The sequence below is a fragment of the Mesorhizobium sp. RCC_202 genome (assembly GCF_041355295.1).
Classification (GTDB): Bacteria; Pseudomonadota; Alphaproteobacteria; order Rhizobiales; family Rhizobiaceae; genus Mesorhizobium.
Genome location: NZ_JBFUPO010000001.1, coordinates 683,600 through 795,186 on the forward strand (window position 1 = coordinate 683,600; position 111,587 = coordinate 795,186).

Below are 111,587 nucleotides of genomic sequence, written 5' to 3' on the forward strand. Positions count from 1 at the left end.
TTTGCGCGCGCTTTCCTCATAGTTGACCAGCTCGTCGGCCGCGACATAGCCGGCCATGGCGCCGCCCCAGGCCAAGGTCGGGAAGGCTTCCGAGACGTTGAGGAAGGTAACGCCGGCGCCGAGGCCCCGGGCCAGTTCCAGGCCATGGGCGACGCCCTTGCCGGCGAACTCCGAGCCGTCGGTGGCGATCAGGATTTTCTTGTACATGATGACGATCCCTGTTGTTGCAGCCTGGCGGGCGCATGGGCGTGGCTGGGCTTCTAATTGGATATAGTTTGCCGGGCGGGTCGGCTACAGGGGCGGGATGGTGCCAGCGGGCGGGGAGTATCGCGCCAGCGGAAGCGGATAGTCGCGGAGGGCGTTCCCCCTCACCCAGCCTCCGCTTCGCTCGGCTGACCTCTCCCCCGGGGGAGAGGAGATTGTCGGCGTCAGCGCCAGTCTCTTCTCCCCATGAGGAGAAGGTGGCCCGAAGGGCCGGATGAGGGGGCGGCGCTGCCCTGTGCGATTGCGAGCCACTCGGGCGGATTGCCCAACCAAACCCATCACAACAACTTGTTCGGTCACACGGGATTCACACTGGCGATGGATATGCTGCGCCGGCTTGGCGTATCGTATCCGCAAAGCCGGCGAACAGGAGCACCGACCATGGCAGGCGACCCTAAGACATCCGCGCAGAAGCAGGCCGACAACGAGAACGACATCGCCGGCGAATATCTCGAAGCGGAGACCGTGTCGGAGGGCGACGAGCACGCCGCCGACGAAATTCTCGAAGCGCCGGAAGTGCCGGATTCCGAACCGCATGTTCCGGGCACCGGGCGGATCAAGCCGAAGAAGAAGCCGTCGGCGATATCGGGCCGCAAATTCCGCAAGCGCGACCTGGTGCGCATCGACGATCTGCGGCCCAGCCTCGCCGACCGCATCCGCTCCGACCATCCCGACCTGCCGCGCGGCGCCCGCGTCAGCCGCGAGGAGCTTGGCCGCTACCGCATGCGCTACATGGAAGAGCTGCTGCAGCAGGAGCACGGCGAATTCTCCGAGCTCGACCGCCAGGTGGTGGAATCGATCGCCAAGCAGGACACGATCTCGGAAAACTCGGAAGAGGAGTTCGAGGAGCACCGCACGTTCCCCGACCGCGTTTCCGACAACATGGCCGCCTTCGGCGGCAGCTGGTGGTTCCTGATCTCGTTCGCCACCGTGCTCCTGGTCTGGATCGGCCTCAACCTCGTGCAGGGCGAATCCAAGGCCTTCGACCCCTACCCCTTCATCCTGCTCAACCTTCTGCTCTCCTGCATCGCCGCCATCCAGGCGCCGGTGATCATGATGAGCCAGAAGCGCCAGGAGGTGAAAGACCGCCTACGCTCCTTCAACGAATACCGCGTCAACCTCAAGGCCGAGCTCGAAGTGCGCCACCTGCACGAAAAGCTCGACTACCTCATCTCGCGCCAATGGACGCGGCTGGCCGAAATGCAACAGATGCAACTCGACGCGATGAACGAGCTGGCGGGCGCGAAGAAGCAGAAGCATACGGCGAGGCGCGCCGTGCGGCGCAAGGCGGCGAGGGCCGAGGTGGAGGGGTAGCTTGGGTTCCTTGCCCCACGAAGCGGGGGTCCGAAGGACACGTGGCGCGCCCGGAATGGTGGCCCGGCGAAGCCGGGACGGAGAGGGGAGCGCCATCTCCGACAGCCTCTAGGCCGGACAATCAACCCATCTCAGGCCGTCACCATCCCAATTGCCCGTTGAAGCCCGCAGCGGCTTCCGCTAAGAAGCCGTGGCTGGCCGGCTCACCGGCCGGTTCGTTTTCCGGTTCCCGGGAAGCACCCGTAGCTCAGCTGGATAGAGCGCTGCCCTCCGAAGGCAGAGGTCACAGGTTCGAATCCTGTCGGGTGCGCCAACGGAATCAACTACTTAGAAGCGCGCGGCGCCGATGTCCCACGCTGATTTCCAACACAGCACATATTCAGGCTGAATTTAGGTTGGGGGCCGGAGCCACTCCCACGCTGCCAGCGCCAAGATGATGCCTGAGATCAGGCCACCAAGAACCCCAAAGCCGCTCAATCGATTTCGCTTTACTAGTCGCCCCACGTCTTTGAACAACGCTGTCGTCGCTAAACTCGCTCTGGAGCTTTGGACAAGAACTTGTCATAATCGTCACAGAGCACTTTGAGCTTCTCGACAGCTTCGTCAATCGGCCGCTGCCCTTGATGAGTACTGATATCGATACGGAGAGCACTGAGCGATGCGCAGAACCCATTGGTCAATCGCGCTTAGATATCACCCGACATCAAGGAATTGAAGATGGCGATCCTGACGATATCCAGGTGCTCTTGCCCCGACTGACTACCTTTTCAAGGCCGCGGGCTTCGCGCCAATCTCTGCCGATATCTTTGATAATCTCGGGCTGACCGAGACCAGCCAGCACACGACAATCAAACTTCGACGTGTATTTAGCCAGGGAAGGGTTGACATGAGTTCGCTGTTGCTTTTCTGGGTCCAGGTTAGGGTCGATCAAGTAACTATATCCTCGAACAAATTCGCCCGTTAAGAATGCCGGACTAACGCCGAAGTTTGGAACCCGTCTATAGTAGACGGTAATGCCGGCAAATTTAACCTTTTCAATCCGAGTGCGCCGCTCTCGACCGTCCCACCGCAGCTCTGCGTTATTCAGTTTCACACACGCGGTTCCTGCATGGAAGAGCCCACCAACTCTCTCGGGGGCAATCGGTTCAAGAGCAACCCAATCATCTTCTAGATGAAGCACGAAATCCGAAGTCACGCTGCTCCAGAGCGATTTGACCGCTTGCCCGTAGCTAGGTTGTGAAGGTTCCGAAATTATCGCCTGCGGGAAATGATCCCGAACTATGCTGCGGCACTCCACCAATTCGCGCTCTTGTCCACCGAACGGGTCGATATTCACCCTGAAGTTGTTTATGCGGAAATTTCTGAATACGCGTTCCTGAAACGAATGCATTGTGGCGCGCAATAAATCGGGCCTTCGACCACTAACCAGCGTAACATCAATATTAGAGAATTCAAATATAGGCATTCTGCTTACCCCCTTAATAGGGATATGCCCGCCTGCTGCAGACTTCAAGAGATAGAGGTAATGCCGAATGTCCATTCTCTGGGTGCTTCCACCGACGGGAATGGCCTTATCATCATTCAGTACAACCCGGCGTCAGCCAAGGATACGTCGGGCATGTTCCTGGGCGTTAGAATAATGGCGGTTGTCGTCAGGTCCTTGCCGGGCGTGCGCTCTTTCATTGGCAAATAAAAAAGCAACAAGATAAGTAATGCAATGACGACATTGCGGCTACAGCAGTAAAAATAAATCTCAAATAGTATCGGCATCCCCCGGCCGATGGCTCTATAATCGACGGCAGCATCAAGCAACTACCATTTTCAACCTAAAGAGGTTCCCATGGGCCGCAACTTTGCGCGCCCCTCTTTCGATTGACCGATGTGGAAGGTGTAGGGAGGGCCTGACCCTCACCCCAGCGTCTCCCGTATCGCCGCCGCCAGCCGCTCCACCCCCTCCCGCGTCTGCGCCGCGTCACACGCGGCGTACCCCAGCACCAGCCCTTGGGTCGGCGCCGTGTTCTGGAAATATTTCGACAGCGGTGAGACGTTGATCGCCCTCTTCGCCGCAGCCTGGCTGACCTTGATGTCGTCGATGCCTTCCCTGAGATAGCCCACCACCTGGATGCCGGCTTCGGCGGGGGAGAGGGTGATTTCGTCGCTGAGCCGCTCCGATACGATGTCGCGGAAAAGCTGGCGGCGCTGGGCGTAGATGCGGCGCATGCGCTTCAAATGGCGGCTCATGTGGCCTTCGGTGATGAAATCGGCGAGGGCCGCCTGTAAGAGCAGCGGCGCGAACTGGCCGGTGGTGGAGAGCGCGTTCACGATGCGGCCGGCGAGCTCGGGCGGCAGCACCATGAAGCCTAAGCGCAGCGCCGGGAACAAAAGCTTGGCGAACGTGCCGACATAGATGACGCGGCCGGAGCGGTCCATGCTCTGGATCGCCGGCACGGGGCGGCCCTGAAAACGGTATTCGCCGTCGAAATCGTCCTCGATCACCCAGGCGTTCGCGGTCTCGGCGATGTCGAGCAGGCGCAGCCGCTCCTCCATGCGCATTGTGATGCCGAGCGGATGCTGGCAGGCCGGCGTCACATAGATGAGGCGGGGCGAGAAGCTTGGCGAGTCTGAGTCTTTGTTGGAGCATGATCTTTCTCCGAAAACCGGTTCCCACTTTTCGGGATCATGCTCAAGACGCCAGCCGCGCTCCTGGTCGACCGGGATCGGCAGGATCCTTGCGCCGGCCACAGTGAAGGCGGCCTTGGCGCCGTAATAGCCGGGCTCTTCCATCCAGACGGTGTCGCCGGGGTCGAGCAGCAGGCGGGCGAGCAGATCGAAAGCGGCCTGCGCGCCGGTGGTGATGACGATCTGCTCCGGCCTGCAGCGCACGCCGCGCGCGGAAAACAGATAACCGGCGATCGCATTTTTCAGCGCCGGATGGCCGGTGACGTCATAAGTGCCGAACAGGGTCTCGCCGCCATGGCTGGCGCGGCGCGCCACCAGCCGGCCCCAGACGCCGAAGGGAAAGCTGCCCGCATCCGGCATGCCGGGGTGGAAGGCGACGTGGCCGGGCGTGCCGTGATGGTAGGGCTGGCTGAGCAGCAACTGCCCGCGCTGCGAGGGCGAGCGCAGCGGCGCGGGCGGGGCTTCTGCCAGTGTTTCGCGCGGGCCATCGGGGAGGTCGACGATCACCGGGCGCGCGCCCTGGCGGTTGGCGAGATAGCCTTCGGTGACGAGCTGGTCGTAAGCGGTGACGATGGTGTTGCGGCCAAGGCCGAGCTCGGCGGCTAAAGCGCGGGTGGAAGGGAGTTCCGAGCCCGGCGGCAGCGCGCGGTTGCGGATGATGGCGACGAGGCCGTGGTAGAGCTGGCGCGAGAGGTGCTCGGGGCTGGCGCGGTTCACGGCCAGCATGTCGAGGGGGAAGGCTTGCGGTTTGGGATAGGGGCGCATGGGGCTAGCTCGCGCCATGGGTGGGATGGCGTGGCGGGACACGCTTGCCTTGCGCGGCGGCGCGAGGCCCCCCTCTCTGTCCTGCCGGACATCTCCCCCTCAAGGGGGGAGATTGGCAGCTTTGGCGCCTCGCCGTTTCTTGCAACGTCGGCGATTGGCGAAAGCCGGCGCGCCATCTGATCTCCCCCCTTGAGGGGGAGATGCCCGGCAGGGCAGAGAGGGGGGTCTCGCGCCAACGATTGATGATTTCCAAATTATCCATTCCACATCCTGCCACACCCACCACCCAACATGAACTGGTTCCTTCATTTCCTTCAAAACTGGACCTCGCGATGGAGACAGAGCGCGATAGACTTCACCTCATGACGTTGGGGTAAGACGTCGACGCGAAGTTTGGCCAGGCGCTGGGAGGGGTCGGGCCGGACCAACACAGGCAGGAGCCATATCCCGCCGCCAAGAACCCGGATTCACTTCAACCTCCCAGGACCCCGCGGCCGTTTGGCCGCGGGCGGAAAGCGAGCAATGACAACTGTACGACTTGGCATCAATCCGATCACCTGGAGCAATGACGACGTGCCGGAGCTCGGCGGCGACACGCCGCTCGAGACGTGTTTGAGCGAAACCGCCCAGGCCGGCTACGCCGGCACCGAGCTCGGTGGCAAATTCCCGCGCGACAGCCGCACGCTGCGGCCGATCCTCGACCATTACGGGCTGGCGCTGGTCTCCGGCTGGTATGACGGCCGCATCTGCGAGAAGGATTTCGACGAGGAGTTCGAGGCGATCCGGCCGCATCTGACCTTGTTGCGCGACCTCGGCGCCCGGCGTGTCGTCTATGCCGACACCTCGCGCGGCCGCCATGGCGGCATCCACGATCCGATCTCGCAGCGGCCGAAGCTCGCCGATGACGAATGGAAGCCTTACGGCGCCAAGATCACGCGGCTTGCCGAACGCTTTGCCGATTTCGGCGTCGGCATGGCTTTCCACCATCACATGGGCACCATCGTCGAGACCGACGCCGAAATCGACCGGCTGATGGCGACCACCGGCGATGCGGTCGGGCTGCTCTACGACACCGGGCATTGCGCTTTTTCCGGCGGCGACCCGGAGCAGCTGTTGCGCCGGCATGTCGGCCGCGTCGTGCATGTCCATTGCAAGGATGTGCGCCCGGCGATGCTGAAGAAGGCGCGCGCCACCGATATGAGCTTCATGGGCGCGGTGATGGACGGCATTTTCACGGTGCCCGGTGACGGTTCGATCGACTATCCGACGCTCTTAAAAATTCTCGCCGACAAGGGCTATGCCGGCTGGCTGGTGGTGGAGGCCGAGCAGGATCCGGCCAAGGCGCATCCGTTGACCTATGCCACGCTGGGCTATCGCAATCTGAAGGCGTTGGCCGAAGGCGCCGGCTTCTACGTGCACGAACGCGCGAAGGAGGTTCGCCATGCCGGCTGAACGCAAGGTCGTCATCAACATCGACGATGTCGGCATGTGCCATGGCGCCAACGTCGCCTATCTCAAGCTGAAGCGCGCCAGCGCGGTCGACAGCGGCTCGGTGATGGTGCCCTGCCCTTGGTTCCTGGAGATCGCCGAGGAAGGCGCCAAGGATGCCTCGCTCAATCTCGGCGTCCACATCACGCTGACCTCGGAGAAGAAATACTACCGCTGGCGGCCGCTGACCAAGGCGAGCCGGGCCTCCGGCATCGTCGACGGCGACGGCTATCTGTGGCGCTCGGTGCCGGAATTGCGAGCCAAGGGCGAACCGGAAGCGGTCGAAGCCGAGATGCGGGCGCAGATCGACGCGGCCAAGGCCGCGGGCCTGAAGCTTACGCATATGGATGGCCATATGGGCGCGGTGTTCTCGCCGGAATTCGTCGACCGCTATGCCGCGGTCGGCATCGAATACGGCCTGCCGACGCTGTTCCCGAAAAGCATCTCGGTCTATGGGCCGATCCATAATCTGGGCAAGCTGGACGACAGCGTTTACGCCGCGCCCGGCAAGCGGCTGGTTGAAGCCGGCGAAACGCTGGCGAGCGCGGTGCTGGAAACGCCGTGGCATCGCAACCAGCCGGCCCGCGCCCGCTACGAGGCGCTGTTCAACCAGATCGGCGAGGGGCTGAATTTCCTCTGCCTGCACGCCAATGCGCCCGGCGAGATCGAGGTGATCGAGCCCGGCTCGGCGCAGATCCGCATCGACGAATTCGATTTGCTTGCCGACCCGGATTTCATGGCCTTCGTCGAGGGACTGTCCATCCAGCGCGGCACGCTCGGCGATTTCCGGGCATGATCATGCCCGGAAGGAAAGACCTGGAATTATGACGACAATGGCCTGACCGGGAGGGTCGAGGCCAAACCAAGAAACGCCAACGATAACAGAGGAGAACGATCATGAATGCCTTATTCTCAATGCCCACAATTCGAAACGTGCTTGGCGCAGCCGCGCTCTCGCTCGCTTTTGCCGGCGCCAGCATCCTGCCCGCGTCGGCGCAGGTGAAGAAAGAGGGCGATGTACGCATCGTCTTCGTCACCCACGGCCAGGCCAACGACGTCTATTGGAGTGTGGTGAAGAACGGCATGCAAGCCGCCGCCAAGCAGCTCGGCGTCAAGGTCGAATACCAAGCGCCGGAGACCTTCGACGTGGTGCGCATGGCGCGCATGATCGAAGCCGCCACCGCCTCGCAGCCCGACGGGCTGGTGGTGTCGATCCCCGACATGGACGCGCTGAAGGCGCCGATACAGGCGGCCAAGGCGGCAGGCATTCCGGTGGTGGTCATCGACAGCGGCGAGGAAGCGGTGGAGCCCTGGGGCCTCGACCTTTTCGTCGGCGGCGGCTCGGAATACGACAATGGCGTCAAGGCCGGCGAGATCATGGCCAAGGCCGGCGTCAAGAAAGGCATCTGCATCAATCACGAGGTCGGCAATGTCAGCCTCGACAAGCGCTGCGAAGGCTATAATGACGGGCTGAAGAAGAGCGGCGGTTCTTCCGACGTTGTCGCGGCCACCATGGACCCGACCGATGTGACGCGCCGCGTCGAGGGCTACCTCACCGCGCATCCTGATGTCACCGGCGTGCTGACGCTGGGGCCCACGGTCGCCGCGCCGCTGCTCAAGATGTTCACCGATGCCGGCACGATCGGCAACTACAAGATCGGCACCTTCGACCTGTCGCCCGAAATCCTCGATGCGGTCGCCAAGGGCACGATGATGTTCGGCATCGACAACCAGCAATATATGATGGGCTATTACCCGGTGGTCTTCCTGACCAACAAGGCGATGTACAAGACCTTCCCGACCTCGGCGGTGCGGACCGGCCCGTCCTTCATCATGAAGGATGACGCCGCCGCCGTGCGCGATCTCAGCAAAGCCGGCATACGCTGAGCTGGGATAGCCCGCCGGCTTGATTGGCCGTCGGGCCTTTGTCTTCGTGCTTGCGCAATTTGCGCTTTTTCCTAGCCTGGACGCCGATTGGGATGACGATTGTGACCGATGCCTTGAACGCAGCCCATCCGCCCGAGCCGAAACCCGCTTCGCGCAGGTTTGTCCGCCTGATGCGGCGCCCGGAGCTCGGCGCCATCACCGGCACGATCATCGTGTTTGTCGCCTTCGGCGTCACCGCCGGCAACAGCGGCCTGTTCTCGATGGCCGGCATCGCCAATTTCCTGCAGGTTTCCGCGCAGCTCGGCATCCTGGCCGCGGCGGTAGCGCTGCTGATGATCGGCGGCGAGTTCGATTTGTCGCTCGGCTCGATGATCGGCTTTGCCAGCGTCACCATCGGGCTCTGCGTCACCCAGTTCGGGCTTTCGATCCCTGTATCGGTGGCGATCGCCTTCGTCATCGCCATCATCGTCGGCGCGCTGAACGGCATCCTCGTTGTGCGCACGCGGCTGCCGTCCTTCATCGTGACGCTGGCCGGGCTGTTCATCCTGCGCGGGTTGACGCTGGCGGTCACCCGCACCATCACCGGGCGCACGCAGATCCCCTATATCACCGACGGCCAGGAAGGCAGCTTTGTCGTCTGGCTGTTCGGCGGCAAGTTCGGTGGGCCGGTCTTCGCCTGGCTCGCCTCGCATGGCGTCATCGCCGCCCGCCCCGACGGCTCGCCGATGGTGCAAGGCCTGTCGATGTCGATCCTGTGGTGGGTTCTGGTGACGGCCTTCGCCACCTGGCTGCTGGTCAAGACGCGCTTCGGCAATTGGGTGTTCGCCGTCGGCGGCGACGACCGCGCGGCGCGCAATGTCGGCGTTCCAGTCGACCGGGTGAAAATCCTGCTGTTCATCGGCACGGCGCTTTCGGCGACTTTGTTCGCCGTCATCCAGGTGCTGGAAGCGGGCTCCGCCGACACGCTGCGCGGCACGCAGAAGGAATTCCAGGCGATCATCGCCGCGGTAATCGGCGGCTGCCTGCTCACCGGCGGCTACGGCTCGGCGATCGGCGCCATGTTCGGCGCGCTGATCTTCGGCACGGTGGAGATGGGCATCTTCTACACCGGCATCGACACCGACTGGTTCCAGGTCTTTTTGGGCTCGATGCTGCTGATCGCGGTGCTGGTCAACAATTACGTGCGCCGCAAGGCGACGGAGGCACGCTGATGACTGAGCCCGTTCCGCTCATCGAGCTGCGCAACGTCACCCGCCGCTTCGGCTCGGTGACGGCGCTGCGCGACATGTCGTTTGCCGCGCATGCCGGCGAGGTGCACTGCCTGCTCGGCGACAATGGCGCCGGCAAGTCGACGCTGATCAAGACGCTGTCGGGCGTGCATACGCCGAGCGAGGGCCAGATGTATGTCGACGGCAAGCCGGTGACCTTCGCCTCGCCCAGGCAGGCGCTCGATGCCGGCATCGCCACGGTTTTCCAGGACCTGTCGATGATCCCGCTGATGAGCATCACGCGCAATTTCTTCCTCGGCCGCGAGCCGGTGAAGGGATGGGGGATCGCCAAGCGCTTCGACATGAAGGCGGCCGACGCCATCGTCTATGAGGAACTCGCCCGGATCGGCATCAATGTGCGCGACCCGCAGCAGGCGGTCGGCACGCTGTCGGGCGGCGAGCGGCAATGCGTGGCGATCGCGCGCGCCGTCTATCACGGGGCGCGCGTGCTGATCCTCGACGAGCCGACCTCGGCGCTCGGCGTGCACCAGGCCTCGATCGTGCTGCGCTATGTGGCGCAGGCGCGCCAGCGCGGGCTCGCCGTCATCTTCATCACCCACAACATCCACCACGCCTACCCGATCGGCGATGTCTTCACCATGCTCAACCGCGGCCGCTCGCTCGGCACCTTCCGCAGGAGCGAGATCACCGAAAAGGAGGTGCTGGACATGATGGCGGGCGGCCGCGAGATCCGCGAATTGCAGCAGGAACTGGAGCGCTTCACCAAGCCGGGATCCGGCGCTGAGGCGGCTGCTTCCTGAAGAACTGAAAAAGAGAGAAAAATGATCGACGCCGCTTTGTTCGGCGCCGGGCTGATCGGCTCGGTGCATGCGAAAAACCTTGCCCGCCATCCAGGCGTGCGCCTGCGCGCCATCGTCGATCCGCGCCGCGATGCGGCCGAGCGGATCGCGGCTGAAACCGGCGCCGAAATCGCCGACACGGCAAAGGTGATGAATGATCCGTCGATCAAGGCGGTGGTCATCGCCTCGGCGACCCGCACTCATGCCGACCTGATCATCGAGGCGGCGGCCAAGGGCAAGGCGATCTTCTGCGAGAAGCCGATCGACCTCGACATCGCGCGCACCGACGAATGCCTGGCCGCGGTCGAGAAGGCCGGCGTGCCGCTGCAGATCGGTTTCAACCGGCGCTTCGACCCGTCCTTCGCCACTATCCGCAAAAGGATCGACGCCGGCGAGATCGGCGCGGTCGAGCAGGTCATCGTCACCAGCCGCGATCCGGAACCGGAGAGCGAGGAAGCGCTGGCCGGCGGCGGCGGCGTGTTCCGCGAGATGACCATCCACGATTTCGACATGGCGCGGTTTTTGTTGGGCGAGGAACCGGTCGAGCTCTTCGCCACCGGCTCGTCACTGGTGCTGCCTTACTATGCCAAGCTCGGCGACTACGACACGGCGATGTTCATCCTGCGCACCGCCTCAGGGCGGCAATGCCACATCAACAACAGCGTGCGCGCCGTCTATGGCTACGACCAGCGCGTCGAGGTGCATGGCTCGCGCGGCATGCTGCAAGCCGGCAACCGCACGCCGACCTCGGTCAGCCTCAGCGGCGAGGCCGGGATCGCCACTGAGCGGCCGCTCTATTTCTTCGTCGAGCGCTATGCCGAGTCGTACCAGGCTGAGCTCGATCATTTCATCCAATCGGTCGCCGCCGGACAGACACCGGCCGTCGGCGCGGCGGATGGGCGCAAGGCGATGATCCTGTGCGAGGCCGCCCTTGCCTCGGCGAAGTCGGGTCGCTTCGAGCCGGTGCGTTTCTGAGGCATGACGATGACGAATGCCGAGTTGCGTCCACTCCCATCGGCATCGCGCGGACCGATGCCGGCGCGACCTGGACGACCGCCAGCGCTCCTGGTCGCGGCTCTCGCCAGCGAGCCGAAACTCATCGCCAAGCATCCGGCGCTCGGCGATTTCTTGCGAACGCGATGGGCCGACGCCGCCTTCATGACCGCCGCCGGGATGGCCGAGACTGTCGGCCTGCCGACCACGACGCTGGTGAGGCTGCTGGCGCTGCTCGGCTATCCGAGTTTTCGCGGTTTTCGCGATGCGGTGCGTGATCAGCTGCGATCGCAGTAGATGTTGTTTTCCGCGAGCGTGGGCCGAAGCCACTTTCCTGCTTAGGCTACGATGCCTCGACAGGCCCAGGCGACACTGGCGAATGAGCGCTGACCATCAGGACGGCCGGCCTGATAGGCGTCGCGAACGGCGGCTTCGACGCGTGTCTGTTCGGCTGCGTCGAGCGTCATGTATCTACCGAGCGGGCCCTCGCCGGCAGCGATCGGCGCCCAATAGTCGTCAAAACTCTCGTAATCCATGCGGATCGTCAGCTGGGTCTCGGTAATTTCGGTCAGCCCCTGATCGATGAAGCTCTGTTTCATCTCACCCGGTTGCACCATCGGCTGAAAGCAGAAGCGACTGCGCATCTGGCGACCGCTCTCGCTCAGCGCCGCCACGGTATCGACCATCATGCGAAAGCCGGGCATGCCACCGTAGTGGTCCCACACCACGGCCGCCACCACGCCGCCCGGGCGCACGACGCGGCGCATCTCGGCCACCGCCTTGCCGGCCTCCGGCACGAAGTGCAGCACAAGCAGGGCAAGGGCGCGATCGAATGTTTTGTCGGCAAATGGCAGCGCGGTTGCGTCCGCCTGCTGGAAATGTACGCGCGGATCCGTGTTGCGGGCCCGCGCCGCTTCGACAAAGACCGGCGAGAAGTCGATGGCCTGGATCTCGGTCAGATCGGCGGATTTCGCCAGTTCGAAGGTCAGGCTTCCTGTACCGCAGCCGACGTCGAGAATGCGCTCCCCCGGAGCCAGGCCCGCAAAGTCGATAAAACCTGTCGCGAGCCTGCGGCTCCAGCGGCCCATGAGCTGCTCGTAACCCGACGCCGCACGCACCGTGAAAATCGACGCCATGCCATCTTCCTCCGCTTGAACCGCAGGCTAAAGCAATTCGAGGAAAAGTGTGAAACGGTTTCTGTCCCGATTGCGTCGAACGCTACAGCCAGCCGGCCGCTTCAAAGAACCCAGGCACATCATCCAGCCCACGGGCGATCGCGTCCGGCTGATAATCCGGCGGCGGGCGGCGGCCTGTGCCGCGATCGACCCACACGGTGCGAAACTGAAGATCGCGCGCCGCGGCCAGATCGAGATGCGGACTGGCGCAGATATGCACCAGCTCGTCCCTCGCCACGCCCAGGGTGCGCCATGCATGTTCGAATATCTGCCGCGACGGCTTATAGGCCTGCGCCTGTTGGGCGGTGATGACGCGGTCTATGGAGCCGCCCAGTTGCGCGACATTGCCGGCAATGATGGCATCATCGGTGTTGGAGATGATCGCCAGCTTGAAGCCGGCTTCCTTCAGCCGGCGCAGCGTCGCCACGACCTCCGGGAAGGGCGGCATGCGACCGATCGAGGAGGTCAGCAGTTCGGCATCGTCCACGGCCGCTTCGAGCGAAAAGTCCCGCATCGCCCGCTGCAGCGACTTTGCCGTAACTTCAGCGAAGGACAGATGCGGCTTGGTGTGCTCGAGTTCATGCTCATGGCGATCGTAGACGGGAATGAACTCTTCGGCGTCAATCTTGCGGCCCTTGCGGGCGAGGATCGTCGCCATTGCCGCCATCAGGCTCTCATCCCACTGGATGAGCGTTCCATAGCAATCGAATGTCAGCCAGGTCGGGCGCGGTCCGTTCAATGCCATTCCAGGAAGACCTCGGAGAAACCGGCTGGACACTGGCAGCGAAATCCATCATTGGAAAATTAAATGTTCCAATGAAGTCGATTGGGATTTCGAATGAACCTCGAGCTCGATCTCCTGCGCGCCTTCGTGGCGGTCGTCGACACCGGCGGCTTCACGCGCGCCGCGGAGCGTGTCCATCTGACCCAGTCGACGATCAGCCAGCAAATCAAGCGGCTTGAGGAAAATGTCGGTCACAGCCTGCTTATCAGGGACCGCTCCATAGGCGGCGCGCAGGTCACCGAAGAGGGCGAACTGCTGCTCGGCTATGCCCGGCGCCTGCTGGCGATCTCGGCGGAGGCCGAGCAGGCCCTGCGGCGTCCGACGGCGCCGAAGACGGTGCGTCTCGGCCTGCCGGAAGATTTTGCCGGCCGGCGGCTGATCGAATTGCTATCGGGCTTCTCGAGCGCCTCGCCGCATCTGCGCCTCGACACGGTGAGCGGCTGGAGCTTCGAGCTGCGACGGCTGCTGGACAATGGCGATATCGACCTTGCGCTGGTCAAGCGGGAACCCAGCGATGCGCATTGCCTGGGGCGCTGGCCGGAGGCGCTGGTCTGGGTCGCCGGCATGTCCGGCGAACTCGACGCAGACCCAGTGCCGCTCGCCATGTTTCCGCAAGGCTGCATCTATCGGCAAAGGGCGACGCGCGCGATCGAGGGGACGGGCCGGATGTGGCGCATCGCCTACACCAGCCAGGGGCTGATCGGCGTGCAAGCCGCCGTTGCGTCGGGCGTCGGCATAAGTCTTCTGCCCATGGACGCGGTGCTGGCCGAGCATCGCCGGCTGACCCCGGCCGACGGTTTTCCCGAGCAGCCGCCGTCGGAGCTCGCCCTGATCGCGCGCTCGCCCCGGTTGGATGCGCCGGCGCGTGCGCTCGCCGACTTCCTGGTCCGCAACGTCGGCAGCATCCAGCAAGGTACTCCGTCCGACGATTAGTCCCTCGAGAGATCGCGACGAGCGCCGCGCGACCTAGGCGCCCTTGAGCTGAGCCACGCTTTCGCGCTCGACCAGCGGACATTCGAGCTTGGTGATCGGATAGCGGCCATGGCCAGGGATCGGCGGCGTCTCCAATTGCTCGATCGCCCATTGGCCCATCGCCAGATGCGGCAGGATGGATGTCGTCAATGGCGGGAAGAGGTGGCGGGCGATCTCCTCGTCGTCGTAGCCGACGACGGAGATGTCCTGCGGGATATGCAGGCCGGCTTCCTTCAGCGCTTCATAGCAACCGATGGCGGTGCGGTCGTTCTGGCAGAAGATGGCGGTCGGCTTGTCCTTCAGCGCCAGCAGCTTGACCGTCGCGGCATAGCCGGCGCTGGCCGACCAGTCGCCCTCGACCACCAGATCCGGGTCGAACGGAATGTCGGCGGTGGCAAGCGCGCGGCGATAGCCCTTCAGCCGGTCCTGCGCGGCCTGCATCCACGGCTCGCCGGTGATGGTGGCGATGCGGCGATGGCCGTGGCCGATCAAATGCCTTGTCGCGCTCTGGCCGCCGGCGATCTCGGAAGGGACAACCGCCGGGAAGGCGTAGTCGGCGGTGTAGCAGTTGAGCAGGATCACCGGGATGTCGAGGCTGTAGAGGAAATCGGGCGCGGTGATCTCGCGGGTGAAGATCGTCATGTAGATCAGCGCCGAGATGCCGCGCCTGGTCAGCGCCTGCAGCGCGCGCGGTTCCATCACCGCGTCGCCCATGGTCTGCGCCACCAACAGCACGTTGCCGGCGTTCCATGACGCCTGGCGCGCGCCCTCGATGGCGACCACCGCCTCCGGGCTGGTAGCGAGCTGGTCGACGGCAAAGCCGATGACGCCGTCCAGCCCCTCGAAGGCCGTCACCGGCGGCCGCAGCGCCGAGAAGGCCGGCGCGGAATAGCCGAGCGCCCTGGCCGCCTCGATGACGCGGTCGCGGGTCTGCTGCGACAGCCGGATGCCCGGCGAATTGTTGAGCACGAAGGAGACTGTTGCCTGCGAGCAGCCCGCGGCTCGGGCGATGTCGGTCATCGTGACGCGACCCTTGGGCTTCGCAGATGGCTTGCGGCGCCTGGAGGCTTCCGGGGGATCGCGCAGTTTCGTCGGTTCGCTCATCGTCGTTTCCCAAACCCGGCCGGCTCTTAGGCAAAGGCCGCATCAACGGCAAGATGTCAGCCCGATGCATTAGCAGAAAACGCATCTTGCTTATAATTATAATCGCAAGTCGGACGCTTTCGCCGACCGCCTCGCCTGCCGACGAAAAGCGACCGAAGGACGCGAAAACCCCGCAATCGTCGGCGGTTTTCGCATAATATGGCCTCCATATGTACCTGTCGTCCTCCCCCAGGACACGCATGGCCCTCAGCGTCTCCTCCGCCGCCAATGCGTGAATAGAGCTCGATAACTAATACTCTTTACTAATAGTCGCAAGCGTTCTACTGTCAACTCGTCGCGACCGGGCCGGGCTTCGGCGCAGTCGCCGCAAAGCGTGAAGGGCACTGTCAGCTGGCCGGACAAGCTGCCGGATAGGGGCTGTGCCTTTTCACGAAAATGTCAGACAAATCGGACTATTTACGAACGTCACATCAGTGTCTAGTGTCTCGACCGTGGCTGGATCGGCGCCTTCCTTTCGTTGGCGGACCCCTGGGCCAGACCCTTGAGGAGAAGGGTTATCCAAGCTGCGGACGAGACATAGCGAGAAGTTTCAAAGGGAGGTTGAACCATGAAATCCATAATCCGTAACGCATCCATCGCCGCGACGGCCTTGGCTTTAGGGCTGGCGGCCACGGCGATTGCCCGCGCCGACGACAAGCCGACGCTGGCCTTCGTCGTCAACGGCGCGTCAGACTTCTGGAAGGCGGCGGAAGCCGGCGTGAAGAAGGCGCAGGGCGAGCTGCCCGACTACACTCTCGAGCTCAAATATCCGGAACAGTCCTCGGTCGCCATCCAGCAGCGGCTGATGGATGACCTGGTGACGGCCGGCGTCAAGGGCATCATGGTCTCGGCCGTCGATCCCAAGACCTCGACCGACGGGCTGAACAAACTCGCCTCGGAAACGGCGCTGTTCACCACCGACAGCGACGCCCCGCAGACCAAGCGCGTCGCCTATATCGGCTCGTCCAATGTCGATGCCGGCAAGCAGGCGGCCGAGATCGCCAAGAAGGCGATGCCCAATGGCGGCAAATGCCTTGGCTTCGTCGGCCTGCTCGGCGCCGACAACGCCAAGGAGCGCATCCAGGGCATGAAGGACGGGCTGGCCGGCAGCAAGATCGAGCTGGTCGACGTGCGCGGCGACGATATCGATCAGGCGCGCGCCAAGAAGAATGTCGAGGACGCGCTGGTCGCCAGCCCCGACATCACCTGCATGGTCGGCTTCTATTCCTACAACACGCCGCGCATCTATGAAGCGCTGCGCGATGCCGGTAAGCTCGGCTCGATCACCGTCGTCGGCTTCGACGACGATCCGATCACGCTCGGCGGCGTCAAGGAAGGCACCATTGCCGCGACCGTCGTGCAGCAGCCGTTCGAATGGGCCTATCAGGGCATGAAGCTGATGGCCGCCTACCTCAAGGGCGACAAGTCGGGCATCCCGGCCAATAGCCTGATCATCATCCCGACCAAGATCATCGGCAAGGATGACGTCGATGCCTATGCCGCCAATCTCAAGGCGATGGCCGGCAATTGATCTCCCAAGCATTGCGCCGGCTCAAGGTTCGCCTTGAGCCGGCGTTCGTATTGACGGACCCGCCAAGGCCCGTCAGTCTGTGGCCCACCGGCTGCTATCAGGCGTGATGACCCCTACCGACACCACCCAACCGACGACTGCTCCGTTCCTGACCCTCGACGCCGTGCGCAAGACGTATCCGGGTGTCGTCGCGCTGGACAGATTCTCCATGGACGTCCGGCCCGGCGAGGTCATCGGCCTGGTCGGCGAGAACGGCGCCGGCAAATCGACCTTGATGAAGATCCTCGGCGGGGTAACCCGGCCGGACAGTGGCACGATCACCGTCGACGGCGTCGCGCATGACGGGCTGACGGTCGAAGGCAGCATCGGCTCCGGCATCGCCTTCGTGCACCAGGAACTCAATCTGTTCGACAACCTCGATGTCGCCGCCAACATTTTCTTTGGCCGCGAGCCGCTGCGCGCTGGCCCGCTGAAACTGGTCGACCGCGCGCGCCTCCGCGAAATGGTGGCGCCGCTGTTGAAGCGCGTCGGTGCCAATTTCTCGGCCGACACGCCGGTCGCATCGCTATCGCTGGCGCAACAGCAGATGGTCGAGATCGCCAAGGCCTTGTCGATCAGGGCGCGGCTGGTGATCCTTGACGAACCGACCTCCAGCCTGCCGATCGCGGAAACCGAAAAGCTGCTCGATGTCATCAAAGGCCTGAAGGCGGAAGGCATCAGCGTCATCTTCATCTCGCACCGCCTGCACGAGGTCGAGCGCGTCGCCGATCGCGTCGTGGTGCTGCGCGACGGCACGCTGGCAGGGACGCTGCCGAAGGACCGGATCAACCACGACGAAATGGTCCGGCTGATGATCGGACGCATGCTGAAGCAGCGCGAGAAAGCCGGCGAGGCCACGCGGGCGCCAGGCGCCGTCGCGCTGTCGGCGAACGCCGTCCGCACCAGCACCTATCCCGACCGGCCAGTCAGCCTGGACCTTCGGCGCGGCGAAATCCTCGGCCTTGCCGGCCTGGTCGGCTCAGGCCGCACCGAACTCGCACGCGTGCTGTTCGGCATCGACGAGCGGCTCGCCGGCAGCGTCACGCAGGACGGCAAGCCGCTGAACGTCGCATCGGCCGCCGACGCGGTGGCCAACGGCATCTTCCTGGTGCCCGAAGATCGCAAGCTCAACGGCATCCTGCTCGACCTGTCGATCGCCGAGAATATCTCGCTGCCCAATTTGCCGGCGCATGCCAAACGCTCGCTGGTCTCGACCAGCGCCGAACTTGCCACCGCCGAGAAGCAGAAGAAGAACCTCGGCATCAAGGCGCCGTCGGTGCTGACCCGAACCGGCACGTTGTCGGGTGGCAATCAGCAGAAAGTGGTTCTGGCCAAATGGCTGGCGATGAACCCGAAGGTGATGATCCTCGACGAGCCGACGCGTGGCATCGACGTCGGCGCCAAGGCCGAGATCTACCAGCTGATGCGGGGGCTGGCCGACGCCGGCGTCGCGGTGCTGATGATCTCCAGCGACATGGAAGAGGTGATCGGCGTCTCCGACCGCATCGCGGTCATGCATGAGGGGCAGATCTCGGGCATTCTCGACAAGCAGGATTTCAGCCAGGAAAACGTGCTGCTGCTGGCGGTCGGCAAGAAGCCGAAGCTGGCACAGCTCGCCGGAGGAGCGCTATGAGCAAGAAAGATCTTGGCCTGCTGATCCTGATCCTGGTGGTCGGCGCGGTGGTGACGGCCATCAACCCGCGCTTCCTGTTGCCGATCAACCTTGCCAATACCTCGAACCTGATCGGCCTGTTCGGCATTCTCTCCATCGGTCAGGCTTTCGTCATCATCACCGGCGGCATCGAATTGTCGGTCGGATCGCTGATCGCACTGCTCGGCACGCTGTTCATCGACTTCATCGCCGTGCGCGGCATGGAATGGCCTCTCGCTTTCGTGCTGATCCTCCTGCTCGGCGCCATCATCGGCCTGGCGCATGGCTGGCTGATCACGCGGCTCAAGCTGCAACCCTTCGTGGTCACGCTCTGCGGCCTCTTGATCTACCGCGGTGTAGCGCGTTTCTATACCGCCGACGGCACCGCGGGCTTTGCCTTCGGCCAGAATTTCCCGGCACTCGAATTCCTCACCGCCGGCCGCAGCTATGGCGTGCCGAACAGCTTCATCGCGCTGATCGTGATTGCCATCGTCATGTGGGTGGTGCTGCACCGCTCGGTGTTCGGCCGCTACCTCTACGCCATCGGCAAGAACGAGGAAGCCGCCAAGTATTCGGGCATCCGCACCGGCCGGGTAGTGACGTCGGCCTATGTCATCTGCGGCGTGCTGACGGCGCTGTCGGCGATCTATTTCGCCATGTACACGCGCTCGATCTCACCGGCCAGCCATGGCCAGTTCTATGAGCTCTACGCGATCGCGGCGGCGGTGCTTGGCGGCTTCTCGCTGCGCGGCGGCGAAGGTTCGCTGATCGGCGTCATCCTCGGCACGGTGTTGCTGCAGGAGTTGCAGAACCTCGTCAATCTGCTCGGCATCCCCTCCTCGCTCAACTTCGCGGTGATGGGCGGCGTGATCCTGATCGGCGTGCTCGTCGACCAGCAATGGGGCGTCTTCCGCGCCCGGCGCCGGATGATAGAGGCGACGCGCCAGAATGTGGCTGGAGCACCTGCGGAGTAACGTCGCGCCCACCAATTTCAGGACGACCTGAAGAAAGTCCGCCTCAATCAGCGGGCTTCAACGAAGCGTGTAGACCAGAAACAGCCCTTGTCGAGAAATAGGGGCTGGGCTAAGCAATTGGTATCTGAGGGTTCCAAAGAACAAAATATGGGAGAAAGTACCGTGACATCATCACGTTGGATTGCGCTTGCCGCGCTGGCGCTGACCTGTTCAACCCCGGCTCTGGCCAAGGACTGGAAGACGGTCACGGTTGCCATGGAGGGCTCCTACGCCCCGTGGAACCAGACCGACGCGAGCGGCAAGATCGTCGGCTTCGAGGTGGATATCCTCAACGACGTCTGCGCCCGCGCGAAGCTCGAATGCAAGATCCAGGCACAGGATTGGGACGGCGTTATTCCGGGCCTCACCGCAGGCAAGTTCGACATCGTCATGGACGGCATGTCGATCACCGAAGAGCGCATGAAGACCATCGATTTCTCGATCCCCTACGCCTCCTCGCCGGTGGCTTTCCTTGCCGACAAGAACGGACCGCTGGCGCAGCTGTCCAACAGCGGCAAGATGATCGACCTCTCGAAGGACGACGCCGAATCCAAGGCGGCGCTCGATACGCTGCGCAAGGAACTCACCGGCAAGAATGTCGGCCTGCAGGTTTCGACCACCGAGGCGACGTTTGCCGACAAATATCTCAAGGATGTCGCCAACGTCCATGAATACAAGACCACCGACGAGCATGACCTCGACCTGATGGCCGGCCGCCTCGACGTGGCCTTCGCCGACACCACCTACTTCCTCGGCACGCTGGCCAAGCCCGACGCCAAGGACCTGGAGTTCGTCGGGCCGCAATTCAAGGGCGGCCCGATCCTCGGACCGGGCATCGGTGCTGCCTTCCGCAAGACCGACAAGGACCTGCAGGATATCTACAACAAGGCGCTCAAGGCCGCCCTCGATGACGGCTCGGTGTCGAAATACTCGATGCAGTGGTTCAAGATCGACATTACCAAGTAATGTCGCAAAGGGAGCAGCCAAGGCTGCTCCCTTTTTGCATTGAGTGCATGTCGCCCGAAAGTGCCCGGCGGTTTCGGGAAAACGACATGCACCGAAGCAAGGCGACCTGCCGATGCATTATCTCGACGCCCGGGGAGGCGTAGGTGGACTTTCTCAACGGTCTGAAGGATCAGCTGTCGACGGCCTATGAGCTGTTGGCGGCCGGTTGGGGTTTGCAGCTGCTCTGGGGTATCGGCTGGACCTTGGCCGTCACCGCCGTCTCGATGATGATCGGCGCGGCGCTGGGCTCGCTCGTGGCTGCTGCCAAGCTTTCGCAGCGTGGCGGCCTTAGATTCATCGGCGAGAGCTACACGACCGTGTTTCGCGGTGAGCCGGAGCTTCTGGTCATCTATCTCTTCTACTATGGCGGCACGCAGATCCTGACCGGCGTGGCGCGGTCCACCGGATCGATCGGTTCGACCGACATTTTGAACATGCCGAGCTTCCTCGGCGGCGTGCTCGCGGTCGGCATCATTTCGGGCGCCTATCAGGCCGAGGTCTTCCGCGGGTCGTTCCTGGCCATCCAGCGCGGCGAACTGGAGGCGGCGCGCGCCTATGGCATGTCTGCCTGGCTGCGTTTTCGCCTCGTGATCATGCCGCAGGTCTTGCGTCTCGCGGTGCCGGGATTGGGCAATGTCTGGCAGCTGACCATCAAGGATTCGGCTTTGATCTCGGTCACCGGCGTCGCCGAGCTGATGCTGACGGCGAACAAGGCCGCGCGCTCAACGCACCATTCGCTGCTTTTCTACACGGTCGCCGGCATCCTCTACCTGGTGATGACGTCGATCTCTACGCCGATCTTCGACAAGGCCGAGCGTTACACCTCACGCAGCTTTCTGCGTCCGAAATAAGAGGTCGCGGTGGATTACAACTTCTACCTTTCGACGATGTGGAGCGTGCTGAAAGCACTGCCGCTGACGCTCGAGATCTGGTTCTTCGGCATCGCCTTCGGCCTGGTCATCGCCACCGGCCTGACCTGGTTGCGGGCATCGGGCTACAAATCGGGCGAGTATTTTACCCGGGCCTATGTCTTCGTCTTCCGTGGATCGCCGCTGCTGGTGCAGCTCTATCTGATTTATTTCGGACTCTCGCAGTTCGATTTTGTCCGCCACAGCCCAATCCTGTGGCCGATCCTGCGCGACCCGATGTATTGCACCATCGTCGCCATGGCCTTGAACACCGCCGCCTATGAAAGCGAGATTTTTCGCGGCGCGCTGCGGGCGGTGCCAGTCGGACAGATCGAGGCCGCCAAGGCGTTCGGCATGTCTCCAATTACACGGTTCCGCCTTGTAACCTTGCCCATCGCGTTGCGGCTGGCCTTGCCGGCCTATTCCACCGAGATCATCCTGATGACGAAGGCGACCGCGCTCGCTTCCGTGGTGACGATCATGGAGATGATGGGAACGGCGCAGAAAATCCAGCACGACACATTCCGGCCGATCGAGGTGCTGACCTGCGCCGGTGTGGTCTATCTGTTGCTCAACCTGTCGATTGCCCGGCTGTTTGCCTGGGTCGAATACCTGCTTTCCCCGCATCTGCGCCCCGCGCCCGAGCAGTCCCAGCAAATCAAACCCGTACCGGAGGTGTTGTGATGTCGGCTAGTCTTGCCGCTGCCGCGAGTACGGCATCGTCCGCCAACGAAGCACCCGCCATCAGCGTCAAGGACATGCGCAAGTGCTTTGGCGATCACGAGGTGCTGAAGGGCATTTCGCTCGAGGCGCACAAGGGCGACGTCATTTCCATCCTTGGCTCGTCGGGCTCGGGCAAAAGCACGCTGCTGCGCTGCATCAACCTTTTGGAGACCCCGGATTCCGGCGAAGTGCGTGTCGACGGCGAACTCATCAAGATGAAGCCGGGACGGGACGGCAATCAGCTGCCGGCCGATATCCGTCAGGTGGAACGCATCCGCGCCAATCTTGCCATGGTTTTCCAGAGCTTCAATCTCTGGTCGCACATGACGGTGCTCGAGAACCTTGTCGCGGCGCCGACGCATGTGCTGAAACGTCCGCGGGCGGAGTGCCTGGAGCAGGCCGAGGCATTGCTGAAGCGGGTCGGGATCTGGGAGCGGCGCAACTACTACCCGCCGCATATGTCGGGCGGCCAGCAACAGCGCGCCGCGATAGCCCGGGCGCTGGCGATGAACCCCAAGGTCATGCTGTTCGACGAGCCGACATCGGCGCTCGATCCGGAACTGGTCGGCGAGGTGCTGCGTGTCATGCGCTCGCTCGCCGAAGAAGGCCGCACCATGCTGGTCGTGACGCACGAAATGGGGTTTGCCCGCGACGTGTCGAGCCAAGTGATGTTCCTGCACAAGGGCGAAGTGGATTGCCTGGGCGAGCCGAAGGAAATGTTCGCCAGACCGTCGACGCAGCAATTCAAGCAGTTCATCACCAACTTCAACAAGTAAGCGCAACTTCCCCTTCTCCCTTGTGGGAGAAGGACAAGGCGCTAAATCATGTCCGAGAGATCGGAGAACGCCATCGCCTTGCGCAGGATCTCGGTGAAGCGCTCGCCGGCGATTTGCTTGTCGCCGCTGTTGTCGATCGAAGTGACATCCGGTCCCGACAATTGGACACTGGTGCTGCGCGCCAGGCGGGCGAGCACTTCGCCGCGCGATTCGCGGCCGCGCGCCGCCAGCCGTTCGGCGAGGATTTCCGGCGTTGCGGTGATCTCGACCACGGCCAGGTTGGCGTAGCGCTCGCGCAGCGCCGGGATGACCGCGCGCGAGACATTGGCCACGGCAACATGGCCGTTGGCGACAGCCCAGTCGACATCGGCCGGCAGGCCGTAGCGCAGGCCGTGCGCATCCCAGCAGAGCGCGAAGGCGCCATCGATCTCAGCTTCGGCGAAGGCGGCGTCAGCCAGCGTGTCGTGGTCCTCGCTCGCCGCATCGCTCGGCCTGGTGATGACACGGCGCACGAATTCCAGCCGTGTCTCACCGGCAAAGCGCGCTTTGGCGTAGCCGATCACCGTGTCCTTGCCGGCGCCGCTCGGGCCGACGACGGCGACGAAGACGCCGTTGCGGATCGGGAAGCTCTCAGCCAACTCGCGTTCGATCAGGGCCGACACCATCATGCGACCCGACGCCCTTCGCGCCACACCGTGCGCACGACCGGCACATGGTCGTCGACGCGCACCCGCACCAGGTCGGCGCGGCGGCCGGGCTCGATGATGCCGCGATCGGTAAGGCCAACCGCCTCGGCGGGGTTTTTCGAGACCATGGCGACCGCCTGCGGCAGCGAGATGCCTTCGACGACGTCGCCAAGGAAGAAGGCCGACTGGATCAGACTGAAGGGGATGTAGTCGGAGGACAGGATGTCGAGCAGGCCGTCGGCGGCCAGTGTGCGCGCCGAGACATTGCCGGAATGCGAGGCGCCGCGCATGACGTTGGGCGCCCCCATCAGCACGCCGAGACCCGCCGCCTTGGAGGCCTTGGCCGCTTCCTCCGTCGTCGGGAACTCGGCGACGCGCACGCCCTGCTCGATCGCCTCGTCGACATGACCGATGGTGGCGTCGTCGTGGCTCGCCAACACGATGCCGCGTTCGTGACAGGCGGCCGAGATGAAGACGCGGTTCGGGCCGGAATTGCGGGCCGATTCCGCCATCCGCTTCTCGCAGAATTTCTGGAAATCGCGATCGGAGAGCTTCAGCTTGCGCTGGTAGTAATAGGCATAGGTCTCGAGGTTGACGAACTGGCGCTGTCCAGGCGCGTGATCCATCAACGAGGCGAGCTTGACCCTGTCGTCGGTCTCGAAATTGGCGAAGGCCTTCAGGCAATCCGGCGCCGAGACCTCGCAGCGCAGATGGATGAAGTGATCGGCCCGAAGCCGGTCCTCGCGCACGCTGTCCTCGATGGCGTCGGCGAGCTTGCGGATATCGGCGGAGGTCAGGTCGGCGTCCTCGTCCATGCCGACGCGCAAGGCGTCGAGCACGGTGGTGATGCCGGCAGTGGCAACCTGCGCGTCATGGGCAAGCACGGCGGCGATCGGGTTCCAGCGCACCTTGGGGCGTGGCGCATAGTGGCCCTCAAGATGATCGGTGTGGAGTTCGACGAGACCGGGGATGACGTAATCGCCGCCCATATCCTCGCCAGTGCGGGTGCTGCCCGGCTCGACAGCGGCAATCAGGCCATCGCGCAGCAAAAGCGAGCCCTCGACGATTTCATCGGGCAGCACGATGCGGGCATTGGTGAGAATGGTTTCGGCGGTCATCTCGGGCGGTCCTGTCTCAAGCAGCGGAATCGGCAGCAAAATGGGCGGTCATCTCAGGCGGTCTTGCGGGCCGGGTGGTGGCCCAACGCATGGTGGGAAAGCACCATGAACGGAGCACCCGGCTCGCTTTCGACGAACAAGGTCAGGGCATCCACCGGCACCGGCTGCCGCAGCACGTCGGCGAACAGGCTGTCTATCGCTGCGCGCAGACGTGGGCTTTCCTGTGGCCCGACGCGTCCCGAAAGCGTCATGTGGAAGCGGAACGTGTCGAAGACATAGGGGTAGCCCCACTGACAGAGGTTGCGGAACTCGTCCGGCTTCAGCGCATCCGGGCTACGGCGCTCGATCTCGACCTCCGTCAAAGGCGCGCGGAAAGGGTCGAAACCGCGCACCACCTCGCCGGCAAAATCATTCAACGGCGCAAACGGAGCTTCAGGCACCAGGGCGAAGAAGCCGTCGATCTGGCCGACGACGAGGCGCGGAATGACGACGGGCGGCGTCGCCTCGGCAAAAGCGTCGAGCGCGGCGCGCAGCGAAGCCTCCGTCTCGTTCGGCGCCAGGCGGAACGGCGCCTTCAGTGTGGCATGGAACCCGTATCGCCTGGCCGACGCCGTGTGGAAGGCAACTTCGGCCGCCGACAATTCGCCAACGGCCTCGACCGGACGTGTCGCCGCGCCGAACGGATCGCGGCCCAGCCAGTTGGCGGCGATGCGCGCCAGCGGCTCATCCTGCCTGGGAGTGTAGTAAATGGCGTAGCGCATGAGCGTTCCTCGTCAAGCGCGCTGCGCCCTAACGACTATGCGACGCGCTTCAAGTCCTGGTTTTTGGCAAGCCGCAAAAACGCCGAGGCGCTTTGGCGACGTGCATCAGACCCGCTGCCATAGGTGATTTCCATGACGGATTGACGAAGCTTTCATGGGTTTTCGAAGGCAAGTCCACCCTCAAGGTGTTTAGCCGACGATTTTTCCGCACTGGACCAATGGTTGCGCGGTAAGCCCGCTCAAGCCTTCATCAGCCATTCGTGCTCGGCGGCGTTGTGGAACTTCCACGTCCGCTTCGGGCCGGCCATGACGTTCAAATAATAGAGATCGTAGCCGTGACAGGCCGCGCAGGGGTGATAGCCCTTGGGCACCAGCACGACGTCGCCATCCTCGATCGCCATCGCTTCATCGAGTTCGCGCTCCCCATTGCCGTCGGCGTCGGTATAGACACGCTGGAAGGCAAAGCCCTGCGGCGGGTTGAGGCGGTGGTAATAGGTCTCCTCGAGATAGGATTCCGCGGGGAGATTGTCCTGGTCGTGCTTATGCGGCGGGTAACTGGAGGTGTGGCCGCCGGGCGTGATGACTTCGACGACCAGCAGCGAGTCGGCCGGCTTGCCCTCGGGCAGGATGTTGGTGACGTAGCGCGTGTTGGTGCCCTTGCCGCGCACCTCCTGGCCAAGATCGTCCGGACCGATGACACGGACCGGCAGGCCACCGCCAAGACCTGGCGCGGAACAGACGGCGAGCTCCAACTCGGTGTCGGCCGTCACCGACCAGTCGGAGCCTTGCGGAATATAAACCGACCAGGGCTTGCCTTCGAACGGCGACATGCGCTCGCCGAGCAGGCCGAGATCCTTGCCGCCGGCCGATGCCTTGCCCTTGCCGGTGACGAAGACCAGGCAGACCTCGCGGTCGCCGGCCTGGCCGGATGCTGTCTCGCCGGATTTCAGCCGATGCAGGTCGAAACCGACATAGGTCCAGCCGGCGCTCTGCGGCGTGACATGTGCGACGTGACCATGGCCCTTGTCGGCCTTGACGAGCAGTTTCGACATCGCGGTCACTCCTTCGGTTGATCGTCGGCCTTTTTCTCCTCGGCCGGCTTGTAGAGATAGAAAAACTGCCACACCGCGTAGCCGGCGAAGCCGAGGGCGATGACGCCCCAGAACGGCGTGCCGGTGGCGAACTCGATCACCGACCAGATCAGACAGACGGCGAGGATCGCGACGCGCCGCCACAGCGGCTTGAAGAAGGGGTGCTCGTAATCTTTCATCGCGCCATCCGGAAATTGCCTGACCGGTTCTCAGATAAGCCAGCCATGACAGTCAATCCAGCGCTCACGTGTTGGGGAAACCTTGCGTCTCGACCGTATAGCCGGCGGCCGTCATCACCCGCATCAGCTCCTTGTGGCCGACCTGAGCCATCTTCAGCGGCGGGTTCTTCTTCGGATCCTGCTCGGCTTCGACGACGAACCAGCCCTCATAACCATGATCGGCGAAGCGCTGCACGATGGCGCCGAAATCGAGCGAGCCGTCGCCCGGCACGGTGAAGGCGCCGAGCGCCACGGCGTCGAGGAAGGACTGCTTCGTGCGGTCGAGACCGTCGATCACGCCCATGCGCACGTCCTTCACATGGACGTGGTTGATGCGCTTGTGATGGTTGTCGATGGCGCGCAGCACATCGCCGCCAGCGAAGGCGAGATGGCCGGCGTCGAGCAGCAGCGGAATGCCTTCGCCGGAATGGCGCATGAAGGCGTCGAGCTCCGGCTCGGTCTCGACCACCGCCGCCATGTGATGGTGATAGGAGAGCGGCATGCGCTGCTCGGTGCACCATTCGCCGAATTCGGTCAGTCGCCTGCCATAGGCCTTCATCTCGTCGCCGCTGAGCTTCGGCTTGGTTGCCAAGGGCTTGGAGCGGTCGCCCTGGATCGAGCGGCCGACCTCGCCATAGACGATGCAGGGCGCGTTGACCGCCTTGAACAGGTCGATCATCGGCTGGATGCGATCCTTGTTCGCCGCCATATCCTCGTTGACCAGCGTGCCGGAGAACCAGCCGCCGCAGAGCGTGACGTCGGCCTCCTTGAGGATCGGCAGCATCGTCTTCGGATCGTCGGGGAAGCGGCGGCCCTTCTCCATGCCGGTGAAGCCGGCCGAGCGCGATTGGCGCAAGCACTCCTCCAGCGACACGTCATCGCTCAATTCCACCAGATCGTCGTTCCACCACGCGATGGGGGACATGCCCAGTTTGGCTTTCAAGTCGTCACTCCACTGTCACTTCGTTGCCGACGCCAGGCTCAACCTTCCCGGCTGCCCACCGCTTCCTCGTACTTCTTGCGCGCAGCGTTGACCTCACGCCGCGCCGAGACTTCCGGCACGGCGACATCCCACCAATGGCCGCCGGCCTCGGTCGACACCAGCGGATCGGTGTCGATGACCAGCACCGTGGTCTTGTCGTTGCTCTTTGCCTTGGCCAAAGCCGTTTCCAGCTCGGCGATCGAGGCCACTTTCTCCGCGATGGCGCCGAGGCTTGCCGCATGCGCGGCGAAGTCGACATCGGGCAGCACCTCGTGGCGCGAGTCCTTCAGGAGATTGTTGAAGTTGGCGCCACCGGTCGCCATCTGCAGCCGGTTGATGCAGCCATAGCCGCGGTTGTCGAGCAGCACGATGGTGAGCTTCAGCCCCAGCATCACCGAGGTGGCGATCTCGGAATTGAGCATCAGATAGGAGCCGTCGCCGATCATGACGACGACCTCCTGGTCGGGCTTGGCCATCTTGGCGCCGAGGCCGCCGGCGATCTCGTAGCCCATGGTCGAGAAGCCGTATTCGGCGTGGTAGGAGCCGGGCGCGCCTGCCTGCCAGAGCTTGTGCAATTCGCCAGGCAACCCGCCTGCGGCATGCAGCAAGGTGACGCCCGAACCCATGGCGCGCTGCACCGCACCGATGACCTGCGCGTCCGACGGATAGGCGGCGTTGGTCGCGGCCGTGACCTTGGCGGCGGCGGCCTGCCAGTCGGCCTTGCCTTTCAGCGCATTGTCGGTCCAGGCGGTAGGCGCCTTCCAGCCCTTCAGCGCGGCGGACAATTCCGCCAGACCTTCGGCCGCGTCGGCGACAAGCGGCAGTGCCCAGTGCTTGCCTGCGTCGAAAGCCTGCGCGTTCAAGCCGATGATGGTGCGGCCGGCATTCTTGAACAGCGACCAGGAACCGGTGGTGAAATCCTGCAGCCTGGTGCCGACGGCAAGCACCACATCGGCCTCTTCCGCCAGCCGGTTGGCGGCCGACGTTCCGGTGACGCCGACGGCCGCCATGTTGAGCAGATGATCGTCGGGCAGCGACGATTTTCCACCCTGGGTTTCGCAGACGGGGATGCCGGCACCTTGCACCAGTTTCGCCAACTCACCCGAAGCCTGCGAATAGAGGACGCCGCCGCCGGCGATCACCAGCGGCTTCTTGGCACCCTTCAGCGCCGCGACAGCGGCGGCCAATTCGTTGCGATCGGGACGAATCCGGCGCGGCGCCCAAAGACGCTCGACAAAGAAGCTCTCGGGATAATCATAGGCTTCGGCCTGCACATCCTGGCAGAGCGACAGCGTGACCGGGCCGCATTCGGCCGGATCGGTCAGCACCTGCATGGCGCGGTTGAGCGCCGGTATGATCTGTTCGGGCCGGGTGATGCGGTCGAAATAACGCGACACGGGGCGGAAGCAGTCATTGACCGTCGCCGTGCCGTCGGAAAAGTCCTCGGCCTGCTGCAGCACCGGGTCGGGCAAACGGTTGGCGAAGACGTCGCCCGGCAGCAGCAGCACCGGCAGCCGGTTGACATGGGCGAGGGCAGCCGCCGTCACCATGTTCAGCGCGCCGGGGCCGATCGAAGAGGTCGCGGCCATGAAGCGGCGGCGGAAATTCGCCTTGGCATAGGCGATCGCCGCATGCGCCATTGCCTGCTCGTTGTGCGCGCGGAAAGTCGGCAATTCGTCGCGCACCTGGTAGAGCGCCTCGCCGACGCCGGCGACATTGCCGTGGCCGAAGATCGCCCAGACGCCGCCGAAGATCGGCACTGTCTTGCCGTCGATCACGGTCATCTGGCGCGACAGGAAGCGGGTCAGCGCCTGCGCCATCGTCAGGCGAACGGTCTTGCTCATTGGTCGTTTCCTCCGGCGTCCGATGACGTCTTGTTATGCGGCCTTGCGGCCGCGCGCGGCAAGCCAGGCCTCGGTCAATTGCTCGAAGCGCGACGCCATGTCGGCGATGGCTTCGTCATCCGACATCTTGCCGGCCAGCCATTGTTCGGCGGCGTTGATGAAGATCGTGCGACCGACGGCAAATCCCTTGACGATCGGCGCATTCGCCGTGGCGGCGAAGGCCGCGACCAGTTCGTCCTGCGGCGCTTCGAGACCGAGCAGCACGACGCCGCGGCACCATGGATCGTTCTTGACGATGACCTGCTCGATCCTGGCCCAGGCGGCCGCCGAGGCCTGCGGCTCGAGCTTCCACCAGTCGGGCTTGATGCCCAGCGCATAGAGCTCTTCCAGCGCGCGCGGAATGGTGGTGTCGTCGAGCTTGCCGTGCTTGCCGGCGATGATCTCGACCAGCAATTCACGCCCGACTTTTCGTGCCGCTTCGAACAGCGCACGTAGCTTCTGCTGCTGCTCGATCTTGAGCGCCTCGGGATCGTCCGGATGGTAGAAGCAGAGGCACTTGATGCAATGGTCGACCGGCCATTCGGTGAGCTGCGAGCCGATATCCTGCGAGAATTCGAAACGCAGCGGCCGCGACCCGGGCAATTCGACCGGACGGCCGAGCCAGGCAAAGCGATGGCGGGCGAATTCGAACATCGCGTCGCGGCCGTATTTCTCGTCGATCAGCATGCCGTAGCCGTCGCGACCGGCGGCGACCTTGGCCGCCGCCTTGACGGTGAGCACCTTGAAATCGGGAATGCGCGCGGCATCGACGCCGAGCTTGGCCGCGATGTCCTCCAGCTGCACGCGATGATCGCAGGCCAGCGCCATCAGCGAAGGGATGTCGCGCCGGCGCGTCGTCGCCCAATGAATGTGGTTGATCGCCTCGTCCTTGCGCAGCGCCAGATGCTTGCTGCCGTGCTTCAAAAAGAACTGCAGTTCCTCGAAGGTCGGGTATTCCGGCGCGCAGAGCAGGCGCGACACGGCGAAGGCGCCGCAGGCATTGGCCCAGGTCGCGGCCGTGGCAAAGCTTTCGCCGCCGAGCCAGCCGCGCAGGAAGCCCGACATGAAGGCGTCACCGGCGCCGAGCACATTGTAGACCTCGATCGGGAAACCCTTGCCGATGATGCCGTCCTCGAGGTCGTCGCTGATCGGCCCGTCATAGACGATGCAGCCCATGGCGCCGCGCTTCAGCACGATCGTGGCCGAGGACAGCGAGCGGATCGTCTTCAGCGCGCTCAGGCAATCGTCGGCGCCGGACGCGATCATGATCTCTTCCTCGGTGCCGACGATGAGATCGCAATCGGGCAGCACGGTCTTGAGCTGCGCCGAGACTCGGTCCGACTTGACGTAGCGCTCGAAGCCTTCGGCATGGCCGGCCAGGCCCCAGAGGTTCGGTCGGTAGTCGATGTCGAACACCACCTTGCCACCCCGGGCCTTCATCAGGCGGATCGCCTTGCGCTGCGCGGCATCGGAATTGGGACGGGAGAAATGCGTGCCGGTGACGACCACGGAGCGTGCCGAGGCGATGAAGGCCTCGTCGATATCTTCTTCGGCCAACGCCATGTCGGCGCAGTCGGTGCGGTAGAAGATCATCGGCGAAACGCCTTCGCTCTCCACCGAAAGCAGCACCAAGGCGGTCAGCCGTTCCCTGTCGGTCTTCAAGCCATCGACCGAGACGCCTTCGCGCCGCAGCTGCTCGCGGATGAAGCGACCCATCTGCTCGTCCCCAACGCGGGTGAGCAGCGCCGAACGCAGGCCAAGCCTGGCGGTGCCGACTGAAATGTTGGCCGGACAGCCGCCGACCGACTTGGCAAAAGAGGTAATATCCTCCAGCCGCGAGCCGATCTGCTGGCCGTAGAGGTCGACCGAAGCGCGGCCGATCGTGATGACGTCGAGCGGCGGATATTTTCCTTCCACGGCTTCGCCCATTCGAACCTCCCATCGGCCTTGTTGTGCAGAGCAGCGTCGTTTGGGCGGCACGCGCAAACGGCGGCATGGCGCCATCAATATGAAATATTAATTCCAATCCGTAGTCAATATGGAATGAGTGTTCCCGGACTGAAAAGCGCTCGCCGGTGAGGCATCAGCCCTTGCGCCTGCGACCGGCTTCGCGGCGCTTTTCGCCGACGGCGACGGTCAGCGCCATGGCCAGCGCCATCGTCGCCGAGATCGAACGGAAGCCGCCGAAATCGGCCTCGGCGACCTCGAACCAGACTTTGGCGAATTGAGCCAAGGGCGAGAACGATGAGTCGGTGATGGCGACGATGGGCACGCCCTGTTCCGAGATCGCGCGCGTCTCCTCGATGGTCGCCGGCGCGTAAGGCGAGAAGCTGATGGCGATGACGGCATCGCGCGGCGTGGCAAAGCCGATGATCTCGGCATTCAAGCCCGCGGCCGATTCCACCAGCTGGTTGCGGATCTTGAGCTTGCCCAGCGCATAGGCGATGTAGGACGCGGCCGGATAGGAGCGGCGCTTGGCCAGCACATAGATGGTCTCGGCCTTGGCCAGAAGCGCCACCGCCTGGTCGAAATGTGCATCGTTGAGCGAGCGCGAAATGTCGCCCAGCGAGGTGCTGGCGGCGGCGACGAAGCCGTCGAAGATCGCCCGGTGGCCGCCGCCTTCCTCGGCCTTGGCGCGCAAGGCGGCCAGGCGCTCGTCATAGGAGGAGTTGCGCTCGCGCAGCCGCTCGCGAAACACCTGCTGCAGGCTGGTGAAGCCGTCGAAGCCGAGCTGCTGGGCAAAGCGGATCAGCGTCGAAGGCTGGACGCCGGCGGAAGCCGCGATGCTTGCCGCCGTGCCAAAGGCGATGTCGTCGGGATTGTCGAGCGCATAGGCGGCGATCTGCGCGATGCGCTTGGGCAGGCTGGAACGCCGGTCGAGGATCGTCGCGCGCAGCGTCTCGAAATCGCGAGGCACAAGTTCGTCCATCGTCGCTCCGCCCGCGGCCATGTTGATTGCCCCTCTCCTGCCTCATCATAGCGCGTTCATGCAAGAACACCATAAAAAATGATTTGGACGTTCCATTGGTGAGCAAAATGGATTAACTCATCCGCACGGGTTTTTCCTTCAGCGGAGACGGTCAATGGTCGGAGTGGGCCTCATCGGCACGGGCTTCATGGGCAAGTGCCACGCCATCGCCTGGAACGCGGTCGGCACCGTCTTTCCCGATGTCGAGAAGCCGAGACTTGTCCATCTGGGCGAGGTCAACAACGAGCTTGCCAAACGCAAGGCGGGCGAGTTCGGCTTCGCCAAAGGCTCCGGCGACTGGCGCGCCGTGGTCAACGACCCCGAGGTCGATGTCGTCTCGCTGACCACGCCGAACCAGTTCCATCCGGAAATGGCGATCGCCATCCTCGAGGCAGGCAAGCATCTGTGGTGCGAGAAGCCGATGGCGCCGAGCTTCACCGAGGCTGAAGCGATGGCCGCAGCGGCGAAGAAGTCCGGCAAAGTGGCGGCACTCGGTTACAATTACATCCAGAACCCGGCCATCCGTCACATCGGCGCGCTGCTCGAGGAAAAAATCATCGGCGACGTCAATCTCGTGCGCATCGAGATGGACGAGGATTTCATGGCCGATCCAGAAGCGCTGTTCTTCTGGAAGCATGAGGCGGCGTCCGGCTATGGCGCGCTCGACGATTTCGCGGTGCATCCTTTGTCGCTGATCAAGGCGCTGTTCGGCCGCGTCAGCCGCGTCATGTGCGACATGGTCAAACCCTATGCGGACCGCAAAGTCGCTTCCGGCGGCCGCCGCGCGGTCGAAACCTACGATATCGCCAGTGTGCTGATGCATCTGGAGAACGGTGTCGCCGGCACGCTCATGGTCAACCGTTCGGCCTGGGGCCGCAAGGGCCGTATCGCCATCCAGCTCTTCGGCTCGAAGGGTTCGATCCTCTACGACCAGGAGCGGATGAACGAGTTCCAACTCTACCTCACCGCCGACCGGCCGACCGAGCAGGGCTACCGCACGGTATTGGTGGCGCCACACCACAAGCCCTACGATTCCTTCCTGCCGGCGCCTGGCCATGGTCTCGGCTTCAACGACCTCAAGATGATCGAATGCCGAGAGTTGTTGATGCGCATCGCCGGCAAGCCGGCCCGCATCATCGATTTCGACGAGGGGCTGGAGATCGAGCGCACTGTCCATGCCATGGCGCGCTCGTTCCAGGAGCAGCGCTGGGTCGATGTGAGATAGGCCAGGCGAGAGAAGCTATGACCGTTACGGGCCGGCGGCCGGCGCGTTGATCTCCCAGCCGTCGACCCAGACCTGGCGCAACCGGTCGCCCTCGCCCTTGAACCACAGGCCGGTCGGCTGGTAGTCGTCGATGCGGTCGCTGCGGAAATTGCGGATGGCCTGGCGCAACTCGCACCAGGCCACCGTGTTCACTGTCTCGGCGTAGTAGATCAGCGCGATCGGCCGGATGATGCGTTGCGTGGTCCGGCCCGCCTCGTCGCGATAGGAGAGATCGAGCTTCTCCTCGTCGCGGATGGCGCGGCGCACCAAGGCGAGATCAATCGCCGAGGCTGACGGCGCGGCAAACCCCCAGGCGTGCAGCGCGTTGGCGTCGAGCGTCTGGCGCAAGGGCGCCGGCACCGCACCGGCGATCTTGGCGACGACGCGTTTGGCCGCTTGCTTCAGCTCATCGTCACCGGTGCGTTCGAGCAGCGCCAGCGACAACACGATCGCCTCCATCTCCTCGATCGAGAACATCAGCGGCGGCAGGTCGAAGCCGGGGCGCAGGATATAGCCGATGCCGCGTCCGCCCTCGATCGGCACGCGCATCGCCTGCAAGGCGGAGATGTCGCGGTAGACCGAGCGCACCGTCACTTCGAGCCGCTCGGCAATCGTCGCCGCGGTCACCGGCTTTTTGGCCAGCCGCAGAATCTGGATGATCTCGAACAGGCGCGAGGCCTTGCGCATTTTCTCACTCTGCCGAAACGCAACTGACACACCCTCGTCAGTTGGGGTGACCTATAGGGCCGCTTACCCGCTTGAAAATCAACAGATTCCTTTTGCGTCCCGGCTGGCGCCACGACAGGCAACTGACATGTCCTACACCGAAAATCTCTGGCTTTTCTTCGTGCTTTTGTTCGGCATCATCGCCGTACCGGGCATGGATATGCTGTTCGTGCTGGCCAATGCGCTGACCGGCGGTCGCGACAGGGGTCTCGCCGCCACCGCCGGGATCATGCTGGGCGGCGCGGTGCATACGCTGAACGGCGCGGTCGGCGTCGGCCTTTTGATGCATTTCGTGCCGATCCTGTTCAAGCCGCTGCTGGTCGCAGGTGCCGCCTATATGGCCTATATCGGCATTACCTTGATGCGCAGTTCCATCACCGTCGGCGACGACGGGCCTACGGGAAGCCGCTCGTCGTGGAAGGCCTTTCGCCAGGGAATGGTCACCTGCCTGATCAATCCCAAGGCCTATCTCTTCATCCTTGCCGTCTATCCGCAATTCCTGAAGCCGGCTTACGGTCCGGTCTGGATGCAGGCGACCGTCATGGGATTGCTGACGATCGCCACGCAGGCGGCGATTTACGGCGGGCTCGCCATCACCGCCGGACGCAGCCGCGGGCTGCTGATCGACAATCCGCGAGCAACCATTCTTGCCGGCAGAGCAGCGGGGCTGCTGTTGTTTGCCGTTTCGCTGTTCACGGCGTGGGAAGGGTTGAGGGCGGCGTGATCGCCGCCCTCTCGGTTTATGCTCAGGCCGCGCCCTGCCGGTTGGCATCCATTTCGCGCTTCACCGACCGGCGCCATTCGACGGCGCCGGCAAGGCCGTGCAGCACGGTCTCGGTGGTCGCCCAGTCGATGCAGCCGTCGGTGATGCTTTGGCCGTAGACGAGCGGCTTGCCGGGCACGACATCCTGACGGCCGGCAACGAGGTTGCTCTCGATCATGACGCCGATGATGCGTTCATCGCCCGCCGCCACCTGGCCGGCGACGTCATGCGCGACCTTGGGCTGGTTCTCCGGCTTCTTGGCCGAGTTGGCGTGGCTGACGTCGATCATTAGCCGTGGCGCGATGCCGATGCGGCCGAGCTCGACGGCAGCGGCCTCGACACTAGCGGCGTCGTAGTTGGGCTGGACGCCGCCGCGCAGGATGACGTGACAGTCCTCATTGCCGGTGGTCGTGGCAATGGCGCTGCGGCCGTCCTTGGTCACAGCCATGAAATGATGCGGCTGGGCGGCCGACTTCACCGCTTCGGCGGCGATCCTCAGATTGCCGTCGGTACCGTTCTTGAAGCCGACCGGGCAAGACAGACCCGAGGCCAGCTCGCGATGGATCTGGCTTTCGGTCGTGCGCGCGCCGATGGCGCCCCAGGCGACGAGGTCGGCGATGTATTGCGGCGTCGTCATGTCGAGGAATTCGGTCGCCGCCGGCAGGCCGAGATTGTTGACGGCCGACAGCACGTTGCGCGCCATGCGCAAGCCCTTGTCGATGTTGAAGCTGCCGTCGAGATCGGGGTCGTTGATGAGGCCCTTCCAGCCGACCGTGGTGCGCGGCTTCTCAAAATAGACGCGCATGACGATCTCGAGCCGGTCGGCCAGGGCCTCACGCAGCGCCGCCAGACGGCTGGCGTAGTCCACGGCGGCGACCGGATCATGGATGGAACAAGGGCCGACGATGACAATCAGTCGGTCGTCGGCCCCTGTCAGGATCGAATGGATGGCGTTGCGCGAGGCGGCAACGGTGCGCGTCGCCGTGAGCGAGCGCGGTATCTCGCGCATCACGTCGTCCGGCGTGCTCAGTATCTTGAGTTCTCTGACCCGAAGGTCGTCTGTGGTGGTCAACACGGCTTTCTGCTCCTGATTTTAGGAGACCTGCCGGCTGAAACAAAAAAGCCGCCAGGTCTGGCGGCTTGTCGGATTTTGATCTGCAACCTTCAGATCGAGCGCAATCCTCCCGCCGCCAGCGAGCTGCTAAAGTACCAATACGTGGCGGACAGGTTGATCATGCCGCTCATATAGTCGATGCGAACGGGTTTGTCACGTGGCTGTCGGAGGGCAATTCGCGATCAGCTGAACCCTTGCGATTTCGTCATCCCTGGGCGAAGCAGGAGCGAAGCTCCGTCGCGCAGACCCTGGGATGACGAAGGGATCGACCTTTCCGCCAGATCGTCCTACTCCGGCGAGGTCCCAGCGACATTCTGATCGTAGTCGACCAATGACCCGGTCATGACGCCGGCGTGTGGGCTGACCATGTAGCTGATCAGCCGTGCCAGTTGGTCCGGTTTCACCAGTTGGCCCATCGGCTGGCCGGCCTCGGCCTTTTCAAGCCAGTCGTCCGACGCGCCGTGCCATTTCTTCTGCACGAGGTCTTCGCCTTCGGTGTCCATCCATCCCGGCAACACGGCGTTGCAGCGAATGCGGTTGAAGCGGTAGGCGTTGGCGACATTCTTGGTCAGCGTCATCAGCGCGCCCTTGCTGGTCGAATAGGGCGTCAGGAAGGACTGGCCGGCATGCGCCGACATCGACAGCACGTTGACGATCGAGCCCGGCGCCTTGCGCTCCAGCAGATGGCCCACCAGGCCCTGCATCAGGAAGAAGGGTCCACGCACATTGGTGTCGAAGATCTGGTCGAAAAGCTCTTCGGAGGTCTCGACCAGCGAACCGCGCGCCGAGGTGGCGGCGGCATTGACCAGGGCGTTGATGGTGCCGAAATGCGAGATGGCGGTCGCCACCGCCCGCTTGCAGTCGGCCACTTTCGAGACGTCGGCGCTGATGAAGATCGCGTCGACGCCGGCCCTCTTGAAATGGGCGACCGCCTTGTCGCCCTTCTCCTGCGAGCGACCGATGAGCGCCAACGCGCGGCAGCCCTCGTCGGCCAACGCCTCGGCAACGGCAAAGCCAATGCCTTGCGCGCCGCCGGTGACGATGGCGCGCGTTCCTGAATTGCGACCGGCTGATGCGCTCATCGCTCTGCTCCTGTGCCTTGGGTCTAGTTTTTACTTGTCGAGACGGACGGTCTTGCCTGTCGTCGCCGATTTCAGCGCCGCATCGGCGAGCTTCAGCGCGACGAGACCGTCAGCGCCGCTTGGCGCCGCCTTCTTGCCCTTTGTCGTGGCGGCGATGAAGGCGGCAATCTCATTGGCGTAGGCGTCGAGATAGCGGGTCATGAAGAAGTCGTGCAGCGGCGGGCGGGTGTAGCCCTTCGCATTGGCCACTTCGATCGACACCGGCCGCTGGTTCTCGGCCGCGACCATGCCCTTGGAGCCATGCACCTCGATGCGCTGGTCGTAGCCATAGGTGGCGCGACGCGAGTTGGAGATGACGGCCTGCTTGCCGGAAGCGGTCTCGAGGATGACGCTGACCGAGTCGAAATCGCCGGCTTCGCCGATCTTCTTGTCGACAAGCACCGAAGCATGAGCGCTCACCGCAACCGGCTCCTCGCCGAGCAGGAAACGCGCCATGTCGAAATCATGGATGGTCATATCGCGGAAAATGCCGCCCGAGCGGGCGATGTAATCGAGCGGCGGGGCGCCGGGATCGCGCGATGTGATGGTGACCATTTCGACGGTGCCGATTGCGCCGTCGTCGATCGCCTTGCGGACGGCGGCGAAATGCGGATCGAAGCGGCGATTGAAGCCGACCATCAGCGTGGCCTTGGTCTTCTCGACAACGGCCAGGCATTTCTCGACGCGCTTGACGGAGAGATCGATCGGCTTTTCGCAGAAGATCGCCTTGCCGGCCTTGGCGAAGCGCTCGATGAGGTCGGCATGGGTGTCGGTCGGCGTGCAGATGATGACGGCGTCGATATCCTTGGACTTCTCGATGGCGTCTATGCTGCGCACCTCGGCGCCGTAGGCCGATGCCAGGTCGGTCGCGGCTTTCTCGAAGGCGTCGGCCACGGCCACCAGTTTTGCATCGGGGTTTGAGCCGACGGCGCGGGCGTGGACCTTGCCGATGCGGCCGGCACCGAGGAGGGCGAAGCGAACAGTCATGGAAATTTCCTCTAAGGGATGGTTCGAGAGAATTGTGTCTGCACCTTTCCACGCGGGAAAGGGCAAGGTTTTTTCCGAGCGCGGCGGATCGTCCCGCAACCGTGTGCCACCCGGCCTAGGCCGCCAGCTCCGCCTCCCCGGTCTTGGCGCCGGTGATGTAGGAGACGATGTCGTTGCCGTCGGTATCCTGCTTGCGCAGATTGGCAACGATGCGGCCGCGCCGGAAGACGACGATGCGGTCGCAAAGGTCGAACACCTGGCGCATGTTGTGGCTGATCAGGATCAGCGGCTCGCCATTCGCCTTCAGCGTGCGGATGATGTTTTCGACCTGCGCCGTCTCCTGCACGCCAAGTGCGGCCGTCGGCTCGTCCATGATGATCAGCTTGGAAGCGAAGGTCGCCGTCCTGGCGATCGCCACGCATTGGCGCTGGCCGCCGGACATGTGGCGGATGGTGCTCGACAGGTTGGGAATCTTCACCGCCGTGCGCACCAGTGCCGCCTCGGTCGCCTTGCGCATATATTTGCGGTCGAGGATCGAGAACGGTCCGAGATTGAACAGCACCTTTTCGCGACCGAGAAAGAGGTTTGACGGCACGTCGAGATCGTCGGCCAGGGCGAGGTTCTGGAACACGGTCTCGATGCCCGCCTCGCGCGCCTCGATCGGACCGGCGAAGTTGACCTCCTTGCCGTCGAACCAGACCTGGCCGCTGGTGCGTTGCTCGACGGCGGTGATCTGGCGCACGAAGGTCGATTTGCCGGCGCCGTTGTCGCCCATGATGGCGACATGCTCGCCCTTGCGCAGCTCGAAATTCGCGCCTTCCAGCGCATGCACGCCGCCATAGCGCTTGGTGAGGTTTTCGGTCTTCAGGACGATGTCTGACATGGTCAAGCCCTCAATGCCCGCATGCGTTGACGCCATTGGTCGAGAACGACCGCGCCGACGATGATCACGCCCTTGACCATCTCCTGATAGTAGGCGTCGAGGCGCAGGAAGGTGAAGCCGGAAATGATGACGCCGAAGATCAGCGAGCCGATCACCGTGCCGATGATCGAGCCGCGGCCACCCGACAACGAGACGCCGCCGATGACCGCCATGGCGATGGCGTCGAGCTCGTACATCACGCCCATGCCGGACTGGGCGGTCAGGTTCTTGGAGGAGAGCACGACGGCGGCTAAAGCGGCAAGGATGCCGGCAATGACGTAGACGAGGATCTTGTGGTTGGCGATCTTAATGCCGGACATGCGCGCGGCATCCTCGTTGGAGCCGATGGCGTAGCAGTGCTTGCCGTATCGCGTGTAGGACAAGATGAGCTGGAACAGGATGGCCAGCGAGATGAAGATGATGACCGGCATCAGGCCCTTGCCGATCGCCGCGAAGCTGTCGGTCGGAAAAGAGATCGGCTGGCCCTTGGACCACCATTTGGCAATGCCGCGCGCCGTCACCATCATGCCGAGCGTGGCGATGAAGGGCGGAATGCGCGTGTAGGCGATCAAGGCGCCGTTGATCAGGCCGGCGAACAGGCCGCAGGCGATCGCGACCAGCACCGGAACGATCACCGGCAGATCGGTCCAGCCCTGCGCCAGGAACATCGCCTTGGGGTTGGGGTTGCCGTTGACGGTCGCCACCTGGGCGAAGCTCATGGCGATCATCGCCGTGGCGCCGACGATCGAACCCGAGGACAGGTCGATGCCGCCCGAAATGATGACCTGCGTCACGCCGATGGCGATGATGCCGACGATCGAAACCTGCAGGATGATGATCTGCAGGCGCGCTTCGTTGAAGATGCCGCTGACGTCGCTGCGCGTGTTGAACAGGAAGCTGTCGCCGAGAAAGATGCGGCCGATCAGTTCGAAGATGACGACGAGAATGACCAGCGCCAGCAACACATTGACCTCGGCCGGCCATGCACGCTTCTTCGCATCGTAGGTAAGACCGCCGACGCCATGAGATGTCTGTGCCACGTCTTTTCCTCCGTCAGGCCGCACCTGCCCTCCCGCCCGTTCGGGCGGCGAGGATAGGGAGCGGCGCTATTGTTCCTAAAGCGAGTCGCGTTGAAACGGGTTCAAGCGACGCGCTTTAGGTCTTTGCTTGATGCATGTCGTTGTCGCAAAACCGAGGTCACTTTTGCGCGACATGCATTAGTCGATGCGCCGCCCCGTCAGAGCGGTTCGCCGTTTCACGCAAACGGCGAAGCGCAGGCCTCAGTTCTTCTTCAGGAACTTGTCGATGTTGGCCGGCGTGACGAGCTGGAAGGGCACATAGACCTTGTGCTCGACCTTCTCGCCCTTGGAGAGCTTCAATGCTGCATCCAGCGCACCCGCGCCCTGGCCGGCCGCGTCCTGGAAGACCGTTGCGTCGAGGTCACCCGCCTGCATGGCCGCCAGAGCGTCCTGGGTGGCGTCGACGCCGCCGACGACGACCGACTTCATGTCGATGTTGGCGGCCTTCATCGCCTGGATGGCGCCGATGGCACTTTCATCGTTGTTGGCGATGACGCCGTCGAACTTCTTGCCGGTCGACAGCCAGTTGGTCATCAGGTTCTGCGCCTCGTCACGGTTCCAGTTCGAGGTCTGCTTGTCGATGATCTTGATGAAGCTGCAGTCCGGCGTGGCGATGACTTCGTCGATGTCCTTGGTGCGCTGCACCGCGGCCTGGTTGGAAAGCTCGCCCATGATGACATAGACGTTGGCTTCCTTCTTGCCGGCTTCCTTGAACAGGCGACAGACTTCCTTGGTCTCGAGCGTGCCGGAATCGGCTTCGTTCGAAGCGACGAACGCCTGGTTGTCGGGCAGCGTGTTCACATTGACCGGCTCGCGGTTGACGTAGACCAGCGGGATCTTGGCGGCCGCGGCGGCGTCAGACATCGCCTGCGTGGCCGAGGTGTCGACGGGATTGACGATGATGGCGTCGACGCCCGAAGCGGCGAAATTCTTGATCTGGTCAAGCTGCTTGGCGACGTCGTTCTGCGCGTCCTCGACCTGCAGCTCCACGCCGCTCATGCCCTTGGCCTGCTCGATCATGCCGTTGCGCAGCACGGTCAGGAAGTTGTCGTCGAACTTGGCCATCGAGACGCCGATCTTGGCGGCGAAGGCCGATGAGCACATCAGCGCCGAAAGCGCTACGCCCAAAAGCAGTTTCTTCATTTTATGTCTCCTCCACGTGGTGTCCGGCTGCACCCATTGAACCGGAATCCCCGGTTTGCCCGGAGAATCTCTCCCTGCGGCCATTTCGCTCCGAAGGCGCGATGGAACGGCAAGCCCCTGTTTGAAACAGACGTTCCGGAACGAAAGAACCAAAATGCCTAGCTCGTGAAATATTTATTCCATTTCGCTTGGAGACGTCAAGGGCGATTCGGAATGCAGATGCCGGAATTTCATCGCCGACCAACGCAGCTTCGGACACTGGTCAGGCGAACGCGCGCCGTCTGGCGAGATTTTCCGACAGCCCAAGCATGACAGATATCCATCATCTGATGGATCACATCATTTCGTCGTCTCGGGCGTTAGATGTTTTCCGGAAGAAAGATGTCGAAGGGCAGGAAAGTCTGGCCGGGCGCGTTGGCCGCACCGCTCTCGATGGCGTGCGCCATCAGCGCCACGAGTTCCCGGCAGAGAGCCGCCAGCGGGGTCGAGATCACCATGGTGAGGATGTTATCGGCGAGTGCGGCGCGCGACACGGCGTTGATCTCGTTGCAGATGACGACCGGCATCTCTGCCGGGCTCGCCGCCCTCAGCGCGGAGACCGCGCCTTCCATGCCGCCACCGGCAACATAGCAGCCGGCGAGATCGGGATGTCGCGCCAGAAGATCGAGCATGGCATCGTGGGTCACGTCGTTGGCCTCGAGATTGACCAGCGTCTCCATCACGGTGAAGTCCGGCGCATGCTCGCGGAAGAAGGATCGAAAACCGATCTCGCGCAATTCATGGCCGTGGAAGCGATGGCTGCCGACAAAGAGCGCGACCTTGCCTGGTTTTTTCGCCGCCTTGGCGATCATCCAGGCCGCACTGCGGCCGACCTTGCGATTGTCGAGCCCGACATAGCCCTCGCGGATGCCGGCGGCAAAATCCGACAGCAGCGAGAAGACCGGCTGGTCCTTCGCCTTCAACGCCTCGACGGCCGCCGTCAGCGTCGGGTGATCCGGGCCGACAACGGCGATGGCCCTGGATTTGGCCGCCAGCTTGCGCATCTGCGCGGCGATCTCGTCGGGCGCCAGCGAGGCTGCGAAGTCGATCGCAGCTGTGCCGCGGAAGCGTTGCGATCGCGAGACTGCCAGGTCGAGTTCCCGGGCGAAATCGCCATAGAAGACATCATTGCCCCTGAGCAGCAGGAAACCGAGGCGGTATTCCGGCAATTCCTGGCGCATGCGCTGCTTGATCAGCCCGGCGGCGTGATAGCCGATCTCGGTGGCCGCCTCATAGACACGGCGCGCCGTATCCTCGCGTACGGGAAGACGGTTGTTGAGCACCCTGTCGACCGTCGCGACACTTAGGCCTGAGACGCGCGCGAGATCGGTAATGGTCGGCCGCTTCGCCATGGTCTCTCCATTCCTGTTCGACTCAGGATAGCTCGTTTTGACAGGAAATGATAGAAACTATCTTTGTGATGTTGAGACTATCATGGACCGGCGCTATGGTGAAGGGGAAGCCAGCCCTGAACGAGCGATGCGCCTTCGCCAGCGGCTGATGGAGGAACCCCAATGACGGCGACCACGTCTTCTGAGGCGAGGCAGCGCGACTACAGCCTGATCGGGCGCGACGCAAAACGCGCGGTCGAGAACGGGCTGGCGGCGGCCGAGTGGTACCACACCGACATCCCGCGCAAGCAGATGAAGGAGCTGATGCAACGCTCCGACCAGCCGGCAATCCGCGACACCGCCACCTGGCTCGGCGCCATGGTTCTCAGCGGAGCGGCCGGCGCACTGCTCTGGGGCACATGGTGGTGCGTGCCGTTCTTCTTCGTCTATGGCGTGCTTTACGGCTCGGCGACCGACTCGCGCTGGCACGAATGCGGCCACGGCACAGCATTCCGCACACAGTGGATGAACGACGCCGTCTACCAGATCGCCTGCTTCATGATCATGCGCAATCCGGTGACCTGGCGCTGGAGCCACACGCGTCACCACACCGACACCATCATCGTCGGCCGCGATCCGGAAATCGCGGTCATGCGGCCGCCGGACCTTTTGCGCGTGGTGCTGAACTTCTTCGGCATCCTCGACGCCTGGCATGCGATGGGCGACATGCTGCGCAACGCCGCCGGCATCGTCAGCGAGGCGGAAAAGACCTTCATCCCGCAGCAGGAGCAGCCAAAGGCGATCCGCATCGCCCGCATCTGGACGGCGATCTATGCCGCAACGATTGCGCTGGCTTTCTATTCCGGCTCGTTCCTGCCGCTGATGCTGGTCGGCCTGCCGCGACTCTACGGCGCCTGGCACCATGTCATGGTCGGCCTTCTGCAGCATGGCGGGCTTGCCGAAAACGTCACCGACCACCGGCTGAACAGCCGCACCGTCTACATGAACCCAATCAGCCGTTTCATCTACTGGAACATGAACTACCATGTGGAGCATCACATGTTCCCGATGGTGCCCTATCACGCGCTGCCGAGGCTGCATGCGCTGATCAAACACGATCTGCCGGCGCCGACGCCGTCGATCCTGGCCGGCTATCGCGAGATGATCCCAGCTTTCCTGCGCCAGTTGCGCAACGAGGATTATTTCATCAAGCGCGCGCTGCCGTCGACGGCGCAGCCTTACCGCGAAGACTTGCATGGCGACATGCCGATGGCGGCCGCGGCCGAGTGACACCATTCAGGGCATTGGGGAGGACGAGATGAGCGACTGGGTCGAGGCCTGCGCTGCCGGAGACATCGACGAAGAAGACGTGATGCGGTTCGACCATGCCGGCCGCACCTTCGCCATCTATCGCAGTCCGGACGATGAATATTTCGCGACCGACGGCCTGTGCACGCATGAAAAGGTGCATCTGGCCGACGGGCTGGTGATGGACGACATCATCGAATGCCCGAAGCACAACGGCCGCTTCAACTACAAGACGGGCGCCGCTCGCGGCGCGCCGGTCTGCGTCAATCTCAAGACCTATCCGGTCAAGGTCGACGCCGGCAGAATCCTCGTTCAGATCGGGTGATGGCCGTGGCGGGGATGGTCATCATCGGCGCCGGCGAGTGTGGCGGGCGGGCAGCACTTGGCCTGCGCGATCACGGCTTCGAAGGTCCTGTGACGCTGGTCGGCGACGAGCCGCATCTGCCCTATGAGCGCCCGCCTTTGTCGAAGGAAGCCATGGCGGACGAGACGCCCGTCATCAAGGCGATCGCCAGCGACGCGTTGCTCGCGGAGCGCGCCATCCGGCATATCCATTCCGTGCGCGCCACCGCGATCGACCGCTTGACGCATCTCGTGCACCTGTCGGACGGCTCAACGCTTGCCTATGAAAAGCTGTTGCTCGCCACCGGTTCGGTGCCGCGCAAACTGCCGTTGCCGGGTCTCGGTGCACGTTGCGTCTATCTCAGGACCTTCAACGACGCGCTGGCCATCCGCACGCATCTCAGTGCTGGCAAGCGCGTCGCGGTCATCGGCGGCGGCTTCATCGGCCTGGAGCTTGCCGCCGCTGCGCGCAAGCTCGGTGCGACGGTCACCGTCATCGAGGCGCAGTCACGCATCCTCATGCGCGGCGTGCCGGCGCAGATCGCCGAAATCATCCACAAGGCGCATGAAGCCAAAGGCGTGACAATGCTCACCGGGCAAGGGATCGCGGCGATTGCCGATGACGGCATGCTCGTTCGCATCACGCTTGCCGACGGACAGGAAGTACCTGCCGACCTTGCGGTGATCGGCATCGGCGCCGTGCCGGTGACCGCGCTTGCCGCCGAAGCCGGGCTGGCGATCGACAATGGCATCGCCGTCGACGACCGACTGCAAACCCAAGATCCGGACATCTTCGCGGCCGGCGACTGCTGCTCGTTCCCGCTGGCGATCTATGGCGGACGGCGCGTGCGGCTCGAAGCCTGGCGCAACGCGCAGGAGCAAGGCGCGCTCGCTGCCCGCAACATGCTGGGCGCCGATGAGGCGCATGCCGCGGTGCCGTGGTTCTGGTCGGATCAATATGGACTGACGCTGCAGATCGCCGGGCTTTCGGATGAAGGAAGCTCGACCGTCCGTCGCGATCTCGACGACGGCGCTTTCATTCTGTTCCATCTGGCTGCAGACGGCCGTTTGGTGGCGGCGAGCGGCATCGGCCCGGGCAATGCGGTGGCGCGCGACGTCCGCCTGGCGGAAATGCTGATCGCCAAACGGGCAAGCCCGGCGCCGGAAGCGCTTGGATCGCAGGCGGTCAAATTGAAGTCGCTGCTTGCGGCATAGAGTGAGGGCGCGCAGAGACGGATTTGGTCAGCGCGCTTAACTGCTTGTTTGGCTGCCTACCGTTGCCCCGGAGCGCTAGATACTCTCGTGCGACATGTATTAGTCTGTGCTAAGATCGAGCACATTCTGAAGGCGGGCAGTCATGCCATATTCGGTCCTCTACGGTATTTCAGTCGCTCAGATCAGGGAAGATTTTGCCACGGCGGCAGAGGTCATTGCGCGCCTTCAGACGTTACGAAACAACGGTGCCGTCGGCATCATCGTTTTCGACAAAAGCGACACAGAGATCAATGACGCGCGCCTTGCCGAACTTGCGAAAGCTGAAAGCGGCAAGGATTAGAGCAATTCCAGGAAAAGTGTGGGCGGTTTTCCGTCCGGAATTGCGTAAAAACAAAGAGATAGAGCGTTTCGCCGTTTCCGTGAAACGGTGAAACGCTCTAGAAAAGCGCTTTCAGCTCATCGAGCTTGTCGTTGACCAGCCAGCCGTAATAGTTCTCCTCAGGCAGCTTCTCCGGTTCGCCGGCGGCGCGGCGCTTGTCGTTCTCGGCTTTCAGCGCATAGGCGCGCTGTTCCGGATTGCCGACATTGTAGAGCGTGGCGGTAAGCCCGGGATTGTTCGAGATGTCGAAGCCGGCAATGCTTTTATACGCGTCGATCGATTTCTTGATCGTCGCGGCGACATAAGGCAGCGTCAGGTCCGGATCCATGATGGTCTTGTAGACCGTGTTGGGGTCGCCGACGTCGAGCTCAGGCAGGCCGGAGACCTTGTGGACGAGATCGCTCATCTGCAGGGCGGTCAGTGGGTTCAACTGGCCAAGGCCAAAAGTCTGGCCGGCATAGTAGGGCTGGAAGAAGGTGGCGCCGAAGCGGTCGTCGGGGAAATCCTCGCCGCCGACGGTCTTGCCGCGGAAGGAACGGTTCCACACCTGCTCGCGGCACTCCCACAGATCGTAGCTGTCATTCATGCCGGCGCATTTCTTGAATTCCGGCCGCTGGATGAAATCCGAGACGTCCTCGCCATGATAGGCGAAGGAGAGCTTGCTCGACAGATAGGAGATCGCCTTGACGTAGTAGGTCTGCAGGCGGTCATAGGCGTCGACATTATAGGTGTGCTCGCCGACGATGGCGCCGACGATATGCATCGGATCGATGCCATAGGCGGCGGCGGCCTTCCTGATCTTGCCGCGCAGCTCCGCATCGTTCTGCAACAGCGCGTAGACCTTGCGGTATTTGGCCTGGAAGGTGGTGTTTGTGGCCTGGGTGCGCCGGCTGGAAGCGCCCGGAATGTCGGGCTGCACGCTGTTGCGGTTGCCGGACGGCACCATGGTTGCGGCATCGGCCGTGGCCACCGCCGCCGCCAAGGCCATGCCGAGAATAAGGAAAATCAGTTTCTTCATGCGCCGCCGCCCAGATCAGGATGACGATTCCGTTGAATCGTCATCCTGATCTAATTCTTTGTTGCAGCATGATCTTTTCCGAAAACCGGTTCCCACTTTTCGGGATCATGCTCTGGAGATATCGCCGCGCAAACTAGGTAAAGCTCCTGGTTGAGTCGAGAGCACCCGGTCGCCCGGCAGGACGAAAGCTTAACGGATGATACCGACTGGCCACACACGCAGGCTTCTGTTGCCGGACTGTGTTGCCCAAATCGGCGCCGGAACATGCAACGGTTAGTTTTCGAGTCAAAACGCCGTGCGGAGGCCGTAATCCTGGGCGATCTGACGGAGCGCCGTCTGCCACTCGTCGGGCAGGATCCTGTCATGGATCCGTTCAAGCTCGCGCAGAAGCTCAATATCGACACCGGGGAACAGGCCGAGCTTGCGCAGAACGCCCTCGACCGAGTCTCTTTCCATGCCCCGAACGTATTTGTCGGCCGGGATCAGCGCGCCGACGGCGCTCTTCTTGCCGTCACCCGCCCAATAGACATCGACGATTTCGCCATCGGGGGCGAAATCATAGGCCGGCTCCATTTGGGTCAACAGATGGTTGGCGATCTTGTCGAAGACTGCCTGGTTCGCGTGGTTCGTGTTGCCCATTCAAATGCCTGCCTGGTCGTGAGCAAAGACCTGATCGGCAAAACATACAGGGATTATGCGCCAAGACTGAGCGATGTTTCACAGTCGGCGAACAAGATCGGTGCCCAAATCGACCGCTTGGCCACCAGAGCGCTTCACCGTTTCACGGAAACGGCGAGCCGCGCTCCGGGCAAACTCGTGCTGGCCCGGAACGCGTCCGTACCTGCGATCAGAGGATGAATCGCGACAGGTCGGTGTTGCGCGACAGGTCGCCGACATGCTTTTCCACATAGGCGGCGTCGATGGTGACGGCGGTGCCGTTGCGATCGGGCGCATCGTAGGAAATCTCGTCCAGCACGCGCTCCATCACCGTCTGCAGGCGCCTGGCGCCGATATTCTCGACGCTGGCGTTGAGATCGACGGCGATGCCGGCGAGCGAATCGATGGCGTCATCGGTGAAGGTCAGCTCGACGCCCTCGGTCTTCATCAGCGCGATGTACTGCTTGATCAGGCTCGCCTCGGTCTCGGTCAGGATGCGCACGAAATCCGACTTTTCCAGCGCCCGCAATTCGACGCGGATCGGCAGGCGGCCCTGCAATTCCGGCAAAAGGTCGGACGGCTTCGACACGTGGAACGCGCCGGACGCGATGAACAGGATATGGTCGGTCTTCACCGCCCCATATTTGGTCGCGACCGTCGTGCCTTCGACCAGGGGCAGCAAGTCGCGCTGCACGCCTTCACGTGAAGGACCGCCCGAAATGTCGCTCCTGGCGGCGATCTTGTCGATCTCGTCAAGGAAGACGATGCCGTCATTTTCGGCCGATTCCAGCGCCCTGCGCACCACTTCGTCCTGGTCGAGCAGCTTGTCGGACTCGTCGCTGATGAGCAGCGCGTAGGAATCGCGCACCGTCGTCTTGCGGGTCTTGGTCTTGCGGCCGCCCATCGCCTTCGACAGCATGTCGTTGATGTTGAGCACGCCGACATTGCCGCCTGGCATGCCGGGGATTTCGAAGCCAGGCATGCCACCATTGCCGGTGTCGGCCACCTCGATCTCGATCTCCTTGTCGTCGAGCTCGCCATCGCGCAGCTTCTTGCGGAAACTATCGCGCGTGGCCGGGCTCGCCGTCTTGCCGACCAGCGCTTCCAAAACCCGCTCCTCGGCATTGATCTGGGCGCGCGCGCCGACGTCCTCGCGCATTTTCTCGCGCGTCAGGCCAATAGCGATCTCGACGAGGTCGCGGATGATCTGCTCGACGTCGCGGCCGACATAGCCGACCTCGGTGAATTTGGTCGCCTCGACCTTGACGAAGGGCGCGCCGGCGAGCCGCGCCAGGCGGCGCGAGATTTCCGTCTTGCCGACGCCGGTCGGGCCGATCATCAGGATGTTCTTCGGCATCACCTCTTCGCGCATCTGGCCTTCCAGCTGCTGGCGGCGCCAGCGATTGCGCAAGGCGATCGCCACGGCGCGCTTGGCGTCCTTCTGGCCGATGATGAAGCGGTCGAGTTCCGAAACGATTTCACGGGGAGAAAAGGTGCTCATAAGACTCAAATTCCACTTTGCCACTGCTTGATGGACTCGAACGGATGCAGCAGCATGATCACGTTGAGCGTCAGATTGTCCCGGATGAGGTAGCCCGTGCCGAGCTCGAAGATGAGCGCCAGGGCCACGATCACCCATATAGGTAGCTTTCTGGCCATCACAAATCCCAGCGCCATGAACAGCGTGTCGGACACCGAGTTGATGATCGAATCGCCGTAATAGCTGAGCGCGATCGTGCCGGAACGGTAGCGGTCTATGATGAAGGGGCTGTTTTCCAGGAGCTCCCAGCCGCCCTCGATCAGGACGGCGAAGGCCAGTCGCAATCCTATCGGCGAACGCGGGAACAGGAACCGCGCCAGCGCATAGAACAGAAAGCCGTGGATGACGTGCGAGAAGGTGTACCAGTCGGCGATGTGCTGGGAGTTCTCCGAGCTGTTGACCATGCCATGCCAGAGCTTGACGTAGCCGCAGGTGCAGATCGGCGGATGACCCATGAGATAGAGCGCGCCCGCCTGGACGATGACCAGCGCCAGCACGAACAGCAGACCCATGCGCCAGCTGTCTTCATAGGCCGACAGCGTCTTGTCTTCTTCGGTCATCCGGTCATTCCCCCTCATCGTCCTCGGCCGCGTCGACGGCCATCAGCACGACGTCCCCATATTGCGATTGCCTGCGCCCTATCGGCCTGAAGCCGGCCTTCTCATAGGCACGGATGGCGCGGGCGTTGTTTGGATTCGGATCGATGATGACGCGCGGCGCGCCTTCCTCGAAAAGCGCGTCGACGAACTGCCGCACGATGGCCGAGCCATGGCCAACGCCGACCAGCTCCGGCGGCCCGATCGACAGATCGATGCCGAGTGTGCCGAAGGGCTGGTCGGCATAAGGATGATCGTCTTCCATATGCGGATCATAACTCTGCAGATAGGCGATCGGCCTGCCGTCGAGCTCGACGATCAGCGGCTCCACCGAAACCGAGTCCATATGTTCGCGGATTTCGGCGATCCCCTTTTCCGGATCGTCCCACCATTGCGCCACATGCGGCTCTCTGAGCCAGCCGTCGATCAACGGCAGGTCTTTTTCGGTAACCGGCCGGAAATCGTAGCTAGTTTCCTGGTCGACCATGATCTTTTCCCTGATCACGGCCCTCAAGCAGTGTCGAGCGTTTCGACGACGAAATTATTGTTGGTGTAGACGCAGATGTCGGACGCGATCTGCATCGCCTTGCGGGCGATCTCCTCGGCATCCTTGTCGGTGTCCATCAAGGCGCGGGCAGCGGCCAGCGCATAATTGCCGCCGGAACCGATGGCCATGACGCCATATTCCGGCTCCAGCACGTCGCCATTGCCGGTCAGCGCCAGCGACACCGACTTGTCGGCGACCAGCATCATGGCTTCCAGGCGGCGCAGGTAGCGGTCGGTGCGCCAATCCTTGGCGAGCTCGACACAGGCACGCGTCAACTGGTCAGGAAATTGCTCGAGCTTGGCTTCGAGGCGTTCCAACAGGGTGAAGGCATCGGCTGTGGCGCCGGCGAAACCGGCAATGACGCTGCCGCCCTTGCCGATGCGGCGCACCTTGCGGGCGTTGCCCTTCATGATGGTCTGGCCAAGGCTGACCTGGCCGTCGCCGGCGATCACAACCTTGTTGCCCTTGCGCACGGTGACGATGGTCGTGGCGTGCATGGTAAGTTCATTCGACATTTACGGGCTCCGATGCGCGCTATCCCTTGAAAAGGCGATTGGCGCGGTACGAGTGACTTTGATCGGCCATATGTATGCATAGGGCAAGTGATTGCAAACCGCCCCGGCCAAGCCCGATAACGATCGGATTGGCAACTGGCAATCGCCGGATCATGCTGATAGAAGGCTTTCGTTTTCAAGCCCAGGCCCCTGGGCAAGGCAGCAAGGACAGAGCGATGCCGCGTTCCGCCGACGTCAGCCGCAAGACCAAGGAAACCGAGATTGCGGTTTCCTTGCATGTCGACGGCACCGGCAAATCCGACGTTTCGACCGGCGTCGGCTTCTTCGACCATATGCTCGACCAGCTGTCGCGGCATTCGCTGATCGACATGACGGTGAAGGCCAAGGGCGATCTGCACATCGACGACCACCACACGGTCGAGGATACCGGCATCGCGATCGGCCAGGCGCTGAGCAAGGCGCTGGGCGAGCGGCGCGGCATCATGCGCTACGCCTCGATCGACCTTGCCATGGACGAGACCCTGACCAGGGCGGCGATCGACGTTTCGGGCCGACCGTTCCTGGTCTGGAATGTTTCCTTCTCGTCGCCGAAGGTCGGCACGTTCGACACCGAACTGGTGCGCGAGTTCTTCCAGGCGCTGGCGCAGAATGCCGGCATCACGCTGCATGTCACCAACCACTACGGCGCCAACAACCATCACATCGCCGAAACCTGCTTCAAGGCGGTGGCGCGGGTGTTGCGCGCGGCGCTGGAACCCGATCCGCGCCAGCCGGACGCGGTGCCTTCCACCAAGGGATCCCTGAAAGGATAGCCCTATGGCCATCTATGTCGTGATGGAGCCGCCGGCCGGCAGCGGCAAGACCGAGGAGACAGCCTTCGTGCGCGACGGCTTCACCTGGCTCGGTCTCCTGGTCGCGCCGCTTTGGCTTGCCTGGAACCGTCTGTGGATCGAGGCCGGGCTCACTTTCATCACAATGGCGATCCTGTCGGTGCTCGGCCGGAAACTGGGGCTGGAATGGGCGGGGTCGATGTTGTCGCTGCTCGTCTCGCTCTATGTCGGCTTCGAAGGCCAGGGGCTGCGGATTTCAGCGCTGCGCCGCCGCGGCTGGCGCCAATGGGGCGTGGTCGAGGCCGATAGTTTCGGCGATGCCGAGACGCGCCATGCGTTCGAGGTCGACGAAGACGGCGACGAACCCGCGCCGCTGCCACGCATCGTGCCCGACGCGGCGCTGGCGCGCACCGCCCAGACCGGCATGGCCCTGGGCCTGACCCACACGCCGGGACGCCCTTAAGATGCGGGTAGCGATCATCGACTACGGCTCGGGCAATCTGCGCTCGGCCACCAAGGCCTTCGAGCGCGCCGCGCACGAGGCCGGCATTGCCGCAACGATCGAGCTGACGGCCGACGCGGAACGGGTGCGCGGCGCCGACCGTGTCGTGCTGCCCGGCGTCGGCGCCTATGCCGATTGCGCGGCCGGCCTGCACGCCGTTGCCGGCATGTGGGAAGCGGTCGAGGAGGTCGCGCTTGCCAAGGGCCGGCCCTTCCTCGGCATTTGCGTCGGCATGCAATTGATGTCCGAGCGCGGGCTGGAAAAGACCGTTACCAACGGGCTCGGCTGGATCGCCGGGGACGTCAAGGAGATCCAGCCCTCCGATCCGGCGTTGAAGATCCCGCAGATCGGCTGGAACACGGTCGAGCTTGCGCGAAAACATCCGCTGTTTTCCGGCATCGAGACCGGCCCGAAGGGGCTGCATGCCTATTTCGTCCATTCCTATCATCTGGACGCGAAAAACCCCGCGCAAGTGCTGGCGACAACCGACTATGGCGGCCCGGTGACAGCGGCCGTTGCCCGCGACAACCTTGCCGGCACGCAGTTCCATCCGGAAAAAAGCCAGACGCTCGGCCTGGCGCTGATCACCAACTTCCTGCGCTGGAGGCCCTGACCGTGATCCTGTTTCCGGCAATAGATCTCAAAGACGGCAAATGCGTGCGCCTGAAGCATGGCGACATGGCCACCGCCACCATCTACAACGATGACCCGGCGGCGCAGGCGAAAGCCTTCGAGGACCAGGGCTTCAAGTGGCTGCACGTCGTCGACCTCAACGGGGCCTTCAAGGGCCAGAGCGTCAACTCCGCGGCCGTTGGCGCCATCCTCAAGGCAACGAAGAACCCGGTGCAGCTCGGCGGCGGCATCCGCACGCTTGAGCAGATCGAGGACTGGCTGGATCGCGGCCTGGCGCGCGTCATTCTGGGCACGGTCGCGGTGCGCGAGCCTGAGTTGGTGAAGCAAGCCTGCAAGGCTTTCCCAGGCAAGGTCGCCGTCGGCATCGACGCCAAGGGCGGCAAGGTCGCGGTCGAAGGCTGGGCGGAGGCCTCGGAGCTCGGCGTCGTCGAATTGGCGAAGAAGTTCGAGGGCGCCGGCGTGGCGGCCATCATCTACACCGACATCGACCGTGACGGGGTGCTGACCGGCATCAACTGGGACTCGACGATCGACCTCGCCGAGGCGGTGTCGATCCCGGTGATTGCGTCCGGCGGGCTCGCGTCGATCGCCGATATCGTGCGCATGACCATGCCCGATGCCAAAAAACTCGAGGGCGCCATCTCCGGCAGGGCGCTTTATGACGGGCGCATCGACCCGGCCGAGGCATTGGCGATCCTGCGCGGCGAAACGGCGGAGGCAAGACCGTGAATATCTCGATCATCCTGGCCTCCTATGACAGCGGCCATTTTCATGGCGGTTGCGGCCAGGGTCCCGACGCGCTGATCTCCGGCGGGCTGGCCGAGGCGCTGAAGCTCGCCGGCCACGATGTCGAGGTGCATGACATCGGCAAGGTGGTCGAGGACGAGCAGGAACGCGAGATCGGCACCGGCTTTGCGGTCTGCAACGCCGTATCGGGCGAGGTCCGCATCGCACTGGACAAGAAGCGGTTTCCGATCGTTCTGGCCGGCAATTGCCTGACCGCCGCCGGCGCGGTGGCCGGCGAAGGCGCCGATGCCATCATCTGGGCCGACCAGCATGGCGATCTCAACACCCCAGAGACCACCACCACGGGCTTTCTCGACGGCATGGCGCTGGCGACCGTGCTTGGCCTCTGCTGGCGGTCCATTGCGGCGCGTATCCCCGGCTTCAAGGCCATCGATGCCACGCGTTGCGCGCTCGTCAACGCACGCGACCTGGACACGGCCGAAAAGGAGCTGCTGGAGAAATTGCCGGTCATCCGGACCGAGTGTCCGGATTGGAAGAGCGCGGTGCAAAGGCTGAAAGCCGACGGCGCCAGGCGCGTGCACATGCATGTCGATCTCGACGTTCACGACCCCGAGAAATTGCAGGCCAACCGCTACACCACGCCGGGCGGACCGGCGCCCGAGCAGGTGCGCATGGCGATGTGCGGCCTCGCCGGGCCCCTCTCGATCGCCGGCCTGACGATCTCCGCTTACGATCCGGCCTTCGACCCCAAAGGCGACGTGCCGCCGCTGGTCGGCGAGTTGGTGGTCGACCTGCTTTCGACCCTAGAAGGCAAGTGATGCTGAAGGCCCGCGTCATCCCCTGCCTCGACGTCAAGAACGGCCGCGTGGTCAAGGGCGTCAACTTCGTCGATCTCATCGATGCCGGCGACCCGGTCGAGGCAGCCAAGGCCTATGACGCGGCCGGCGCCGACGAGCTCTGCTTCCTCGACATCACCGCTTCGTCCGACAATCGCGAGACGATCTTCGATGTCGTTGCCCGCACCGCCGAGCAATGTTTCATGCCGCTCACCGTCGGCGGCGGCGTGCGCCAGGTCGCAGACATCCGCAAGCTGCTTCTGGCCGGGGCCGACAAGGTGTCGATCAACACGGCCGCGGTAAAGAACCCTGACTTCGTCGCCGAGGCCGCCGACAAATTCGGCAACCAATGCATCGTGGTGGCGATCGACGCCAAGAAGGTATCGACGCAGGGCGAGGCCGACCGCTGGGAGATTTTCACCCATGGCGGGCGCGAGAAGACCGGCATCGACGCCGTCGACTTCGCCCGGCGCATGGTCGATCGCGGCGCCGGCGAAATTCTTTTGACGTCGATGGATCGCGACGGCACCAAGGCCGGCTACGACATCGCGCTCACCCGCGCGATCGCCGATGCGGTGCGCGTGCCGGTGATCGCTTCGGGCGGCGTCGGCACGCTTGATCACATGGTCGAAGGCATTCGCGACGGCCATGCGGGCGCCGTGCTCGCGGCGTCGATCTTCCATTTCGGCACCTACACGATCGCGCAGGCCAAGGCGCATATGGCCAAAGCTGGCTTGCCGATGCGGCTGGACTCGGCCGTGCATGGGGCTTAAAGCATGATCCCGAAAAGTGGGAACCGGTTTTCGGAAAAGATCATGCTTAAACAAGCAGATAGATAACTGTTATGACAGACTTTTCGCTCGCCGAACTGGAACAGATCATCGATCAGCGCGCCCATTCCGGCGACCCTGATTCGTGGACGGCGAAGCTGTTCGCCAAGGGCATGGACAAGGCGGCGCAGAAGCTCGGCGAAGAGGCGGTCGAGACCGTCATTGCCGCCGTCAAAGGCGACAACAAAGCCGTCGTTTCGGAAAGTGCCGATCTTCTATATCATTGGCTGGTCGTCCTCGGCATCGCGGGCATTCCGCTGGAGGACGTGCTGAAGGAACTCGAGAGCCGCACCGGCCGTTCGGGCATCGCCGAAAAGGCATCCCGGTCCAAAGGCTGATCGGCAGGAGGGCAGGTAAAGCTATGGATCAGCTTGCTCCGACCGAGAAATATTCCCCTTATCGTTTCTTCTCGGCCGAGCAATGGTCGAACTTCCGCGCCGATACGCCGCTGACGCTGAGCGAAGACGAGATCAACCGGCTGCGCTCGCTCAACGACCCGGTCGACCTCCAAGAGGTCAAGCGCATCTATCTGTCGCTGTCGCGGCTGCTTTCGGCCCATGTCGAGGCAAGCCAGCTGCTGTTTCGGCAGCGGCAGGCGTTTTTCAACGCGCAGGATGTGGTCAAGACACCCTTCATCATCGGCATTGCCGGTTCGGTTGCGGTCGGCAAGTCGACCACGGCGCGCGTGCTGAAAGAGCTTCTGGCCCGATGGCCGTCGAGCCCGAAAGTCGATCTCATCACCACCGACGGTTTCCTGTTGCCGAACGAGATTCTGCGCCGCGAAAACCTGATGGAGCGCAAGGGCTTTCCCGAAAGCTACGACGTCGGCGCGCTGCTGCGGTTCCTGTCCGGCATGAAGTCGGCGCAAAGCAGCGTCACGGCGCCGGTCTATTCACACCTGACCTACGACGTCATTCCCGGCGAGTTCGTCACCATCGACCGCCCCGACATCCTGATCTTCGAGGGCATCAACGTGCTGCAGCCGGGCAAGCTGCCGAGGGACGGCAAGATCGTGCCGTTCCTGTCGGACTTCTTCGACTTCGCCATCTACATCGATGCCGACGAGAAGCTGATCCACCATTGGTACATCGCCCGCTTCATGCGGTTGCGCGAGACCGCCTTCCGCAATCCGGACTCCTTCTTCCACCGCTATTCGCAGCTTTCGGAAGATGCCGCGCGGGCCATCGCCGAGGGCCTTTGGGCCAACATCAATTTGAAGAACCTGCGCGAGAACATCCTGCCGACCAGGGCGCGCGCGGACCTCATCCTGCGCAAGGGCGCCAACCATCTGGTCGAGGAAGTGGCGCTGCGGAAACTTTGACGAGCGACCGTCAAGGACTTCAGGATGGCTGCGGCACTGTTACCCGCCGCAGCGTCAGATTGATGCGCCCGCCATTCTTCAGGAGCGCCGACGTCGCGGGATAGATGCGGTCGACGCCGTGGAAACTCAGGCGCCCCTCGCCGCCAAGCACGACGACGTCGCCGCTTTTCAGCCTGAACGATTTTGTGCCGCCGTCGCGGGTGTTCTGGCCGACACGAAACAGACAGTCGTCGCCCAGCGACACCGACACGACAGGGGCGGCGAAATCCTTTTCGTCGCGATCCTGGTGCAGGCCCATTTTGGCGTCCGCCGCATAGAAGTTGACGAGGCAGGCCTCGGGCGGATGCGGATAAGCCGAGACGGCCTGCCACAGTTCCAGCAAGGCTTGCGGGATCGGAGGCCAGGGCTCGCCCGTCACCGGATGCGTAGGCTGATAGCGGTAGCCGTGCTCCTTGTCGGTCACCCAGCCAAGCGTACCGCAATTGGTCATGCGCACGCTCATTTCCTTGCCGGTGCGTGGCATGGCAGGCACATAGAGCGGCGCCACCTGCACAACGCGCCTGATCTCCTCGACCAGCGCTTCCTGAGCGGGGCGCGCAATATAGCCCGGCATGTGGCGAACGCCTTTGGGCAGAACGAGCATCGATCTCTCTTTCGGGTCAGTGAGGCACAAGCATGCCATCGCCAAAAGAAAACGGCGACCCGAAAGCCGCCGCTCCTGTACTTGCAAGCCAATTGCCGGTTGGCGCCGGTTCAGGTGAGGGCAGGAATGCGCAGGACCTGGCCTGGATAGATCTTGTCGGGATGCGTCAGCATCGGCCGGTTGGCCTCGAAGATGACATTGTTCTTGGCGCCCTGGCCCTTGCCATAGCTCTTTTCGGCGATCTTCCAGAGATTGTCGCCCTTTTGCACCGTGTAGAATGTCGGCTCCTTGGCCGGCGCGGCCGCCTGACCGGCCTGGGGCGCGACTTGCAGTTCGTCGGCCTGGACCTTAGAGACGCCGAGCGTGTTGCCGACGGCAATCACCGCTTTCTCGAAGATCGATTGATCCTTGACGGTGCCCTTCAGCACTGCGGTGTCGCCCTGAACGACGACGTCGACGCCATCGGTCCCCAGCTTGTGCGAATCGAGCTCCTTCTTCAGCGTATCGGCGGTTGGCGGCGCATCATCGCCGCCGATGCCGAGCTTCTTGCCGACGCCCTTGACGAAATCGAACATACCCATTGCTGGTCTCCTCGCTGTTGCAGGGAGGCCGAGCTTGCCACCTGCAACCCTGAATTGGAAGCCATCGACGGTGCTTCGCCGATGGCTGGACAGGCAGAGCGCTTCGGTAGTCTCTCTGGACAGTTCTAACACTTTGTTTTTGTATGACTATGCGCGAAAACTGTTTTGCAGACTGCTTTTCAGTCGTTGTCGACCCGGCCGCGCAGCTTCTTCACGGTCGAGCGTCCGGCCTTGGTCTTGAGGCGACGCTCCACGGCGCCCTTGGACGGCCTGGTTTTCTTGCGCGGCGGTGGCGGCGGTTCGGCCGCCTTGGCGACCAAGGCGGTCAGCCGCGCCCGCGCATCGGCACGGTTCTGCTCCTGGGTGCGGAAGCGGCCGGCCTCGATGACGATGACGCCGTCCTTGGTGGCGCGCTGGCCGGCAAGCTTCAGGGCGCGCGCCCGAACGCGTTCGGACAGGCCGTCAGCGTTTGCCGCGTCGAAGCGCAGTTGCACCGCTGTCGCGACCTTGTTGACGTTCTGGCCGCCAGGGCCTGACGAGCGGATGAAATCCTCGTGCAGATCGCCGGGGCGGATAATGGCTTCGCCTGATATGATGATGTCGTCGTCGCTGAGCATTCAGCACTCATGACGCGACCGTGGCAAAAAGAAAAGGCCCAGCGCGAGCCGGGCCTCTGGAGGAAGAAGCTTTGGCAGCGGCCGTTATTCGGCCGCTTCCTGCAGGCGCGGCGCGGCGCCCATGATGGCCGCGTCGACATGCGCCTCGAACTTCTCGAAATTGGTGGCGAACATGCTGACCAGTTTCGCGGCCTGGCGGTCATAGCCGGCCTTGTCGGCCCAGGTCGAGCGCGGATCGAGAATGGCGCTTTCGACACCCGGAACGGCAACCGGCACTTCGAAGCCGAAATTGGCATCGGTGCGGAATTCGGCGCTGTTCAGCGAGCCGTCGATCGCCGCACTCAGCAAAGCGCGCGTCACCTTGATCGGCATGCGGCGTCCGGTGCCATAGGCGCCTCCGGTCCAGCCGGTGTTGACCAGCCAGCAGTCGACCTTGTGCTCGGCAATCAGCTGGCGCAGCAGATTGCCGTATTCTGAAGGGTGGCGCGGCATGAAGGGCGCGCCGAAGCAGGTCGAGAAAGTCGCCTCGGGCTCGGTCACACCCTTTTCCGTGCCGGCGACCTTTGCCGTGTAGCCGGAGAGGAAGTGGTACATGGCCTGTGCCGGCGTCAGCCTGGCGATCGGCGGCATCACGCCGAAGGCGTCGGCCGTCAGCATGATGATATTCTTCGGATGGCCGGCGCGGCCGGTCCTCGAGGCGTTGGGGATGAAGTCGAGCGGATAGGCGCAGCGCGTGTTTTCGGTCAGGCTGCCGTCGTTGAAATCCGGGGAGCGGCCGGCATCGAGCACGACATTTTCCAGCACCGTGCCGAAGCGCTGCGTGGTGGCGAAGATTTCCGGCTCGGCTTCAGCCGACAGCCGGATCGTCTTGGCGTAGCAGCCGCCTTCGAAGTTGAAGATGCCGTGCGGACCCCAGCCATGCTCGTCGTCGCCGATCAGTGTGCGCGACGGGTCGGCGGACAGCGTCGTCTTGCCGGTGCCGGACAGGCCGAAGAAGACCGCGGCGTCGCCATCCGGCCCTTCATTGGCGGAGCAATGCATCGGCATCACAGCCTTTGCCGGCAACAGGTAGTTCAGCATCGTGAACACCGACTTCTTCATTTCGCCGGCATAGGACGTGCCGCCGATCAGCACTATTTTGCGGGTCAGGTCGACGGCGATCACCGTTTCGGTGCGGGTGCCGTGGCGGGCTGGATCGGCGCGGAAGGACGGCAGGTCGATGATCGTCATTTCCGCCACGAAATGCTCGAGCTCGGCGGCTTGCGGGCGGATCAAAAGGTTGCGGATGAACAGCGAATGCCAGGCGAATTCGGTGACGACGCGCGTCGGCAGCCGGAGATCGGCGTCGGCGCCGCCGACGAGGTCCTGCACGTAGAGGTCCTTATCGGTCGCATGAGCCTTGAAGTCCGCCAGCAGCGCCTCGAACTGGGCCGGCGAGATCGCCTTGTTGTTATCCCACCAGACGTGGCGTTCGGTGCCTTCGTCGCGGACGACGAACTTGTCCTTCGGCGAACGGCCGGTGTGCTGGCCGGTTTCGGCGACCAGCGCACCATGCGCCGTCAGCCTTGCTTCGCCGCGCCGGATCGCTTCCTCATAGAGTTCGGCGGCGCCGAAATTGTAGCGAACCGTGCCCGTGGTCTTCAGGCCGATCGCGTCAATTGCGCAGTCGGGGTTGCGTTTGCCGGCTTCCGACATCAAATTTCCTCTCTGGATTTGGCCGCATCTCGACCGGGATTTCCCGGCGCCCACGGCGGGGCTGTCCGGTTCAGAACCAGAAAAGCCAAATGATATCAAATCTTTAATCGATTTAAAAAATTTGAAAGTTGTTTAAATCGTTTATATGTGCAAAAAATCACAGAGGTTGCCCAAAGGATTGGCAGGGTTGGTTCGTCCAACCCCGAGTCGGGTGAGATGGTGTGTAGCGGCAGGCGGTCCGTGACTTCGGATGGGGCCCGTGCCACATTTTGTACCCAATTTGTCCTGCAAAAGCCCCTTCTCGACGACAGAAGGGACAGCTCATGAGGGAGCCGCTTGAAATGGCAACAATCGCGCTTGTCGACGACGACCGCAATATTCTGACTTCGGTGTCGATCGCGCTCGAATCCGAGGGCTACCGCGTCGAAACCTACACGGATGGTGCCTCGGCGCTCGAAGGCCTCGCGGCGCGGCCGCCGAATCTCGCCATCCTCGACATCAAGATGCCGCGCATGGACGGCATGGAGCTGTTGCGCCGGATGCGCCAGAAGTCCGACCTGCCGGTCATCTTCCTGACCTCCAAGGACGATGAGATCGACGAGTTGTTCGGCCTCAAGATGGGCGCCGACGATTTCATCCGCAAACCGTTCTCGCAGCGTTTGCTGGTCGAACGGGTGCGTGCCGTGCTGCGCCGCACCAGCGCCCGCGAGGCGGCGGCCAAGGCCCCCAGCCAGCAGGCCCGCTCACTGGAACGCGGCCAGCTGGTGATGGACCAGGAGCGTCACACCTGCACCTGGAAGGGCGAGCCGGTGACGCTGACGGTGACGGAGTTCCTCATCCTGCATTCGCTTGCGCAGCGCCCCGGCGTGGTAAAAAGCCGTGATGCGCTGATGGATTCGGCCTATGATGAGCAGGTCTATGTCGACGACCGCACCATCGACAGCCACATCAAGCGGCTGCGCAAGAAGTTCAAGGCCGTCGACGACGACTTCGAGATGATCGAAACCCTTTACGGAGTCGGCTACCGGTTCCGCGAAGCATGAGTTGATATAAGCCGCTTCACCAGTGCATAGGAGCGGCGACATGCATAGGAACGGAGCTGCTAGTCGATGGCAGTGGAAGTAGAGCGAGGCAGGCGGGCGGGCGCGGCAAGACGCCAGTCGCGGATGGTGCCCGCCTTCGTGTCGAGGATCACGGTGCCGATGCGCCGGTTTCTCGGCCATCACATCTTCTCCAGCCTGACCCGGCGCATCCTGTTCCTCAACATGGCTGGCCTCGCCGTGCTGGTCACCGGCATCCTTTATCTCAACACGTTTCGCGACGGGCTGATCGACGCCCGCGTCGAAAGCCTGATGACGCAGGGCGAGATCATTGCCGGTGCGATCGCCGCCTCGGCGACGGTCGAGACCGATTCGATCAGCATCGATCCCGAAAAGCTGCTCGAGCTGCAGGCCGGCGAAAGCCTTGGACCGGGCTCCGACCAGCTCGACAATCTCGACTTCCCGATCAATCCGGAACGCGTCGCGCCGGTGCTGAGAAGGCTGATCTCGCCGACCCGCACGCGTGCCCGCATCTATGACCGCGACGCGAACCTGTTGCTTGATTCGCGCCATCTGTATTCGCGTGGCCAGATCCTGCGTTACGACCTGCCGCCGGTCGAGGACGAGCAGCCGGACCTCGTGGAGCGGGTCGAGAAATTCATCTTCGACTTCTTCCGCAATAAGGACCTGCCCGTCTATCACGAGCAGCCCGGCGGCAATGGCGCGGCCTTTCCGGAAGTGGTCAAGGCGCTGACCGGCAGCCCGTCGACCATCGTGCGGGTCAGCGAACAAGGCGAGCAGATCGTCTCCGTCGCGGTGCCGATCCAGCGTTTCCGCGCCGTGCTCGGCGTCTTGATGCTGTCCACCGAGGGCGGCGACATCGACAAGATCGTCGCGGCCGAGCGCAAGGCGATCCTGCGCGTGTTCGGTGTCGCGGCTTTGGTCACCGCCATTCTGTCGATGCTTCTGGCGTCGACCATCGCCAATCCGCTGCGGCGGCTTTCCGCCGCCGCCGTCCGGGTGCGGCGCGGTGTCAAGAGCCGCGAGGAGATTCCGGACTTTTCCGACCGCCAGGACGAGATCGGCAATTTGTCCATCGCCGTGCGCGACATGACGAATGCGCTGTACGCGCGAATCGAGGCGATCGAAAGCTTCGCGGCCGACGTCTCGCACGAATTGAAGAACCCGCTGACCTCGCTGCGCAGCGCGGTGGAGACGCTGCCTTTGGCGAAAAATGACACGTCTCGCGCGCGTCTGATGGAAATCATCCAGCATGATGTAAGGCGGCTCGACCGGCTGATCACCGACATCTCCGACGCCTCCAGGCTCGATGCCGAGCTGGCGCGGGACGATGCGGCCACCGTCGACCTGAAGAAGTTCGTCACCGACCTCGTCGCCGTGTCGGGCGAGGCCACGCGCAACAAGAAGGCCGTGGAGATCGAGCTCAAGGTGGCCAAGCTTCCGGCAAGCACCAAAGGCTTTTTCGTTGTCGGCCATGATCTCAGAATTGGGCAGGTCATCACCAACCTGATCGAAAATGCGCGTTCCTTCGTGCCCGATGACCATGGCCACATCGCGATCTCGCTGGCCCGCGCGGGCAAGTTCAACATCATCACCGTCGACGACAACGGTCCGGGCATCCGGGCCGAGAAGATCGACCGCATCTTCGAGCGCTTCTATACCGACCGGCCCGCCGGCGAGGCGTTCGGCCAGAATTCGGGCCTTGGCCTGTCGATCAGCCGCCAGATCGTCGAGGCGCATGGCGGCACGCTGACGGCCGAGAACATCCCCGGCACCAAGCCCGGCGAAATCAAAGGCGCGCGTTTCGTGGTGACGCTGCCGGCCGAGGGCTGATCCATTACAAATGCCAGATTCGGCCGCAAAGCTCCTGAATCTCCATGGCACGGCGCTTCTGATCGGCGATCGGGGCGTGCTGATCACCGGACCGTCGGGTTCGGGTAAGACGACCTTGGCGCTGGCGCTGATCGATCATTGCTGGGCGCATGGGCTGTTTTCCCGGTTGATCGCGGACGACCAGCTGTTTGCGGCCGCTTATGGCGGCCGACTGGTGTGCCAAGCACCCGAGGCAATCGCCGGTCTCGTCGAGGTGCATGGCATCGGCCCGCGACCGCTGGCGTTCGAACGGGACGGTGTGGTCGATCTTGTCGTGCGGCTTGTCGAACGCGCCCAGATGGTGCGCTTGCAGGACGAGACTTTCGCGACGATCGCCGGCTGCCGGCTGCCCAGCATCGATGTCGCCCGGCAAAATGTCACCGCCGCCCTGCCAATGCTCATGGCGCGGTTTTCCATCGCGCCTTTTTCATGATCCGGTCCGGATTTTTTGCTGCGATGCGTCAAAATGGCCCAAGCCGCCGCAATTTTGGGCTTGTCAACCGGCCGCGCGTCGACAAGATAGCGCTCCCGCCGCCTGGAATGGCCGGCGAACATAAAATGCGCCTGTGAAGCGGCGATGACGGGAGCCACCAGAGAATGATCGGACTCGTGCTCGTGACGCACGGTCAACTCGCCACCGAGTTCCGGCATGCCGTAGAGCATGTCGTCGGGCCGCAAGACAATTTCGAAACCGTGGCGATCGGCGCCGACGACGACATGGAGCAGCGTCGGGCCGACATCGTCGACGCGGTTGCGCGTGTCGACACCGGAACCGGCGTCATCGTGCTGACCGACATGTTCGGCGGCACGCCGTCCAACCTTGCCATATCGGTGATGGAATCCGGCCGCACCGAGGTCATCGCCGGCATGAACCTGCCGATGCTGATCAAGTTGTCGTCGGTCCGCAAGGGCGACAACATGGCTGCGGCGCTCGACGAGGCGCAGGCGGCCGGCCGCAAATACATCAACGTCGCCAGCCAGCTTCTGAGCAGCAAATGACCGCCACCGCGAGGGACGAGGTTGTGCGGGAGTTCCCGATCGTCAACCAGCGCGGCCTGCACGCGCGCGCCTCGGCCAAATTCGTCCAGGTCGCCAGCGGCTTCAACGCCACCATCCATGTCGAGAAGGACGGCGTGAAAGTCGGCGGCACCTCGATCATGGGATTGATGATGCTGGCCGCGAGCCCCGGCTACTCGATCCGTGTCATGGCCACCGGTCCGGAAGCCGTGCCGGCCATGGACGCGCTGGAGCAGCTGGTCGCCTCGCGCTTCGGCGAGGAAATCTAATGCACACGCGTCAGAAAGACATACGCGCATAAAGATTTCTTTATATCCCATTGTCGTCTGGCGGCCGATCTGCTAGTCAGGCCGGCAATTCGCGCCCTTCCATGCGCCACCCCGGCGCCGGCGCGCTTTTGAGACAAATCACACCGGAGCACTGCCATGACGGGTAGCAAGGACTATGTGGTCGCCGACATCTCGCTTGCCGGCTGGGGCCGCAAGGAAATCGAGATCGCCGAAACCGAAATGCCGGGCCTGATGGCCTGCCGCGAGGAATTCGGCGACAAGAAGCCGCTCAAGGGCGCGCGCATCACCGGCTCGCTGCACATGACCATTCAGACGGCGGTGCTGATCGAGACGCTAAAGGCGCTGGGCGCCGACATTCGCTGGGCGTCCTGCAACATCTTCTCGACGCAGGACCATGCGGCGGCGGCAATCGCCGAGGCCGGCATTCCGGTATTCGCCATCAAGGGCGAGAACCTCGAGGACTACTGGAACTACACCGACCAGATCTTCCAGTGGGCCGATGGCGGCCTTTCCAACATGATCCTCGACGATGGCGGCGACGCCACCATGTACATTCTGATCGGCGCCCGCGCCGAAGCCGGCGAGGACGTTCTGTCCAACCCGCAGAGCGAGGAAGAAGAGTACTTCTACGCCCAGGTCAAGAAGCGCCTGAAGGCTTCGCCCGGGTTCTTCACCAGGCAGAAGGAAGCCATCCGCGGCGTCACCGAGGAGACGACCACCGGCGTCAACAGGCTTTACCAGCTGCAGAAGAAGGGCCTGCTGCCGTTCCCGGCGATCAACGTCAACGATTCCGTCACCAAGTCGAAGTTCGACAACAAGTATGGCTGCAAGGAATCGCTGGTCGACGGCATCCGCCGCGGTACCGACACCATGATGGCCGGCAAGGTCGCGGTGGTCTGCGGCTATGGCGACGTCGGCAAGGGCTCGTCGGCTTCGCTCAAGGGCGCCGGCGCCCGCGTCAAGGTCACCGAGGTCGACCCGATCTGCGCGCTGCAGGCGGCGATGGACGGTTTTGAGGTCGTCACGCTGGAGGACGCGGCACCGACGGCCGACATCGTCATCACCACCACCGGCAACAAGGATGTCGTCACCCTCGACCACATGCGCTCGATGAAGGACATGGTGATCGTCGGCAACATCGGCCACTTCGACAACGAGATCCAGGTCGCGTCGCTGCGCAATCTGAAGTGGACCAACGTCAAGCCACAGGTCGACATGATCACCTTCCCGGACGGCAAGCGGATGATCCTTTTGTCGGAAGGCCGCCTGCTCAACCTCGGCAACGCCACGGGACATCCGAGCTTCGTCATGTCGGCCTCGTTCACCAATCAGGTGCTGGCGCAGATCGAGCTCTACACCAAGCCCGGCCAGTACCAGAACCAGGTCTATGTGCTGCCCAAGCACCTCGACGAGAAGGTGGCGCGGCTGCATCTCGACAAGCTTGGCGCCAAGTTGACCGAGCTGTCGGGCGAACAGGCCTCCTATATTGGCGTGACGCCGCAGGGTCCGTACAAGCCGGAACACTACCGCTATTAACCAAACCACAAATATCCACAACATATTGAAGCCGGGCGTTGACATTCCGCCCGGCTTTATTTTTGCGCCGAATGATTCTTCACGTCGATTCCGGCAAGCGTTATTGTTGTGATTCGCGGCCCGGGGACATCAAGGGCCGGGGACGCATTCAGGGCGGTCTTGCATTCAAGCGGCGAAGAGGACCAAGACATGCCGGGGGATTACCCGCCAAGCGCGGGAAAGGCCGTTTCCGGCGGCCACAGGGATTCGACCACGGCCGGCTCCGCGGCGAGAGGCGGCGGTCTTCGATGGCGCGCCGGTGCTCGCACAGGCATGCTTGTTGCGACCTCCGCGCTTACCGGCCCGCTGCTGGCCTTCGCGGCGCATGCCGAAACCGCCATCGCCCAGAAGGCGGGACCGGCGGTCAGCACCGTCGAGGTCATGCAGCTCGCCGTATTCGTCGGCGTCATGGGCGCGGCACTTGTCTCGGCCATCTTCCTGATCCGCGAGCGCGCGCGCACCGCCTCGCAGAATTTGCAACTCAGAGCCCGCATAGCCGACGTCAACGCGGCGCTGCAGCGATCCGAAGCCCTGCTCAATCTGCGCGACCAGCGCGTCGTCGTCTGGACAGCGGACAACAAGAAACCGGAACTGATCGGCAGCCTGCCGCTTGAAAGCGGCGCGCCCGACGACAGGTCCGCTTTCCTGGCGTTCGGCCGCTGGTTGATGCCGCGCTCGGCGGCGGCGTTGGAACACGCGATCGCCGCCCTGCGCGAACAGGCGAAGGCCTTCGACCTTGTCATCGAAACGCAGGCCGGCATGCCGCTCGAAGTGCACGGCCGCAAGAGCGCCGCGCATGTGCTGGTCCGCTTCATCTCGCTATCGGAGACGCTGCGCAGCCAGGCCAGGCTGAAGATCGAGAACCAGCGGCTCGGCGCCAACTACGAGACGATGCTCGGCCTGCTCGATGCGCTCAAGATGCCGGCGTGGCTGCGCGCGGCGGACGGACGGCTGCAATGGGTCAACAGCGCCTATGCCGAAGCGGTGGAAGCGGAAAACGCGGCGACGGCCGTGCGCGAAGCCAAGGAGTTCCTTGGTGGCCAGGCGCGCGAGCAGATCGCCGAACAGCACAAGTCGCGCGCCGTCTTCGAACAGACGCTTTCCACCGTTATCGAAGGTGACCGCCGCATGTTTTCGGTCACCGATTTCGCCGGCGCCGACGGCTCGGCCGGGCTGGCCATCGACACCAGCGCAACCGAGACGATCCGCGCCGAATATGAGCGGACCGTGCGAAGCCATGCCGACACGCTCGATCAATTGAACACGGCGGTGGCGATCTTCGACACGGACGAGAAGCTGCGCTTCTTCAACCAGGCGTTCCAGAAACTGTGGAACCTCGACAGCGGCTTCCTGCTCAGCGCGCCCTCCAACACACTGCTGCTCGACCGGTTGCGCAGCGAAGGCAAGATCGCCGAACAGCCGGAATGGCGCCGCTGGAAGGAAAACCTGCTCGACGCCTATCGCGCCGTCGAACCGCAGGAGCACTGGTGGCACCTGCCGGATCGCAAGACGATCCGCGTGGTGGCAAACCCGCAACCCAAGGGCGGCGTCACCTGGGTGTTCGAGAACCTGACCGAGAAGATGGATCTCGAAAGCCGCTACCAGACCGCCGTGCGCGTCCAGGGCGAAACGCTGGACAACCTTGCCGAGGGCGTGGTCGTGTTCGGCCCGGACGGCAAACTGCGCCTGTCGAATCCAGCCTTCGTCACGCTGTGGGGGCTGACGGCCGACATCGTCAAGCCGAACGTCCATGTCTCGGTCATCCGCGACCTTTGCGACCAGCGCGCCGCGGACAGCCCGTGGGGCGGCTTCGTCGCCGCCGTCACCGGCTTTGACGACGAACGCCGCGACCGCCGCGGCCAGATCGAATTGATGAACGGCAACGTGCTGAGCTATGCGGTGATCCACCTGCCCAACGGGCAGGTTATGATCACCTTCGTCGACGTCACCGATACCGTCAATGTCGAGCGGGCACTGAAGGACAGGAACGAGGCGCTGGAGAAATCCGACCAGCTCAAGAACGAATTCGTGCAGCATGTTTCCTATGAGCTGCGCTCGCCGCTGACCAACATCATCGGCTTCACCGAGCTGTTGTCGCTGCCTACGACCGGCCCGTTGACCCAGAAACAACGCGAATATGTCGAACATGTCGGCTCGTCATCCTCGGTGCTGCTCACCATCGTCAACGACATCCTCGATTTGGCGACGGTCGATGCCGGCATCATGCAACTCGACATCTCCGAGATGAGCATCGACCGGACCATCGCCGCGGCAGCCGAACTGGTCGCCGACCGATTGGAGGAGCACCGGATCAAGCTCGAGATCGAGGCGGCGGAAGCGCCGAAGAGCTTCCATGGCGACGAGATCCGCGTCCGACAGATCCTCTATAATCTGTTGAGCAACGCGGCGAACTACGCGCCGGAGGCGAGCACGATCACGCTCACCTGTCGCCGACTCGCCAGTGCCGTCGAATTCGCGGTCCATGACGACGGGCCCGGCATGCCTCCGGATGTGCTGGAATCCGTATTCCGCCGCTTCGAGCCGCGCACCAATGGCGGCCGCCGGCGCGGCGCAGGTCTGGGGCTTTCGATCGTCAAGAGCTTCGTCGAACTGCATGGCGGCACCGTGCGGATCGAGACCGGCGCCGACCGGGGCACAACGGTCATCTGCACCTTCCCCGACACACCCTCGGGCATTCCCGATACGCCGGCGGGCATCCGCGACGCGGCCGAGTAGCGGGCTGCATGACCGGAACGACCCTGGAGCGTTTTCTTGCCGACGAGGCGGCGACGGCAAGGCTTGGTGAAGACCTGGCCATGGCGTTGCGCGCCGGCGATGCGATCGCGCTCAAGGGCGATCTCGGCGCCGGCAAGTCGACGCTGGCGCGCGCCCTGATCCGCGCGCTGGCCGATGACGCCGGCCTCGAAGTGCCGAGTCCGACTTTCACGCTGGTGCAGAGCTACGACACGCGCATTCCGGTCAGCCATTTCGATCTCTACCGATTGTCCTCGCCCGACGAGCTCGATGAACTCGGCCTCGACGATGCGCTGGCGCAAGGCGCGGCGCTGGTGGAGTGGCCCGAACGAGCCGGCGACCGCCTGCCGAAAGGGGCGGTTTGGATAGAGCTTTCCGAGCAAGGCGACGGTCGACTTGCGAGGATATCGGCGCAAGGAGCCGCATTCGATCGTATTGCACGGTCGCTGGCGATGCGCGATTTTCTGGCCGCCGCCGGCTGGGGTGAAGCGAGCCGCCGCCATTTTGTCGGCGATGCGTCCGCCCGCTCCTATGAGATCGTCGCCATTGCCGGTCACGCCCCGCGCGTGCTGATGAACTCGCCGCGCCTGGTGCTGGGCCCGCCGGTGCGCGACGGCAAGCCCTATGCGGTGATTGCCCATACGGCGCAGTCCGTCATTGCTTTTGTCGCCATCGATCAGGCGCTGCTTGCCGCCGGCGTCAGCGTGCCGCTGATCCATGCGCAGGATCTCGACCAGGGTCTTTTGCTGCTCGAACATCTCGGCTCGGAAGGTTTTCTGAGCAGCGATGGGCAACCCATCGCCGGGCGCTACGCGGCAGCGGCGGAGCTGCTCGCCATGATGCATGGCAAGCCGTGGTCCGAGCATATGGAAGCGGCACCCGGCGTTTTCCACGACGTACCGCCCTTCGACCGCGAGGCGATGCTGATCGAGGCCGATCTTCTGGTCGACTGGTATGTGCCGATGATCACCGGCAAGGCGGCGAGCGACGAATTGCGCGCCGGCTATCACAAGCAATGGAATGCGCTGCTCGACCGGCTCGCCGGCAGCGAATACACGCTGATGCTGCGCGATTTCCATTCGCCCAACATCATCTGGCGCGGCGAACGCACTGGCCTCGACCGGCTTGGCATCGTCGACGTGCAGGACGCGTTGATCGGCCCGGCCGCCTATGACGTCGCTTCCCTTGCGATGGATGCGCGCGTCACGGTCTCACCCGAAATCGAACAGCGGACCGTGGCTGCCTATGTCGCGGCACGGCGTGCCGCCGGCGCCTTCGACGAGGCCGGCTTCGCCGAGGCCTATGCGATCATGGCGGCGCAGCGCAATTCCAAGATCCTCGGCATTTTTGTGCGGCTCGAAAAGCGCGACGGCAAGCCTTATTATCTGAAGCATCTGCCGCGCATCCGCGACTATCTGAGGCGGGCGCTGGCGCATCCGGCGCTGGCCGGCCTGAAGGATTTCTACATGGCCCACGGGCTGCTCGAGGAACTCGCGCCATGAAGCCCGCGACAGCGATGGTGCTGGCGGCCGGGCTCGGCAAGCGTATGCGGCCGATCACCGACACCATGCCCAAGCCGCTGGTGAGGATCGCCGGCAAGACTTTGCTCGACTGGGGACTGGACGGCCTGGCGGCGGCGGGCGTCGCCAGGGCCATCGTCAACGTGCATCATCTGCCGGAGCAGATCGTCGCCCATGTCGCCGCCCGCAAAGCGCCGAAGATCGTCATTTCCGACGAGCGCGAGGCTTTGCTGGAATCGGCGGGCGGCATCGTCAAGGCGCTGCCGCTTCTGGGCGACGAGCCCTTCTACATCATCAATGCCGACACCTTCTGGATCGACAGCGGCCCGCCCAGCCTGGAACGCCTTGCCCTTGCATGGGACGCTGCCAGAATGGATATTCTGCTGATGCTTACCGATCTCGACTCAGCGACCGGGCACTGCGTCGGCACCGACTTCCTGGCCGCGCCTGATGGCGCCCTGCGGCGCTCGAAAGGCGATGCGGCCGGCCTGATCTATGCGGGTGCCGCAATCATCCACCCGCGCATCTTCAAGGACGCCCCGGCGGGCTCGCATTCGCTCAACGTCTATTTCGACAAGGCGATTGCCGCTGGGCGTCTGTTCGGCATGAAGATGCATGGACGCTGGATCACGGTCGGCACGCCGGACGCGATCCCTGCCGCTGAAGAAGCCGTGGCCGGCGCGCTTGCTACCGCATCGGCCCGGAAATCGGGTTCGATTTTCGGAAAGCACGATGCGTAGATTCAAAGGGTTAGATCGTCCTTTGTGCGCCCAAACGGCCGCACGGCGATCCAATGCGATATGAGCGGCGCGCGCCGCGTCCTTTCGATCCCATCAGGAGCGCCGTTCCTGCCGACGCTGGCCGGGGCGTTGCTCGATGGCAAGCTCGTCCCCGGTTTCCGTTTCGACGGCGACCCGCTGGCGCTGGCCGACGCCACCATCTATGTGCCGACCCGGCGCGCGGCGCGCGCGCTGCGCGGCGTTTTCGTCGACCTGCTCGGGAGACGCTCAGCCATCCTGCCGACGGTGCGGCCGCTTGGCGAGTTCGACGAGGACGAAACGGCTTTCGATGCCGAGGCAGCACCAGCCATCGAGCTTGCGCCACCGATCGCCGCACAGGAGCGGCTGCTTTTGCTGGCACCGCTGGTGCGCGCCTGGAAGGAAAGCCTGCCGGCGCATGTGCGGGAGCGCTTCAACGAGGAATTCGTGGTGCCGACCTCGGCCGCGGACGCCATATGGCTGGCGCGCGATCTTGCCCGGCTGATGGACGAGATCGAGACCGAAGGTACGGATTGGACGAAGCTTGCGTCACTCGTCCCTGGCAATCTCGCCGGCTGGTGGCAGGTGACGCTCGATTTCCTCGGCATCGTCACTGAAAACTGGCCGGAGGTGCTCAAGGAGCGCAGCCGCTCCAACCCGGCCGCGCATCGCAGTGCGCTGATCCGGCTGGAAGCCGAGCGGTTGAAGCGCAATCCGCCGACGGGACCGGTGATCGCCGCCGGCTCGACCGGCTCCATTCCCGCCACCGCAGAGTTGCTCGGCGTGATCGCCGGCCTGCCCAACGGCGCCGTGGTGCTGCCCGGCCTCGACCGCGAGCTCGATGATGCCTCCTTCGCCGCGATCTCCGCGCCCGGCGCGCGTCCGGCGACGCTTGGCCACCCGCAATACGGCCTGGCCAAGCTGATCGGCGGCATCGGCATTCCGCGCCGCGATGTCGAGGAGATCGGCGAGGCGGCAGGGCCGCTTGCGCTGCGCGCGGCACTCGTCGGCGAGGCGCTGCGGCCGGCTGAGACGACCGAGTTCTGGACGGAGACGCGGTCGCGTTTTTCGGCCGGCGATATCGAGCAGGCGTTGGCCGGCGTGACGCTGGTGGAAGCAGCCAATGAGCGCGATGAGGCCGCCGCAATCGCCATCGTGCTGAAGCGTGCCGCGGAAACCCCGGGCAAGCGCGCCGCACTTGTGACCGGTGATCGTTCGCTGGCGCGGCGGGTCTCAGCCGAGCTCCTGCGTTTCGGTGTCGTCGCCGACGATTCCGGCGGCGCGCCGCTTGCCAACACGCCGGCGGCCACTTTGCTGCGGCTGGCGCTGCAGGCGGCGTTTCGGCCCGGCGATCCGGTCGGACTGCTCTCGCTGCTCAAGCACGCCCTGCTTGGCCTCGGTCTCGATCGCCAGATTGTCCGCAAGGCGGCTGAGCTCGTCGAGCTGGTGGCGCTGCGTGGCGGCACCGGCCGGCCCGATATCGCCTCGCTCGATCAGTTGTTCGAGGCGAGGCTCGCCGGACTGAGCGGCGACAGCCGTCAACCCTTCTGGTTTTCGCGCCTGAGCGTCCGCTCGATCGAGCAGGCGGGCGACATGCTTAGCCGTCTTACCGGTGCGCTCTCCGTGCTTACGGCGATGCGCGTCGAGAAGGACGCGGATATCGCCACGCTGACGCGTGCCAGTGTCGGGGCGCTCGAGGCTCTCGGCCGCGCGGCCGACGGCAGCGTGACGGCGCTCTACGCAGGCGACGCGGGCGAAAAGCTTGCTGAGCTGCTGCGTGGGCTGGTGGCCGCGTCCTCGCCTTTCACTTTTCCTGCAAGTGAATGGCCTGACGTGATGGAGGCGCTGATCGCGCCGGAGACGGTGAAACCGGCGCAGGGCACCGACCGCAACATCGCCATCTGGGGCGCGCTCGAAGCCCGGCTGCAGAGCGTCGACACGCTGGTCATCGGCGGGCTCAACGAAGGCGTGTGGCCACGCAAGCCCGAGAGCGACCGCTTCATGTCACGGCTGATGAAGACCGGCATCGACCTCGAACCGCCGGAACGGCGCATCGGTCTTGCCGCGCATGATTTCCAGATGGCGATGGGCACGAAACAGGTCGTGCTGACGCGCGCGGCGCGATCCGGCGACGCGCCGGCGGTGCCGTCGCGCTGGCTGCAGCGGATGCTGACCTTCATCGGCAAGGAGCAGGCGACGGTGCTTGGCCGTCGCGGCGATACGCAGCTTTCATGGGCGCGCGCGCTCGATGCCGGCGAGAGGAAGGATTTTGCCGCGCGCCCGCAACCGAAGCCGCCGCTTAGCCTGCGTCCGCAGCATTTCTCGGTCACCGAGATCGAGACGCTGCGCCGCGACCCCTATGCGGTCTACGCCCGGCGCATCCTGGGCCTGATGCCGCTCGAGCCGTTGATCCGCGATCCGGGCGCTGCCGAGCGCGGCACGCTGTTCCATGAAATCCTGCATCTGTTTTCGCGACGGGTGGAAGACCCGCGCGCGCCGGGCGCGCTGGCCGCCCTTGTCGAGGCCGGGCGGCTCTGCTTTGCCGACGCGGCACTTCCTCCCGACATCGAGGCGGTCTGGTGGCCGCGTTTCGAAAAGCTCGCCGCCAACATCATCGAATGGGAGCACACGCGCGCCGATGCGGTCGCCCGTCGCCACGCCGAGGAACGCGCCGAAAAGACTATCGTCGGCCGTACCGGCGTGACGCTCTCCGGCTATGCCGATCGCGTCGATCTGCTGGCCGGCGGCATGGCCGATATCCTCGATTACAAGACCGGCTCCTCGCCTTCCAAGGCACAGGCGCATACGCTCTTGTCGCCGCAGTTGGCGCTCGAAGGCGCTTTGCTCAGGCGCGGCGCCTTCAAGGAACTCGGCATCCGCGAACCCTCGCAACTGGCCTTCGTGCGGCTGAAGCCGAATGGCGAGGTGTTCGAGGAATCGATCCTCGAATACAACCGCAAACCCCGCACCGCCAACGATCTGTCGGAAGAGGCCTGGGCGCGGCTGGAGCGGCTCTTGTTCCATTATGCCGATCCGGCGACCGGCTATCTGTCGCGGGCGCTGCCATTCCGCGAGGGCGACGCCGACGGTGACTACGACCATCTGGCGCGCGTGCTGGAATGGTCGGCCGGCGGCGCCAGCGATGACGAGGCGGACGGATGAAATATCCGATCCCCACCGAGACAGCCGCCAGCCAGGCGCGTGCCTCCGACCCGCAGAACTCGGCCTGGGTCTCGGCCAATGCCGGCTCGGGCAAGACGCATGTGCTGGCGCAGCGCGTCATCCGGCTGCTGCTCAACGGCACCGATCCGTCGAAGATCCTGTGCCTGACTTATACGCGCGCGGCCGCCGCCAACATGTCGAACCGCGTGTTTTCGACCTTGTCGGAATGGACCACGTTGCCCGATGCGGAGCTCGGCGAGCGGATCGCGGCACTCGACGGGCGAGGCGCCGACCGCGATACGATGCGGCGCGCGCGGCGGCTGTTTGCCGAAGCGCTGGAGACACCGGGCGGCCTGAAGATCCAGACCATCCACGCCTTCTGCGAATCGGTGCTGCACCAGTTCCCGCTCGAAGCCAACATCCCGGCGCATTTCGAAATGCTCGACCCGCAGATGGAAGCCTCGCTGTTCGGCGATGCCCGCCGCGACATGATTTCGGGCGCGGGCGCCGGGGTCGAGGGCCTGGGGGAAGCCTTTGCAATTGTGCTGGAACGCGGCGGCGAGTTCGGCCTCGACACGCTGCTCGCCGAGATCGTGCGCAAGCGCGACGAATTGCGCGACTTCATCGCCCGGCTGGGCGTGACAAGGGATTTCCAGCCATTGTTCGCCGAATTCGGCTTCCGTCCCAGCCAGACGGCCGATGATATCGCCGCCGCCATCTGGCCGCTGCCGGGTTTTTCGCCAAGCCAGTACGCGGAATTTGCCCGCGCCGCGGACGCTACCGACGCACGCACGGTTCTGAACAATGTTCTGCCTTACGCGCAAAACGCCTTTGCCGAACGCGATCCCATTCAGCGGCTGCGCTTGCTCGCCAAAGCCTTTCTCAAGGCTGACGGCGACCCGTACGACCCTCCGAAAATCTTCAAGAAGGCGCTGGTCGATCGGCTGCCCGATCTGCCCGAACGCTACCTGGCGGCGGCGAAGGTCATCCTCGACGTGTCCGAGCGGCTGGCGCTGTTTCGCATGATCGAGGGCACAGTTGCCGCGCTCACTGTCGCCGGATGGCTGATCACGCGCTACGAGCAGTTGAAGCGCAGCCGCGGCTTTCTCGACTTCAACGATCTCATCACCCGCACCGTCAGCCTGCTGTCGCGGCCGGATGCCGGGCCTTGGGTGCAATACAAGCTCGACCAGGGTATCGACCACATCCTGCTCGACGAGGCGCAGGACACCAGCCCCGACCAGTGGGAAGTGGTGAAGAAGCTGACCGAGGAGTTCTTTGCCGGGCTTGGCCAGCGCGAGGCGGTCAGGCGGACAGTGTTTGCCGTCGGCGACGAGAAGCAGTCGATCTACTCCTTCCAGGGCGCGGCACCCGATTCCTTTGCCGACAGCCGGTTGTTGTTTGCCGGGCGCGTGCGCGACGCCGAGGCGTCCTTTGCCAACCTCAAGCTCACCTGGTCGTTCCGGTCGAGCGACGATGTGCTTGCCGCCGTCGATCGCGTCTTTGCCGAGCCTGGCGTGCGGCGCGGCATCAGTCACGATCCCGATCCGCTCAGCCACAAGGCGATCCGCATCGATGCGCCTGGCTATGTCGAGGTGTGGCCGTCGGTCGGCACGGATGCGGTCGAGGAGCCGGATGACTGGACCTTGCCGGTCAACCACGCCAGCGCGCCAGCCGTGCGCGTGGCCGAGCATGTGGCTGCGACCATCCAGAACTGGCTGCGCAATGGCGAGGTCATCGAAGGCAAAGGCCGCAGGCTGACGGCCGGCGACATTCTCGTCCTGGTGCGCAAACGTGACCGTTTCGTCCATGCGCTGTCGCGCAGCCTCAAGAACCGGCAGATCCCGGTTGCGGGCGCCGACAGGCTGAGCCTGCCCGGCCATATCGCGGTGCAGGACCTGATCGCGCTTGGCCATTTCCTGATCCAGCCGGAAGACGACCTTTCTTTAGCCGCCGTGCTGCGCAGCCCGATCTTCGAAATCTCCGAGGAGACGCTGCTGGCGCTCGCCGGCGCGCGGCCGAAGGGCCTGTCGCTGATCGCCTCGCTGCGCCAACATGCGGCTGGAGACGAGGCCTTGGCCGCCGTCGTTGGCCGGCTCGACGCCTGGACGAACGAGGCCGCGTTCAAACCGGTGTTCGAGTTCTATGCCGGACTGCTGGCGCGCGACGGACTGCGTCGCAAGATGACGGCGCGGCTCGGGCCGGAAGCCGGCGACATCCTCGACGAATTCCTTAGCTTTTGCCTTGCCGAGGAGCGCACCGGACTGCCAGGGCTGGAATCCTTCCTGTCGACGCTGGAGAATGCCGGTCCCGAGATCAAGCGCGAGATGGACCAGACGCGCGACGAGGTGCGCGTCATGACGGTGCATGCCGCCAAGGGTCTCGAAGCACCGGTGGTTTTCCTCGTCGATGGCGGCTCGGCGCCGTTCAGCGACCAGCATCTGCCACGGCTGATGCCGTTCGAAAGTTCCGGCGCGCAGTGGCGGGGAAAAGGCTATCTGTGGCGTTCGGCCAGCGATGTCGCCAATGACGTCTCGCGAACGGCCTCGATGCGGGCGCGCGAGCTTGCCGACGACGAATACCGGCGGCTGCTCTATGTCGGCATGACGCGCGCCGAGGACCGGCTGATCGTCTGCGGTTATCACGGCAAGCGACAGCCGAGCACCGGCACCTGGCATTCGATCGTCAGCCGCGCGCTAGCCGGTGCGCCGGAAAGCACGGAACGCCGCCACCCGGCGACGGCCGACATAGGCGTGCATCGCTTTCATATGACGAAGCTGCCGCCGGTGGCGCTTGCAGCGGGCGCGGCGCAGAGCCCTATCGAGCACGCACTGCCGCTGCCGGACGGCCTGTTCCGGCTGCTGCCGCCTGACGAGGAATTGCCAAGACCGCTATCGCCGTCCGGCGCCTCGGCGCTGATCGACGAGGCGAACGAGCCCGTGCCGGATACACACTCACCGGTGCTCGACACCGAGGCCGAGCCCGGCTTTGCGGTGGTGCGCGGGCTGGCCCTGCACAAATTGCTCCAGATGTTGCCCGGCATTGCGGAAGAGGAAAGGCAGAGCGCAGCGGAACGCTATCTGGCGCGCGCGGGCGCCGACTGGCCGGAGCGAGAGCGCGACAAGGCGCTGGACGCCGTGCTTTCAATCCTTTCCGACAGCCGCTTTGATACACTGTTTTCGCCCTCCTCCCGCGCCGAGGTCGCGGTCATGGGCAGTCTCGAGGTCAAGGGCAGGCTGCGCTCGATCTCCGGCAAGATCGACCGGTTGGCGGTCACTGCCGAGAAAGTCTCGATCGTCGATTACAAGACCAACCGGCCGGCGCCGGCGAACCTGGCGGAGGTGCCGCCGGCTTATGTGCTGCAGCTGGCGCTCTATCGGGCCCTGCTCCAGCCGCTTTATCCTGGCCGCGAGGTGGCGGCGGCGCTGCTCTTCACCGAGGCGCCGCGCCTGATCGAGTTGCCGGCGGCGGCCATGGACGACGCCCTTGCCCGACTCACACGAGCGTGACACAAGAGCTGCTTGAAGATCGCCATCGGAACCACCACATTTGGTGCAACCCGAGTTTTCGAAAGGATTTCAGCATGGCCACCGTCAAGGTCGACAAGAGCAATTTCCAGGCCGATGTGCTCAACGCCAAGGAGCCGGTCGTGGTGGATTTCTGGGCGGAGTGGTGCGGTCCCTGCAAGATGATCGGCCCGTCGCTGGAAGAGATTGCCAACGAGCTCGGCTCGAAGGTCAAGATCGCTAAGCTTAACATCGACGAGAATCCGGAGCTGGCGGCGCAGTATGGCGTGCGTTCGATCCCGACGCTGATGATCTTCAAGGGTGGTGAGATGGCCGACATCAAGGTTGGCGCCGCGCCGAAGACCGCGCTGTCGCACTGGATCAACGGCAGCCTCGCCTGAGCCGATCCAAAGACTTCAAGACCAAGCCCGGCCATCGCGCCGGGCTTTTCTTTGGCGCCATGACTGGCCGCATCGTGGCACTGACGCGGGAGCGCGCCATCTCCTTTGCTGACACAAAAGGGAGAACACCATGACCGGAACCGCCAAGGCCACCGTCTTCATCGACAATGAACGCGTGATCGTCACCGAATACCGCTTCCAGCCCGGCGACAACACCGGCTGGCACCGCCATGGTCACGACTATGTCGTGGTGCCGCTGATGGACGGCAAGGTGAAGCTGTTGACCAAGGACGGCGAATCCTTCGCCGAGATGAAACAAGGTGCGCCCTATTTTCGCAAGGAAGGCGTCGAGCACGACGTCATCAACGCCAATGACGGCGAGTACGCCTTCATCGAGATCGAGCTGAAGTGATGGCGCGCCATCATCTGCCATCTTGATGGCTAACTAGGATTGGCTTATATTCTGGACAAACGGAGGTTCAGATGGCCGAACCGCAGCTCTCAGTACGCAGCGCAAAAGCACGGGATCTTGCTCACCGACTGGCGCGTCGCGAAAATCGCTCCATCGCCGATATCGTCGAACGCGCACTTGAATCCTATGAGATCCGGGAAGCCGGGCGCGAACCGGCATCCGCCTTCTATGCTCGCCTGGCGGCAAGCAGCGGCGCCGATATCGATCTGGATAAGGTTATTCGCGAGGGCCGCCAAATTCACCCGGGACCGGAACTTTGATTTTCGTCGATACCAATGTGATCTCGGAGACCCTCAGGAAGGTGCCGGACGCAGCCGTTCTGGCCTGGCTCGTTCGCAACGATGCGGAATTGGCCCTTCCCACCGTGGCGATCGGTGAAATCGCTTTTGGCATTCAAAAGATACGACCTGATGAGCGTGCCGATCGCCTTGAGCAAGGGCTTTCGCAGTGGCGCCATCGCTTTGCCGACCGCATTTTTGGGCTGACGGAAGAGGCTGCCCTGGCTTATGGCGAGATCATGGGAACCGCGCGGCGGCAAGGCCGTGGTATGTCCGCTCCCGACGGCATGATTGCAGCGATTGCTCACGTGAATGGTGGTCGCCTGGCAACACGCAATCTGAGCGACTTTGGCTCAACCAGCCTTGATCTGATCTCGCCCTGGGATTTCTGAACTGCCTCTGCAGGCCGGCGACCTGCCGTCCTCAACCGGCACCGCGCCGGCAAGGTAGAGCGTACCGCCGATCAGACTAGGATGCGCCGAGCCGTACCAGCTATCCGATCACCAGTCGGCCACACGATCGCCGCCGGTAAACTGCGCGCTTCTGGCGGTGTATTCGAAAAGCTCGATCTTGACGCCGTTGGGGTCTGTGGTCCAGGCCTGCCAGGTGTCGTCGCAAGCGAGCTTTTTAGGCGTCACCTCGACGCCCTTCGAGCGGATATGGGCGACGGCCGCCTCGATATCCTCCACCTCCAGGCAGAAGTGGTTGATCTGGTTGCGCGCGCCATAGCTGGCCTCGGCCTTTTCGAACACCTCGACATGGCTGCGGCCGCCGCAGTCGAGGTAGAAGCCGAACACCTTGCCGTCGCGCAGGAAATTGAACCGCGTGTCGAGGCCGAGCACGTCGCGGTAGAAGCCGCGTGTCGCTTCGAGGTCCTGCGCGAAGATGCAGACATGGGCAAGCTGCTTGACCTTGATCATGTCCGGCTCCTCGCGGCGTGGTTCAAGGTGGTGTTCAGGTCGGCGGCGTGCCGTTTTCGGCCAGCACTTCGCCGGCGAAATAGAGCGAGCCGCCGATCAGGATGCGCGGCGCCGGACCGTCCCATGAATCGCGCAAAAGCATCAGCGCATTGGCGACCGAGTTGACCGGCTCGGCCGACAGGCCGGCCTCGGTGGCGCGCAACGCCAGCTCGTCATTGGGCACGCCGGACTGGCTGTTGGCGACCGGCACCGTATAGACATGTCGGGCAAGGCCTTTGAAGGCCGTGAAGTAGCCGGTCTGGTCCTTGGTGTTGATCATGCCCGAGATCAGGATCAGCGGCCTTGGGTTCTTTTCCTCCTGCTCGGCCAGCGCCTCGGCGATGACGATGCCGGCGCCCGGATTGTGGCCGCCATCCAGCCAGATCTCGGTGCCCTTCGGCGCCAGGTCGACCAGCTTGCCTTGAGTCAGCTTCTGCATGCGCGCCGGCCAGGCGACATTGGCCATGGCCTTTTCGGCGGCGCGGTTGCCGATCTCAAAGCCCGCCGCCTTGACGGCGGCGATCGCCGCCGCGGCATTGGCGAACTGGTGGCGTCCGGGCAGGCGCGGCGGCGGCAGATCCATCAAACCGTCCTGGTCTTGATAGACCATGCGGCCGTTTTCCTCGAAGGCGAGGAAATCCTGGCCGTAGACGAATGTCGGGCAGTCCAGCCGCTCGGCGGTGTCGATCAGCACTTGCAGCGCCGTCTCGCTTTCCTGGGCGCCGATCACCACCGGGCAGCCGCGCTTCATGATGCCGGCTTTCTCGGCGGCGATCAGCTCGACGCGGTCGCCGAGATAGGCCTCGTGATCCATCGACACCGGCATAATCACGGAAACCGCCGGCCGGGAAATCACATTGGTGGCGTCGAAGCGGCCGCCGAGGCCGACCTCGATGATCGCGGCTTCCGCCGGGTGCTCGGAAAACAGGATGAAGGTGACCGCGGTTAGGATTTCGAAGACCGTGATCTTCTGGCCGCCATTGGCCTCGGCGACGCGGCTGATGGCTTCAGCGAAGACATCGTCGTCGACCAGCTTGCCACCGCTCTCGGCCGCCAGCCGGTAGCGCTCGGCCCAGTTCACCAGATGCGGCGAGGTGTGGACATGGACGAGGTGACCGGCGGCCTCGAGCAATGCCCGCGAAAAGGCCGCGCAGGAACCCTTGCCGTTTGTGCCGGCGATATGAATGACCGGCGGCAGCCGGTCCTGCGGGTTGCCGAGGCGCTCGAGCAGCCGGGTGATGCGGTCCAGCGAAAGGTCGAACCCTTTCGGATGCAGCGTCATCAGATGTTCGATTTCACGGTCGGCAGCGAGCGTTGTCATGGCTTAAATCTTTTTGTTTGCCGCAATTTTCGGATGGGCATCGAAGCCGGGAATCGGTTTCGGCAAGCCCATGCGCAAATCAGAGGCTACAGCACGCAAGACCAAGTGCAATAACGGCCGCGACCAGAGATGTCGCGTCAGGCGTGCGGCCGCGTTTCCGCGTTGACGACGGCCGGCGGCAAGATTTCCGGTTCGAGCGGCTTCTCGGCTTCCGGCACCTTGAGCAGCATCTTCAACAGTCGCGCGATGGTCTGGCGCAACTCAAGACGCGAGACGACCATGTCGACCATGCCGTGTTCCATCAGGTATTCGGCGCGCTGGAAGCCGTCGGGCAGTTTTTCGCGGATGGTCTGCTCGATAACGCGCGGACCGGCAAAACCGATCAGCGCGCCGGGCTCGGCGATGTGAACGTCGCCCAGCATGGCGTAGGAGGCGGTGACGCCGCCGGTCGTCGGGTTGGTCAAGACGACGATGTAAGGCAGGCCGGCTTCCTTCAGCCGGTCGACACCGATCGTAGTGCGCGGCAGCTGCATCAGCGAGAGAATGCCTTCCTGCATGCGGGCGCCGCCGGAGGCGGCAAACAGGATCAGCGGCCGCCGGCGCTGCAGCGCGACCTCGAAGGCGTGCACGATAGCGTCGCCCGCAGCCATGCCGAGCGAGCCGCCCATGAAGGCGAAGTCCTGCACGGTGACGACAACCGGCAGGCCATCGATGGTGCCAAGGGCATTGACGATGGCATCCTCGAGGCCGGTCTTGGCCTTGGCGTCCTTCAGGCGATCGGTGTAGCGCTTCTCGTCGCGGAACTTCAGCGGGTCCTGGACGACCTTGGGGTTTTCGAGCTGCTCATATTTGCCGTCGTCAAGGAAATATTTCAGCCGCTCCTTGGCCGAGATCTTCATGTGGTGGCCGGAGGCCGGGATGACGAACTGGTTGGATTCGAGATCCTTGTGGAAAATCATCTCGCCGGTCTCGGGATCCTTGATCCAGAGGTTCTCCGGCATATCGGTGCGGCGGCCGAGCATCGAATTGATCTTCGGGCGGACGTAATTGGTGATCCAGTTCATGGCTTCGGCTCCTGTCCTGGAAGAGATTTCAAGCAATTCAGGAAAAGTCTGTGGCGGTTTTCCGGCTGGAATTGCGTTGTGAACACATAGTCAGCCTATTCGGCGGAGGCAAGGCGGGCGGAGCGGACGCCCTGGGCAAGGCCGCTGACCAGAGTGGCGACGGCTTCGGCCGGATCGGCCGTCTTCTCGCCCTTGGGGCCCAGCACATTGGCGACCGCATTGACGATTGCCGTGCCGACGACGACGCCGTCGGCCGAAGCGCCGATAATGCGCGCCTGCTCGGCGGTCTTGACGCCGAAGCCGACGCAGACCGGCAGCTCGGTATGGCCCTTGATGCGCTTGACCGCTGCCGCAACCTTGCCGGTGTCGGCCAGGGCCGAGCCGGTGATGCCGGTCATCGACACGTAGTAGACAAAGCCCGACGTGTTCTGCAGCACCTTGGGCAGGCGCTTGTCGTCGGTGGTCGGCGTCGCCAGGCGGATGAAGTTGATGCCGGCCTTCAATGCCGGGATGCAGAGCTCCTCGTCCATCTCCGGCGGCAGGTCGACGACGATCAGCCCGTCAATACCGCTGGCAATCGCGTCCTTGAGGAAGCGGTCGACGCCGTAGATGTAGATCGGATTGTAGTAGCCCATCAGCACGATCGGCGTGTCATTGTCGGTGGCGCGGAAATCAGCCGCCGTCTTCAGCGTCTTGACCAGGGTCTGGCCACCTTTCAGCGCGCGCAGGCCCGCTGCCTGGATCGCCGGACCATCGGCCATCGGATCGGAAAACGGCATCCCCATTTCGATGATGTCCGCGCCCGCCTTGGGCAGCGCCTTCATGATCGATAAAGCGGTCTCGTAATCCGGGTCGCCGCTCATGAAATAGGTGACCAGAGCCGGACGGCCCTCGGATTTGAGCTTCGCCATGCGACGGTCGATGCGGGTGGTCATTGTCAGATCTCCATGCCCAGCATGCTCGCCACCGTATGCACATCCTTGTCGCCGCGGCCGGACAGGTTGACGATGACGAGCTGGTCCTTGTCCATCTGGGGCACGATCTTCACCGCATGAGCGATGGCATGCGCCGATTCCAGCGCCGGGATGATGCCTTCGACCCGCGTGGTCAGCTGGAAGGCCTCCAGCGCTTCGTCGTCGAGGATCGGCACATATTCGACGCGGCCCGAGTCGCGCAGCCAGGAATGCTCGGGACCGACGCCCGGATAGTCGAGACCGGCCGAAATCGAATGACCGTCGAGGATCTGGCCGTCGGCGTTCTGCAAGAGATAGGTGCGGTTGCCGTGCAGCACACCAGGCTTGCCGGCATTCATCGAGGCGCAATGCTCGACGCCATCAAGGCCGCGTCCGCCGGCCTCGATGCCGATGATGCGGACATCCTTGTCGTCGAGGAAGGGGTGGAACAGGCCGATGGCATTGGACCCCCCGCCGACAGCGGCGATGATGACGTCGGGCAGCCGGCCTTCCTGCTCCAGCATCTGCGCGCGGGCTTCGATGCCGATCACCGACTGGAAGTCGCGCACCAGTTCCGGATAGGGATGCGGCCCAGCGGCCGTGCCGATCAGGTAATAGGTGTCCTCGACATTGGTCACCCAGTCACGCAGGGCCTCGTTCATGGCGTCCTTCAGCGTGCCGTGGCCGGCGGTGACCGGCCGCACTTCGGCGCCGAGCAGCTTCATGCGGAAGACGTTGGGGCTCTGGCGGGCGACATCGGTGGCGCCCATGTAGACCACGCAAGGATAACCGAAGCGCGCCGCCACAGTCGCCGAAGCGACGCCGTGCTGGCCGGCGCCGGTCTCGGCGATGATGCGCTTCTTGCCCATGCGCTTGGCGAGCAGGATCTGGCCGAGGCAGTTGTTGATCTTGTGCGAGCCGGTGTGGTTCAAATCCTCGCGCTTGAAGTAGACCTTGGCGCCGCCCAGATGCTTCGTCAGGCCTTCGGCGAAATAGAGCTTTGATGGCCGCCCGGCATAGTGGGTCGACAGGTTCTGCAGCTCGGCCTTGAACTCCGGGTCGTCCTTGACCTCATTCCAGTGCCGCTCGAGGTCGAGGATCAGCGGCATCAGCGTTTCGGCAACGAAACGACCGCCGAAAATACCGAACATCCCCTGCTCGTCAGGCCCGGTGCGGAAGGAATTGGGCATAGCCGGCTTGTTCATCGCCGATCGCTCCTTGACTTAGTGAGCATGTCCTTATCGGAAAACCGGATTCCACTTTTCCGGGACATGCTCTGGTTCGAAAAACTGTTCAGGCGGCGCGATCGTCGCGCGCGGCCCTGACGGCCCGGAAAAACTGCTCGATCAGCGCCGGATCCTTGACGCCCGGAGCGCTTTCCACGCCGGACGAAACGTCTATCCCGGGCGGGTTGGCCAATCTCAGGGCATCGCCGATATTGGCGGCGTTGAGCCCTCCGGAAAGCATGTAATCGACGCCGACGTCAAGGCCGGCAAGGATGCGCCAGTCGAAGGCGACGCCATTGCCGCCCGGCAGTTGCGATCCCTTCGGCGGCTTGGCGTCGAACATGAACCGATCGGCGATACCGACGAAAGGCTTCATCCGATCGAGATCGGCGGCCTCGCTGACGGAGAATACCTTCATCACCGGCAGGCCATGGCGAGCCTTGAGTTCCGCCACCCGCTCCGGCGTTTCGGAACCATGCAGTTGCAACATATCCGGCTGCATCCTGGCGACGATCTCATCCAGGAAGGCATCGTCGGCATCGACGGTGACGGCAACCGCCATGGCCTTGCCGCGCGCCATTTCGCGCAGGCGGCCGGCCTCGGCCGGCTCGACATAACGCGGACTCCGGGCAAAGAAGATAAAGCCGACATGGCTGGCGCCGCCGGCAAGGGCGGCAGCCATCGCGGCGTCGGTCTTCAATCCGCAGATCTTGATGTCGAGCGTCATGCGGCGGGATTGGCACGAAATGGCAAAAGAGTCGAGGAAAAGCATGCTGTTGCCAAGGGCATCGGAAGCGCTAGGTTCCTAACGTAGCATGGCGGGAGACAAGCATGGCCGACCAGACCGTCACCGAACTGAAGCAGAAGATCGCGCAGGCGCGCGAGGTGATCGCGCATCTGATGGACAAGGCCGCGTTCAACGGCGCCGAGGCGCACCGGGCGCTGGACTATTTCGGCAGCGATGCATTCGACCGGAATTTCCTGCCGTGGCCACACCGCGGCGATGAGGGCCTGCGGCCGGATGAGTTGAATGCGGCGAATGACGATTAGGTGGTCGCCAAACACCCAACCTTAGCATCCCTACTCGAACACGATCGCCTGCAACGCGCCGCCATTGCGCTTCAGCCAGTCCTTGCAGCGGTCGGTGTCCGGGCACAGCTTCTCGCACAGCTTCCAGAATTTCGGGCCGTGGTTCATCTCTTTCAGATGCGCCACCTCATGCGCCACCAGGTAGTTTATCACCGGCTGCGGCGCCATCATGATGCGCCAGGAGAAGGAGAGGTTGCCCTCCGAGGTGCATGAGCCCCAGCGACTGGAGGTGTCCTTGAAGCGTATCGCCTTGGCGCGCTTGCCGACCGCTTCGGTGTGCTTGACCACCAGCTTCTCGATTTCCTTCTTTGCCTCGCGCTTGAGGTAATCGGCGATGCGGCGCGGCAGATGGATCCGATCGCCATGCACGATCAGCAGCGGGCCGCGCTCGTCGCGCGACACGGTGACCGTGCCGCGCTTTGCCGGCTCATGAACGATGCGGTGCGGCACGCCGCGGATCGGGATTTTAATGCCCGGGCGCGCCTGTGGCCTTGTCGGCACCTTGGCCAGGCGCTGCTCCAGCCAGTCCTGATGGCGGTCGAGGAATTTCTCCACCTCGCCGCGACGCAGGCCCGGCGGCACGGTGATGCGCAGGCCCTGGCCGCCGGAATCGATGCGCAACGTCAGCCGTCTCGCCCTGGCGCTCTCGACGATCTTGAGCGGCAGCGTGCGGCCGGCGACGCAATGCTCGCGCTCGACGACGGGCGTGGGCTTTGGCTTGGTCAGGTTGCGAAAGAAGCCGAGAGTCATGGCTGGACGATACGCGATTCGAGAGAAACGACCAGTGGAGGGGACGCAGAAAGAGAACAAAAAAGAAACGGCGCCGCTCACGCGACGCCGTTGTATCATCCTGAGACCTGTCGCAAGATCTCAGTCGTCGAGCAGGTTCGAGCCCTTGCCGCGCTTCGGGGTCGCCGGCTTGGACGACTCCGTGGTCGTCGGGGCCGTCGACTTATGGCGGTTCGCCATGAAGCGGTCGAACTCGTCCTGGTCCTTGGCACGGCGCAGTTCGCGAGCGTAATCGTCGAACTCGGTCAGCATCTCGTCCAGCTTGCGGCGTTCCTCGGCCAGGCGCTCGAGTTCCTTCTCGCGCCAGTCGTCGAAGGCGACGTTGCCGGTGCGGGCCGACCCGTGGCCCCAGCGGGCCGCCTTGTCGGAGCCGCGGCGGCAGCCGGCGAAGATGCCGTCGGTGGCGCGATTGACGTCACGCTTGAAGCCGTCGAGCCGGTCGCCCCAGATGATGTAGGCGAGCATGGCGAAGCCGAGCGGCCAGAACACCATGAAGCCGATGACCATCAGCGCGATGGTGGCCGGCGTCCAGGCCGGACGGATCAATGCACTTGTGTTCATTTTCTCCCAGTCCTTCCGTTGGAGACAGCCAAAGCGGCTGCGTGGAATCGAAATGGGAAGAGGAAATCGGCGATTCAAGCCAAATCCGGCCAAAACCGGCGAAGCACCTGAAATGATTATCGCTTTTTGAGCCTGTCGAGGAAAAGCACGGCCATGCCGGCGACCAGGCCCCAGAAAGCCGCGCCGACGCCGAACAGCGTGAGGCCGGAAGCCGTGACGGCGAAGGTGACAGTGGCTGGCATGCGCTCGCCCTCATCCCTGAGCGCAATGGCAAGCGCATTGGCCAAAGACGCCGTCAGTGCCAGCCCGGCGACCAGCGCAATCAGGCTCTGCGGCAGGACGGCGAAGATCGCCACCAGCGAAGCGCCGAAGATGGCGAAGACCAGGTAGGCCAGGGCATAGAACGGACCCGTCTTCCAGCGCTCGGCGGGATCGGGATGCACGTCGGGGCCGGTGCAGATCGCCGCCGAGATCGCCGCCAGATTGGTGGTCCCGGCGCCGAACGGCGCCGACAGCAGCGAAAACAGGCCGGTGACGCCGATCAGCGGTCCAGGTTCCGGATCGTAGCCAGCCGCGCGCAGCACGGCGAGGCCCGAGAGGTTCTGCGAAGCCATGGTGACGAGGTAGAGCGGGACCGCCAGGCCGATGACGGCCGAGACGGTGAATTGCGGCACAATCAGCGTCAGCGTCGAGAGTTCCGGCGCCGGCAGGCTGCCGACACGGCCGGTGAGGAAAGCGGCGAGGCCGCCTCCGACCAGGACCGCCAGCACCGACAGCGACGGATTAACCAGGCGGATGATGAAAAAGGCCGCGATCAGCGGCAGGATGAGCCAGGGATCGGCTGGAACGGTTTTGACCGCATTGATGGCGAAGGTGACGACGATGCCGGCCAGCATGCCGGAGGCGACGGAGGCCGGTATCCGCGCCATCAGCCTGGTCAACGGCTTGAACAGGCCAGTGGCGACCAAAAGGATGCCGGTGACGATGAAGGCGCCGACGGCTTCAGGCATCGTGAAGCCGCTGGAGGCAGCAACCAGCGCCAGGCCAGGCGTCGACCAGGCGGTGATAACCGGCATTTTCGTGCGCCAGGACAGCCACAGGCATTCGATCGCCATCGCCAGGCAGATTGCCGTCACGCCGCTTGCGGTCTCGATCTGCGTCGCGCCGACCGCCTTGGCGGCGGCAATGACAATGGCAAGCGTGCTGCCGAAACCGACGATGGCCGCGACGAAGGCGGATATCGGAATGGAAACGCGCATTGGTCAGGCGACCCGGCTGATCATGTCGCCGACCGCGCGCTTGAGCATGTCGAGATCCTCGGGACGCGACAGGCGATGATCGCCATCGGGGATCAGCGACAGCGTGACGTCGTCGGCCGGCAGCAGCGCGGCGAGCTTCAGCGCGTGGCCGGACGGCACGTCCGGATCGGCGAGACCTTGCAGGATATGCACCGGGCAATGGGTGTCGATCGGCCCGGTCATCACCCGGTTGACCCGGCCGTCCTCGATCAACGCGCGGGTGTAGATATAGGGCTGGTCGGAATAGTCGGACGGCTCGCCGAAGAAGCCCTTTTCCTGCAGATCGTGGCGTTGCGCGTCGGTCAGGGCCGGTTCGATCAACTCGACGGTGAAATCCGGCGCTGGCGCCAGCAGGACCAGGCCGGCAACGCGATCGTCGCCGGCCTTGCGCAATTCCTGCACCATGCGCAGGGCAATCCAGGCGCCCATCGAGGAGCCGACCAGGATCTGCTTGCCCTTGGAAAAACGCCGAAAGACGGCCAGGCTTTGCGCCAGCCATGCCGAAATGGTGCCGTCGGCGAAGTCGCCGCCCGACTCGCCATGGCCCGAATAGTCGTGGCGCAGATAGGCGCGGCCTTCACCGTCGGCCCAGACGGCAAGCGTCTCGGCTTTCGTGCCCAGCATGTCGGACTTGTAGCCGCCCAGCCAGACCACGCCGGGCGCCGCGCCCGGCGTCTGCCTGACGGCGATGCTCGATCCGTCCACATCGATGAAAACCGGGGCGCTGGCGGCCATGACCTTTTCCTTTTCCACCGGTCTTTTGGCACAGGCCGTGGTTCAACGAAAAGTGCTCGCGGCGTTTCTTTGCTTGGCACAAGTAAGAGCAAGCGGACAGGTGATTTTCCGCAAAGCCTATGCTATTGACTCACGCCCCGCGCTCACCACATAGGCGCGTCCAGCGATTTGAATTTACTGAACCCTGAACGAAACGGCCGAGGAGACCACGACCATTCGCAGACCTTTTAAAGCAGCGGCGCCCACCAAAGACGGCCCGCGCTCCAACCGAGACATCCGGGTTCCCCGGGTCCAGCTCATCGACGCCGAAGGCCAGAACCGCGGCGATGTTTCCATCAACGACGCACTGCTGCTGGCCGAAGAGGCCGGGCTCGATCTTGTCGAGATATCGCCCAATGCGGTGCCGCCGGTCGTCAAGATCCTCGATCTCGGCAAGCTGAAATACGCCAACCAGAAGAAGGCGGCCGAAGCGCGCAAGAACCAGAAGGTCATCGAGATCAAGGAGATCAAGATGCGCCCGAACATCGACGACCACGACTACGAAACCAAGATGAAGGCCGTGCGGCGCTTCTTCGAGGAAGGCGACAAGGTCAAGCTGACGCTGCGCTTCCGTGGCCGCGAGATGGCGCATATGGAGCTCGGCATGCAGCTTCTGAACAAAGTGCGCGAGGAAACGACGACGATCGCCAAGGTCGAGGCCGAGCCCAAGCTCGAAGGCCGCCAGATGATGATGGTGCTGGCACCGCGCTGAGGCGCGGCCGCCAACGCGTCGCGTCTATCACGGTTTCGAGAGCTGCCGGCCCCTATTGCATTTGCTCTAAAATCCGCCCGAATTGCCGGGCACGGCGTCCCGACGATCGGCGGGGCGCCTGCTTTAAATCCGATCGCCGACGATCGGGCTTCCCGATCGCGAGCAAAACGCCACGATCGGATTGGACATGGTCGATGAAGTAAAGGCCCCACCCGCCAACCCGCTGAAAGGGCTGGGCGGCTACCAGCATATGCGCCGGATCGTGCTCGCGGTGCTGGTCGTGGTGCTGTTTTGCGCGCTGCTGTTCGGCCAGTCGACTTTTCCGCCCGACACGCCGGTGCATGAATCGATCGAGATGTTCGGCGTGCTGTTGATCTTCCTCGGCATTATCGGGCGGCTTTGGTCGACGCTTTATATCGGCGGCCGAAAATCCTCCGAAGTGGTCACCGGGGGGCCTTATTCGATCACCCGCAACCCGCTTTATCTGTTCTCCACCGTGGCCGCCGCCGGCGTCGGCGCGCAGATCGGCTCGTTCAGCGGCATCATCCTGTTCACCGTGCTTTGCGCCGGCGCCTTCCACATCGTCATCCTGCGCGAGGAGAAATACCTCAAGGAAGTGCTGGGCGCCCCTTACGCGGCTTATCTGGCCAAGGTGCCGCGCTTCTTCCCCAAGCTCTCGCTCTACGAGGAAGGCGATACCGGCAGTTTCAAGCCGCGCCTTTTGCTCACCACGCTGCTCGATGGGCTGGTGTTCCTGGTGGCGCTGCCGGCCTTCGAACTGATCGACGGCGCGCAGCTGACCGGCATGTTGCCGGTGTGGTTCACGCTACCCTGACAGAGGACATAGCGCCGCACGGCTTGAGGTGTTGCGCGCGCGCCTTGTTTGATCTATAGGACCGCGTTCCAAGAAAACCGCCCGGCAGGGCATGCCGTGGCGGTTTCATTTGCTTTTCGGGCTTTGGTCAGCCCGAAGCGAGAAAAGAAGCGCGATTGTGCGCCACCAATACGGAGTAGCAAAATGCCCAAGATGAAGACCAAATCGGCCGCCAAGAAGCGGTTCAAGATCACAGGTACGGGTAAAGTTCTGTCGGCTGCGGCCGGCAAGCGTCACGGCATGATCAAGCGTTCCAACAAGTTCATTCGAAATGCCCGCGGCACGATGGTTCTGGCTGAACCGGATGGCAAGAAGGTCATCAAGAATTTTCTGCCGAACGGCCTCTGAGCATTCGGTCCGGAACAGCGTTTTAAGGAGATCATGACATGGCACGCGTAAAAAGAGGCGTCACCTCGCACGCCAAGCACAAGAAGGTCCTGAAAGCCGCCAAGGGCTTCTACGGCCGTCGCAAGAACACCATCCGCATCGCCAAGCAGGCGGTGGAAAAGTCGCTGCAGTACGCCTATCGCGACCGCAAGAACCGCAAGCGCTCGTTCCGCGCGCTGTGGATCCAGCGCATCAACGCGGCGACTCACGAGCACGGCCTGACCTATGGCCGCTTCATCGACGGTCTCAACAAGGCCGGCATCGAGATCGATCGCAAGATCCTGTCCGACATGGCCATCCACGAGCCGCAGGCTTTCGCCGCCCTGGTCACCAGGGCCAAGGTCGCGCTCGAATATTTGAAGAACACCACGCCGAATGCTTTTGAGAGCGCTGTCGCCTAAGCCAGCGCTTCCCAAGCTATTCAATATCTGATTTGGGGAACCCGCGCTGGCACGGCTGGCGCGGGTTTTTCTTATGCCCAACGGTCCGAAACATGAGTGACATGGAAACTCTCGAAAACTCCCTGATGGCCGACATAGCTTCGGCAGGCGACGAGGCATCGATCGAAGCGGTGCGCATTGCGGCCTTCGGCAAGAAAGGCACCGTGTCCGAGATGCTGAAGACACTGGGCGCGATGACCGCCGAGGAACGCCAGATCAAGGGCCCGGCGATCAACGGCCTGAAGAACCGGGTTACTGAAGCGCTCACCGCGCGCAAAGCGGAACTGAAGGACGTGGCGATCGCGGCGCGGCTTGCGGCCGAAAAGGTCGACGTCACGTTGCCGGTGCGCCAGTCGCCGGCCGAGCGTGGCCGCATCCATCCGATCAGCCAGGTGATCGACGAGATCGCGGCGATCTTCGGCGATCTCGGCTTCGCCATCGCCGAAGGTCCGGATATCGAGACCGATTATTACAACTTCACGGCCCTGAATTTCCCCGAGGGACATCCGGCGCGCGAGATGCACGACACCTTCTTCTTCCAGCCGGACGAAAAGGGCGAGCGCAAGCTTTTGCGCACGCACACCTCGCCCGTGCAGATCCGCACCATGGAGAAACAGAAGCCGCCGATCCGCATCGTCATCCCCGGCAAGACGTACCGGCAGGATTCGGATGCCACGCACTCGCCGATGTTCCATCAGGTCGAGGGCCTGGTGATCGACAAGTCGGCCAATGTCGCCAACATGAAGTGGGTGCTGGAGGAGTTCTGCAAGGCCTTCTTCGAGGTGCCGCAGGTCAAGATGCGCTTCCGGCCGTCCTACTTCCCGTTCACGGAGCCGAGCCTCGAGGTCGACATCCAGTGCGACCGCTCGCGTCCGGGCGAAGTGCGCTTCGGCGAAGGCTCCGACTGGATGGAGATCCTCGGCTGCGGCATGGTGCATCCCAATGTGCTGCGCGCCGGCGGGCTCGATCCCGACGAATATCAGGGCTTTGCCTGGGGCATGGGCATCGACCGCATCGCCATGCTGAAATACGGCATGCCGGACCTGCGCGCCTTCTTCGACGCGGATGTGCGCTGGCTGTCGCATTACGGCTTCCGCCCGCTCGACCTGCCGACGCTGTTCGGAGGCCTGTCGGCATGACGGCGCCACACACCGGCGGCTGCCGTTGCGGTGCCGTGCGGTTCGAAGCCTCGGCCGAGCCGCACCACATCAGCTATTGCCATTGCGGCGATTGCCGGCGGGCCAGCGGCGCGCCGGTGTCGGCCTTTGTCGGCTTTCTGACCGAGCAGGTGGCTTTCACCGGCAAGGCGCTGAAGATGTACGAGAACGGGCCGGTGACGCGCTCGTTCTGCGGCATTTGCGGTTCGCCGATCGCCTATGTCGACGAGCGGCTTGAAGACCACATCTATTTCATGCTCGGCGCCATGGACATGCCGGCCTATTTCCGGCCGACCATGCATGCCTATGTGCGCGAGCAGCTGCCTTTCCTGCACATGCCCGACGACCTGCCGCGCCATTTGAAGACAAGCGTGCCCCGGCCCGATGCGCAAAGACCGGACGGGTACAGACAAAACGGAACAAAGTGATGAAGTTCACCCTCTCCTGGCTCAAGGACCATCTCGAGACCGACGCCTCGCTTGCCGAGATCGTCGAGCGGTTGACGGCGATCGGCCTCGAAGTCGAGCATGTCGACGACAAGGCCGGCCTGAAGCCGTTCGTCATCGCCAAGGTGCTGACCGCCGTGCAGCATCCCGACGCCGACCGGCTGCGGGTGCTGACCGTCGACACCGGCGACGGCAAGCCGCCGGTGCAGGTCGTGTGCGGCGCGCCTAACGCCCGCGCGGGCCTGATCGGCGCTTTCGCGGCGCCCGGCACTTATGTGCCGGGCATCGACGTGACGCTATCGGTCGGCAAGATCCGCGGCGTCGAAAGCCACGGCATGATGTGCTCGGAGCGCGAGCTGGAAATCTCCGACGAGCATAACGGCATCATCGATCTGCCCGAAGACGCGCCGGTCGGCACCAGCTTCGCGACCTACGCGCATCTCGACGACCCGGTCATCGAGATCAATCTGACCCCCAATCGCCCCGACGCCACCAGCATCTACGGCATTGCGCGCGATCTCGCGGCAAGCGGGCTCGGCCGGCTCACCGGCGGTGGGATCATGCCGCATGCCGGCAATGGCCTCTCCCCGGTCAAGGTCACGATCGAGGCGCCGGAACTCTGCCCCGGCTTCGCGCTGGCGCTGGTGAAGGGGGTCAAGAACGGCCCGTCGCCGAAATGGCTGCAGCAGCGGCTGATCGCCATCGGCTTGCGTCCGATCAGCGCGCTGGTCGACATCACCAACTACGTCACCTTCGACCGCGGCCGCCCGCTGCATGTGTTCGATGCCGGGAAGGTCGCCGGCAACCTCGTGGTACGCCGCGCCAGGGACGGCGAGAAGGTGCTGGCGCTGGACGGGCGCGAATACACGCTTACACCGGAGATGTGCGTGATCGCCGACGACAATGGCGTCGAGTCGATCGCCGGCATCATGGGCGGCGAGCATTCGGGATGCGACGAGAACACCACCGACGTGCTGATCGAATCCGCGCTCTGGGATCCGATCGCCACGGCCCGCACCGGCCGCGCGCTCGGCATTATCACCGATGCGCGCTACCGCTTCGAGCGCGGCGTCGACCCCGAATTCATGGTGCCGGGCGTCGAGCTCGCAACCAAGCTGGTGCTCGATTTCTGCGGCGGCACGCCGTCGGAGATCGAAGTCGCCGGCTATGCCGGGCACAAACCGAAGATCGTCTCCTTCCCGCTCTCGGAAGTGAAGCGGTTGACCGGCATCGAGGTGCCGAAGGCCGAAGCGCTCGACATCCTGACCCGGCTCGGCTTCGAGCCGCAGGGTTCGGGCGAGGTGGTCAAGGTCAAGGTGCCGTCCTGGCGGCCGGATGTCGACGGCAAGGCCGACCTTGTCGAAGAGGTGATGCGCATTCATGGCGTCGACAACATCGCGCCGCAGCCGCTGACCTCGCATGACGCGGTCAACGGCAAGATCCTGACCACGCTGCAGGTGCGCACCCGCACGACCAAGCGCGCGCTGGCCGTGCGCGGCATGATGGAGGCGGTCACCTGGTCGTTCATTCCGGCCAGGCACGCCGAGCTGTTCGGCGGCGGCCAGACCGCGCTGAAGCTCGCCAACCCGATCGCGGCCGACATGTCCGACATGCGGCCCTCGCTGCTGCCTGGCCTGATCAGTGCCGTCCAACGCAATGCCGACCGCGGCATCGGCGACGTGGCGCTGTTCGAGGTTTCGGGCACCTATGAGGGCGCCGCGCCCGAAGAGCAGCGGCGCGTTGCCGCCGGCGTGCGGCGCGGCACCGCCAAGCTCGACGGTTCGGGCCGCAGCTGGGCCGGCAATGCCGGTCCGGTCGGTGTGTTCGATGCCAAGGCCGACGCGATCGCAGCGCTCGAAGCCTGCGGCGCGCCGGTCGACCGGCTGCAGATCGAGCCCGGCGGCCCGGCCTGGTACCATCCCGGACGCTCCGGCACGATCAAGCTCGGGCCGAAGACCGTGCTCGGCACCTTTGGCGAGTTTCATCCGAGGACGCTGGAAGTGCTCGACGTCTCCGGTCCGCTGTGCGGCTTCGAGGTCTATGTCGACGCCGTGCCGGAGCCGAAGGCCAAGCCGACGCGAACCAAGCCAAGGCTTGACCTGTCGCCGCTCCAGGCGGTGAAGCGCGATTTTGCTTTCGTCGTCGACAAGTCGGTCGAGGCCGGCGCGCTGGTGCGCGCAGCCCTTGCCGCCGACAAGAAGCTGGTCACCGGCGTTTCGGTGTTCGACGTCTTCGAAGGCGCGTCGCTCGGCGAGGCCAAAAAGTCGATCGCCATCGAAGTGTCGATACAGCCGGTCGAAAAGACGCTGACCGACGAGGATTTCGAGGCGCTGGCAAAGCGCATCGTCGAGAACGTCAACAAGCAGACGGACGGCGTGCTGAGAACCTGAAGCATTGCAGAGTGACGGCGAATCGCCCTCCAAATGGGCGATGAGCCATCTCCGCTATTCCGGCCTTCCCTTCGACGATCAGCGCGCGGCGTTCCTGGCCATCGTCGCGGCCGACCCGCTGCTTGCTGAGACGTTGGCGCGGGTGCGGGAACTTGCGCTGCCGGACTGGCTGGTGGTTTCCGGCGCGCTCTACAACAGCGTCTGGAACCATCTGACCGGCAAGCCGCCGGGCTACGGCATCAAGGATGTCGACCTGTTCTATTTCGATGGCGCCGACCTTTCCTATGAGGCCGAGGACGCCGTCATTCGCCAGGCAGCGCAGCATTTCGAGGGGCTGGCGCTGCCGGTCGAGGTGCGCAACCAGGCGCGGGTGCATTTGTGGTATCCGGTGAAATTCGGGCAGGAATGCCCGCGCTACACAAGCTCAAGCCAATCCGTCAGCTATTTTGCCTCGAAGACCCATGCGGTTGGGGTTCGGTATGGCCGCGGCGGAGCGTTGGAGTTGGTGGCGCCGTTCGGGCTCGATGATCTTTTTTCGTTCCGCATCACGCCGAACCGGGTGCTGGACAACCAGCGGACGCATGAGACGAAGGGGAAGCGGGCGCGGGAGTACTGGCCGGAGATTGAGGTGGTGGCGTGGTAGAGGCATAGAGATAAGATAAGTAGGCGCGAGGCCCCCCTCTCTGTCCTGCCGGACATCTCCCCCTCAAGGGGGGAGATTGGCCGTCACCTCCGCTTTCGCCAACTACCAACGTTGAAAGAGGGGCGGGGCGCCAAAACTGCTGATCTCCCCCCTTGAGGGGGAGATGTCCGGCAGGACAGAGAGGGGGGCCTCGCGCCAGCGTCTCAAAGCGAGCGGATGCTGAAGCGTCTACCCATTCACAAGCGCCAGCAGTTCCTCCGTATAGCGTTTGCCGACAACCTTGTCCGGCGATAGCGCATCGCCGATCGCCGCTACTTCCGAAGCACTGAGCTCAATCCCAGCCGCCGCCGTGTTCTGCTCCAGGTGGCGTATCTTCCTCGCGCCGGGGATCGGCACGATGAAATCGCCCTGGTGCAGCACCCAGGCGAGCGCCAGTTGTGCAGACGTCACACCCTTTTGTGCGGCCATCTTTTCGAGCACCGCGATGACGGCGTTGTTGGCTGCCATCGCCTCGGCCTGGAAGCGCGGCAAGGTGCGGCGCCAGTCGTCGTCGCTCAAGGCTTCCGGCTTGGCGATGGTGCCGGTGAGCAGGCCGCGGCCGAGCGGGCTGTAAGGGACGAAGCCGATGCCGAGTTCGCGGCAGACATCGAATACCTCGTCTTCGGGGTCCCGGCTCCACAGCGAGTATTCGCTCTGCACGGCCGCGATCGGATGCACGGCATGGGCTCGACGCAGGGTCGCGCCGCTGACTTCCGACAGGCCCAAAGCCCGCACCTTGCCCTCGCGCACCAGTTCGGCCATGGCGCCAACCGTGTCCTCGATCGGCACGTTCGGATCGACGCGGTGCTGGTAGTAAAGATCGATCACGTCAGTGTTCAACCGCTTCAGCGAGGCTTCCGCCACCGCCTTGACGTGTTCCGGGCGGCTGTCGACGCCGACCATGCGGTCGGTGCCAGAACCTTGCTCGGAAATCTTGAAGCCGAATTTGGTGGCGATCGTCACCTTGTCGCGCAGCGGCTTCAGCGCCTTGCCGAGCAGAATCTCGTTCTCATAGGGCCCATAGACCTCGGCCGTGTCGAAAAACGTCACGCCGATCTCGACGGCGCGGCGCAGCGTGGCAATCGCTTCGGCTTCCGGCTGGCCGCCATAGCCGAAGCTCATGCCCATGCAGCCGAGGCCGACGGGGAAGACCTCGAGTTCGGTACCGAGTTTGCGGGTTTTCATGGTGCGTCTCCTTGTTGCGATGGACATGAGATAGCGCCTTGCCATGCGTTCGATAATCATGTTTCTTTTGCACGGCTTGTTCTCTGAAATAGATCAATGAACCGAACGAACCTTTCCCAGTTGGCCGTGCTCGCCACGGTCGCCCAATGTGCCAGCTTCCGGGGTGCGGCGCGCGAATTGGGCATCGCGCCCTCGGCGGTGAGCCATGCTGTGTCGAGCCTCGAAGCGCGGCTCGGTGTGCGGCTTCTCGCTCGCAGCACGCGCAGCGTCGCCCCGACCGAGGAAGGCGCGCAGCTGCTGGAGCGCCTGCGTCCGGCGCTTTCCGAAATCGACCTCGCGCTGGAGACAGCGGTCGAGGCGCGCGACCGGCCGGCCGGCAATCTCAGGCTCAGTGTGCCGCGCACCGCCGCGCACCTGGTGCTGACGCCGCGCCTCGGCGCGTTTGCCGCGGCCTTCCCCGAGATCGTTCTGGAGATCGTCATCGAGGATCGCTTCACCGACGTGGTCGAAGGCGGCTTCGATGCCGGCGTACGGCTCGGCGAGAGCCTGCAGCGCGACATGATCGCAGTGCGCATCGGGCCCGACATCCGCGGCGCGGTGGTCGGCGCGCCGTCCTATTTCGAGGCGATGCCGAGACCGCGCCATCCACGCGAGCTTGCCGATCACAGCTGCATCCGCTTCCGTTTTTCCAGCGGCATTCTCTACCGTTGGGAGTTCGAGAAAGATGGCGAGGAGATCGAGATCGCCGTCGAAGGGCCGCTGATCCTCGACGAGGACCATCTGATCGCCCAGGCAGCGGTCGACGGCGCCGGGCTCGCCTTTGTCTTCGAGGATTATGTGCGCGCGCCGCTCACCGACGGCCGGCTGATCCGCGTGCTGGAAGACTGGTGCCCGCCCTTCGACGGTTTCTTCGTCTATTATCCCAGCCGCCGCCAGATGCGGCCGGCGCTCAGGGCGTTCGTGGATTTCTTTAGGGTAACAGGGTAGCGCGCGGTAGAACCATCGCCTTAGCGTTGCCCGCAACTTGCAGCCATTGGCGCTGCCCCTCATCTGCGGAGAGCACCGCAAAGGCTACCTCGGAAGAACGAGGATTCAGCTTCGTCTCCCCACTGCGTGGGCCGGGAACTGGCGTCAGTCACCAATTGGCTTTTCCATCGATTTCGGGCAAACCTCGTCGCCTGTAATCGATAGGGAGAAGCGTGATGTTCCGATGGGGTGTTTTGTCGACGGCCAAGATCGGCCGCGAGCAGCTTTTGCCCGCGATCGTGGAGTCGGAAAACGGCGTGCTTTCGGCGATCGCCAGCCGCGATCTGTCGAAGGCCAAGGCGCTGGGCGAGCGTTTCGGCGCCCGCCATGCCTTCGGCTCCTATGAAGAGCTGCTCGCCTCCAAGGATGTCGACGGCGTCTACATCCCGCTGCCGACCTCGCAGCATATCGAGTGGACGGCAAAAGCGATCGAGGCGGGAAAGCACGTGCTGGTCGAGAAGCCGCTGGCGCTCGACGCCAAGGACATCCCGCCTCTGATCAAGCTGCGCGACGAAAAGAAGGTGCTGGTCTGCGAGGCGTTCATGGTCGTCTACCATCCGCAATGGATCAAGGTGCGCGATCTCATCGCCAGCGGCGCCATCGGCCGGTTGCGTCATGTCCAAGGCGCGTTTTCCTATTACAATGTCGACCCCAAGAACATGCGCAACCAGCTCGATCTCGGCGGCGGCGCATTGCCCGATATCGGCGTCTATCCGACGGTGTCGACGCGGTTCTCGACCGGCAAGGAGCCGTTGCGCGTGCAGGCCACAATCGAGCGCGACAAAACTTTCGGCACCGACATCTATTCCTCGATCCGCGCCGATTTCGGCGACTTCGAATTGTCGTTCTATCTGTCGACGCAGATGGCGGCGCGCCAGGTGATGGTATTCCACGGGGAGAAGGGTTTCATCGAGGTCTTAGGCCCGTTCAATGCCGGGCTCTACGAGCACCACCGCATCGAACTGCACAACCAGAGCCACACCGAGGCGCAAGTGTTCCGCTTCCCCGGCACGCAGCAATACCGGCTCGAATGCGAGACTTTCGTGCGCGCGGCACTTGGCGGCAAGGACCGCGTTTTCACACTGGAAGAATCGGTGCTGAACCAGAAGGTCATCGACGCCATCTTCCGCGCCGGCGACAAAGAGGGCTGGGAGAATGTCTGAGCTTTTGCATTAAAATAGCCGGCTAATCCTGGGAGGAACCATGGCTGACGACGCGGACGTGATCATTGTCGGCGCCGGCCTTGCCGGGCTGGTCGCAGCCGTCGAACTGACTGACGCCGGCAAGAAGATCATCATCGTCGACCAGGAGCCGGAGCAATCGCTGGGCGGCCAGGCCTTCTGGTCGTTCGGCGGCATCTTCCTGGTCGATTCGCCGGAGCAGCGACGCATGCGCATCCGCGATTCGCATGAGCTGGCGCTGGCGGACTGGATGGGCACCGCCGCCTTCGACCGTCCGGAGGATTTCTGGCCACGCAAATGGGCTGAGGCCTATGTCGGCTTCGCCGCCGGCGAGAAACGCTCCTGGCTGCTGGAGCGCGGCATGAAGTTCTTTCCCGTTGTCGGCTGGGCCGAACGCGGCGGCGGCAATGCCGTCGGCCACGGCAATTCGGTGCCGCGTTTTCATATTACCTGGGGCACCGGCCCCGGCGTGCTCGAACCCTTCGTCCTGCGGGTGCGTGAAGCGCAGAAGCGCGGGCTCATCCAGTTCAAGTTCCGCCACCGGGTCAACGAGATCATCCGGACCGGCAATACCGTCACCGGCGTACGCGGAGATGTGCTCGAGGCGAGCAGCGTCGAGCGCGGCCGCAAGAGTTCACGCGGCGTGGCCGGCGATTTCGAGCTCCACGCGCAGGCCGTCATCGTCGCGTCCGGCGGCATCGGCGCCAATCACGAGCTGGTCCGCAGGAACTGGCCCGAGCGGCTGGGGACTGCCCCCAGGCGGATGATCACCGGCGTGCCGGACCATGTCGACGGGCGCATGCTGGGGATCACCGAGGCTGCCGGCGGTTCGATCATCAACCGCGACCGCATGTGGCACTATGTCGAGGGCATCAAGAACTGGGCGCCGATCTGGACCGATCACGCGATCCGCATCCTGCCCGGGCCGTCCTCGATCTGGCTCGACGCGCGCGGCAAGCGGTTGCCGGTGCCGCTTTATCCGGGTTTCGACACGCTGGGCACGCTCAGCCACATCATGCATACCGGCTTCGACTATTCCTGGTTCATCCTGACCAGGAAAATCATCCAGAAGGAGTTCGCACTGTCGGGCTCCGAGCAGAATCCGGACCTGACGAACAAGAGCTGGCGCCAGGTGCTCGGCCGCGCAACGAGCGGCATTCCAGGGCCGGTGAAAGCCTTCATGGAAAAGGGCGAGGATTTCATCGTCGAGGCTGACCTTTCGAAGCTCGTCGCGCGCATGAACGCGCTGGCCGGCGGCGAGCCGCTGCTGGAGGTGGCGCAGGTCGAGCGCGAGATCCGCGCCCGCGACATGCAGCTCGACAACCCGTTCTCGAAAGACATGCAGATCACCGCGTTGCGCGGCGCCCGCGCCTATCTCGGCGACAGGCTGATCCGCACGGCAAAGCCGCACAAGATGCTCGACCCGGCAAACGGCCCGCTGATCGCGGTGCGGCTCAACATCCTGACCCGCAAGACGCTGGGCGGCCTGCAGACCGATCTCGACAGCCGCGTGCTCGACACCGCCGGGCAGCCGGTGCCGGGACTCTATGCGGTGGGCGAGGTGGCCGGCTTCGGCGGCGGCGGCGTGCATGGCTATGCGGCGCTGGAAGGCACGTTCCTCGGCGGCTGCATTTTTTCCGGCAGGAGCGCCGGACGAGCAGCGGCGGCCACGATTGCGTGAATGGAGAACTTGGGTGATCGCCGGCTCGGCGACAAGGCTGTAGGCTTTTTCGGTCAATTGTTGTCCACCGAAGTCCCAACTCCAATCACGACGGGAATAGCATGCGGATCATCGTCTATGGCATCGGCGCGGTCGGCGGCGCCATCGCGGCGCAGCTGAGTTTTGCCGGATACGAGGTCGCAGGCATTGCCCGCGGCCGGCAGCTCGACGCCATTCGTACTGCGGGGCTGACGCTTTCCACCCCGCAAGATACAAGAACCGCGCGCTTTCCCGTCCATGCCGATCCGGCCGAGATTTCGTTCAAGCCGGACGATGTCGTCTTCCTGACGATGAAGACCCCCGATACGCTGGGCGCGCTGCAACGGCTCAACGCCGCCGGCGTGGCGGGACAGCCAGTGTTCTGCTTCCAGAACGGCGTTGCCAACGAGGCGTTCGCCTTGCGTTTCTTCGCCAATGTCTACGGCGCGACCGTCATGCTGCCAGCCGATTACGACACGCCGGGTCAAGTCGCGGCGTATTTCGCGCCCAAGATCGGCGCCTTCGACATCGGCCGCTATCCTTCCGGAATCGACGACACGGTCGAGAAACTCGCCGGGGTTCTCAGCGCATCCGGCTTCATCGTCGACCCCAGGGACAATGTGATGAGCAGCAAGTATCGCAAGCTGCTGGCCAACCTGCGCAACATCATCGACGCGGCTCTTGGGGAAATCCGGCTTCAGCAGAAATGGTATGCCAAGGCGCGCACTGAGGCCGAGGCGGTGCTGACCGGCGCAGGGATCGGCTGGGACAAGACCGACGCGATGGCGCGCGAAGAACTGACCATCAGCGCCGTCCCGGGCCGCGCTCGGGTCGGCTCCTCGACGCTGCAGAGCATCGTGCGGGGAACCGGCTCCCTCGAAACGGACTTCCTCAATGGCGAGATCGTCCTTCTCGGGCGGCTGCATGGCATGGCGACGCCCGTCAACTCCGCCTTGTGCAGGCTCTCCGTCGAACTGGCGAGTGGCCGGATGCAACCGCAAACGGCAGGCGACGAGACGATCGTTTCCCTGATCGACGCGATGAGCGCGGCGCGCTGATCAAATAAGGAGAGGGGCTTTGTACTCGATCCTGCCAGGCAGCCGATGCCAGGCTCTATGCCTGTCGCTACCGGTTGGCCAGCACCATCCGGTTGCCTTCGCTGTCGCGGAATTCAGCGATGGTGCGCCCGGGCTCCCAGGGTGCTTCCTGCGGCCCGGTGACGATCTCGACGCCCCGCGCCTTCAGCGCGGAGACTGTGGCCTCGACATCGTCGTCGACCAGAACAAGCACCGGCTCCGCGCTCGGCGCATCGTCTGGCCGCCTGATGAAGTGCAAATTGGTGACCGCCAGAGGCAATGCCAGCTCGACCCAGCGCCAACCGCCGTCGCCCATCGGCTGGTCGGCAATCGCCTGGCATCCGAGCTTGTCGATGTAAAACGCCTTGGCGCGGTCCTGGTCGAACACCGGCAACTCGGCAAACTGGATATGCATGATGGCTCTCCTCATCACGGCCGCGGATACGGCCCTACGCCTGAAAGACGATCCGGCTCGGCGAAAAGATTCGCAGGCGGCCGAGAATCTTTTCGCCGAGCCAGAACGTCTTTCCTTCGCAGACTGATCGAAGGAGACGACGATGACCCACAATTTCATCCGTTACGGCGTGAAGGACATTGCAATCGCCGAGAACCGGACGCTGGTGGCGAAAGTGTTCGAGGCGCTCGATGAGACGAAGCCGCAATCCCTGCGCTATCTGGTGCTCGAACTGGACAATGGCGAGTTCATCCACCTTGTCGGTTTCGACAAGGACAGTTCGGCGCTGACCGGGCTCGAAGCTTTCAAGGCTTTTGGAGCCGATCATGCCGAGCGGCGCTCGACACCGCTTGCACGATCGCAGGCGAAGATTATCGGCGACTATCATATGCTGACCGACGGCGGCGAAATCCTGCCGGCTTGAGCGGCAAGGGCTTGCATGAAAGCCATGCCGGCGAAACGAGAACGGCAACGATGAGCACAACACATTTCGACCGCTCGGCGCTTGAAGCGATGCTCGTCGACCTGCGCCCCAAATTGCACCGTTATGCCGCCCGCATGGCCGGCTCCGCGATCGAGGGCGAGGACATCGTCCAGGAGGCTGTCGTGAAGGCGCTTGCCGCGCATGACGATGGCGCCCTGGTCGAGCGCCCCGAGCAGTGGCTTTATCGCATCGCGCACAATGCGGCGCAGGATCATCTGCGCCGCCGCCAGCGGGAACGTTCCCGAACGACCGAGGCCGACATGACGGCGATAGAGGATTTTTCCGCCAGCGCGGAAGCCAGGCTTGCGGCGGCTGCCAGCCTTCGCGCTTTCATGCAGCTGACGCTGGCGCAGCGCAGCGCCGTGATTTTGACCGACGTGCTTGGCCTCAGCCTCGCCGAAACCTGCGCGGTGACGGGCGCGACGCTGGCAGCCACCAAGGCGGCGCTGCATCGCGGCCGCGCCGAATTGAAGGTGCTGGCGGCAGCGCCCGATGACGTCGTCATGCCGAGGCTCGATCCGGAGGAAGAGCGCCGCCTGCGCCGCTATGTCGATCTCTTCAACGCGCGCGACTTCGACGCCGTCAGGGCGCTGATTGCCGAGGATGTCCAGCTCGAGGTCGTCAACCGCCTCCGGCTCGGCGGCAAGAAGCAGGCCTCGACCTATTTCGGCAATTATGACCGCGCCGGCGACTGGGCGTTGTCGCTCGGCTTCGTCGACGGCAGGCCGGCGATCCTGATCCGCAACCCGCAGGCGGAGAACGCGGTCCGTGGCTTCATGCTGATCGGCTGGCGGGGCGACGAGGTCGCGACCATCCGCGATTTCCGCTACGCGGCTTACTGCGTTGCCGACGCGGATATCCGCCCGATCGATTAGATGCCTATAACGGCGATCGATGCGCCCGGCGGGCGCGAGCTGGCAAGCTAGCGTGAGAAAATCGCCCTAGAGCATTTCACCGTTTCATGGAAACGGCGAAATTCTCTAACTATTTGTTTTGACGCAATTTCGGACGGAAAACCGCTTCACACTTTTCCTGAAATCGCTCTAACCGTCGACGACCAGGTGCAGCGCCCGTGAGGCCGGCGCCAGCCGGACCTGGCGACCCCAGTCGAACGCAATAAAATCCTGTTCGATGCCGTCGGCGAAGATGACGCCGCCCTCGTTCATGCGCGAGGTGATGAGCAATGGGCATTCGGTGATTTTTCCGGCTCGCAAACTGGTGGCGGTGGCGACGCTCGGGAACGGTTCGCGGACCCAAAAACCCACGGCATGCTCCTCGCGGCCGAGCGAGAGTTCCAGATGCGTCGCCTCCATGATCGAGCGTGCCCAGCCGGTCGAGCCGGTGCCGGAGGCGACGATGAGGCCGCTGGAGGAATGGTCTTCCGCCTTGCCTTCCGCCTCGATCCGGTAGCGGGCCGACTGGTGGCTGCGGTGGCCGACGAAGATCTCGTTCAGCGCCAGCAGCGTCTCGCCGGCTTCGAGCTCGGCCTGGACCATGGTCCGCGATTCCATCTGGACATCGCCGGCGGCGCTGGCGGCGAGCAGCCTGGCCAGCCGGCCGATGCCGACCCGCACCAAGACCCCGTCATAGAGGTCCGGCGCCGGATTGACGCCGAGCACCGGCTGGCCGTTCAGATATTTGGCGACATTGGCGACCAGCCCGTCCTGCCCGACGGCGACGACGACATCGTCGGGCGCGAACAGGAAGCGGTCGAGATCGGCGCGCGTTACCAGGGTCTGGCGCCAGTCGGCCGGCACCGAGCCACGGGCCGTGCCGAGCATGGCCTGGAAGCGGTCGTGCCTGGCCTCGACGTCTTCCAGCCGTTGGCCGCGCGTCTCGAGGAAGAAGCGCGCCTGACCGCGCGTGGCGTGATGCGCGATCAGAAGCTCGTAGTCGGTCTCGCGCGTCACGAAGACCGCGCGCGGACGGTTGGCTGCCATGTTCACCCCCTTAGCGGGCCTCGATCGTCGCCGGTCCCTTGCGGAACTCGCCGAGCACGGTCGCCAGCAGATCGGGCGTCACATTGAGATGCTCTATTTTGTCCAGCTTGCCGGCGAGCTGCTGGGCGGCAAGGCCGAGCAGGATCGCGGGCGGCAGGTCGCGGTAGATGGCGATGCGCTGGCGTTCCGCTTCCGCGTTGGCGCCTTCGACCGTGCGGATGCGCTCGGCCTCGGCGCCCGCCTCGATCTGCTGCGCCTCGGCCACGCCGGTTGCGCGGTTGCGGGCGTTCTCGGCTTCCTCGGCGATGAGCAGCTTCTCGCGCCGCGCCAGCTCGGTCTTGTTGGCGAGCTCGTTCTCGGCGATGGCGCGTTCCTTGTCGACGGCCAAAGCGCGGCGCTGGAAGGTCGCTTCATCGGCCTTCTGCTGCAGCGCCTCGAACGTCGGTGTCTGCAGCGCCCGCTCGAGCTCGCTGGTCGGCGCCAGGTTGGTGAGCCTGACCGCGACCGCGGCGACGCCGATTTCGATCAGCGCCGGATCGGCGGCGACCACCGCCTGCAGCCGCTCGCGCAACGGCGCCGGGCCGGCATCAAGCAGCGCCCGCACCGGCGCTTGGCCGAGATATTGCTGCACCACCTGGTTGGCGATGCCGGCGATGCGGGCCTGGATGCGCTCGATCGGCTCGCCGCGCAATTTGCCGCTGCGCAAGTCGATGCTGAAATCGACGCGCTCGGCCAGCCGCGCGGGATCGACGACGTGCCAGCCGATGGTGCCCTGCACGGCCACGGTCTGGAAATCCTGGCTGCGGCCCTTGACGAACAGCGTCATCTCGCGGTCGTCCATCGGCAATTCGGCGATGCTGGCGGTTTGAGGCACGAACCAGAAAACCAGGCCGCGGCCGCTCTGCCTGGCGCTGCCGTTGCGATAACGGATGACGTGGCTGCTAGCCTCGCTGCGAAGCTGGGCGAAGAAGCCGAAATTGCGGATGGTGGCCATGGTGGTCTCTCCCTCAATTGGTCACGGGTCGTTGAAAACGATAAAGCTCGGCCGGGCGATAGGCGGCGCCCGCTTCATGAGCGCCGGTTGCCGCCAGCCAGCCCTTGTCGAGCTGGCGCCGGCGAAAGGCCGGCTTGTTAAGTGGCGTGCCGAGGATCGCCTCGTGCACATCCTGCAGTTGGCGCAACGTGAAAAGCTCGGGCAGCAGCGCGAAGGCGACATCGGAATAGTCGAGCTTGCCGCGCAGCCTGAGCATCGCCGTCGCCAGGATGTCGGCATGGTCGAAGGCAAGGCTCAGCGTTTCGTTGTCCGGCGACAGCCCATTGACCGGACCGCCGGCCTCGCCGGCCCAAGGCACCTGGATCGCGGCCGGCAGCAGCGCCGGCATCGCGCTCAGCGCCGCCTCCAAGGCCTGCTCGCTGAGCAGCGCCAGATAGGCGACGCTGACGATGCGCATGCGCGGATCGCGGTCGACGGCTCCGAAAGTGTAGAGCTGTTCAAGATGCGCATGCGCCATGCCGGCCTTTTCGCGCAGCACGCGCGCGGCAGCATCGTCGAGGGATTCGTCGATGCCGACAAAGCCGCCGGGAAGCGCCCAGTGTCCGATATGCGGATACTCAGCGCGCCGGACGAGCAGCACTGTGGGCCGGCTTTCCCGCAAGCCCAGCAGCACGAGATCGACCGTGACCGACGGGCGCTGAAAGGCGCTGGGGTCATATTCCTTGAGGAAGTCGGTCTCGTTCATTGGTGTGCTCATATGTAATATTCATAATACATATAAGTGATTTGCATATATGTCAATACGCGGACATTTCGAAAGAGGCGCGGCCGCCTGAACGATATCCGATGAGGGCGCCAAGCGCGGCGCGAATTACGCTGGAACGTAGGTCAACCTGACCACGTCTTCGCCGATCCGATCGTTGGTGACGAGGCGCAGCGGCGGCCGGGGTCCGGCGAAATAGGGCTTGCCGTGACCGAGCACCACGGGGTGCAGGTAGATCCGATACTCATCGATCAAGCCAAGTACGGTGAGACTTCGCGCCAGGTCGGGGCCGGCTACTTCGATCTCGCCGCCGCGCTCAGCCTTCAGCTTGCGGATAGCGCCCTCAAGATCGTCCTCAACGAGCCGGGCATTGGGTCCGACAGTCTTCAACGATCGCGAGACGACCCATTTCGGCTGGTTCCGCCACGCCGTCGCGAAGGCTTGTCGCTCAGCATCCCATTCAGGATGATCGTCGTCCCAGTAGCGCATGATCTCATACATCCGGCGACCGTATAGGCTGCCCGCCTGCGCCTCGGCCTCCTCTATGAAATGGCGGAAGAGCGTGGGACTTGGCCCAAACGCCATGTGATCGACGTAGCCGTCCAGCGACTGGTTCATTCCGAAGACAAGCTTCGCCATGCCCATTCTTTCACATGATAGATTCGCGAATCTGATTGCACTATGCAATCGGTTTCAAGCTAGATCGGCTGATTTTGTTTCGCAATTGATTTTTGGATGGCGCGCTTCCCGTGGGCTCACGGACGAACGCGAATGGAAAGCAGGACGGCTTGCGATCCGAGGCATCTAGCGGAAATGGCGCGCCCGAAGAGATTCGAACTCCTGACCCCCAGATTCGTAGTCTGGTGCTCTATCCAGCTGAGCTACGGGCGCGCAACAGGCCGTGTTTGACACAAGCCCCGCGTTCCGATCCTGGCGACCGGCCGCGACGAGACGTGTTCCCTAACGACTGAATTTGGGAAATGCAAGCCGATCCGGCAAAAGTTTTGTCACCTGCGGATCAAGCCGGGTGAGATTCAGCTCAAGCCGGGCGGCGCAGGCCGTTGCGAGCCTGATCCAGCCGTACCGGCTGGTCGGGGATGGTGACGGCAAAGACGGTGCGGCCGCCGATCGATTCGACCAACTCCACCGTGCCGCCATGGGCGCGGATCAACTCGTGCGCGATCGCCAGGCCGAGACCGGTGCCGCCGCTGCGCGCCGAGCCGCGGAAGGCGGCGAACAGGTTTTCGCGCGCCTTGGGCGGCAGGCCGGGGCCGGTGTCGGTGACGGTGATGCGGCTGACGCTGCCCTGCCGCTCGGCGGCGACCGCCAGCCGGCGCACCAAAGCGCTCTCGGTGTCGGCCGCCATCGCCTGCACCGCGTTGCGGCACAAATTGGTGAGCACGCGAAAGAGATGATCGGAATCGGCATCGACCTCGAAGGCGAGCTCGACGGCGTTGATGAACTCGATGCCTTGCTCGATGTCGAGCAGGCCATGCACGTCGTCGACCAATTGGCGTAGTCTGAGCCGCCGGCGCGACGGCGCCGGCTCCTGGGTGCGGCCATAGTGAAGCACGCCTTCGGAATAGGAGACGGCCCGGTCGAGCGCGCGCAGCAGTTTTGGCGCGAAGGCCTGCACGGTCGGGTCCTTGACCAGGCGCAGGCGGTCCGAGATCAGCTGCGCGGAGGCAAGGATATTGCGCATGTCGTGATTGATCTTCGACACCGCGAGGCCAAGATCGGCAAGGTGCTTCTGCTCCGACAGCATCTTCTGCAGCCGACCTTGCATCTCCGCCAGCTCGCGCTCGGCGACACCGATCTCGTCGGCGCGTTCCGTCGGACAGATGATGCGGTTCGGGTCGTCCGGCGCCTCGGAGAAGGACAGGATCGAGCGCGTCATCGAGCGGATCGGGCCGATCATGATCAGGTCGATCGCCGCATAAACAAGCATGGCGGTGAACAGCGAGATCAAGAGCGAGACGAAGGCGACGTTGCGTGAATATCTGAGCATGGCGTCGCGCAGACGGTAGTCCGGCATGATCAGCTCGAACTCCTTGTCGCTGTCGCCGACCGGGCCGAAGACGCGCAGCATGCGCTTGCCGCCGAAGAACAAGGTGTCGAGCGCGCCGGTCATGCCGTTGACCAGCCCGACATTGGCGATGTCGATATGCTCGTCGACCTGCGGCGGCATATCCGAGACGACAAGCAGGCGCGAGACGCCGCCGTCGCGCACCGCGATCGCCTTGGCGCCGATCGCCATCAGCACATCGTTCTGGGCGGCATGCGACAGCGAATTGGGCTCGCCCTGCAAAAGCACGATCGAGACCGCGGCGGCGGTGCTCAGCCGCTCCTTCAGCCAGTTCACACGATAGCTGGCGATCCAGGGCAGGAAGATCAGGATTTCGGCGAGCAGAACGAAGACGATGGTGAGCAGCAGAAGCTTGGTCGAGAGCCCACGCGACAGCGGCACCCGGCGCGACGAATTCGCCGCCGCAGGCCTGGCCTTCTCATCGGTGGGCAGAGCTTCACTCGTCATGACGCGGTCTTCACGAAGCCTTGATCGGCCAAGATTATGCGATTTGCGGCTTTTTTGCCAATTTCATTGTCGGCACGTGAAAAAATGCCTCATGAACCGGCGGATTGACTTCCAAAAGCCTTCTTTCTATAAGCCCGCTCACGCTCGGGCCATTCGTCCCGGCGCGGTTTCGATCGCGCCTAAGCCGGCCCGGCAAAGCTCCTGTTACAGTGTGACAGAATCAAGAAGGGCCGCACCCCGCGGTATTAAAACAAATGAAGCGTACCTACCAACCGTCCAAACTCGTCCGCAAGCGCCGGCACGGTTTCCGTGCCCGCATGGCCACCAAGGGTGGTCGCGGCGTCGTCGCAGCTCGCCGCAACCGCGGCCGCAAGCGGCTCAGCGCCTGAACGGAAGACGAGATCGTTGCCCGCAACCGGCAAGCCAAAGGGACCAACTCCCGGGCGGCTTCTGAAACGCGCGGAATTCCTGGCTGTGCGCGGCGGTGAAAAACGCCGCGGACGGCTTTTTCTCGTTGAGGTTCTCGATCGTGGCGACGACCTTGCGCCACGCGTCGGCTATACTGTTACCAAGAAGGTCGGCAACGCCGTGGTGCGCAATCGCGTCAGGCGGCGGCTCCGCGAAGCGGTGCGCGTCCATGCCGCCGATGACATGGCGCCCGGAAATGACTATGTCATCGTCGGGCGCGAAGACGTGCTTGCCACTCCGTTTGGCCAATTGAAGGCCGAGCTTTCCCGCCGATTGCGCGGAACACGATAGGCCAAGGGCTTCGATGGAAAACAACCGTAATTTCTTCATCACCATCGCGCTGTCGGTGTTGATCCTTGTTCTGTGGCAGGTGTTCTACATGAACCCGCGCATGGAGCAGCAGCGCGAGCAGGCCCGCATCGAGCAGCAGCGCGTCGAGGCGCAGAAGAAGGAAGCGCAAGGGACCAACCCAAGCGCCGCCGGAACCCCGGCGCCGGCTTCGGGCGCCATTCCGACCGCACCCGGAGGCGAGATCGCCACTGCCGCCAGCCGCGACCAGGCCATCGCGGCAACCAAGCGCATCAAGATCGACACGCCGAGCCTCGAAGGCTCGATCAACCTGACCGGCGCGCGGCTCGACGACCTCAAGCTCAAGCACTACACCGAGACCGTCGACAAGAACTCGCCCGAGATATCACTGCTCAACCCGCAGGCGCTGCCCACCGGCTATTTCGCCGAGATCGGTTTCGTCGGCTCAGACAAGACCGGCGCGGTGCCGAGTTCCGACACTGTCTGGAGCGTTGACGGCAACCCGACGCTGACCCCGTCGACGCCGGTGACGCTGACCTACACCAATGACAAGGGCCTGACCTTCAAGCGTACCATCTCGATCGACGACAATTACATGTTCACCGTTTCCGACACGGTGCAGAATTCGGGAAGTGCCGCCGTCAGCCTGTTCAACTATGGCCGCGTCACGCGCTACGACAAGCCGGCGGTCGCCAGCACCTATGTGCTGCATGAGGGCCTGATCGGCGTTACCGGCACCGAAGGGCTGACGGAGTACAAATATACGGCCATCGAAAAGGACAAGGAAGTCAAGCCGGGCAAATCGACCGACGGCTGGCTCGGCATCACCGACAAATACTGGGCCGTGACGCTGGTGCCCACCGAAAAGCAGCCCTTCCAGCCGCGCTATGCCTATTTCGAGGACGGCCGTCATCGCTACCAGTCGGACTTCCTCACCGATGCAATCAACGTCGGTGCCGGC

The 111,587-nt window shown here is 63.8% G+C and carries 114 protein-coding genes and 2 tRNA genes (2 of these 116 running past the window's edge); 64 read left to right on the top strand and 52 right to left on the bottom strand.

Going from position 1 to position 111,587, the window contains the following annotated elements:
- Window positions 1–207: the beginning of a universal stress protein gene (locus AB6802_RS03115; RefSeq protein ID WP_371008535.1), read on the bottom strand. It extends 243 nt beyond the left edge of the window; the window shows 207 of its 450 coding nt (coding positions 1–207); it begins with the start codon at window positions 205–207; the stop codon falls past the left edge of the window.
- A 438-nt stretch (window positions 208–645) separates the two neighbouring features.
- On the opposite strand from AB6802_RS03115, the gene AB6802_RS03120 reads away from it, so the two are divergent.
- Entirely contained in the window at window positions 646–1,578 is a 933-nt protein-coding gene (locus tag AB6802_RS03120) for a DUF1003 domain-containing protein (RefSeq protein WP_371008536.1), read from the top strand.
- 236 nt (window positions 1,579–1,814) lie between these two features.
- A tRNA-Arg gene (locus AB6802_RS03125) sits at window positions 1,815–1,891 on the top strand.
- 390 nt (window positions 1,892–2,281) lie between these two features.
- Here the strand turns inward: AB6802_RS03125 and AB6802_RS03130 are convergent.
- From AB6802_RS03130 to AB6802_RS03140, 3 genes are all read right to left on the bottom strand, one after another.
- Window positions 2,282–3,043, bottom strand: coding sequence for a hypothetical protein (locus AB6802_RS03130; protein ID WP_371008537.1), 762 nt, complete (start codon window positions 3,041–3,043; stop codon window positions 2,282–2,284).
- 116 nt (window positions 3,044–3,159) lie between these two features.
- Window positions 3,160–3,390: a hypothetical protein gene (locus AB6802_RS03135; protein WP_371008538.1), complete on the bottom strand. Its 231-nt coding sequence runs from the start codon at window positions 3,388–3,390 to the stop codon at window positions 3,160–3,162.
- A gap of 96 nt (window positions 3,391–3,486) precedes the next feature.
- Window positions 3,487–5,022, bottom strand: a complete 1,536-nt coding sequence (locus AB6802_RS03140; RefSeq protein ID WP_371008539.1) for a PLP-dependent aminotransferase family protein — start codon at window positions 5,020–5,022, stop codon at window positions 3,487–3,489.
- A 522-nt stretch (window positions 5,023–5,544) separates the two neighbouring features.
- On the opposite strand from AB6802_RS03140, the gene iolE (AB6802_RS03145) reads away from it, so the two are divergent.
- From iolE (AB6802_RS03145) to AB6802_RS03175, 7 genes are all read left to right on the top strand, one after another.
- Window positions 5,545–6,474 carry a myo-inosose-2 dehydratase gene (gene iolE, locus AB6802_RS03145; protein WP_371008540.1) on the top strand — a complete coding sequence of 310 codons (930 nt, stop codon included), beginning with the start codon at window positions 5,545–5,547 and terminating at the stop codon, window positions 6,472–6,474.
- Window positions 6,464–7,306: a polysaccharide deacetylase family protein gene (locus tag AB6802_RS03150; protein ID WP_371008541.1), complete on the top strand. Its 843-nt coding sequence runs from the start codon at window positions 6,464–6,466 to the stop codon at window positions 7,304–7,306. The genes iolE (AB6802_RS03145) and AB6802_RS03150 overlap by 11 nt, the downstream gene beginning before the upstream one ends.
- A 101-nt stretch (window positions 7,307–7,407) precedes the next feature.
- Window positions 7,408–8,397, top strand: coding sequence for a sugar ABC transporter substrate-binding protein (locus tag AB6802_RS03155; RefSeq protein ID WP_371008542.1), 990 nt, complete (start codon window positions 7,408–7,410; stop codon window positions 8,395–8,397).
- A 92-nt stretch (window positions 8,398–8,489) separates the two neighbouring features.
- Complete coding sequence (locus AB6802_RS03160; protein ID WP_371008543.1) at window positions 8,490–9,608, top strand: ABC transporter permease; 1,119 nt, start codon at window positions 8,490–8,492, stop codon at window positions 9,606–9,608.
- On the top strand, window positions 9,608–10,426 hold the full coding sequence (locus AB6802_RS03165) for an ATP-binding cassette domain-containing protein (protein WP_371008544.1): 819 nt from the start codon (window positions 9,608–9,610) through the stop codon (window positions 10,424–10,426). The genes AB6802_RS03160 and AB6802_RS03165 overlap by 1 nt, the downstream gene beginning before the upstream one ends.
- A gap of 21 nt (window positions 10,427–10,447) precedes the next feature.
- Entirely contained in the window at window positions 10,448–11,440 is a 993-nt protein-coding gene (gene iolG, locus AB6802_RS03170; RefSeq protein WP_371008545.1) for an inositol 2-dehydrogenase, read from the top strand.
- Window positions 11,441–11,443: 3 nt separating this feature from the next.
- Window positions 11,444–11,755 carry a hypothetical protein gene (locus tag AB6802_RS03175; RefSeq protein WP_371008546.1) on the top strand — a complete coding sequence of 104 codons (312 nt, stop codon included), beginning with the start codon at window positions 11,444–11,446 and terminating at the stop codon, window positions 11,753–11,755.
- Between the two features lie 41 nt (window positions 11,756–11,796).
- On the opposite strand, the gene AB6802_RS03180 is transcribed toward AB6802_RS03175, so the two are convergent.
- Together AB6802_RS03180 and AB6802_RS03185 are read right to left on the bottom strand one after the other, a co-directional pair.
- Entirely contained in the window at window positions 11,797–12,594 is a 798-nt protein-coding gene (locus AB6802_RS03180) for a class I SAM-dependent methyltransferase (protein WP_371008547.1), read from the bottom strand.
- Window positions 12,595–12,676: 82 nt separating this feature from the next.
- Complete coding sequence (locus AB6802_RS03185) at window positions 12,677–13,378, bottom strand: haloacid dehalogenase type II (RefSeq protein ID WP_371008548.1); 702 nt, start codon at window positions 13,376–13,378, stop codon at window positions 12,677–12,679.
- 93 nt (window positions 13,379–13,471) lie between these two features.
- Between AB6802_RS03185 and AB6802_RS03190 the strand changes: the two genes are divergently transcribed.
- A complete protein-coding gene (locus tag AB6802_RS03190; RefSeq protein WP_371008549.1) occupies window positions 13,472–14,350 on the top strand; it encodes a LysR substrate-binding domain-containing protein in 879 nt (292 codons plus the stop codon).
- A gap of 33 nt (window positions 14,351–14,383) precedes the next feature.
- Here AB6802_RS03190 and AB6802_RS03195 read toward each other — a convergent pair whose 3' ends face one another.
- Window positions 14,384–15,493 (bottom strand): LacI family DNA-binding transcriptional regulator, encoded by a 1,110-nt coding sequence (locus AB6802_RS03195; RefSeq protein WP_371008550.1) that lies wholly within the window; start codon window positions 15,491–15,493, stop codon window positions 14,384–14,386.
- A gap of 607 nt (window positions 15,494–16,100) precedes the next feature.
- Here AB6802_RS03195 and AB6802_RS03200 point away from each other — a divergent pair.
- The 7 genes from AB6802_RS03200 (at window position 16,101) to AB6802_RS03230 (ending at window position 23,178) form a co-directional block, all read left to right on the top strand.
- Window positions 16,101–17,063, top strand: a complete 963-nt coding sequence (locus tag AB6802_RS03200) for a sugar-binding protein (protein WP_371008551.1) — start codon at window positions 16,101–16,103, stop codon at window positions 17,061–17,063.
- Window positions 17,064–17,169: 106 nt separating this feature from the next.
- On the top strand, window positions 17,170–18,735 hold the full coding sequence (locus AB6802_RS03205) for a sugar ABC transporter ATP-binding protein (RefSeq protein ID WP_371008552.1): 1,566 nt from the start codon (window positions 17,170–17,172) through the stop codon (window positions 18,733–18,735).
- Window positions 18,732–19,727, top strand: a complete 996-nt coding sequence (locus AB6802_RS03210; protein WP_371008553.1) for an ABC transporter permease — start codon at window positions 18,732–18,734, stop codon at window positions 19,725–19,727. The genes AB6802_RS03205 and AB6802_RS03210 overlap by 4 nt, the downstream gene beginning before the upstream one ends.
- Before the next feature lie 162 nt (window positions 19,728–19,889).
- Window positions 19,890–20,732 (top strand): transporter substrate-binding domain-containing protein, encoded by an 843-nt coding sequence (locus AB6802_RS03215; protein WP_371008554.1) that lies wholly within the window; start codon window positions 19,890–19,892, stop codon window positions 20,730–20,732.
- Window positions 20,733–20,875: 143 nt separating this feature from the next.
- On the top strand, window positions 20,876–21,622 hold the full coding sequence (locus AB6802_RS03220) for an ABC transporter permease (RefSeq protein WP_371008555.1): 747 nt from the start codon (window positions 20,876–20,878) through the stop codon (window positions 21,620–21,622).
- 9 nt (window positions 21,623–21,631) lie between these two features.
- Complete coding sequence (locus tag AB6802_RS03225) at window positions 21,632–22,363, top strand: ABC transporter permease (protein ID WP_371008556.1); 732 nt, start codon at window positions 21,632–21,634, stop codon at window positions 22,361–22,363.
- Window positions 22,363–23,178, top strand: a complete 816-nt coding sequence (locus tag AB6802_RS03230; protein ID WP_371008557.1) for an ABC transporter ATP-binding protein — start codon at window positions 22,363–22,365, stop codon at window positions 23,176–23,178. Before AB6802_RS03225 ends, AB6802_RS03230 begins: the two co-directional genes overlap by 1 nt.
- Before the next feature lie 41 nt (window positions 23,179–23,219).
- Here AB6802_RS03230 and phnN read toward each other — a convergent pair whose 3' ends face one another.
- The 9 genes from phnN to AB6802_RS03275 all read right to left on the bottom strand — a co-directional run bounded on the left by phnN (window position 23,220) and on the right by AB6802_RS03275 (window position 32,846).
- Window positions 23,220–23,846 (bottom strand): phosphonate metabolism protein/1,5-bisphosphokinase (PRPP-forming) PhnN, encoded by a 627-nt coding sequence (gene phnN / locus AB6802_RS03235; protein ID WP_371008558.1) that lies wholly within the window; start codon window positions 23,844–23,846, stop codon window positions 23,220–23,222.
- On the bottom strand, window positions 23,843–24,982 hold the full coding sequence (locus AB6802_RS03240; RefSeq protein WP_371008559.1) for an alpha-D-ribose 1-methylphosphonate 5-triphosphate diphosphatase: 1,140 nt from the start codon (window positions 24,980–24,982) through the stop codon (window positions 23,843–23,845). The genes phnN and AB6802_RS03240 overlap by 4 nt, the downstream gene beginning before the upstream one ends.
- Window positions 24,983–25,035: 53 nt before the next feature.
- Window positions 25,036–25,743: a DUF1045 domain-containing protein gene (locus AB6802_RS03245; protein WP_371008560.1), complete on the bottom strand. Its 708-nt coding sequence runs from the start codon at window positions 25,741–25,743 to the stop codon at window positions 25,036–25,038.
- Window positions 25,744–25,982: 239 nt separating this feature from the next.
- Window positions 25,983–26,795, bottom strand: coding sequence for a 5-deoxy-glucuronate isomerase (gene iolB, locus AB6802_RS03250; protein WP_371008561.1), 813 nt, complete (start codon window positions 26,793–26,795; stop codon window positions 25,983–25,985).
- A gap of 5 nt (window positions 26,796–26,800) precedes the next feature.
- Window positions 26,801–27,013 carry a DUF3329 domain-containing protein gene (locus AB6802_RS03255; protein ID WP_371008562.1) on the bottom strand — a complete coding sequence of 71 codons (213 nt, stop codon included), beginning with the start codon at window positions 27,011–27,013 and terminating at the stop codon, window positions 26,801–26,803.
- Window positions 27,014–27,077: 64 nt separating this feature from the next.
- The gene (gene iolE, locus AB6802_RS03260) at window positions 27,078–27,995 is read right to left on the bottom strand and encodes a myo-inosose-2 dehydratase (RefSeq protein WP_371008563.1); all 918 of its coding nucleotides are present in this window, start codon (window positions 27,993–27,995) and stop codon (window positions 27,078–27,080) included.
- A gap of 38 nt (window positions 27,996–28,033) precedes the next feature.
- A complete protein-coding gene (gene iolD, locus AB6802_RS03265) occupies window positions 28,034–29,878 on the bottom strand; it encodes a 3D-(3,5/4)-trihydroxycyclohexane-1,2-dione acylhydrolase (decyclizing) (RefSeq protein WP_371008564.1) in 1,845 nt (614 codons plus the stop codon).
- 33 nt (window positions 29,879–29,911) lie between these two features.
- Complete coding sequence (iolC, locus tag AB6802_RS03270) at window positions 29,912–31,846, bottom strand: 5-dehydro-2-deoxygluconokinase (protein WP_371008565.1); 1,935 nt, start codon at window positions 31,844–31,846, stop codon at window positions 29,912–29,914.
- A gap of 154 nt (window positions 31,847–32,000) precedes the next feature.
- A complete protein-coding gene (locus tag AB6802_RS03275; RefSeq protein WP_371008566.1) occupies window positions 32,001–32,846 on the bottom strand; it encodes a MurR/RpiR family transcriptional regulator in 846 nt (281 codons plus the stop codon).
- A 154-nt stretch (window positions 32,847–33,000) separates the two neighbouring features.
- On the opposite strand from AB6802_RS03275, the gene AB6802_RS03280 reads away from it, so the two are divergent.
- Window positions 33,001–34,110, top strand: a complete 1,110-nt coding sequence (locus AB6802_RS03280; protein WP_371008567.1) for a Gfo/Idh/MocA family protein — start codon at window positions 33,001–33,003, stop codon at window positions 34,108–34,110.
- Window positions 34,111–34,134: 24 nt separating this feature from the next.
- Here the strand turns inward: AB6802_RS03280 and AB6802_RS03285 are convergent, their stop codons facing one another.
- Entirely contained in the window at window positions 34,135–34,836 is a 702-nt protein-coding gene (locus AB6802_RS03285; protein WP_371008568.1) for a helix-turn-helix transcriptional regulator, read from the bottom strand.
- A gap of 127 nt (window positions 34,837–34,963) precedes the next feature.
- On the opposite strand from AB6802_RS03285, the gene AB6802_RS03290 reads away from it, so the two are divergent.
- Window positions 34,964–35,599, top strand: coding sequence for a LysE family translocator (locus AB6802_RS03290; protein WP_371008569.1), 636 nt, complete (start codon window positions 34,964–34,966; stop codon window positions 35,597–35,599).
- Between the two features lie 22 nt (window positions 35,600–35,621).
- Here the strand turns inward: AB6802_RS03290 and AB6802_RS03295 are convergent, their stop codons facing one another.
- The 7 genes from AB6802_RS03295 to AB6802_RS03325 form a co-directional block, all read right to left on the bottom strand.
- The gene (locus tag AB6802_RS03295; RefSeq protein WP_371008570.1) at window positions 35,622–36,713 is read right to left on the bottom strand and encodes a 3-deoxy-7-phosphoheptulonate synthase; all 1,092 of its coding nucleotides are present in this window, start codon (window positions 36,711–36,713) and stop codon (window positions 35,622–35,624) included.
- 326 nt (window positions 36,714–37,039) lie between these two features.
- Window positions 37,040–37,834 carry an SDR family oxidoreductase gene (locus tag AB6802_RS03300; RefSeq protein ID WP_371008571.1) on the bottom strand — a complete coding sequence of 265 codons (795 nt, stop codon included), beginning with the start codon at window positions 37,832–37,834 and terminating at the stop codon, window positions 37,040–37,042.
- 30 nt (window positions 37,835–37,864) lie between these two features.
- Window positions 37,865–38,860, bottom strand: coding sequence for an inositol 2-dehydrogenase (gene iolG / locus AB6802_RS03305; RefSeq protein ID WP_371008572.1), 996 nt, complete (start codon window positions 38,858–38,860; stop codon window positions 37,865–37,867).
- Between the two features lie 115 nt (window positions 38,861–38,975).
- Complete coding sequence (locus tag AB6802_RS03310) at window positions 38,976–39,743, bottom strand: ATP-binding cassette domain-containing protein (RefSeq protein WP_371008573.1); 768 nt, start codon at window positions 39,741–39,743, stop codon at window positions 38,976–38,978.
- Window positions 39,744–39,745: 2 nt separating this feature from the next.
- Window positions 39,746–40,822, bottom strand: a complete 1,077-nt coding sequence (locus AB6802_RS03315) for an ABC transporter permease (protein WP_371008574.1) — start codon at window positions 40,820–40,822, stop codon at window positions 39,746–39,748.
- A gap of 240 nt (window positions 40,823–41,062) precedes the next feature.
- Window positions 41,063–42,004, bottom strand: coding sequence for a sugar ABC transporter substrate-binding protein (locus tag AB6802_RS03320; RefSeq protein ID WP_371008575.1), 942 nt, complete (start codon window positions 42,002–42,004; stop codon window positions 41,063–41,065).
- Between the two features lie 359 nt (window positions 42,005–42,363).
- Complete coding sequence (locus tag AB6802_RS03325) at window positions 42,364–43,395, bottom strand: LacI family DNA-binding transcriptional regulator (protein WP_371008576.1); 1,032 nt, start codon at window positions 43,393–43,395, stop codon at window positions 42,364–42,366.
- Window positions 43,396–43,557: 162 nt separating this feature from the next.
- Between AB6802_RS03325 and AB6802_RS03330 the strand changes: the two genes are divergently transcribed.
- From AB6802_RS03330 to AB6802_RS03345, 4 genes are all read left to right on the top strand, one after another.
- The gene (locus AB6802_RS03330) at window positions 43,558–44,664 is read left to right on the top strand and encodes a fatty acid desaturase family protein (protein ID WP_371008577.1); all 1,107 of its coding nucleotides are present in this window, start codon (window positions 43,558–43,560) and stop codon (window positions 44,662–44,664) included.
- Between the two features lie 28 nt (window positions 44,665–44,692).
- Entirely contained in the window at window positions 44,693–45,007 is a 315-nt protein-coding gene (locus AB6802_RS03335) for a MocE family 2Fe-2S type ferredoxin (RefSeq protein ID WP_371008578.1), read from the top strand.
- Entirely contained in the window at window positions 45,007–46,239 is a 1,233-nt protein-coding gene (locus AB6802_RS03340) for an NAD(P)/FAD-dependent oxidoreductase (RefSeq protein ID WP_371008579.1), read from the top strand. Before AB6802_RS03335 ends, AB6802_RS03340 begins: the two co-directional genes overlap by 1 nt.
- Window positions 46,240–46,381: 142 nt before the next feature.
- On the top strand, window positions 46,382–46,579 hold the full coding sequence (locus tag AB6802_RS03345) for a hypothetical protein (protein ID WP_371008580.1): 198 nt from the start codon (window positions 46,382–46,384) through the stop codon (window positions 46,577–46,579).
- Between the two features lie 97 nt (window positions 46,580–46,676).
- Here AB6802_RS03345 and AB6802_RS03350 read toward each other — a convergent pair whose 3' ends face one another.
- The 6 genes from AB6802_RS03350 to hslV form a co-directional block, all read right to left on the bottom strand.
- Window positions 46,677–47,636 carry a DUF1402 family protein gene (locus AB6802_RS03350; protein ID WP_371008581.1) on the bottom strand — a complete coding sequence of 320 codons (960 nt, stop codon included), beginning with the start codon at window positions 47,634–47,636 and terminating at the stop codon, window positions 46,677–46,679.
- 285 nt (window positions 47,637–47,921) lie between these two features.
- Window positions 47,922–48,275: a hypothetical protein gene (locus AB6802_RS03355; RefSeq protein WP_371008582.1), complete on the bottom strand. Its 354-nt coding sequence runs from the start codon at window positions 48,273–48,275 to the stop codon at window positions 47,922–47,924.
- Window positions 48,276–48,483: 208 nt separating this feature from the next.
- Window positions 48,484–49,794, bottom strand: a complete 1,311-nt coding sequence (hslU, locus tag AB6802_RS03360) for an ATP-dependent protease ATPase subunit HslU (RefSeq protein ID WP_371008583.1) — start codon at window positions 49,792–49,794, stop codon at window positions 48,484–48,486.
- A 5-nt stretch (window positions 49,795–49,799) separates the two neighbouring features.
- Complete coding sequence (locus tag AB6802_RS03365) at window positions 49,800–50,393, bottom strand: DUF2585 domain-containing protein (protein WP_371008584.1); 594 nt, start codon at window positions 50,391–50,393, stop codon at window positions 49,800–49,802.
- 4 nt (window positions 50,394–50,397) lie between these two features.
- The gene (locus tag AB6802_RS03370; protein WP_371008585.1) at window positions 50,398–50,916 is read right to left on the bottom strand and encodes a GNAT family N-acetyltransferase; all 519 of its coding nucleotides are present in this window, start codon (window positions 50,914–50,916) and stop codon (window positions 50,398–50,400) included.
- A 23-nt stretch (window positions 50,917–50,939) separates the two neighbouring features.
- Complete coding sequence (gene hslV, locus AB6802_RS03375; protein WP_371008586.1) at window positions 50,940–51,491, bottom strand: ATP-dependent protease subunit HslV; 552 nt, start codon at window positions 51,489–51,491, stop codon at window positions 50,940–50,942.
- Window positions 51,492–51,706: 215 nt separating this feature from the next.
- Here hslV and hisB point away from each other — a divergent pair, with 215 nt between their 5' ends.
- The 8 genes from hisB (at window position 51,707) to coaA (ending at window position 57,190) form a co-directional block, all read left to right on the top strand.
- Window positions 51,707–52,303, top strand: coding sequence for an imidazoleglycerol-phosphate dehydratase HisB (gene hisB, locus AB6802_RS03380; protein WP_371008587.1), 597 nt, complete (start codon window positions 51,707–51,709; stop codon window positions 52,301–52,303).
- A 4-nt stretch (window positions 52,304–52,307) separates the two neighbouring features.
- The gene (locus AB6802_RS03385) at window positions 52,308–52,784 is read left to right on the top strand and encodes a DUF2628 domain-containing protein (RefSeq protein ID WP_371008588.1); all 477 of its coding nucleotides are present in this window, start codon (window positions 52,308–52,310) and stop codon (window positions 52,782–52,784) included.
- A gap of 1 nt (window position 52,785) precedes the next feature.
- Complete coding sequence (hisH, locus tag AB6802_RS03390) at window positions 52,786–53,436, top strand: imidazole glycerol phosphate synthase subunit HisH (RefSeq protein ID WP_371008589.1); 651 nt, start codon at window positions 52,786–52,788, stop codon at window positions 53,434–53,436.
- A 2-nt stretch (window positions 53,437–53,438) separates the two neighbouring features.
- Window positions 53,439–54,185 carry a 1-(5-phosphoribosyl)-5-[(5-phosphoribosylamino)methylideneamino]imidazole-4-carboxamide isomerase gene (hisA, locus tag AB6802_RS03395; protein WP_371008590.1) on the top strand — a complete coding sequence of 249 codons (747 nt, stop codon included), beginning with the start codon at window positions 53,439–53,441 and terminating at the stop codon, window positions 54,183–54,185.
- On the top strand, window positions 54,182–55,021 hold the full coding sequence (locus AB6802_RS03400) for an arginase family protein (protein WP_371008591.1): 840 nt from the start codon (window positions 54,182–54,184) through the stop codon (window positions 55,019–55,021). Before hisA ends, AB6802_RS03400 begins: the two co-directional genes overlap by 4 nt.
- On the top strand, window positions 55,018–55,812 hold the full coding sequence (hisF, locus tag AB6802_RS03405) for an imidazole glycerol phosphate synthase subunit HisF (protein ID WP_371008592.1): 795 nt from the start codon (window positions 55,018–55,020) through the stop codon (window positions 55,810–55,812). The genes AB6802_RS03400 and hisF overlap by 4 nt, the downstream gene beginning before the upstream one ends.
- A 71-nt stretch (window positions 55,813–55,883) precedes the next feature.
- A complete protein-coding gene (locus AB6802_RS03410; protein ID WP_371008593.1) occupies window positions 55,884–56,207 on the top strand; it encodes a phosphoribosyl-ATP diphosphatase in 324 nt (107 codons plus the stop codon).
- Between the two features lie 23 nt (window positions 56,208–56,230).
- Window positions 56,231–57,190 carry a type I pantothenate kinase gene (coaA, locus tag AB6802_RS03415; protein WP_371008594.1) on the top strand — a complete coding sequence of 320 codons (960 nt, stop codon included), beginning with the start codon at window positions 56,231–56,233 and terminating at the stop codon, window positions 57,188–57,190.
- 19 nt (window positions 57,191–57,209) lie between these two features.
- Here coaA and AB6802_RS03420 read toward each other — a convergent pair whose 3' ends face one another.
- The 4 genes from AB6802_RS03420 to AB6802_RS03435 all read right to left on the bottom strand — a co-directional run bounded on the left by AB6802_RS03420 (window position 57,210) and on the right by AB6802_RS03435 (window position 60,726).
- Window positions 57,210–57,833 carry an alpha-ketoglutarate-dependent dioxygenase AlkB gene (locus tag AB6802_RS03420; protein WP_371008595.1) on the bottom strand — a complete coding sequence of 208 codons (624 nt, stop codon included), beginning with the start codon at window positions 57,831–57,833 and terminating at the stop codon, window positions 57,210–57,212.
- A gap of 110 nt (window positions 57,834–57,943) precedes the next feature.
- A complete protein-coding gene (gene lysM / locus AB6802_RS03425) occupies window positions 57,944–58,414 on the bottom strand; it encodes a peptidoglycan-binding protein LysM (RefSeq protein WP_371008596.1) in 471 nt (156 codons plus the stop codon).
- Between the two features lie 179 nt (window positions 58,415–58,593).
- Window positions 58,594–59,031 carry an alternative ribosome rescue aminoacyl-tRNA hydrolase ArfB gene (arfB, locus tag AB6802_RS03430; protein ID WP_371008597.1) on the bottom strand — a complete coding sequence of 146 codons (438 nt, stop codon included), beginning with the start codon at window positions 59,029–59,031 and terminating at the stop codon, window positions 58,594–58,596.
- Window positions 59,032–59,115: 84 nt separating this feature from the next.
- Window positions 59,116–60,726: a phosphoenolpyruvate carboxykinase gene (locus AB6802_RS03435; protein WP_371008598.1), complete on the bottom strand. Its 1,611-nt coding sequence runs from the start codon at window positions 60,724–60,726 to the stop codon at window positions 59,116–59,118.
- Between the two features lie 341 nt (window positions 60,727–61,067).
- Here AB6802_RS03435 and AB6802_RS03440 point away from each other — a divergent pair, with 341 nt between their 5' ends.
- From AB6802_RS03440 to AB6802_RS03510, 15 genes are all read left to right on the top strand, one after another.
- A complete protein-coding gene (locus AB6802_RS03440; protein ID WP_006201274.1) occupies window positions 61,068–61,769 on the top strand; it encodes a response regulator transcription factor in 702 nt (233 codons plus the stop codon).
- A gap of 66 nt (window positions 61,770–61,835) precedes the next feature.
- Complete coding sequence (locus AB6802_RS03445; protein ID WP_371008599.1) at window positions 61,836–63,620, top strand: stimulus-sensing domain-containing protein; 1,785 nt, start codon at window positions 61,836–61,838, stop codon at window positions 63,618–63,620.
- A 10-nt stretch (window positions 63,621–63,630) separates the two neighbouring features.
- Window positions 63,631–64,092, top strand: coding sequence for an HPr kinase/phosphorylase (locus tag AB6802_RS03450; RefSeq protein ID WP_371008601.1), 462 nt, complete (start codon window positions 63,631–63,633; stop codon window positions 64,090–64,092).
- Window positions 64,093–64,256: 164 nt separating this feature from the next.
- A complete protein-coding gene (locus AB6802_RS03455) occupies window positions 64,257–64,658 on the top strand; it encodes a PTS sugar transporter subunit IIA (protein WP_371008602.1) in 402 nt (133 codons plus the stop codon).
- A complete protein-coding gene (locus tag AB6802_RS03460) occupies window positions 64,655–64,945 on the top strand; it encodes an HPr family phosphocarrier protein (RefSeq protein ID WP_371008603.1) in 291 nt (96 codons plus the stop codon). Before AB6802_RS03455 ends, AB6802_RS03460 begins: the two co-directional genes overlap by 4 nt.
- A 156-nt stretch (window positions 64,946–65,101) precedes the next feature.
- Window positions 65,102–66,502: an adenosylhomocysteinase gene (gene ahcY, locus AB6802_RS03465; RefSeq protein WP_371008605.1), complete on the top strand. Its 1,401-nt coding sequence runs from the start codon at window positions 65,102–65,104 to the stop codon at window positions 66,500–66,502.
- A 189-nt stretch (window positions 66,503–66,691) separates the two neighbouring features.
- On the top strand, window positions 66,692–69,277 hold the full coding sequence (locus AB6802_RS03470) for an ATP-binding protein (protein ID WP_371008606.1): 2,586 nt from the start codon (window positions 66,692–66,694) through the stop codon (window positions 69,275–69,277).
- A gap of 8 nt (window positions 69,278–69,285) precedes the next feature.
- Window positions 69,286–70,797: a tRNA (adenosine(37)-N6)-threonylcarbamoyltransferase complex ATPase subunit type 1 TsaE gene (tsaE, locus tag AB6802_RS03475; RefSeq protein ID WP_371008607.1), complete on the top strand. Its 1,512-nt coding sequence runs from the start codon at window positions 69,286–69,288 to the stop codon at window positions 70,795–70,797.
- A complete protein-coding gene (locus AB6802_RS03480; RefSeq protein WP_371008608.1) occupies window positions 70,794–71,555 on the top strand; it encodes a nucleotidyltransferase family protein in 762 nt (253 codons plus the stop codon). The genes tsaE and AB6802_RS03480 overlap by 4 nt, the downstream gene beginning before the upstream one ends.
- A gap of 60 nt (window positions 71,556–71,615) precedes the next feature.
- Window positions 71,616–74,735, top strand: a complete 3,120-nt coding sequence (gene addB / locus AB6802_RS03485; protein WP_371008609.1) for a double-strand break repair protein AddB — start codon at window positions 71,616–71,618, stop codon at window positions 74,733–74,735.
- A complete protein-coding gene (gene addA / locus AB6802_RS03490) occupies window positions 74,732–78,244 on the top strand; it encodes a double-strand break repair helicase AddA (RefSeq protein ID WP_371008610.1) in 3,513 nt (1,170 codons plus the stop codon). Before addB ends, addA begins: the two co-directional genes overlap by 4 nt.
- Before the next feature lie 74 nt (window positions 78,245–78,318).
- Window positions 78,319–78,642, top strand: a complete 324-nt coding sequence (gene trxA, locus AB6802_RS03495) for a thioredoxin (RefSeq protein ID WP_371008611.1) — start codon at window positions 78,319–78,321, stop codon at window positions 78,640–78,642.
- Between the two features lie 130 nt (window positions 78,643–78,772).
- Window positions 78,773–79,054, top strand: a complete 282-nt coding sequence (locus AB6802_RS03500; protein WP_371008612.1) for a cupin domain-containing protein — start codon at window positions 78,773–78,775, stop codon at window positions 79,052–79,054.
- A gap of 71 nt (window positions 79,055–79,125) precedes the next feature.
- On the top strand, window positions 79,126–79,374 hold the full coding sequence (locus AB6802_RS03505) for a type II toxin-antitoxin system VapB family antitoxin (RefSeq protein WP_371008613.1): 249 nt from the start codon (window positions 79,126–79,128) through the stop codon (window positions 79,372–79,374).
- Window positions 79,371–79,784 carry a type II toxin-antitoxin system VapC family toxin gene (locus tag AB6802_RS03510; protein ID WP_371008614.1) on the top strand — a complete coding sequence of 138 codons (414 nt, stop codon included), beginning with the start codon at window positions 79,371–79,373 and terminating at the stop codon, window positions 79,782–79,784. The genes AB6802_RS03505 and AB6802_RS03510 overlap by 4 nt, the downstream gene beginning before the upstream one ends.
- A gap of 108 nt (window positions 79,785–79,892) precedes the next feature.
- On the opposite strand, the gene AB6802_RS03515 is transcribed toward AB6802_RS03510, so the two are convergent.
- From AB6802_RS03515 to AB6802_RS03540, 6 genes are all read right to left on the bottom strand, one after another.
- Window positions 79,893–80,312: a VOC family protein gene (locus AB6802_RS03515; RefSeq protein ID WP_371008615.1), complete on the bottom strand. Its 420-nt coding sequence runs from the start codon at window positions 80,310–80,312 to the stop codon at window positions 79,893–79,895.
- 34 nt (window positions 80,313–80,346) lie between these two features.
- Window positions 80,347–81,672 (bottom strand): folylpolyglutamate synthase/dihydrofolate synthase family protein, encoded by a 1,326-nt coding sequence (locus tag AB6802_RS03520; RefSeq protein ID WP_371008616.1) that lies wholly within the window; start codon window positions 81,670–81,672, stop codon window positions 80,347–80,349.
- A gap of 137 nt (window positions 81,673–81,809) precedes the next feature.
- Entirely contained in the window at window positions 81,810–82,736 is a 927-nt protein-coding gene (accD, locus tag AB6802_RS03525; RefSeq protein WP_371008618.1) for an acetyl-CoA carboxylase, carboxyltransferase subunit beta, read from the bottom strand.
- A gap of 95 nt (window positions 82,737–82,831) precedes the next feature.
- On the bottom strand, window positions 82,832–83,671 hold the full coding sequence (gene trpA, locus AB6802_RS03530; protein WP_371008619.1) for a tryptophan synthase subunit alpha: 840 nt from the start codon (window positions 83,669–83,671) through the stop codon (window positions 82,832–82,834).
- Window positions 83,672–83,673: 2 nt separating this feature from the next.
- On the bottom strand, window positions 83,674–84,894 hold the full coding sequence (gene trpB / locus AB6802_RS03535) for a tryptophan synthase subunit beta (protein WP_371008620.1): 1,221 nt from the start codon (window positions 84,892–84,894) through the stop codon (window positions 83,674–83,676).
- Between the two features lie 88 nt (window positions 84,895–84,982).
- The gene (locus AB6802_RS03540) at window positions 84,983–85,642 is read right to left on the bottom strand and encodes a phosphoribosylanthranilate isomerase (protein ID WP_371008778.1); all 660 of its coding nucleotides are present in this window, start codon (window positions 85,640–85,642) and stop codon (window positions 84,983–84,985) included.
- A 104-nt stretch (window positions 85,643–85,746) separates the two neighbouring features.
- Here AB6802_RS03540 and AB6802_RS03545 point away from each other — a divergent pair, with 104 nt between their 5' ends.
- A complete protein-coding gene (locus AB6802_RS03545) occupies window positions 85,747–85,965 on the top strand; it encodes a hypothetical protein (protein ID WP_371008621.1) in 219 nt (72 codons plus the stop codon).
- 30 nt (window positions 85,966–85,995) lie between these two features.
- Here AB6802_RS03545 and AB6802_RS03550 read toward each other — a convergent pair whose 3' ends face one another.
- From AB6802_RS03550 to AB6802_RS03565, 4 genes are all read right to left on the bottom strand, one after another.
- The gene (locus AB6802_RS03550; protein WP_371008622.1) at window positions 85,996–86,754 is read right to left on the bottom strand and encodes a M48 family metallopeptidase; all 759 of its coding nucleotides are present in this window, start codon (window positions 86,752–86,754) and stop codon (window positions 85,996–85,998) included.
- Window positions 86,755–86,874: 120 nt separating this feature from the next.
- Window positions 86,875–87,354 carry a DUF2852 domain-containing protein gene (locus AB6802_RS03555; RefSeq protein WP_371008623.1) on the bottom strand — a complete coding sequence of 160 codons (480 nt, stop codon included), beginning with the start codon at window positions 87,352–87,354 and terminating at the stop codon, window positions 86,875–86,877.
- A gap of 116 nt (window positions 87,355–87,470) precedes the next feature.
- On the bottom strand, window positions 87,471–88,613 hold the full coding sequence (locus AB6802_RS03560; RefSeq protein WP_371008624.1) for a benzoate/H(+) symporter BenE family transporter: 1,143 nt from the start codon (window positions 88,611–88,613) through the stop codon (window positions 87,471–87,473).
- Window positions 88,614–88,616: 3 nt separating this feature from the next.
- A complete protein-coding gene (locus tag AB6802_RS03565) occupies window positions 88,617–89,387 on the bottom strand; it encodes an alpha/beta hydrolase (protein ID WP_371008625.1) in 771 nt (256 codons plus the stop codon).
- Between the two features lie 214 nt (window positions 89,388–89,601).
- On the opposite strand from AB6802_RS03565, the gene infC reads away from it, so the two are divergent.
- The 8 genes from infC to AB6802_RS03605 all read left to right on the top strand — a co-directional run bounded on the left by infC (window position 89,602) and on the right by AB6802_RS03605 (window position 96,475).
- Entirely contained in the window at window positions 89,602–90,138 is a 537-nt protein-coding gene (gene infC, locus AB6802_RS03570; RefSeq protein ID WP_371008779.1) for a translation initiation factor IF-3, read from the top strand.
- Between the two features lie 187 nt (window positions 90,139–90,325).
- Entirely contained in the window at window positions 90,326–90,973 is a 648-nt protein-coding gene (locus AB6802_RS03575) for an isoprenylcysteine carboxylmethyltransferase family protein (RefSeq protein WP_371008626.1), read from the top strand.
- A gap of 183 nt (window positions 90,974–91,156) precedes the next feature.
- On the top strand, window positions 91,157–91,360 hold the full coding sequence (gene rpmI / locus AB6802_RS03580; RefSeq protein WP_006201248.1) for a 50S ribosomal protein L35: 204 nt from the start codon (window positions 91,157–91,159) through the stop codon (window positions 91,358–91,360).
- Window positions 91,361–91,398: 38 nt separating this feature from the next.
- Window positions 91,399–91,800 carry a 50S ribosomal protein L20 gene (rplT, locus tag AB6802_RS03585; RefSeq protein WP_371008627.1) on the top strand — a complete coding sequence of 134 codons (402 nt, stop codon included), beginning with the start codon at window positions 91,399–91,401 and terminating at the stop codon, window positions 91,798–91,800.
- Window positions 91,801–91,892: 92 nt separating this feature from the next.
- Window positions 91,893–92,978 carry a phenylalanine--tRNA ligase subunit alpha gene (gene pheS / locus AB6802_RS03590; RefSeq protein WP_371008628.1) on the top strand — a complete coding sequence of 362 codons (1,086 nt, stop codon included), beginning with the start codon at window positions 91,893–91,895 and terminating at the stop codon, window positions 92,976–92,978.
- Entirely contained in the window at window positions 92,975–93,424 is a 450-nt protein-coding gene (locus AB6802_RS03595; RefSeq protein ID WP_371008629.1) for a GFA family protein, read from the top strand. The genes pheS and AB6802_RS03595 overlap by 4 nt, the downstream gene beginning before the upstream one ends.
- A complete protein-coding gene (pheT, locus tag AB6802_RS03600) occupies window positions 93,424–95,832 on the top strand; it encodes a phenylalanine--tRNA ligase subunit beta (RefSeq protein ID WP_371008630.1) in 2,409 nt (802 codons plus the stop codon). The genes AB6802_RS03595 and pheT overlap by 1 nt, the downstream gene beginning before the upstream one ends.
- A gap of 40 nt (window positions 95,833–95,872) precedes the next feature.
- Window positions 95,873–96,475: a nucleotidyltransferase family protein gene (locus AB6802_RS03605; protein ID WP_371008631.1), complete on the top strand. Its 603-nt coding sequence runs from the start codon at window positions 95,873–95,875 to the stop codon at window positions 96,473–96,475.
- Between the two features lie 228 nt (window positions 96,476–96,703).
- Here AB6802_RS03605 and AB6802_RS03610 read toward each other — a convergent pair whose 3' ends face one another.
- A complete protein-coding gene (locus AB6802_RS03610; protein WP_371008632.1) occupies window positions 96,704–97,699 on the bottom strand; it encodes an aldo/keto reductase in 996 nt (331 codons plus the stop codon).
- A gap of 96 nt (window positions 97,700–97,795) precedes the next feature.
- Between AB6802_RS03610 and AB6802_RS03615 the strand changes: the two genes are divergently transcribed.
- The 4 genes from AB6802_RS03615 to AB6802_RS03630 all read left to right on the top strand — a co-directional run bounded on the left by AB6802_RS03615 (window position 97,796) and on the right by AB6802_RS03630 (window position 102,663).
- Entirely contained in the window at window positions 97,796–98,686 is an 891-nt protein-coding gene (locus tag AB6802_RS03615) for a LysR family transcriptional regulator (RefSeq protein ID WP_371008633.1), read from the top strand.
- 215 nt (window positions 98,687–98,901) lie between these two features.
- A complete protein-coding gene (locus AB6802_RS03620) occupies window positions 98,902–99,888 on the top strand; it encodes a Gfo/Idh/MocA family protein (RefSeq protein ID WP_371008634.1) in 987 nt (328 codons plus the stop codon).
- A 40-nt stretch (window positions 99,889–99,928) separates the two neighbouring features.
- Window positions 99,929–101,587, top strand: a complete 1,659-nt coding sequence (locus AB6802_RS03625) for an FAD-binding dehydrogenase (RefSeq protein ID WP_371008635.1) — start codon at window positions 99,929–99,931, stop codon at window positions 101,585–101,587.
- A gap of 101 nt (window positions 101,588–101,688) precedes the next feature.
- Entirely contained in the window at window positions 101,689–102,663 is a 975-nt protein-coding gene (locus tag AB6802_RS03630; RefSeq protein WP_371008636.1) for a ketopantoate reductase family protein, read from the top strand.
- Window positions 102,664–102,730: 67 nt separating this feature from the next.
- Here the strand turns inward: AB6802_RS03630 and AB6802_RS03635 are convergent, their stop codons facing one another.
- Window positions 102,731–103,096 carry a VOC family protein gene (locus AB6802_RS03635; RefSeq protein ID WP_371008637.1) on the bottom strand — a complete coding sequence of 122 codons (366 nt, stop codon included), beginning with the start codon at window positions 103,094–103,096 and terminating at the stop codon, window positions 102,731–102,733.
- A 142-nt stretch (window positions 103,097–103,238) separates the two neighbouring features.
- Between AB6802_RS03635 and AB6802_RS03640 the strand changes: the two genes are divergently transcribed.
- Complete coding sequence (locus tag AB6802_RS03640) at window positions 103,239–103,559, top strand: hypothetical protein (RefSeq protein ID WP_371008638.1); 321 nt, start codon at window positions 103,239–103,241, stop codon at window positions 103,557–103,559.
- 50 nt (window positions 103,560–103,609) lie between these two features.
- Entirely contained in the window at window positions 103,610–104,494 is an 885-nt protein-coding gene (locus AB6802_RS03645) for a sigma-70 family RNA polymerase sigma factor (protein ID WP_371008639.1), read from the top strand.
- A gap of 168 nt (window positions 104,495–104,662) precedes the next feature.
- Here the strand turns inward: AB6802_RS03645 and AB6802_RS03650 are convergent, their stop codons facing one another.
- From AB6802_RS03650 to AB6802_RS03675, 6 genes are all read right to left on the bottom strand, one after another.
- Entirely contained in the window at window positions 104,663–105,559 is an 897-nt protein-coding gene (locus AB6802_RS03650) for a hypothetical protein (protein ID WP_371008640.1), read from the bottom strand.
- A 10-nt stretch (window positions 105,560–105,569) separates the two neighbouring features.
- Window positions 105,570–106,553: a band 7 protein gene (locus AB6802_RS03655; protein WP_371008641.1), complete on the bottom strand. Its 984-nt coding sequence runs from the start codon at window positions 106,551–106,553 to the stop codon at window positions 105,570–105,572.
- Window positions 106,554–106,566: 13 nt separating this feature from the next.
- Entirely contained in the window at window positions 106,567–107,298 is a 732-nt protein-coding gene (locus AB6802_RS03660) for an NUDIX domain-containing protein (RefSeq protein WP_371008642.1), read from the bottom strand.
- A gap of 126 nt (window positions 107,299–107,424) precedes the next feature.
- Complete coding sequence (locus tag AB6802_RS03665) at window positions 107,425–107,955, bottom strand: dihydrofolate reductase family protein (protein WP_371008643.1); 531 nt, start codon at window positions 107,953–107,955, stop codon at window positions 107,425–107,427.
- Between the two features lie 175 nt (window positions 107,956–108,130).
- Window positions 108,131–108,207: transfer RNA gene (locus AB6802_RS03670), tRNA-Arg, on the bottom strand.
- A gap of 148 nt (window positions 108,208–108,355) precedes the next feature.
- On the bottom strand, window positions 108,356–109,849 hold the full coding sequence (locus tag AB6802_RS03675; protein WP_371008644.1) for an ATP-binding protein: 1,494 nt from the start codon (window positions 109,847–109,849) through the stop codon (window positions 108,356–108,358).
- Window positions 109,850–110,103: 254 nt separating this feature from the next.
- On the opposite strand from AB6802_RS03675, the gene rpmH reads away from it, so the two are divergent.
- The 3 genes in view from rpmH to yidC are tightly spaced (at most 16 nt apart) and all read left to right on the top strand, a layout consistent with a single transcriptional unit that may run on beyond the window.
- The gene (rpmH, locus tag AB6802_RS03680) at window positions 110,104–110,238 is read left to right on the top strand and encodes a 50S ribosomal protein L34 (protein ID WP_008833937.1); all 135 of its coding nucleotides are present in this window, start codon (window positions 110,104–110,106) and stop codon (window positions 110,236–110,238) included.
- 16 nt (window positions 110,239–110,254) lie between these two features.
- Complete coding sequence (rnpA, locus tag AB6802_RS03685) at window positions 110,255–110,608, top strand: ribonuclease P protein component (protein ID WP_371008645.1); 354 nt, start codon at window positions 110,255–110,257, stop codon at window positions 110,606–110,608.
- Between the two features lie 13 nt (window positions 110,609–110,621).
- A protein-coding gene (gene yidC / locus AB6802_RS03690; RefSeq protein ID WP_371008646.1) for a membrane protein insertase YidC crosses the window boundary here: on the top strand, window positions 110,622–111,587 show its 5' portion. The gene runs 852 nt beyond the window's last position; the window shows 966 of its 1,818 coding nt (coding positions 1–966); the start codon lies at window positions 110,622–110,624; the stop codon falls past the right edge of the window.

Bases quoted from the DNA above. Each gene is read 5' to 3' on its own strand.
- AB6802_RS03120 (WP_371008536.1), top strand. From the start codon at position 646: ATGGCAGGCGACCCTAAGACATCCGCGCAGAAGCAGGCCGACAACGAG.
- AB6802_RS03130 (WP_371008537.1), bottom strand. From the start codon at position 3,043: ATGCCTATATTTGAATTCTCTAATATTGATGTTACGCTGGTTAGTGGT.
- AB6802_RS03140 (WP_371008539.1), bottom strand. From the start codon at position 5,022: ATGCGCCCCTATCCCAAACCGCAAGCCTTCCCCCTCGACATGCTGGCC.
- iolE (WP_371008540.1), top strand. From the start codon at position 5,545: ATGACAACTGTACGACTTGGCATCAATCCGATCACCTGGAGCAATGAC.
- AB6802_RS03150 (WP_371008541.1), top strand. From the start codon at position 6,464: ATGCCGGCTGAACGCAAGGTCGTCATCAACATCGACGATGTCGGCATG.
- AB6802_RS03155 (WP_371008542.1), top strand. From the start codon at position 7,408: ATGAATGCCTTATTCTCAATGCCCACAATTCGAAACGTGCTTGGCGCA.
- AB6802_RS03160 (WP_371008543.1), top strand. From the start codon at position 8,490: ATGACGATTGTGACCGATGCCTTGAACGCAGCCCATCCGCCCGAGCCG.
- AB6802_RS03165 (WP_371008544.1), top strand. From the start codon at position 9,608: ATGACTGAGCCCGTTCCGCTCATCGAGCTGCGCAACGTCACCCGCCGC.
- iolG (WP_371008545.1), top strand. From the start codon at position 10,448: ATGATCGACGCCGCTTTGTTCGGCGCCGGGCTGATCGGCTCGGTGCAT.
- AB6802_RS03175 (WP_371008546.1), top strand. From the start codon at position 11,444: ATGACGATGACGAATGCCGAGTTGCGTCCACTCCCATCGGCATCGCGC.
- AB6802_RS03180 (WP_371008547.1), bottom strand. From the start codon at position 12,594: ATGGCGTCGATTTTCACGGTGCGTGCGGCGTCGGGTTACGAGCAGCTC.
- AB6802_RS03185 (WP_371008548.1), bottom strand. From the start codon at position 13,378: ATGGCATTGAACGGACCGCGCCCGACCTGGCTGACATTCGATTGCTAT.
- AB6802_RS03190 (WP_371008549.1), top strand. From the start codon at position 13,472: ATGAACCTCGAGCTCGATCTCCTGCGCGCCTTCGTGGCGGTCGTCGAC.
- AB6802_RS03195 (WP_371008550.1), bottom strand. From the start codon at position 15,493: ATGAGCGAACCGACGAAACTGCGCGATCCCCCGGAAGCCTCCAGGCGC.
- AB6802_RS03200 (WP_371008551.1), top strand. From the start codon at position 16,101: ATGAAATCCATAATCCGTAACGCATCCATCGCCGCGACGGCCTTGGCT.
- AB6802_RS03205 (WP_371008552.1), top strand. From the start codon at position 17,170: ATGACCCCTACCGACACCACCCAACCGACGACTGCTCCGTTCCTGACC.
- AB6802_RS03210 (WP_371008553.1), top strand. From the start codon at position 18,732: ATGAGCAAGAAAGATCTTGGCCTGCTGATCCTGATCCTGGTGGTCGGC.
- AB6802_RS03230 (WP_371008557.1), top strand. From the start codon at position 22,363: ATGTCGGCTAGTCTTGCCGCTGCCGCGAGTACGGCATCGTCCGCCAAC.
- phnN (WP_371008558.1), bottom strand. From the start codon at position 23,846: ATGATGGTGTCGGCCCTGATCGAACGCGAGTTGGCTGAGAGCTTCCCG.
- AB6802_RS03240 (WP_371008559.1), bottom strand. From the start codon at position 24,982: ATGACCGCCGAAACCATTCTCACCAATGCCCGCATCGTGCTGCCCGAT.
- AB6802_RS03245 (WP_371008560.1), bottom strand. From the start codon at position 25,743: ATGCGCTACGCCATTTACTACACTCCCAGGCAGGATGAGCCGCTGGCG.
- iolB (WP_371008561.1), bottom strand. From the start codon at position 26,795: ATGTCGAAACTGCTCGTCAAGGCCGACAAGGGCCATGGTCACGTCGCA.
- AB6802_RS03255 (WP_371008562.1), bottom strand. From the start codon at position 27,013: ATGAAAGATTACGAGCACCCCTTCTTCAAGCCGCTGTGGCGGCGCGTC.
- iolD (WP_371008564.1), bottom strand. From the start codon at position 29,878: ATGAGCAAGACCGTTCGCCTGACGATGGCGCAGGCGCTGACCCGCTTC.
- iolC (WP_371008565.1), bottom strand. From the start codon at position 31,846: ATGGGCGAAGCCGTGGAAGGAAAATATCCGCCGCTCGACGTCATCACG.
- AB6802_RS03275 (WP_371008566.1), bottom strand. From the start codon at position 32,846: ATGGACGAACTTGTGCCTCGCGATTTCGAGACGCTGCGCGCGACGATC.
- AB6802_RS03280 (WP_371008567.1), top strand. From the start codon at position 33,001: ATGGTCGGAGTGGGCCTCATCGGCACGGGCTTCATGGGCAAGTGCCAC.
- AB6802_RS03285 (WP_371008568.1), bottom strand. From the start codon at position 34,836: ATGCGCAAGGCCTCGCGCCTGTTCGAGATCATCCAGATTCTGCGGCTG.
- AB6802_RS03290 (WP_371008569.1), top strand. From the start codon at position 34,964: ATGTCCTACACCGAAAATCTCTGGCTTTTCTTCGTGCTTTTGTTCGGC.
- AB6802_RS03300 (WP_371008571.1), bottom strand. From the start codon at position 37,834: ATGAGCGCATCAGCCGGTCGCAATTCAGGAACGCGCGCCATCGTCACC.
- iolG (WP_371008572.1), bottom strand. From the start codon at position 38,860: ATGACTGTTCGCTTCGCCCTCCTCGGTGCCGGCCGCATCGGCAAGGTC.
- AB6802_RS03310 (WP_371008573.1), bottom strand. From the start codon at position 39,743: ATGTCAGACATCGTCCTGAAGACCGAAAACCTCACCAAGCGCTATGGC.
- AB6802_RS03320 (WP_371008575.1), bottom strand. From the start codon at position 42,004: ATGAAGAAACTGCTTTTGGGCGTAGCGCTTTCGGCGCTGATGTGCTCA.
- AB6802_RS03325 (WP_371008576.1), bottom strand. From the start codon at position 43,395: ATGGCGAAGCGGCCGACCATTACCGATCTCGCGCGCGTCTCAGGCCTA.
- AB6802_RS03330 (WP_371008577.1), top strand. From the start codon at position 43,558: ATGACGGCGACCACGTCTTCTGAGGCGAGGCAGCGCGACTACAGCCTG.
- AB6802_RS03335 (WP_371008578.1), top strand. From the start codon at position 44,693: ATGAGCGACTGGGTCGAGGCCTGCGCTGCCGGAGACATCGACGAAGAA.
- AB6802_RS03340 (WP_371008579.1), top strand. From the start codon at position 45,007: ATGGCCGTGGCGGGGATGGTCATCATCGGCGCCGGCGAGTGTGGCGGG.
- AB6802_RS03345 (WP_371008580.1), top strand. From the start codon at position 46,382: ATGCCATATTCGGTCCTCTACGGTATTTCAGTCGCTCAGATCAGGGAA.
- AB6802_RS03350 (WP_371008581.1), bottom strand. From the start codon at position 47,636: ATGAAGAAACTGATTTTCCTTATTCTCGGCATGGCCTTGGCGGCGGCG.
- AB6802_RS03355 (WP_371008582.1), bottom strand. From the start codon at position 48,275: ATGGGCAACACGAACCACGCGAACCAGGCAGTCTTCGACAAGATCGCC.
- hslU (WP_371008583.1), bottom strand. From the start codon at position 49,794: ATGAGCACCTTTTCTCCCCGTGAAATCGTTTCGGAACTCGACCGCTTC.
- AB6802_RS03365 (WP_371008584.1), bottom strand. From the start codon at position 50,393: ATGACCGAAGAAGACAAGACGCTGTCGGCCTATGAAGACAGCTGGCGC.
- AB6802_RS03370 (WP_371008585.1), bottom strand. From the start codon at position 50,916: ATGGTCGACCAGGAAACTAGCTACGATTTCCGGCCGGTTACCGAAAAA.
- hslV (WP_371008586.1), bottom strand. From the start codon at position 51,491: ATGTCGAATGAACTTACCATGCACGCCACGACCATCGTCACCGTGCGC.
- hisB (WP_371008587.1), top strand. From the start codon at position 51,707: ATGCCGCGTTCCGCCGACGTCAGCCGCAAGACCAAGGAAACCGAGATT.
- AB6802_RS03385 (WP_371008588.1), top strand. From the start codon at position 52,308: ATGGCCATCTATGTCGTGATGGAGCCGCCGGCCGGCAGCGGCAAGACC.
- hisH (WP_371008589.1), top strand. From the start codon at position 52,786: ATGCGGGTAGCGATCATCGACTACGGCTCGGGCAATCTGCGCTCGGCC.
- AB6802_RS03410 (WP_371008593.1), top strand. From the start codon at position 55,884: ATGACAGACTTTTCGCTCGCCGAACTGGAACAGATCATCGATCAGCGC.
- coaA (WP_371008594.1), top strand. From the start codon at position 56,231: ATGGATCAGCTTGCTCCGACCGAGAAATATTCCCCTTATCGTTTCTTC.
- AB6802_RS03420 (WP_371008595.1), bottom strand. From the start codon at position 57,833: ATGCTCGTTCTGCCCAAAGGCGTTCGCCACATGCCGGGCTATATTGCG.
- lysM (WP_371008596.1), bottom strand. From the start codon at position 58,414: ATGGGTATGTTCGATTTCGTCAAGGGCGTCGGCAAGAAGCTCGGCATC.
- arfB (WP_371008597.1), bottom strand. From the start codon at position 59,031: ATGCTCAGCGACGACGACATCATCATATCAGGCGAAGCCATTATCCGC.
- AB6802_RS03435 (WP_371008598.1), bottom strand. From the start codon at position 60,726: ATGTCGGAAGCCGGCAAACGCAACCCCGACTGCGCAATTGACGCGATC.
- AB6802_RS03440 (WP_006201274.1), top strand. From the start codon at position 61,068: ATGGCAACAATCGCGCTTGTCGACGACGACCGCAATATTCTGACTTCG.
- AB6802_RS03445 (WP_371008599.1), top strand. From the start codon at position 61,836: ATGGCAGTGGAAGTAGAGCGAGGCAGGCGGGCGGGCGCGGCAAGACGC.
- AB6802_RS03450 (WP_371008601.1), top strand. From the start codon at position 63,631: ATGCCAGATTCGGCCGCAAAGCTCCTGAATCTCCATGGCACGGCGCTT.
- AB6802_RS03455 (WP_371008602.1), top strand. From the start codon at position 64,257: ATGATCGGACTCGTGCTCGTGACGCACGGTCAACTCGCCACCGAGTTC.
- AB6802_RS03460 (WP_371008603.1), top strand. From the start codon at position 64,655: ATGACCGCCACCGCGAGGGACGAGGTTGTGCGGGAGTTCCCGATCGTC.
- ahcY (WP_371008605.1), top strand. From the start codon at position 65,102: ATGACGGGTAGCAAGGACTATGTGGTCGCCGACATCTCGCTTGCCGGC.
- AB6802_RS03470 (WP_371008606.1), top strand. From the start codon at position 66,692: ATGCCGGGGGATTACCCGCCAAGCGCGGGAAAGGCCGTTTCCGGCGGC.
- tsaE (WP_371008607.1), top strand. From the start codon at position 69,286: ATGACCGGAACGACCCTGGAGCGTTTTCTTGCCGACGAGGCGGCGACG.
- AB6802_RS03480 (WP_371008608.1), top strand. From the start codon at position 70,794: ATGAAGCCCGCGACAGCGATGGTGCTGGCGGCCGGGCTCGGCAAGCGT.
- addB (WP_371008609.1), top strand. From the start codon at position 71,616: ATGAGCGGCGCGCGCCGCGTCCTTTCGATCCCATCAGGAGCGCCGTTC.
- addA (WP_371008610.1), top strand. From the start codon at position 74,732: ATGAAATATCCGATCCCCACCGAGACAGCCGCCAGCCAGGCGCGTGCC.
- trxA (WP_371008611.1), top strand. From the start codon at position 78,319: ATGGCCACCGTCAAGGTCGACAAGAGCAATTTCCAGGCCGATGTGCTC.
- AB6802_RS03500 (WP_371008612.1), top strand. From the start codon at position 78,773: ATGACCGGAACCGCCAAGGCCACCGTCTTCATCGACAATGAACGCGTG.
- AB6802_RS03505 (WP_371008613.1), top strand. From the start codon at position 79,126: ATGGCCGAACCGCAGCTCTCAGTACGCAGCGCAAAAGCACGGGATCTT.
- AB6802_RS03515 (WP_371008615.1), bottom strand. From the start codon at position 80,312: ATGATCAAGGTCAAGCAGCTTGCCCATGTCTGCATCTTCGCGCAGGAC.
- AB6802_RS03520 (WP_371008616.1), bottom strand. From the start codon at position 81,672: ATGACAACGCTCGCTGCCGACCGTGAAATCGAACATCTGATGACGCTG.
- accD (WP_371008618.1), bottom strand. From the start codon at position 82,736: ATGAACTGGATCACCAATTACGTCCGCCCGAAGATCAATTCGATGCTC.
- trpA (WP_371008619.1), bottom strand. From the start codon at position 83,671: ATGACCACCCGCATCGACCGTCGCATGGCGAAGCTCAAATCCGAGGGC.
- trpB (WP_371008620.1), bottom strand. From the start codon at position 84,894: ATGAACAAGCCGGCTATGCCCAATTCCTTCCGCACCGGGCCTGACGAG.
- AB6802_RS03540 (WP_371008778.1), bottom strand. From the start codon at position 85,642: ATGACGCTCGACATCAAGATCTGCGGATTGAAGACCGACGCCGCGATG.
- AB6802_RS03545 (WP_371008621.1), top strand. From the start codon at position 85,747: ATGGCCGACCAGACCGTCACCGAACTGAAGCAGAAGATCGCGCAGGCG.
- AB6802_RS03550 (WP_371008622.1), bottom strand. From the start codon at position 86,754: ATGACTCTCGGCTTCTTTCGCAACCTGACCAAGCCAAAGCCCACGCCC.
- AB6802_RS03555 (WP_371008623.1), bottom strand. From the start codon at position 87,354: ATGAACACAAGTGCATTGATCCGTCCGGCCTGGACGCCGGCCACCATC.
- AB6802_RS03560 (WP_371008624.1), bottom strand. From the start codon at position 88,613: ATGCGCGTTTCCATTCCGATATCCGCCTTCGTCGCGGCCATCGTCGGT.
- AB6802_RS03565 (WP_371008625.1), bottom strand. From the start codon at position 89,387: ATGGCCGCCAGCGCCCCGGTTTTCATCGATGTGGACGGATCGAGCATC.
- AB6802_RS03575 (WP_371008626.1), top strand. From the start codon at position 90,326: ATGGTCGATGAAGTAAAGGCCCCACCCGCCAACCCGCTGAAAGGGCTG.
- rpmI (WP_006201248.1), top strand. From the start codon at position 91,157: ATGCCCAAGATGAAGACCAAATCGGCCGCCAAGAAGCGGTTCAAGATC.
- rplT (WP_371008627.1), top strand. From the start codon at position 91,399: ATGGCACGCGTAAAAAGAGGCGTCACCTCGCACGCCAAGCACAAGAAG.
- pheS (WP_371008628.1), top strand. From the start codon at position 91,893: ATGAGTGACATGGAAACTCTCGAAAACTCCCTGATGGCCGACATAGCT.
- AB6802_RS03595 (WP_371008629.1), top strand. From the start codon at position 92,975: ATGACGGCGCCACACACCGGCGGCTGCCGTTGCGGTGCCGTGCGGTTC.
- pheT (WP_371008630.1), top strand. From the start codon at position 93,424: ATGAAGTTCACCCTCTCCTGGCTCAAGGACCATCTCGAGACCGACGCC.
- AB6802_RS03605 (WP_371008631.1), top strand. From the start codon at position 95,873: ATGAGCCATCTCCGCTATTCCGGCCTTCCCTTCGACGATCAGCGCGCG.
- AB6802_RS03610 (WP_371008632.1), bottom strand. From the start codon at position 97,699: ATGAAAACCCGCAAACTCGGTACCGAACTCGAGGTCTTCCCCGTCGGC.
- AB6802_RS03615 (WP_371008633.1), top strand. From the start codon at position 97,796: ATGAACCGAACGAACCTTTCCCAGTTGGCCGTGCTCGCCACGGTCGCC.
- AB6802_RS03620 (WP_371008634.1), top strand. From the start codon at position 98,902: ATGTTCCGATGGGGTGTTTTGTCGACGGCCAAGATCGGCCGCGAGCAG.
- AB6802_RS03625 (WP_371008635.1), top strand. From the start codon at position 99,929: ATGGCTGACGACGCGGACGTGATCATTGTCGGCGCCGGCCTTGCCGGG.
- AB6802_RS03630 (WP_371008636.1), top strand. From the start codon at position 101,689: ATGCGGATCATCGTCTATGGCATCGGCGCGGTCGGCGGCGCCATCGCG.
- AB6802_RS03635 (WP_371008637.1), bottom strand. From the start codon at position 103,096: ATGCATATCCAGTTTGCCGAGTTGCCGGTGTTCGACCAGGACCGCGCC.
- AB6802_RS03640 (WP_371008638.1), top strand. From the start codon at position 103,239: ATGACCCACAATTTCATCCGTTACGGCGTGAAGGACATTGCAATCGCC.
- AB6802_RS03645 (WP_371008639.1), top strand. From the start codon at position 103,610: ATGAGCACAACACATTTCGACCGCTCGGCGCTTGAAGCGATGCTCGTC.
- AB6802_RS03650 (WP_371008640.1), bottom strand. From the start codon at position 105,559: ATGGCAGCCAACCGTCCGCGCGCGGTCTTCGTGACGCGCGAGACCGAC.
- AB6802_RS03655 (WP_371008641.1), bottom strand. From the start codon at position 106,553: ATGGCCACCATCCGCAATTTCGGCTTCTTCGCCCAGCTTCGCAGCGAG.
- AB6802_RS03660 (WP_371008642.1), bottom strand. From the start codon at position 107,298: ATGAACGAGACCGACTTCCTCAAGGAATATGACCCCAGCGCCTTTCAG.
- AB6802_RS03665 (WP_371008643.1), bottom strand. From the start codon at position 107,955: ATGGCGAAGCTTGTCTTCGGAATGAACCAGTCGCTGGACGGCTACGTC.
- AB6802_RS03675 (WP_371008644.1), bottom strand. From the start codon at position 109,849: ATGACGAGTGAAGCTCTGCCCACCGATGAGAAGGCCAGGCCTGCGGCG.
- rpmH (WP_008833937.1), top strand. From the start codon at position 110,104: ATGAAGCGTACCTACCAACCGTCCAAACTCGTCCGCAAGCGCCGGCAC.